Source organism: Pedobacter frigiditerrae (assembly GCF_032678705.1).
GTDB lineage: Bacteria > Bacteroidota > Bacteroidia > Sphingobacteriales > Sphingobacteriaceae > Pedobacter > Pedobacter frigiditerrae_A.
This window is the reverse complement of sequence record NZ_JAVTSS010000001.1, coordinates 1,787,818-1,903,160: the sequence shown is the minus strand read 5'-3', so window position 1 is coordinate 1,903,160 and position 115,343 is coordinate 1,787,818. Positions and strand designations below refer to the sequence as shown.

Annotated in this window: 76 protein-coding genes (2 of these 76 only partly in view); 50 read left to right on the top strand and 26 right to left on the bottom strand. The window is 35.7% G+C overall.

The annotated features are described in order from the left end of the window. The 5 genes from R2Q59_RS07480 to R2Q59_RS07460 all read left to right on the top strand — a co-directional run. On the top strand, positions 1-557 hold the 3' portion of the coding sequence (locus tag R2Q59_RS07480) for a dicarboxylate/amino acid:cation symporter (RefSeq protein ID WP_316784857.1). 829 nt of this gene lie to the left of the window's left edge; only the last 557 of its 1,386 coding nucleotides appear in the window; the start codon falls outside the window, past its left edge; its stop codon occupies positions 555-557. A gap of 20 nt (positions 558-577) precedes the next feature. Next, positions 578-1,084: a hypothetical protein gene (locus tag R2Q59_RS07475; RefSeq protein ID WP_316784854.1), complete on the top strand. Its 507-nt coding sequence runs from the start codon at positions 578-580 to the stop codon at positions 1,082-1,084. A gap of 178 nt (positions 1,085-1,262) precedes the next feature. Further along, a complete protein-coding gene (locus tag R2Q59_RS07470; RefSeq protein ID WP_316784852.1) occupies positions 1,263-1,772 on the top strand; it encodes a hypothetical protein in 510 nt (169 codons plus the stop codon). Positions 1,773-1,998: 226 nt separating this feature from the next. Beyond that, complete coding sequence (locus R2Q59_RS07465) at positions 1,999-2,361, top strand: BlaI/MecI/CopY family transcriptional regulator (protein ID WP_131555466.1); 363 nt, start codon at positions 1,999-2,001, stop codon at positions 2,359-2,361. A gap of 4 nt (positions 2,362-2,365) precedes the next feature. Beyond that, on the top strand, positions 2,366-3,841 hold the full coding sequence (locus R2Q59_RS07460; protein ID WP_316767478.1) for a M56 family metallopeptidase: 1,476 nt from the start codon (positions 2,366-2,368) through the stop codon (positions 3,839-3,841). A gap of 50 nt (positions 3,842-3,891) precedes the next feature. Here R2Q59_RS07460 and nudK read toward each other — a convergent pair whose 3' ends face one another. From nudK to R2Q59_RS07430, 6 genes are all read right to left on the bottom strand, one after another. Beyond that, on the bottom strand, positions 3,892-4,470 hold the full coding sequence (gene nudK, locus R2Q59_RS07455; RefSeq protein ID WP_316784849.1) for a GDP-mannose pyrophosphatase NudK: 579 nt from the start codon (positions 4,468-4,470) through the stop codon (positions 3,892-3,894). Between the two features lie 524 nt (positions 4,471-4,994). After that, positions 4,995-7,643, bottom strand: coding sequence for a TonB-dependent receptor (locus R2Q59_RS07450; protein ID WP_316784848.1), 2,649 nt, complete (start codon positions 7,641-7,643; stop codon positions 4,995-4,997). Then, positions 7,640-8,605: a GLPGLI family protein gene (locus tag R2Q59_RS07445; RefSeq protein ID WP_316784846.1), complete on the bottom strand. Its 966-nt coding sequence runs from the start codon at positions 8,603-8,605 to the stop codon at positions 7,640-7,642. The genes R2Q59_RS07450 and R2Q59_RS07445 overlap by 4 nt, the downstream gene beginning before the upstream one ends. Before the next feature lie 157 nt (positions 8,606-8,762). Further along, positions 8,763-9,737, bottom strand: a complete 975-nt coding sequence (locus R2Q59_RS07440) for a GLPGLI family protein (protein WP_316784844.1) — start codon at positions 9,735-9,737, stop codon at positions 8,763-8,765. Between the two features lie 196 nt (positions 9,738-9,933). After that, positions 9,934-10,788 carry a GLPGLI family protein gene (locus R2Q59_RS07435; RefSeq protein ID WP_316784842.1) on the bottom strand — a complete coding sequence of 285 codons (855 nt, stop codon included), beginning with the start codon at positions 10,786-10,788 and terminating at the stop codon, positions 9,934-9,936. Between the two features lie 320 nt (positions 10,789-11,108). Then, positions 11,109-12,320 carry a hypothetical protein gene (locus R2Q59_RS07430; RefSeq protein ID WP_316784840.1) on the bottom strand — a complete coding sequence of 404 codons (1,212 nt, stop codon included), beginning with the start codon at positions 12,318-12,320 and terminating at the stop codon, positions 11,109-11,111. Positions 12,321-12,920: 600 nt separating this feature from the next. Here R2Q59_RS07430 and rplU point away from each other — a divergent pair. Both rplU and rpmA read left to right on the top strand, forming a co-directional pair. Continuing rightward, positions 12,921-13,232 carry a 50S ribosomal protein L21 gene (gene rplU, locus R2Q59_RS07425; RefSeq protein WP_055133669.1) on the top strand — a complete coding sequence of 104 codons (312 nt, stop codon included), beginning with the start codon at positions 12,921-12,923 and terminating at the stop codon, positions 13,230-13,232. Positions 13,233-13,290: 58 nt separating this feature from the next. Beyond that, positions 13,291-13,740, top strand: a complete 450-nt coding sequence (rpmA, locus tag R2Q59_RS07420; protein WP_316784838.1) for a 50S ribosomal protein L27 — start codon at positions 13,291-13,293, stop codon at positions 13,738-13,740. A gap of 140 nt (positions 13,741-13,880) precedes the next feature. On the opposite strand, the gene R2Q59_RS07415 is transcribed toward rpmA, so the two are convergent. Genes R2Q59_RS07415 through rnr form a run of 4 tightly spaced genes read right to left on the bottom strand, consistent with a single transcriptional unit; the run spans position 13,881 to position 19,376 of the window. Continuing rightward, positions 13,881-14,843 (bottom strand): polyprenyl synthetase family protein, encoded by a 963-nt coding sequence (locus R2Q59_RS07415; protein ID WP_316784836.1) that lies wholly within the window; start codon positions 14,841-14,843, stop codon positions 13,881-13,883. A gap of 3 nt (positions 14,844-14,846) precedes the next feature. Further along, entirely contained in the window at positions 14,847-16,040 is a 1,194-nt protein-coding gene (locus tag R2Q59_RS07410) for a carboxypeptidase-like regulatory domain-containing protein (protein WP_316784835.1), read from the bottom strand. Positions 16,041-16,046: 6 nt separating this feature from the next. After that, on the bottom strand, positions 16,047-17,231 hold the full coding sequence (locus tag R2Q59_RS07405) for a carboxypeptidase-like regulatory domain-containing protein (protein WP_316784833.1): 1,185 nt from the start codon (positions 17,229-17,231) through the stop codon (positions 16,047-16,049). 3 nt (positions 17,232-17,234) lie between these two features. After that, on the bottom strand, positions 17,235-19,376 hold the full coding sequence (gene rnr, locus R2Q59_RS07400) for a ribonuclease R (RefSeq protein ID WP_316784831.1): 2,142 nt from the start codon (positions 19,374-19,376) through the stop codon (positions 17,235-17,237). 257 nt (positions 19,377-19,633) lie between these two features. Between rnr and R2Q59_RS07395 the strand changes: the two genes are divergently transcribed. Further along, positions 19,634-20,623 carry a hypothetical protein gene (locus R2Q59_RS07395; RefSeq protein WP_316784829.1) on the top strand — a complete coding sequence of 330 codons (990 nt, stop codon included), beginning with the start codon at positions 19,634-19,636 and terminating at the stop codon, positions 20,621-20,623. Between the two features lie 42 nt (positions 20,624-20,665). Here the strand turns inward: R2Q59_RS07395 and R2Q59_RS07390 are convergent, their stop codons facing one another. The 3 genes from R2Q59_RS07390 to R2Q59_RS07380 form a co-directional block, all read right to left on the bottom strand. Further along, a complete protein-coding gene (locus tag R2Q59_RS07390) occupies positions 20,666-22,384 on the bottom strand; it encodes an ABC transporter ATP-binding protein (RefSeq protein WP_316784826.1) in 1,719 nt (572 codons plus the stop codon). A 360-nt stretch (positions 22,385-22,744) separates the two neighbouring features. After that, a complete protein-coding gene (locus tag R2Q59_RS07385) occupies positions 22,745-23,467 on the bottom strand; it encodes a 3'-5' exonuclease (protein ID WP_316784824.1) in 723 nt (240 codons plus the stop codon). 659 nt (positions 23,468-24,126) lie between these two features. Next, positions 24,127-25,521: an arginine decarboxylase gene (locus R2Q59_RS07380; RefSeq protein WP_131555483.1), complete on the bottom strand. Its 1,395-nt coding sequence runs from the start codon at positions 25,519-25,521 to the stop codon at positions 24,127-24,129. Between the two features lie 205 nt (positions 25,522-25,726). On the opposite strand from R2Q59_RS07380, the gene R2Q59_RS07375 reads away from it, so the two are divergent. Both R2Q59_RS07375 and R2Q59_RS07370 read left to right on the top strand, forming a co-directional pair. Next, on the top strand, positions 25,727-27,148 hold the full coding sequence (locus tag R2Q59_RS07375; RefSeq protein WP_316784821.1) for a glycoside hydrolase family 28 protein: 1,422 nt from the start codon (positions 25,727-25,729) through the stop codon (positions 27,146-27,148). Between the two features lie 10 nt (positions 27,149-27,158). Then, positions 27,159-29,300 carry a hypothetical protein gene (locus R2Q59_RS07370; protein ID WP_316784819.1) on the top strand — a complete coding sequence of 714 codons (2,142 nt, stop codon included), beginning with the start codon at positions 27,159-27,161 and terminating at the stop codon, positions 29,298-29,300. A 234-nt stretch (positions 29,301-29,534) separates the two neighbouring features. On the opposite strand, the gene R2Q59_RS07365 is transcribed toward R2Q59_RS07370, so the two are convergent. The 3 genes from R2Q59_RS07365 to R2Q59_RS07355 form a co-directional block, all read right to left on the bottom strand. Beyond that, on the bottom strand, positions 29,535-30,113 hold the full coding sequence (locus R2Q59_RS07365) for an alkylphosphonate utilization protein (protein ID WP_316784817.1): 579 nt from the start codon (positions 30,111-30,113) through the stop codon (positions 29,535-29,537). A gap of 163 nt (positions 30,114-30,276) precedes the next feature. After that, positions 30,277-31,167, bottom strand: a complete 891-nt coding sequence (ctlX, locus tag R2Q59_RS07360; protein WP_316767442.1) for a citrulline utilization hydrolase CtlX — start codon at positions 31,165-31,167, stop codon at positions 30,277-30,279. A gap of 177 nt (positions 31,168-31,344) precedes the next feature. Further along, positions 31,345-32,790 (bottom strand): arginine deiminase family protein, encoded by a 1,446-nt coding sequence (locus R2Q59_RS07355; RefSeq protein WP_316767440.1) that lies wholly within the window; start codon positions 32,788-32,790, stop codon positions 31,345-31,347. A 130-nt stretch (positions 32,791-32,920) separates the two neighbouring features. On the opposite strand from R2Q59_RS07355, the gene argS reads away from it, so the two are divergent. Both argS and R2Q59_RS07345 read left to right on the top strand, forming a co-directional pair. Continuing rightward, on the top strand, positions 32,921-34,693 hold the full coding sequence (argS, locus tag R2Q59_RS07350; protein ID WP_316784815.1) for an arginine--tRNA ligase: 1,773 nt from the start codon (positions 32,921-32,923) through the stop codon (positions 34,691-34,693). A 277-nt stretch (positions 34,694-34,970) separates the two neighbouring features. Next, positions 34,971-35,756, top strand: a complete 786-nt coding sequence (locus R2Q59_RS07345) for a sulfite exporter TauE/SafE family protein (RefSeq protein WP_316784813.1) — start codon at positions 34,971-34,973, stop codon at positions 35,754-35,756. 89 nt (positions 35,757-35,845) lie between these two features. Here the strand turns inward: R2Q59_RS07345 and R2Q59_RS07340 are convergent, their stop codons facing one another. The 3 genes from R2Q59_RS07340 to R2Q59_RS07330 form a co-directional block, all read right to left on the bottom strand. Beyond that, positions 35,846-36,991 (bottom strand): AI-2E family transporter, encoded by a 1,146-nt coding sequence (locus R2Q59_RS07340; protein WP_316784811.1) that lies wholly within the window; start codon positions 36,989-36,991, stop codon positions 35,846-35,848. A 126-nt stretch (positions 36,992-37,117) separates the two neighbouring features. Then, on the bottom strand, positions 37,118-37,810 hold the full coding sequence (locus R2Q59_RS07335) for an NUDIX hydrolase (protein ID WP_316767430.1): 693 nt from the start codon (positions 37,808-37,810) through the stop codon (positions 37,118-37,120). Between the two features lie 2 nt (positions 37,811-37,812). Next, complete coding sequence (locus R2Q59_RS07330; RefSeq protein ID WP_316784809.1) at positions 37,813-38,484, bottom strand: HAD family phosphatase; 672 nt, start codon at positions 38,482-38,484, stop codon at positions 37,813-37,815. A gap of 130 nt (positions 38,485-38,614) precedes the next feature. Between R2Q59_RS07330 and R2Q59_RS07325 the strand changes: the two genes are divergently transcribed. Continuing rightward, positions 38,615-39,757 carry an aldose epimerase family protein gene (locus R2Q59_RS07325; protein ID WP_316784807.1) on the top strand — a complete coding sequence of 381 codons (1,143 nt, stop codon included), beginning with the start codon at positions 38,615-38,617 and terminating at the stop codon, positions 39,755-39,757. 752 nt (positions 39,758-40,509) lie between these two features. On the opposite strand, the gene R2Q59_RS07320 is transcribed toward R2Q59_RS07325, so the two are convergent. From R2Q59_RS07320 to R2Q59_RS07300, 5 genes are all read right to left on the bottom strand, one after another. Then, positions 40,510-41,679 (bottom strand): alpha-hydroxy acid oxidase, encoded by a 1,170-nt coding sequence (locus tag R2Q59_RS07320; RefSeq protein ID WP_316784805.1) that lies wholly within the window; start codon positions 41,677-41,679, stop codon positions 40,510-40,512. A 214-nt stretch (positions 41,680-41,893) separates the two neighbouring features. Beyond that, positions 41,894-42,715 (bottom strand): amidohydrolase family protein, encoded by an 822-nt coding sequence (locus tag R2Q59_RS07315; protein WP_316784803.1) that lies wholly within the window; start codon positions 42,713-42,715, stop codon positions 41,894-41,896. After that, positions 42,716-43,045, bottom strand: a complete 330-nt coding sequence (locus R2Q59_RS07310; protein ID WP_316767419.1) for an L-rhamnose mutarotase — start codon at positions 43,043-43,045, stop codon at positions 42,716-42,718. It abuts the gene before it with no gap. 194 nt (positions 43,046-43,239) lie between these two features. Further along, positions 43,240-44,088: a fumarylacetoacetate hydrolase family protein gene (locus R2Q59_RS07305; RefSeq protein WP_316784800.1), complete on the bottom strand. Its 849-nt coding sequence runs from the start codon at positions 44,086-44,088 to the stop codon at positions 43,240-43,242. A gap of 10 nt (positions 44,089-44,098) precedes the next feature. Next, positions 44,099-44,863, bottom strand: a complete 765-nt coding sequence (locus tag R2Q59_RS07300) for a glucose 1-dehydrogenase (RefSeq protein ID WP_316767414.1) — start codon at positions 44,861-44,863, stop codon at positions 44,099-44,101. 701 nt (positions 44,864-45,564) lie between these two features. Here R2Q59_RS07300 and R2Q59_RS07295 point away from each other — a divergent pair. The 7 genes from R2Q59_RS07295 to R2Q59_RS07265 all read left to right on the top strand — a co-directional run bounded on the left by R2Q59_RS07295 (position 45,565) and on the right by R2Q59_RS07265 (position 61,230). After that, positions 45,565-48,315: a hypothetical protein gene (locus R2Q59_RS07295; protein ID WP_316784798.1), complete on the top strand. Its 2,751-nt coding sequence runs from the start codon at positions 45,565-45,567 to the stop codon at positions 48,313-48,315. After that, positions 48,315-49,868 (top strand): MGH1-like glycoside hydrolase domain-containing protein, encoded by a 1,554-nt coding sequence (locus R2Q59_RS07290; RefSeq protein WP_316784796.1) that lies wholly within the window; start codon positions 48,315-48,317, stop codon positions 49,866-49,868. The genes R2Q59_RS07295 and R2Q59_RS07290 overlap by 1 nt, the downstream gene beginning before the upstream one ends. Before the next feature lie 139 nt (positions 49,869-50,007). Then, positions 50,008-51,594, top strand: a complete 1,587-nt coding sequence (locus R2Q59_RS07285) for a glycoside hydrolase family 28 protein (protein ID WP_316784794.1) — start codon at positions 50,008-50,010, stop codon at positions 51,592-51,594. 172 nt (positions 51,595-51,766) lie between these two features. Further along, positions 51,767-54,595, top strand: a complete 2,829-nt coding sequence (locus tag R2Q59_RS07280; protein ID WP_316784792.1) for a glycosyl hydrolase family 95 catalytic domain-containing protein — start codon at positions 51,767-51,769, stop codon at positions 54,593-54,595. 313 nt (positions 54,596-54,908) lie between these two features. Next, positions 54,909-58,421, top strand: coding sequence for a malectin domain-containing carbohydrate-binding protein (locus R2Q59_RS07275; RefSeq protein WP_316784791.1), 3,513 nt, complete (start codon positions 54,909-54,911; stop codon positions 58,419-58,421). Positions 58,422-58,635: 214 nt separating this feature from the next. Next, complete coding sequence (locus R2Q59_RS07270) at positions 58,636-60,192, top strand: sodium:solute symporter (RefSeq protein WP_316784789.1); 1,557 nt, start codon at positions 58,636-58,638, stop codon at positions 60,190-60,192. A gap of 105 nt (positions 60,193-60,297) precedes the next feature. Next, complete coding sequence (locus R2Q59_RS07265; protein ID WP_316784787.1) at positions 60,298-61,230, top strand: dihydrodipicolinate synthase family protein; 933 nt, start codon at positions 60,298-60,300, stop codon at positions 61,228-61,230. Positions 61,231-61,370: 140 nt separating this feature from the next. Here the strand turns inward: R2Q59_RS07265 and R2Q59_RS07260 are convergent, their stop codons facing one another. Further along, entirely contained in the window at positions 61,371-62,240 is an 870-nt protein-coding gene (locus R2Q59_RS07260; protein ID WP_316767398.1) for an AraC family transcriptional regulator, read from the bottom strand. A 228-nt stretch (positions 62,241-62,468) separates the two neighbouring features. Between R2Q59_RS07260 and R2Q59_RS07255 the strand changes: the two genes are divergently transcribed. The 22 genes from R2Q59_RS07255 (at position 62,469) to R2Q59_RS07150 (ending at position 102,583) form a co-directional block, all read left to right on the top strand. Further along, on the top strand, positions 62,469-64,100 hold the full coding sequence (locus R2Q59_RS07255) for a fucose isomerase (protein WP_316784785.1): 1,632 nt from the start codon (positions 62,469-62,471) through the stop codon (positions 64,098-64,100). Positions 64,101-64,105: 5 nt separating this feature from the next. Beyond that, positions 64,106-64,771 carry a DUF3826 domain-containing protein gene (locus tag R2Q59_RS07250; RefSeq protein WP_316784784.1) on the top strand — a complete coding sequence of 222 codons (666 nt, stop codon included), beginning with the start codon at positions 64,106-64,108 and terminating at the stop codon, positions 64,769-64,771. Between the two features lie 39 nt (positions 64,772-64,810). Continuing rightward, a complete protein-coding gene (locus R2Q59_RS07245) occupies positions 64,811-67,990 on the top strand; it encodes a SusC/RagA family TonB-linked outer membrane protein (RefSeq protein WP_316767392.1) in 3,180 nt (1,059 codons plus the stop codon). 10 nt (positions 67,991-68,000) lie between these two features. After that, positions 68,001-69,860 carry a RagB/SusD family nutrient uptake outer membrane protein gene (locus tag R2Q59_RS07240; RefSeq protein ID WP_316767390.1) on the top strand — a complete coding sequence of 620 codons (1,860 nt, stop codon included), beginning with the start codon at positions 68,001-68,003 and terminating at the stop codon, positions 69,858-69,860. A gap of 46 nt (positions 69,861-69,906) precedes the next feature. Beyond that, the gene (locus R2Q59_RS07235) at positions 69,907-70,863 is read left to right on the top strand and encodes a hypothetical protein (RefSeq protein ID WP_316767388.1); all 957 of its coding nucleotides are present in this window, start codon (positions 69,907-69,909) and stop codon (positions 70,861-70,863) included. Between the two features lie 407 nt (positions 70,864-71,270). After that, a complete protein-coding gene (locus tag R2Q59_RS07230) occupies positions 71,271-72,923 on the top strand; it encodes a polysaccharide lyase (protein WP_316784782.1) in 1,653 nt (550 codons plus the stop codon). Positions 72,924-72,927: 4 nt separating this feature from the next. Continuing rightward, entirely contained in the window at positions 72,928-74,559 is a 1,632-nt protein-coding gene (locus tag R2Q59_RS07225; RefSeq protein ID WP_316784780.1) for a polysaccharide lyase, read from the top strand. A gap of 120 nt (positions 74,560-74,679) precedes the next feature. After that, positions 74,680-77,835, top strand: a complete 3,156-nt coding sequence (locus R2Q59_RS07220; protein WP_316784778.1) for a DUF6298 domain-containing protein — start codon at positions 74,680-74,682, stop codon at positions 77,833-77,835. 3 nt (positions 77,836-77,838) lie between these two features. Next, positions 77,839-79,254 carry a glycoside hydrolase family 140 protein gene (locus R2Q59_RS07215; protein WP_316784776.1) on the top strand — a complete coding sequence of 472 codons (1,416 nt, stop codon included), beginning with the start codon at positions 77,839-77,841 and terminating at the stop codon, positions 79,252-79,254. A gap of 180 nt (positions 79,255-79,434) precedes the next feature. Next, complete coding sequence (locus tag R2Q59_RS07210) at positions 79,435-80,361, top strand: glycoside hydrolase family 43 protein (protein WP_316784774.1); 927 nt, start codon at positions 79,435-79,437, stop codon at positions 80,359-80,361. A gap of 145 nt (positions 80,362-80,506) precedes the next feature. After that, entirely contained in the window at positions 80,507-82,336 is a 1,830-nt protein-coding gene (locus R2Q59_RS07205) for a six-hairpin glycosidase (protein WP_316784772.1), read from the top strand. 62 nt (positions 82,337-82,398) lie between these two features. Further along, positions 82,399-83,988: a sialate O-acetylesterase gene (locus R2Q59_RS07200; RefSeq protein WP_316784770.1), complete on the top strand. Its 1,590-nt coding sequence runs from the start codon at positions 82,399-82,401 to the stop codon at positions 83,986-83,988. Further along, the gene (locus R2Q59_RS07195; RefSeq protein ID WP_316784768.1) at positions 83,988-86,747 is read left to right on the top strand and encodes a glycoside hydrolase family 2 protein; all 2,760 of its coding nucleotides are present in this window, start codon (positions 83,988-83,990) and stop codon (positions 86,745-86,747) included. Before R2Q59_RS07200 ends, R2Q59_RS07195 begins: the two co-directional genes overlap by 1 nt. Before the next feature lie 183 nt (positions 86,748-86,930). Further along, on the top strand, positions 86,931-89,669 hold the full coding sequence (locus tag R2Q59_RS07190) for a glycoside hydrolase family 78 protein (RefSeq protein WP_316784766.1): 2,739 nt from the start codon (positions 86,931-86,933) through the stop codon (positions 89,667-89,669). 170 nt (positions 89,670-89,839) lie between these two features. Continuing rightward, on the top strand, positions 89,840-90,493 hold the full coding sequence (locus tag R2Q59_RS07185; RefSeq protein ID WP_316784765.1) for a DUF3826 domain-containing protein: 654 nt from the start codon (positions 89,840-89,842) through the stop codon (positions 90,491-90,493). A gap of 131 nt (positions 90,494-90,624) precedes the next feature. Further along, complete coding sequence (locus tag R2Q59_RS07180; RefSeq protein ID WP_316784763.1) at positions 90,625-91,761, top strand: sialidase family protein; 1,137 nt, start codon at positions 90,625-90,627, stop codon at positions 91,759-91,761. After that, positions 91,758-93,617 (top strand): DUF4974 domain-containing protein, encoded by a 1,860-nt coding sequence (locus tag R2Q59_RS07175; RefSeq protein WP_316784761.1) that lies wholly within the window; start codon positions 91,758-91,760, stop codon positions 93,615-93,617. Before R2Q59_RS07180 ends, R2Q59_RS07175 begins: the two co-directional genes overlap by 4 nt. 1 nt (position 93,618) lies before the next feature. Next, complete coding sequence (locus R2Q59_RS07170) at positions 93,619-94,515, top strand: sugar phosphate isomerase/epimerase family protein (RefSeq protein WP_316767363.1); 897 nt, start codon at positions 93,619-93,621, stop codon at positions 94,513-94,515. Between the two features lie 52 nt (positions 94,516-94,567). Then, complete coding sequence (locus tag R2Q59_RS07165; RefSeq protein WP_316784759.1) at positions 94,568-97,213, top strand: L-rhamnose mutarotase; 2,646 nt, start codon at positions 94,568-94,570, stop codon at positions 97,211-97,213. A 148-nt stretch (positions 97,214-97,361) separates the two neighbouring features. Beyond that, the gene (locus tag R2Q59_RS07160; RefSeq protein WP_316784757.1) at positions 97,362-98,450 is read left to right on the top strand and encodes a Gfo/Idh/MocA family oxidoreductase; all 1,089 of its coding nucleotides are present in this window, start codon (positions 97,362-97,364) and stop codon (positions 98,448-98,450) included. Positions 98,451-98,634: 184 nt separating this feature from the next. Then, a complete protein-coding gene (locus tag R2Q59_RS07155) occupies positions 98,635-100,224 on the top strand; it encodes a sodium:solute symporter family transporter (RefSeq protein ID WP_316784755.1) in 1,590 nt (529 codons plus the stop codon). A gap of 193 nt (positions 100,225-100,417) precedes the next feature. Beyond that, on the top strand, positions 100,418-102,583 hold the full coding sequence (locus R2Q59_RS07150) for an alpha-rhamnosidase (RefSeq protein WP_316784753.1): 2,166 nt from the start codon (positions 100,418-100,420) through the stop codon (positions 102,581-102,583). Between the two features lie 139 nt (positions 102,584-102,722). Here R2Q59_RS07150 and R2Q59_RS07145 read toward each other — a convergent pair whose 3' ends face one another. Further along, positions 102,723-103,505, bottom strand: coding sequence for an IclR family transcriptional regulator (locus R2Q59_RS07145; RefSeq protein ID WP_316767352.1), 783 nt, complete (start codon positions 103,503-103,505; stop codon positions 102,723-102,725). Positions 103,506-103,742: 237 nt separating this feature from the next. Here R2Q59_RS07145 and R2Q59_RS07140 point away from each other — a divergent pair, with 237 nt between their 5' ends. The 8 genes from R2Q59_RS07140 to R2Q59_RS07105 all read left to right on the top strand — a co-directional run. After that, positions 103,743-106,499 (top strand): family 78 glycoside hydrolase catalytic domain, encoded by a 2,757-nt coding sequence (locus R2Q59_RS07140; protein ID WP_316784751.1) that lies wholly within the window; start codon positions 103,743-103,745, stop codon positions 106,497-106,499. Then, on the top strand, positions 106,496-107,647 hold the full coding sequence (locus tag R2Q59_RS07135) for a glycosylase (protein WP_316784749.1): 1,152 nt from the start codon (positions 106,496-106,498) through the stop codon (positions 107,645-107,647). Before R2Q59_RS07140 ends, R2Q59_RS07135 begins: the two co-directional genes overlap by 4 nt. Continuing rightward, positions 107,647-110,061: a sugar-binding domain-containing protein gene (locus R2Q59_RS07130; protein ID WP_316784747.1), complete on the top strand. Its 2,415-nt coding sequence runs from the start codon at positions 107,647-107,649 to the stop codon at positions 110,059-110,061. The genes R2Q59_RS07135 and R2Q59_RS07130 overlap by 1 nt, the downstream gene beginning before the upstream one ends. Positions 110,062-110,147: 86 nt before the next feature. Next, the gene (locus R2Q59_RS07125; protein ID WP_316784745.1) at positions 110,148-111,311 is read left to right on the top strand and encodes an ABC transporter substrate-binding protein; all 1,164 of its coding nucleotides are present in this window, start codon (positions 110,148-110,150) and stop codon (positions 111,309-111,311) included. Continuing rightward, positions 111,308-112,459: a CaiB/BaiF CoA-transferase family protein gene (locus tag R2Q59_RS07120; RefSeq protein ID WP_316784743.1), complete on the top strand. Its 1,152-nt coding sequence runs from the start codon at positions 111,308-111,310 to the stop codon at positions 112,457-112,459. Before R2Q59_RS07125 ends, R2Q59_RS07120 begins: the two co-directional genes overlap by 4 nt. A gap of 3 nt (positions 112,460-112,462) precedes the next feature. Continuing rightward, on the top strand, positions 112,463-113,626 hold the full coding sequence (locus R2Q59_RS07115; RefSeq protein ID WP_316784741.1) for a CaiB/BaiF CoA-transferase family protein: 1,164 nt from the start codon (positions 112,463-112,465) through the stop codon (positions 113,624-113,626). After that, complete coding sequence (locus R2Q59_RS07110) at positions 113,619-114,857, top strand: extracellular solute-binding protein (protein WP_316784739.1); 1,239 nt, start codon at positions 113,619-113,621, stop codon at positions 114,855-114,857. Before R2Q59_RS07115 ends, R2Q59_RS07110 begins: the two co-directional genes overlap by 8 nt. Further along, positions 114,854-115,343 carry the 5' portion of a Gfo/Idh/MocA family oxidoreductase gene (locus R2Q59_RS07105; protein ID WP_316784737.1) on the top strand. It continues 590 nt past the right edge of the window, so 490 of the gene's 1,080 nt are visible here — the first part of the coding sequence; the start codon lies at positions 114,854-114,856; its stop codon lies beyond the right edge, outside the window. The genes R2Q59_RS07110 and R2Q59_RS07105 overlap by 4 nt, the downstream gene beginning before the upstream one ends.

The window sequence follows — 115,343 nt, the reverse complement described above, 5'->3', positions numbered from 1 at the left end:
AGTTTTATTCTGGGATGGTTATCTTATGGATACTGTTAATTCTGGTGGGTTATTTGATTTTGAAGAAAAGAATATTTAACCTGATGAACAGAATGAAAGAGCCAGTAATGTTAGCTTTTAGTACTGCAAGTAGCGAAGCGGCTTACCCAAGAACCTTATTGCAACTGGAGCGTTTTGGCTGTAAAGATAAAATTGTAAGTTTTGTTTTGCCTTTAGGTTATTCCTTCAACCTTGATGGTTCTATGTTGTACATGACCTTTGCCTCAATATTTATTGCGCAATGTTATGGCATACATTTACCATTAGATAAGCAGCTAACTATGTTGTTAATTTTGATGTTGACTAGTAAAGGTATCGCAGGTGTTCCTCGTGCATCTTTAGTAGTTATTGCAGGTACAATTGCTACTTTCAATATACCAGAAGCTGGATTAGCCCTGTTAATTGGTATTGACCCATTATTAGATATGGGTAGGTCTGCAACAAATGTTATCGGAAACAGCATTGCAACTGCAGTAGTGAGTAAATGGGAAGGTGAGTTATCAGGACCATTAGATTAGTTTAAAAATATAATTAAGATATGACTAGTAAAGGAAAAAAGATATTTTTAGCCTTATCCATTATTGTTCCTTTTGTAATTTATTGCGTTATTTATTACGCACCAATTATTCGCAATGCGCCATTTAAGGCTAAGGAATTTGTTTCTTTAGAATATAAATGGGGAGCGGGAAGCAACTTAGAAAATTCTTATAATTCTGCCACAGGCGAATACAGATATTACAATAATGAGGATTCGTTAATTGTAACTAAGGTGATTTTAACTGAAAGAGATAAAAAATTCTTAGATAGCAATGCTGATGAACAGGGCTTTTGGAATTTGCCAGATGTTGTGGCAAACGATGAAAACGATTTAAAAAACTCGAAGGCTGTACGTTATTTCATGAAGTTTAATTACGAGACCAAATCTAAGGAAGTTACTTATTTGTCGGATTTTAATGGTAATCCGAAAATGAAAGATGCCGCTGCTCAAATGCAAAAAATAATTGAGCAAAGTATTATTGATGCTGAAGAGAAGGGAAAGAAATAAATTGTTGAATTGTTAGATTGAAAAATTGTTGAATTCATGTCAGTCTGAGCTTGTCGAAGACTAGTCAAGTCTTTCACTTCTACAAAGACTCAGTAAAGGCAGGTTCAGTATGATAAATTATCAAAGAACTTTAACTGGTTATTGGATTTACCTAATGAACCAATGAACTGCTAAACCAATGAACTTTCTAAAGAAAAACATATCCTTAATTGCCACCATTGCTGTTGTTTTAATTGCAGGTGTTGGAGGTTATTACTTAATTAATCTCAAGAGAGGACCTTATGCTGCTTCAACTTTTATTTCTGTTACCTACAAATGGGGAGTAGGAGATACCTTGGCAAATAGTTATAATTCTGCCACAGGCGATTATCAATATTTAGACAACAAAGATCAGTTAATCAAGAAAAAGGTTAAACTTCATAGTAATAATATCATCTTTATCCACAGCAAGGCAAATGAGCTAGATATTTGGAGCTTGCCCGAAATAATTGCCAATAAAAATGAAGACTTGAGTAGTGAAAAGGTATTACGCTATGAAATGATTTTTAACTACGAAAAAAAGACTAAAAAAATCGTGTTTATGACCGATTACGATGAAGATATCGCCATTGCTAATAGGGCAGACCAACTTCAAAAAATAATCAAACAAACTATCGATGAGGTTGAAGATAGATATTCTAAACCTTAAGTGTTACCAGTAATGCTCGTCATTGCCAGCTTGACTGGCAATCGTAATGCTTCCAGTTGTTAAATTCCTATTTTTGAATAATAACCATTAAGAAATTAAGGTAATTAAGTCTTTATTATTAATAACTTTTAATATTTTCATCTTCAAGAATTCCTTAACAAATCTTAACATTTCCAGCTTGTTAAATCATTTATAATTTCGTACATTTACGATATATTCGTAAATAATGGAGAAGTTAACACTACAAGAAGAGGAAGCGATGTTGGCCATTTGGCAGGTTGGAGCAGGTTTTATTAAAGACTTTATGGATGCAATGCCAGAGCCGAAACCGCCCTATACAACTTTAGCATCAACAGTAAAAAATCTAGAACGAAAAGGTTTCCTTAAAAGCGAGCGTTATGCAAATGCTAATCGTTACAGTGCAAAAGTTAAGGAAGCGGAGTATAAAAAACGTTTCATGAATGGCTTTGTGAATAATTATTTCCAAAGTTCTTATAAAGAATTAGTTGCCTTTTTTGCAAAGGATAACAAGATCAGTGCAGATGAATTGAAAGAAATAATCAATCTAATTGAGAACCCAAAAAAATAAGGTTATGCCACATTTTTTTATCATTCTGCTTAAGATAAATTTGGTACTCATTTTATTTGCAGCAGCTTATTATCTTATTCTTCGTCGCTTAACATTTTATGTCATTAATCGTGTGTTTTTAGCATTCGGTATTCTTTTCGGTACCATTTATCCCTTTATTGATTTAACTGATTTTTTTCATAAACAAAGTCCGCAAGTAGCAGCTTTTGTACCGCAAGTAAAACAGTTGGTGCCATCTAGCTTTATTGGAGAATATTGGCAGTGGATTGCTGCTTTATTTTATGCTGGAGTAGTGTTTATGGCTTTCAGGTTGATTATTCAATTTGTTTCACTTTACAGAATGCATAAAAAATCTGCGCCAGGCTCTGTAGCAAACTTTGAGGTAAGGATTTTAAATGAGCCAGTTGGTCCGTTTTCATTTTGGCAAACCGTTTATATCAATCCATCATTGCACCAAGAAAGAGAATTGCAAACGATTTTAGAGCATGAGCAAATTCACGTTAAACAATGGCATTCGTTGGATATTATTTTAGCAGAATTAAGCGTGGTTTTCTACTGGTTTAATCCAGGAGTTTGGCTAATGAAAAAAGCAGTTAAGGAAAACCTAGAGTTTATAACTGATGAAAAAATATTGAAAAAAGGAGTAGATAAAAAAGCTTACCAATACAGTTTATTAGATGTTGGAAATTTAATGCCAGCTGTAGAAATTGTAAATAACTTTAACCTTTCTGACTTAAAAAAACGCATTAAAATGATGAATGCTAAACGTTCATCAAAATTAACTTTAAGTCGTTACATGTTAGTTTTGCCAGTTCTATTGCTAACTACATTGGCCTTTACAGTATCTAAAAAGGATGTTAAAAAACATCTTGCGCCAATAAAACAAGCATTAATCTATGCAAGAATTATAGAGAAAGATGAAACTCCTGCAGTTGAGAAAAAGCAAACTGTTAAAAAGAAAATTTTTGCTAAAACTATTGATATTACTAAGGATACTACATCATTAAAGTTTGATTTTATAGTAAATACAATTAATATCATAACAGATTCTGCGTATTCGTCATTGCCAGACCTAACACCAGAAAAAGCTTTCATTATTGCAAGAAGAGAAGGGTTACCGGCAAATGTAAAAGCTAGAGTTGCTGGAATGTTTATGCTTAAAACAGATTCTTTAGGAGATAATAGAGAACCAAAGGTTGAAAATATATCTATTAGATTACATGGTTCAGAAGTGCCAGTTACAATTGCAGATAAGCCATATACTGAGACCGTTATTGTTAGAGGTTTCAAAACTGGCACAAAGCTACCAGATAGTGCAACGAGAAGAGCAAGTGGGGTTATTTATTTAAATGGACAAAAGATTAGTCAGGAAGATTTAAATAAAATAAAGCCAGATGAGATAAAGAATGTAACCATTCAAAGAGCTAAGACGATCCAAGAAGTAACGGTTGTTGGTTACGGCAAAAAAACTAATCCTTAACTGCAACAAAATTTATAAAAAAACCTCAAGCCCTTAAGCTTGAGGTTTTTTTATAATATGTTTTTTAGTTTGATATATTGTAAAAGCATGATTGTCTTGGCATCTCTTATCTCTCCACTATCCATCATTTCCATTGCATCATCAATTAATAATTCTAATACTTCGATGTTTTCTTCTTCTCCTTCTACACCACCACCATCGTTAATTTTCATTTCGCTATCGTATTCTGCAATGAAAAAATAAAGCTTTTCGGTAACTGAACCAGGTGACATGTAGACTTCATAAATTTTACGAACATCTTTAATTTTGTAACCTGTTTCTTCTTCAGTTTCACGTTTAATGCAGTCTTCTGGATTGTCTTTGTCTAATAAACCAGCGCAAGCTTCTATCAACATGCCATCTTCATTACCATTTACAAAAGTTGGCAACCTAAATTGTTTGGTTAAAATAACCGTTTGCTGTGCTTTGTTATAAAGTAAAATTGTTGCGCCATTTCCTCTATCATAAACTTCTCTAGTCTGTTGTTGATGAGTGCCATCCTTTTTTAAGTACTCATAAGTTAACTTTTTAAGAATATACCAATTATCTGAAAGCAGTTCTGTTTTTAAAATTTTTACGTCTTTTATCATCTCTGTTTAATTGAGCTAAATGTAGTAAAGTTTAAGGTTTTTGAAGCGCAATTGTGGTGTATAAATTTATGTTAGTCCAGCTTTCAGCTAAATCTTTTGTACTTCCTTCGACTCCCGAAGAAGTCGGGACAGGTACGCTCAGGATGACATTACAAAAGGATATTGCTTCTCCCGATAACTATCGGGACTGGGCTATTTAACTTGGGCTTGTGCAAGGAAACCGGAAATAGTTTTCCTGTCCTTTGTATCATAAACCTGACCGAAGCGAAAAGCCCACAGACGAGGTACGAGGCGAGGACTTGTAGCAAAGGGCAGGGCTGACCTTAAGTTGGAATGGTGTATTTGCTTTTCTGAGAAATAGATATCAAAGTAAAATTAGTCATCCGATGAATATGGTATGGTTTCATATATTCATCGGATGACTACAAAAGAAAAAAAGCCCTTCAACTTTACAGTTTCAGGGCTCTTCATTTTTAGTGTGTATTAACTATTAACTAATTATTTCGCCCATCCAGGCTAATAACCTAAAAATTAAATGTGGCTTTCATCATTGCAACCCTACCAGGTATATAATAAGTGCCTGATGAGAAAGAGTTAGCGGAAAGGTAATTGGCTTCAAATTTTTTGATGTTTGCTAGGTTTGTTACACCAAATTCTAAATCTGTTTTCAATTTTATAAATCTGTACCTCACATTAAAATCAGCGAATAAATATTTTAGATCTGGTTGTGTGGTTTGATGTGTAAATATATGTTCAGCAGACAAGGTCATGAATACACTTTTAAACGCTGTTGCAGTTATTGATGATTGCTGTCTTAACTGTTGATTGTTGTTTTTTATGGCACTTGCGCTTGTGGTTTTATTAGTGCTAATGGCAAAAGTAGCATTGTAAGACCAATTGATGAAGTTATTTATCTTAGAATCGATCCCTGCTTTATAGGCGAGTGATTGAGAAGTGAAAGGTAATAATTCGTTATTTTGCAATTGCTCAAAAGTAGCTTGGTTAAAACTTGCGCCAACATTTACCGTGCTTCTTAACTTGAAAAGATATTTACTTGCATTTGCAGCAAAGGCTAAGCTTTTCATGTCATTTGGCAATGATATAACCACGCGTTGTTGAATGTTGTTAGATAAGTTATAAGATGATATGGTATTTACAGTAGAAGTAGTATAATTTGCGTTTAGGTTAAAGAAAAACATTTGCATCGCCTTGCGGAAATTAAAAGCTGCACCAACAGATTGAGATTTACTTTCTGTTATTGGGGCATCATTGGCAAATAATGATCGGTAATTCTTTAAAATTGTTCCACGATAAACATCGTCTATACCTCCTAAACTGTTGTTGTAGCTATAGTTAGCGGTTACGTAATTTTCTATACCAGTTTGGTATTTAAGGCTTAAGGATGGATTAACAAATACCCTGTGCAAATTTTTATCTAGACTCTTTGTTTCATCTTCATAGTTAATGTAATTGTAGCTTACTGGTAGACCAAGGCTTGCTTTAAAATTACCTGAATTATATTCGTAGGTGGCATCAGTGTAGATTTTGCTTTTTAACCAAGCTAGATTATTGGTCATCTGCGACGAAACCAATTCTGTATTGCCACTGTTTTGTACACGATACAATTCTGAACCAAGCTCTTGGTGTTGTACATTAAAACCAACTCTGTAAGTCTGCGTAAACTTGTTATTTACAAAAGCAAAAGAGGTGTAATTATTAGTATACCAAGTAGGTAATTTTACATATTGATTTAAACCGGCAAACGGTTGGTTATTGTTTAATATGGCCTCATTTAATCCTGGATTAATGTTTAACACTTCTGGTTGAGTTGTTCTGCTGATGAAAGAGAAAAAATTAAAGGTATTTTCTGATTTTAGTTTTTTACGATAACTCAACTCGTTAGATATCTCAAAGTTTTTCTGGTTTAAAGCCTGGTTTGCACCAATCCCATTTGTAACTATGCTAGAAGCAGTATTGTTTAAACTATAATTGGTGACTAGGTTATTGCTGAAATAATGGTCATCGGCATTAGCCAAAACATTTAATTTAGCTTGGAATTTTTGTGGATTAATTGCGTTTTGTTGCAATTCGTTATAAGTAATGGTTTGGCCAGAAAGATAAGTCTCAGAGAATTTGCTGTATTGTTGGTCTCTTTGGTCGTACAAATAAGCAACATTTGCTTTTACTTGCAACTCCTCGCTAAACTTATACAAGTTATTTAGGTTTGCCAGTCCGGCTTTATTGAACAATGTTCTTTTTTGCGGTAGGGTAGGTACACCAGCCGCACCTGCAGAAAGAAAACCGCTTGGTTTATCATTACCTGAATTAAATGGATTAAAAGACGTTAAATCAATACCTGGATCTATGCCAACATTATTCCCTTTAAGATTATTGATGAATTTTGTTTTCTTTTTAAATAGCATGGCGTTGGCATTGCCGTCAAACCGATCTGGAGTCCCTAAACCAGCTCTAATGTCGCCCATTACTTTTAATTTAGCTTCTTCTTTCATTACTAAATTTAAAGCCACGTCATCGCTCATGTTGTTTTTGCGAAGCATTTTTATGGGCTGGTCTTTTTCTATCACCTGTACTTTATCTACAGCGCCTTGGGGAATGCTTTTGGTGCCAATGCTGTATTTATCATCTAAAACATTGTCTCCATCTATATAAAGTGCCGAAATTCCCTTGCCATTGTAACTAACTTTGCCATCTTCGCTCACCTCGATACCTGGCATTTTTTTAAGTACGTCGCCTATGGATCTATCTTGTTTATCGGCAAAGTCAGAAGTTTTATAGCTCAAGGTATCGCCATTTACACTTAGCGCAGGGCGATTTTTTACAACGACAGTTTTGAGGTTGATTTCGCTATCTTTCATTACCAAATCGTAAATTTTATTTAACTCAGTAACTGCTATGATTTTTTTCTCATAACCAATGGTTGTCGCTTCGATAGATAAATCCTTATTTTCTTCAGTAAAAGATAAAGTGAAATTTCCTTTATCATCTGTTCTAGTAAAACTTAAAATGTTGCCTTCCTTGTCTTTTAAATTTACATTGGCAGATACAACGGGAGCTCCTTTTGTATCTTTTACTTTCCCCTTGATTTGTTTTTGCGCAAAGGCTGATGCAAAACCAAATAAGAAAAAGCATAGGGTGATGATTAAGGCTCTCATTTGGTTTCAGGTAATTCGATTGGATTGTTGATTACGATTTTAACAGGTGCACCGCCACTTGGACCTCCAACAGTTCTTCTGATGCTTGTGCCTTGAGCCATTGTAACACCCTGAGCGGCCATTTGGGCATTCATAAATCCTTGTGGGTCTTTATCTCTAGCTTCTTTTAGCTTGTCTAATTCTTTTCTGGTGGTTTTTACAGCATCTGCTGGAAGTTTTACTTCTGCGCCTAAATAAGTTGTGCCTACATCCATACCCACAATTTTTACGGTACCTGGACCACCGCCTGGGACAGTGATTTTTGGGTCGTTAGCTGCAGCTGCTTTTACATCTTCTTCTTTTACGTTTTCAAAACCAGCAAATTTGAATTGCACAGTTCTGGTTTCATCATAAGCTTCAACAATTAATCCTGGTAAGCCATTCAATTTCCATGGTCCGCTTTGAAAAGGTAGGTCTGGAGCAAACCAAGCTGTCCAGTTTCTGCCTTTAAAATGAGCAGTAGCTTTTTGACAATGCACACCTGAAAGACTTGTAGTGTCTTTAGCTATTTTCCAACTTATTTTAGGTGCATCTTCTTCAACAAGATAATTGGTAACTAGACGTTCTTTTGTGTAGAACTTGTTTTCATTTACAAAGTAAAAATAATCAAGGTCTGACACTCGGCTTGAACCTGATCTGTTGATATTGATGCTGAAATTATTAGAACCAGCTTGGTTTTTCATCTGTTCTGCAATAGCCTTTTGCGTTTCTATATCACGATTTATCTTGTCGAAACTGGTGTAAACAGAAGCATTTTTGCCAATAACCAAAAGCATATTCTCGGTATAGGGTTTGTCTTTCTGCATAGTATCTTGTATGTGTGTAAAGCTATATCTAACTCTTGCTAAAGCCTTATCTGAGGTTTGTGCAAAGGCAGCTACTGTAGTTGCCAATGCTAAAAAAGTGGTTAAAAAGGTTTTCATTTGTCTGTTTGTTTGGTTTTTTAATAATATTATACATCTCGAAATCGTCATTCCCGTGCAGACGGGAATCGTAAAGCGTCATCTCTAAAGAGCATTTATATCGCATTAGGATACCCAATCAAGTTGGGTATGACGCATCAAGGTGATTGTGTTGTAGTTATTTCTTCTCTGGTAATTCTATTGGATTATTCAAAACAATTTTTGGCAAAGTTGGTCCAGCTGTTCCAGACATTGCATAGCCCGTTACCGTGATGATACCTTCATTACTACCAGCCATTTGAGTTTTCATAAATCCCTGTGGGTCTTTATTTCTAGCTTCTTTTAATTTGTCTAGCTCTTGTCTTGTTGCTTTTATCGCATCTGCTGGAAGTTTAATTTCACTTTCTAAATATGGACTAACGCTATTTACACCTCCAGCTCCACCACTAAATACTGCAACGCCTCCATCTGACATTGTTACTTGGGTTCCACTATTTACACTTGTTTTTGTAGGTTCGTTTGGTGTTTCAGTCACATTTTCCATTCCTGCGAATTGGAAGGACACAGTTTTGGTATCATCATAGGCTTCGATGATTAAACCAGGCAAACCATTTAATTTCCAAGGTCCGCTCTGGAAAGGTAATTCTGTAGCATACCAAGCCGTCCATTTTCTGCCCTTAAAGGTGGCAGTGGCTTTTTGGCAATGTACCCCAGAAAAACTAGTTGTGTCTTTTGTGATTTTCCAATTGCTTTTTGTGGTAGGTTCTTCTACCAAATAGTAGTTATAAATTCGTTCTTTAGTGAAGAATTTATTCTCTTTGGCGAAATAGAAATAATCTGTTGAAGAAGTAGGGGTGTAACCAGTGCTTTTAACTGTGATACTCACATTGGTGTTGCCAGCTTGATTTTTCATTTGTTCTTCTATCTGCTTTTTTCTCGCTAAGCCTTGGTTGATTTTATCGTAGCTCGTATAAACGGAAGCATTTTTACCAACTAACAATAACATGTTCTCTTTATAAGGTCTGTCTTTTTGGGTAGTATCTTGAATGTGGGTAAAGTTGTAACTCACTCGGGTTAATGCCTTATCAGGATTTTGGGCAAATGAAACTGTGCTTATAGACAGGGCTAATATTGTAGTAAGTAAAATTTTCATATAAATTTGATTAGCTGTAATTAATTATTCGTAAATCTACGATTATTTCGTAATTATAAAAATGATTTAACACTTTTTAACGAATGAAGGTTTTTTAAATGGTTTAGAAGGGAGGGTTAATGTTTTGTAGGTGTTTTAACGTTAGGCATAAGCGACACGCTTGCGCCAGCGACGGACGGTGGTTTAAGAGGGATAATTAATATCTAGATAGTATTTTTTCAAATCCTACAGGATCATTCTTTAAAGCTTCCTTAAATTTTTCTAGCTCTTTTTTAGTGATCCTAACAGCGCCAATTGGTAAACGGATGATGTTCTCGAAATAAGCATTACCAACATCACGACCAAACATCTGGTCAATTGCATTATAGGTGTTTGAGCTGCCACCTTGTTTTGTCACATCACGATCGCGTATATGATCGCCAAGTTTTGCATTCTCCATTCCTGCAAATTGGAAATAAATCTGTTTGTTGGTATCATAAGCTTCTACAATTAAACCAGGTAAGCCATTTAACTTCCACGGACCGCCTGGAAAGGGTACGCTTGGTGCATACCAAACCTCCCAGTTTTTGCCCTCGAAAGTTGCAGTTGCTTTTTGGCAATTTAAACCTGAAAGGCTGATGGTGTCTTTACTAAGCTTCCAATCTATAGTGGGAGCGATCCCTTCTATGATGTAACTCCTAAATGAAAACATTTCTTTTGTATAAAACTTATTTTCTTTAACAAAAAATAAATATCCGGTAGTAGTTAGTAATTTCCTATAAGTATCATCCATTATAAATACACCTTTACCTCTGCCTGCGCCACTTTCAATCATTGCCCAAAACTTTTGCTCTTCAGAAATTTCGTACTTTATTTTATCGTAGCTGGTATATAATGATGTATTCTTTCCAAAAAACAATAACATGTTTTCGATACGTGGTTTACCATTTTTAAATGTATCTGTTTGATTGGTATAGGTATAAAATACCCTAGCCAAAACTGGATCTGGTTTTTGGGTATGGGCATTGAGGAAAAGAAAAATTCCGAAACAAGTAATTAAAATGGTTTTCATTGATTTAGGTAGCGGATAAGTTATCCGTAAATCTACGAAATATTCGTAATAATAAAAAGAATTGGTTTTTTTGTTGATTGGTGTTTTAGAGCTTGTTATATGTTAGGTACAAGCGAGGTATTTGCACCAGCGAGGGTTAAAGAGGTTGCGTCATTGCGAGGGTCGATTTTTCATAGCCCGAAGCAATCTCATTCGATTAATTAACTATTAAATAACGCTTTAAGATTGCTTCGTTCCTCGCAATGAAGTATGGTTAGTCAAATCAGAAAGCTTAACTTAATGAGCCAGTGAGGACATTCAAATTGCCAAACAGATGCTTTTTAGAATGACGCTTGAATGCTAAAGTACCAATCTTTATAGTCCATTAAATCTTCATAAGCCAACCCTAGAGTAATTCGACGTATAGGAGATCTAGAATTTATGTTAATAGATTTAAGTAATTCTGCTTTATAATTTATTTGATTATCAAATATTGATGAAGTTAGTATGGTACTAATATTAGGCTTGGAAATCCATTTAAAAGCATATAAGTACAGTCCAATTTTTTCTTGCCCGTTAATTAGGTAATCTATTCCAGATCCCAGTCCAAAATTATTTTTCAAATTTAACCCGTATTTAATTTGATGATTTTGAAATCTATTGTTTACTTTATCTATGTCAAGTTTCCTGTTTTGATAGTTGTAAACAATGAAGTCAGAAAAATTGGATTTTTTATAGAATATATTCCATTTCGAGGCTCGGAGATTCAAATGTTGAAATCCATTTTTGTCAAAGTTATATTGTAAACCGATACCAGAATTTACTTGCGTTTTTCCTATAAATGATGCATTATAGGAAGTGTAAAATCCAAATGGCAATCTGGTTGCTCCACTATATCCAATCTCTAAAGAATTTGAAATATAACAAGCTATGCCCATCCCTCCCGAATTATAACAGCCATTTTTTGGCAAGTCGTTTTTAAATGTCGTGTACGTTTCTTGTAGGTTTAATTGGTCAGAAAGATTTTTTATGAAATTTAAGATTATTAATGCTTCTGGGATAGAGCCTTGTGAGGTTGGTGTCCAATAGCTTTTTAGCCAATAAGTTTTCTTGTCAGAATATTCAATTACATAGGTGATTCCATCAGCACCTTTTTTCCAATCTTTTATCTTATTATCAGATTTTAAATTTAAAATCCCAGAATAGAGGATGATATCGTAAATACTTTTAGCTTGTTCGGGCGAAAAAGTTATTTTACTAGATAATGTATCGGTTTTATTTCTATTTGCTTTTTTAGTGTGATATATGTAGTTCGTTATATTGCCATTAATACTTGAACTATCTTTTGTGATTTCAATTATTTGTCCATGATTCCGAAACCTAAAATTAAATTCATCTGTAGATTTTTCAAAGTCCTTTAAGTTTAAAATTTTTTGGAACTCTTTGTTACTTTTAAACCAATAAGCAGTATCACCTTCTATTTTTTTTATTTGAGAAAATGCAATTTGGAACGATAATAAGGATAGAGTTAAGGTTATTAGCAGTTTTTTCAAATTATCGTAGTTATTGTCTAATTGATCCTTTTTTATGGATATGATGTAGATGAGTGATTATTTCCATACTATTTTTTTAATCTGTTTATTAATTTGGAATTAGCAAGTTTAAATCTGTTGCTTACGTGTATTGCATACTACTCAAATATATGGGAAAATAACACATTAATAAAAGTCTTTTAAATTTATCCAAATGCATTTTTGAGTTGCATATTTTTAAATAGTTTGTAAAATTAAATGATTAAATGTTTTTGCATCCTGCAACCCCAAATAGCACCACCAACCTCTGTTAACTAGACCCGTCCCGATAGCTATCTGGAGAAGTGAACACGCAGCGAAGCAAGTAAAACGCCTGCCTGCCGGCAGGCAGGTAAAGCGGGACTAACATTCCTATAAACTTCAAACTTGCTCTTCTAAAACTTATTTTTCTACCAAAACGATAGGGAGATTTGATTAACCTCGATGTCTATTAACCATCCACCATTCTCCATTAACCAACCTCGTAAATTATTTTCGTTATCTGTTTGTGTTTGAATAGTATTTATTCTATATTTGCACCTCGATAAAAAAATAAACAATTTAATAAATAATTATTTAACAATGTACGCAATAGTAAATATAGCAGGACAGCAATTCAAAGTTGCAAAAGACCAGCACCTTTTTGTACACCGTTTACAAGGAGATGAAGGCGCTAGTATTGAATTTGACAATGTATTGTTGGTTGATAATGGTGGTAAAATTACAGTAGGGGTTCCTGCAGTAAAAGGTGCATCGGTAACAGCTAAAATCGTGTCTCATTTAAAAGGTGATAAAGTAATCGTTTTCAAAAAGAAACGTAGAAAAGGTTACAAAAAGAAAAATGGTCACCGCCAGTATTTCACCAAAATCCAGATTGAGAGTATCACTCTGTAGTTAATTCTTTTGTTTAATTGTAAGTTTGGGTTTCCCAGCTTAAAAAATATAAAATAAAATGGCACATAAAAAAGGAGCCGGTAGTTCTAGGAACGGACGTGAATCGCATAGCAAGCGTCTAGGTATTAAGATCTTTGGTGGTCAAGAAGCTATCGCTGGTAACATTATCGTTCGTCAACGCGGTACAAAACACCATCCAGATAAAGGAGTAGGTATTGGTAAAGACCATACTTTATTCGCTTTGGTACCTGGTATTGTAACTTTTAAAAAGAAACAAGATAACAAATCTTACGTTTCGGTTTTACCTGTAACAGTTGAAGATGCAGCTCCAGTAGCAGCACCTAAAAAAGTTGTAGCTAAAGCTGCTCCAAAAGCAGAAGCTGCACCAGTAGCAACTGAAGAAAAAGAAGCTAAAGCACCTGCAGCTAAAAAAGAAGCAGCGCCTAAAGCAGCAAAAGCACCTGCTAAAAAAGCAGCTAAAGCTGATGATGCTGAAACAGCAGAATAATATTGTAATTTCAATTTACAACATAAAAAAACCAGAACAATTTGTTCTGGTTTTTTTATGCAATATTTTTTAAGTTGGGAGTTTTAAGTTGGGAGTTGGGAGTTTCTCAAGACTCTAAACTCCGCACTCCAAACTTATCTTTACCTCTCTCTCTCTAATATCTGTTGCACCAATTCTCTAAATTGAGTTTTCTTTTCATCAGCTACGGCTAAACTATCTAATGCCTGATTGGCTTTTGCTAGATATCTATCCATTTCGGTAGTTGCCAGTTCCTTAATCTCGTATTTGTTGTAAAGATTGGTTACTTCGTTAACCTTTATATCTTGGTCAGTAGTAGTACTTGTTAAGCTATCAGATTCATCACCCTGTGCCAAGGCTAATGTTTTTAAATGCAAAAAGGTTTTTTTGTTGGCTATAATGTCGCCACCAACCTGTTTGCCAAAGGTTTCTGGATTACCATAAACATCTAAAATGTCATCCTGTAATTGAAAAGCAACGCCTAGATTTTCACCAAATTCGTATAATAAATCGGCATCTACAGAATTTGCCCCACCAACAATAGCACCCAATTTCATAGCACCACCCAATAAAACAGCAGTTTTCAGGCGAATCATTTCTAAATATTCATCAATGCTAACATCTGTACGTTGTTCAAATTCCATGTCTAATTGTTGACCTTCGCAAACGCCTTGAGCAGTTAAGTTGAATGTATCCAATACAGGTTTTAAAACTAATAAATCAACTTTTGATAGGTGTTTGTTTGATTCAACCATCATCACATCCCCGCTCAAAATCGCATTATTAACGCCCCATTTTTCGTGAACTGTGATTTTTCCTCTGCGTAGGGGCGCATTGTCCATGATATCGTCATGTACTAAAGTAAAATTATGGAAGGTTTCTATAGCTAATGCCACATCAAGTGCCTTATGAATTTCTGTAGTGAATAATTCTGTAGCCATTAAAACCATTACTGGCCTAATTCTTTTACCACCTAAACTCATGATATAACGTATAGGTTCGTATAAATCTTTTGGGTGTTGAGGATATTCTATTTTGGGTATAGCTTCTTCTATGATTTGTTGTAGTTGTATAGGACTGTGCATTGTTTATGGGTTAGTCATGGTGCCAAAAGCAGATTTGCTTTCCATCATTTTTATAAATGAGTCTTCTAAGGTGGTTTGTTTTACAATTGGATTATTTTTCCAAAATGTAACATCGTATTTAACAGACTGAACTGTTTTCTGATCTTGTGTTTTAGAATCCAATGATTTGTAATTTTGTTTTTTTAAATTTTCATCTACATTAAATACTGTTAATAAAGAATTTACATTAATATTAGCTAGTGATTTTCCGTAATTAATTGAAAGAGTGAGCTTTGTAGAGATACTTTCAAGAACTGGATATTCCTTGCCGTCTCCATTGAAAGTCGCAACAGTTTTTAAAAAGGGTGGTATTTTTACTATGGTTATTGGAAAATCCATAGGGATATTAAAAATATCATTTTCTAGCCTATATATTTTAAAATCTTTTGTGCCCACATAATAGGTAGAGTTTACATAAAATAACTTTCTTCTTGGACTTTTGAATTTACAAGTTATCACTGCAATATCTTGGTTTGGTTGTTCAATATATTTTTCGATGGTAATTTCATATTCTTTTAAGGTCTGCAAATTTATGAATTTGCCTTCATCCTCAGGTAATAGAACCCCACTAAAAATTAAGGTTAAAAAAGATTGATTAGCAATAGCAAATTCACTTTGTTCGGTATCTTCTGCAAATCGTGTTTGTTTAACTATCCAACCCTTTGCTGCTTTAGTATTCCATTTCAAATCGTAAAACATCTCATAAACTTTGCTAGGCTTATCATTTATACTTGTTAATTGCCTGTAAAAAGCATTGGAATAGATTTGTTTACTGGAATTGTCCTTAGCTTTTTTAAGTGCAGCTTTTAATAAGTTTTCGGCTTTATTAGCATTGATAATCACCTCGTTTAAGTTAGTGATGGCTGGTTTTAGCTTAATTATTAGCTTAGATTGGTTAGGTTGTATTAAATCGGTTTCTCCAAGTAGATAGCTAACATGGCTAAATCTCACTTTTGCTGGGTAGCTTTCAACCTTAATCACAAACTCTCCATTTTCATTAGTAATTGTTGTGGCTAAATTTGTTCCGATTATGCCAAGAGATACGAATGCAATGCCTTTTCCTGTAAACTCATCAACAACTGTTCCCTGAATATTTTGTGCCGAGAGTTGAAATACGAATAGGAGTAAACTAGATAAAATGGCCAAAAACTTTCTCATAGATGTTTACGGGTTAGTCATGGTGCCAAAAGCAGACTTGCTTTCCATCATTTTAATAAATGAATCTTCTAATGTAGTTTGTTTTACAATTGGGTTGCTTTTCCAAAATGCAGCGTCATATCTTATAGATTCTATGACACTTTTATCTTGTGTTTTTCTATTTAAAGTTTCGAACTGTTGATTTTTTAAATTGTCATCAATGTTAAATACTGTTAGCAAAGAACTCACAGAAGTATTTAAATTTTGACGGCCTGTTTTAAGGCTTAAGTTTAATTTGGTTGAAACACTTTCTAAGACTGGGAAAAGACGACCGAAACCATTAAATGTAGCAATTGTTGTTGCTAATGGTGGATATTTTGGACTGGCCTCTGAAAATCTCATTGGTAAATTAAATAAACTATTTTCTAATCTGTAAATACCAAAATCATCCATGCCGATGTAATAGATTGAATTAACATAATAAGTATTTCTATTCCCTTTTTTGTATTTACAAGTTACTACAGCAATCTTTTGATTTTCTTGTTCTATGTATTTATCAATTGATATTTGATAATCTGAAAGGGTTGCTAAGCTTACAAATTTACCACCCTTTTCTGGCAAGAGATAACCAGAATATAAAAAAGTTAAATAAGATTGATTGCTCATTGAGAAAGCTACTTCCTCATTTAATTCAGCAAACCTACTTTGTTTTGCTGCCCAGCCTTGTACTCTAGCTGTTGTCCATTTTAAATCATAAAACAACTCATAAATCTGACTTGGCTTATTATTAACGGTTGTCAATTGCCTATAAAACGCATTGGCATAAAAATTTATCCCCGCAAAACCTTTTGCCTTTTCGAGTGCTGCTTTAACCAATCTTTGGCCTTTGTAAGGGTCTATAGTAACTTCATTCAGCGAAATGCTAGCTGGTTTCAGCTTAACGACTAAATTAGTTGGATTTTCATTTAAGGATAAATCTGCCAAAAGATAACTTACATGACTACACCTCAATTTTATTGGGTAACTAGTTACTCTTAAGATAAAGTCTCCACTTTCATTACTCACAGTTGCGCTATTGGTACCTAGTATCCCAACAGAAACAAATGGAATTCCTGCTCCAGTTGTTTCGTCGACTATTTTACCTTGTAAAACTTGAGCTTTTACAGTGTTTATAAATGAGATGAAAAAAACGATTACAAAAAGTCTCTTCATCTCTTAATCTTGTATCAATGAAAAGTCGATTTGGCGTTTAGAAAGGTCAACTTTTTTAACCCTTACTTGTACTTCATCTCCCAATTGGTATTTTTTATGTTTTCGTTGACCAACGATGCAATAATTTTTCTCATCCCAAACATAAAAATCATCGGTGATGTCTCTCAAGCGAATCATTCCCTCACATTTATTTTCCGAAATCTCAACATACATTCCCCATTCAGTAACTCCAGAAATAATCCCTGTATAAATGCTACCGATGTTATCTATCAAATATTCTGCTTGTTTGTATTTAATAGAAGCTCTTTCCGCATCAGCAGCACGTTTTTCCATAGCAGATGAGTGAGAACTTGCCGTTTCATATTCTTCGGCATTTGCCGAACGACCACCATCTAAATATAAGGCCAACAGGCGATGCACCATTACATCGGGGTAACGACGAATAGGAGAGGTAAAGTGTGTGTAATGGTCAAATGCTAAACCATAATGACTTGTTTTTTTAGTGGTATAAATTGCTTTCGCCATAGAACGAATGGCTAACTGGGTTAACATATTCTGTTCCTTTTTACCCTCCACGTCTGCCATTAAGAAATTTAGGGATTTTGCTATATCCTTATCTGTTTTGGTATTTACTTTATAACCAAAACGAGAAGCAAAAGTGGCGAAATTGTTTAGGTTTTCTAGGTTTGGAGAATCGTGAGAACGATAAACAAAAGTATATTTACTTTTTCCATTGCCTTTTTTAGCGATGAATTCTGCTACCTTTTTGTTGGCCAACAACATAAAATCTTCAATGAGTTTATGAGCATCCTTACGTTCTTTTACATAAACACCAATTGGTTTTCCACGTTCGTCCAATTTAAATTTAACCTCAGTGCTTTCAAAACTGATGGCCCCATTTTTAAACTTTCTATCGCGTAAAATGTAAGCTAGTTCGTTCAGTTTTAAAATCTCCTCTGCATAATCTCCTTCCTTTGTTTCAATAACTTCTTGTGCTTCTTCATAACTGAAACGCCTATCAGAATGTATCGTTGTTCTTCCAAACCACTCACTTTTAATATTTGCTTCCTCATCTAATTCAAAAACGGCAGCAAAACATAATTTATCTTCATTTGGTCGCAAAGAACACACACCGTTACTTAATCTTTCAGGCAACATTGGTATTACCCTGTCAACCAAATAAACAGATGTGGCACGTTCATAAGCTTCTTTATCTAATGCACTGTTAGGTTTTACATAATGAGAAACATCGGCAATGTGAACACCAACTTCATAATTTCCGTTAGGTAATTTTTTGAAAGAAATGGCATCATCAAAGTCTTTCGCGTCAGCAGGGTCGATCGTAAAAGTAACGGTATCTCTAAAATCTTTTCTGCCTTTTTCATTTATTTCAGCTTCACTAACTGTTTCAGGAATAGCGTTGGCTTCTTTTTCTACTTCAGCAGGAAAACTTAAAGGAAAACCATATTGAGCTAAGATGGCATTCATCTCGGTATCATTTTCGCCCTGCGTACCTAAAACATTGATGATTTTTCCTATCGGATTTTTTGCTCCTTCTGGCCAATCTGTAATGCTAACTTGCACTTTCTGACCATTTTTAGCACCGTTTAAATCGCTCAATGGCACAAAAATATCGTGCAACATTTTGCGGTCGTCTGGTATAATAAAAGCAAAACGTTCAGAAACTTTAGCAACACCAATAAAATCTGTTTTTGCTCTGGTTATAATTTCTACAATCTCACCTTCATTTCTACGTCCGCTGGTTTTTTTACCAAAAACGTGAACTTTAACAATATCTCCATGTAAAGCATTGCGGAGTTTGCGTGGTGCAACGAAAATATCTTTTTCAAATTCATCATCTGGAACAATAAAGGCAGAACCATCTGCAGTCATATCAACTTTGCCGGTGATAAATACTTTTTGTTCTTTTAATCTAAATTTTCCACGTTCCGGACGAATGAAAAGTCCGTTTTCAGTTTGTTCTGTTAATACTTCTAAAATGGTATCAACAGCAGCTTTATCACTTAAATTTAGCTTGGCAGCAACTTGTTTGTGGTTTAGTGCCACATTTTTGTTTTTCTCGAATATATCACTAATCATCTGTGTTAAAACGAGTTTAAATTGTGAGTTTTTGTTTTTTGCCATAGCTAGTTTCGTATAATATCGAAGATAGTAATTGTATATTAAGCTTGTAGTATTTTTTCAAATAAATAACGTTTCTATAACACAAGAATTATATGTTTTTGTTTTGAAAAGCAATGTTCGTGTTTTATAGGAATGTTAGTCCCGCTTTACGTTGCTGCCGATGAAGAATCGGCATTCACTGCAATCGGGTTTATAAATAAAAACCAGTGATAAAAACTCCGGTTGCCTAGATAACGTAACTTATACAAATACGCAGAATGAAAAAATCAATATTATTATCAATCCTATTACTGTTATCCTTAGGTGCTTTCGCTCAAAATGAAACCATCGATTCATTGAATGAAAAAAAGCAAAAACTCAATTTAGGTTATACTTCATTGTATAAAGAAAACACTGAAATGTCTTACACATCGCCTGGTGGCGAAATAGGAGCACCTTCAAGTTATGTGCTTAATGGAAAGCTAACTACTACTTATATGTTATTTGCACCTAGAAGTTTGCCTGTTGCATTTTCCTTTAATCCAGATTTTACAGCAAGAGTGAGGAGTGATAAATCTGCTGGAGTTAGAACACCAAGTTTTAAGCTGAGTGGAACATTTTACGTAAGGTTAAATGATGAAATTAAAAAATATAAATACGCACAGCTCAGTTTCACACACCATTCTAACGGCCAAGATGGAGATGCAGTTCTTACGGATGGGTCAATAAATACAAAAACAGGTAATTTCAACACCAATTATTTAACTGCCGCTTATAGGTTCGGGAATTTTACAGACGCCAAATCGCCGACAGAGATTTATTATTCTTACAACCATAAAGTTGGCTTAGAATGGCACAAATGGTTTAATTTTGAATCAGCATTAGTTGGAGATTATGGCTTTACCAGATTAAATTATGATTTCTCTTTTAGGATTTACCAAATTTATAGCGGACAAAGAGGTGGTTGGAAAAAGATAAGTAAAACAAATACTGGTGGTAAAAATACATTAGAAAAAGAAACTTGGCGTTTTAACGGACAGTTCTCTTATGCGGTTAATAAATATGCCAATCAAGATTTTTTTGCTCCTAAAAGGAGGCTAAATATAGAAACATCTGCCAATTATAGTTTGCCGTTTATGCAAAATGTATTTTTAATGGCAAGTTTTGGTTATTACGGAGAAGACCCTTATAATATTTATTTTAAAGACAAATATGCATTTATGAGATTTGGTATTTCGAGTACGTTCTCGAGGTTTAAGGTTAAGTAGCATCCTAAAATCATTCAATCTTAAAATCCTATTAAAGGGAGCTTAACCTACCATACTTTCTTTACCTGGAATAGCTTCAATCAATTTTTTGGTATACTCCGCTTTTGGAGAATTGTAAATAATTTCAGGGAAACCTTCTTCCTCAACTTTTCCTTTGTTCATTACAATCATGCGGTCTGAGATGTGTTTAACCACCGCTAAATCGTGGGAAATGAAAATATAGGTTAGTCCAAATTCTTGTTGTAATTCTCTCAGTAAATTCAATACTTGAGCTTGTACAGAAACATCTAATGCAGAAACTGATTCATCACAAATAATAAATTTAGGCTGTAAAGCAAGGGCTCTTGCAATTACAATCCTTTGTCGTTGACCGCCAGAAAACTCGTGTGGATAACGGTCAAAATGTTCTGGATTTAGGTTTACCTTTTCTAATAAATTTAAAACGTGAGCTTTTCTTTCTTTATCAGTTTTGAAAACTTGATGAACTTGCAAAGGCTCCATTATTGCATTACCAACGGTAATTTTCGGATTCAAGGATGAATAAGGGTCTTGGAAAATGATTTGTACATCTTTGCGCATTTTTCTTAAATCAGCTTTGCCTAAAGTGGTTAAGTCTGTGCCATCAAAAATTACTTTTCCAGAGGTTGGTTCTACCAATCGCAAAATACTTCTTCCTAAAGTGGTTTTGCCACAGCCAGATTCGCCAACCAAACCTAAAGTCTCTCCAGGAAAAACGTCAAAAGAGATATCATCAACTGCTTTTACATAAGAAGTGGTTTTGCCAAACAATCCTTTTTTGATGGGATACCAAGTACACAAGTTTTGGACTTGTAACAAAGGTTTTTGGGTATATAATTTGTGTCGTCTTTGCTCAATTTCTTGGTTGGTATAACTGTTGATTTCAAGTAAATGCTGAACGTTAACTGCTTTATCTTCGTTTAAAAAATCTGCTACTATAGGCAATTTTTTTAGTCTACGTTGTGGTGCTGGTCGGCAAGCTAAAAGTCCTTTTGTATAGGGATGTTGAGGGTTTTCGAATATTTCTTTGGCAGAACCTTGCTCTACAATATTTCCTTTGTACATTACTAAAAGCTCATCAGCTATTTCACTGATAACAGCTAAATCATGAGATATGAAAATCAACCCCATGTTACGCTCGTCTTTTAAGCGCAATAAGAGCTCTAAAATTGTTTTCTGAACCGTAACGTCTAAGGCCGTGGTTGGTTCATCAGCGATGAGTAATTCGGGATTGCAACTTAAAGCCATCGCAATCATTACCCTTTGTTTTTGGCCTCCAGATAATTGATGTGGGTAACTATCAAAGATATTTTCTGGTCTTGGTAATTGAACTTCTTTAAACAACGCGATAGTTTGTGCTTTTGCTTTCTCCTTGTCTACCTTTTGATGCAAGATGATTGCTTCCTGAACTTGTGAACCACAGGTGAAAACTGGGTTCAACGAAGTCATCGGCTCTTGAAAAATCATCGCCATTTTATTGCCACGATAGCTCCTTATTTCATTGTCTGAAAGATTTAATAAACTAATGTTATCAAAATCAATCTCCCCTGTAATCTCGGTGTTTTTAGAATCATGTAAACGCATGATAGAAAAAGAGGTAACAGATTTCCCTGATCCAGACTCACCTACAATACCTAAGACCTTACCTTTTTCTAGGTTAAAACTTACTTTGTGTACAGCTTCGCTCCAAGTTTTTTCTTCTCGGTTAAAAAAGGAAATGGCTAATTCTTTTACTTTTAACATGCGTTACTAAGGTAATATTTATAGCCGATTTTAGCCAATCAATTTTATTGCAAGGATGAAAATAATTTTTTAGCCGCAGATTCGCAGATTAAGAAAAATTATAGGTAATTATTATTGGAGAACAAAAGTTTCCATGATGACCTCAGAGAGGTCAAATATTTTAGAAATTATTAATAATGTTATGCGACCACAGCTGGGGTCGTACATTTTGATACATTTATGCGGCTATAAATATTCAATCCCTCTGGGATTTTAAGATTATGCCCATATTTTTGTCGGTCCAAAAAAACTGACTTTGTCCTTTGGCGACAAATTTATTAATTACAAGATTTATAATCTGCGAATCTGCGGCTATCTTATTTATGCCTTATAGGGTACAATTGTAATGTTTTCTGCTGGAATTGACGGCAAACCTTTAAAACGTAATAAAATTTGTGCGGTTGTAATTACATCTTTTTGGCAATAGGTTACAATCCTTGGTAAATCTTTTTCTTGGTAATAAACATCTTTAACCATACTGCCATCAATATCATCTTTTGGTGTTGGAATGTTAAAGATGGCTGCCAATAAATTTAAGGAAGTATAGTTTTTATAATCACCAAACTTCCAGAGTTCCATGGTATCGATATGTAAGATTTCCCATGGTTTTTTGCCAGCTATTTGTAATTGGACAGGAATATCAATCCCATTAACTAACATACGTCTGCATAAATAGGGGAAATCAAATTCTTTTCCATTGTGTGCACAAAGAATCTGGTCTTTGGGTTGTTTAGCCATTAACTCATTAAATTGCTTTAAAACATCAGCCTCATCGTGCCCAAAATAAGAATTAACCCTAAAATGAAGTTCGCCTTTTTGGTTATGGAAAAATCCAACGCTGATGCAGATTATTTTACCAAACTCTGCCCAAATACCTGCTCTTTCATAAAAATCTGAAGGTGTTTTGTCGTCTTTTCTAAGCAACTGAGTTTTGGTATCCCAGAGCGACTGCATCTGTTCGGGCATCTCCTCAAAAAACTGATAAAGCGGAACAGTTTCGATATCTATTACAAAAACCTTATTTAAGTTAACCTCTTTAAGCATAGGTAAAATGTTTACGGTATAAATTTAAATAGGGAAATTGAAGATATAGAAATTATTTGAATTGTTCTCTCTAAAAAATTGACAGTAAGGTGTATATGGGAAATTGTCAAAGCTTGATGTGGCTAAAGCCAATTGAATCGCTTCTTAATCCGTTGGCTGAAGCCAACGGCAATGAATTGCATATTGCATAGCCTTTAGAACATTTTAAATCGCTTTGATTTCATTGCCGTCGGTTTTAACCGACGGGCATAATGGGGTGATTTTTTTGCTTTAGCACTGCAATAGCTGCACAAGCTTATGTTCTCTAAACCCGACTTAGCGGAAATACTTTTTTGTTGAGCCAATTTAGGCATCCGATGAATATTTGCACTCTGTTTATATTCAGTAGGTGACTTCAAAAGAGCACAAAAAAGATTGTAGCGAGGGCGGGACTGGATTTTTCCATTAGCAGGGATGTTGCTTTTCTAGGTCTTCGACTTCCGAAAATTCGGGACAGTACGTCCAGACTGACAGACAGCAAGGAGATTGCTTCGGTCTGTGAAAAACAGAACCTCGCAATGACGATTTGGTGTAAAAAAAATCCCTCTCAATTATGAGAAGGATTTTGATATGAATTAAGCATTTCGCTTTAGTCTTTAAGCTTTGGTCTTTCTACTTATTTATGAAGTATAACCTAGAATTTTTAAAACCTGTTTACTATTTTGCTCTTCGCCAAAAACCTCGAAATTGAAAGTTTCATCTCTGTTTCTGCGAATGATTACGTGTTTCGGACTTGGTAACAAACAATGATGAATACCGCCATAGCCACTTAAAACCTCTTGATAAGCGCCGGTATTAAAGAAGCCTAAATACTGAACTTTACGAGTTTTCGGCATAAATACACTGTTCATGTGTGCTTCTTGGTTATAGTAATCTTGCCCATCGCAAGTAATACCACCTAAGTTTACACGCTCATATTCAGCGTCGTAATTATTAATTGGCAATAAAATGTATTTCTGGTTTAATGCCCAAACATCTGGTAAGTTAGTGATGAAAGAACCATCTAACATTAACCATTTTTCACGGTCATTTTGTTGTTTACGCCCTAAAACTTTATATAAAATTCCCGAGGCTTCAGCAACAGTATATTTTCCAAATTCTGTAATGATGTCTGGTTCAATTACATCGTGTTCTGCACAAATTTCTTTGATACGTTTAACGATTTCGTTCACCATATATTCGTAATCGAAATCAAATACCAAGCTATCTTTAAACGGCATACCGCCACCAATATCTAAAGTATCTAACTCTGGATTAATCTTTTTGAACTTGCAATAAAGCGTTACATATTTCTCTAACTCGTTCCAATAATAAGGAGAATCGGTAATACCAGAATTGATGAAAAAGTGCAATAACTTAACCCTAAAGTTAGGATTGCCAGCGATTTTATTGTTATAGAATTCGATTACATCTTCCATACGTACACCTAAACGAGATGTATAGAATTGCGAATCTGGTTGTTCCTCTGCAGCGATACGAATACCTAAGTTACAAGGTGTATCCATCTCAATCTCATCATCATAAAGGTTAAATTCTTCCTTGTTATCCAGTACAGGGATGATGTTTTTATAACCATCATGCAACATATCTATAATGTACGTTTTGTACTGGTAGGTTTTAAAACCATTACAGATTACCGTGATATCCTTAGTTAAAGAGCCTTTTTTCTCCAAAGCCTCAATCATTGGCATATCAAAAGCCGATGAAGTTTCTAAGTGAATGCCGTTTTTTAAAGCTTCCTCTACAATATGGCGAAAGTGCGAGCTTTTGGTACAGTAGCAATACTTGTAATCGCCACGATAGTTATTTTTGATAATAGCTGTTTGAAACAACAATTTGGCTTGCTGAATCTTTTTGCTTACCAAAGGCAAATAAGTGAAACGCAATGGTGTACCATAGGTTTCTATCATTTCCATCAGGTTTAAATCCTGAAAATACAATTCATCATCTATAACATCGAAACCCTCTTGAGGGAAACCAACACTTAGATCAAGAAATTCGGAGTAACTCTGCATTTATTTTAATAATAATTTTTGCAAAAATGTGATTTTAAATTGAGAATTGAGTTAGTATTACTAATAATTTTACGGTAACCGAACAGTTTAAACGAGCAGGACAATACAGGACGGTTGACCGTGTAATTCTTTCTAATTTAACAGCATCTATCAATAACGGCTCAAATGCTGCTTATTGTTTAGCAAATCAAATATATTCTTGTTTATGAAACGCATATTTCACTTGATGCTTTTAGCATTATTTTTTTCTAGCATTTCCGTTATTGCTCAACCTAAAGCTCCAAATTGGGTAAATAAAGTAGGTTCCAAAGCGCTTGTCTTTAAAAATAAAATAGTTAAGGTAAATGATTTTGGTGCCATTGGCGATGGAAAAACACTAAATACAAAAACCATTCAAAGTGCAATTGATGATTGCGCCGCAAAAGGCGGAGGAACAGTTGTTTTCGCACAGGGAAAATACCTAACAGGTTCTTTATTTGTAAAAACAGGTGTAAACCTTAAAATTGAGCAAGGCGTAGAAATTATTGGTAGTCAGAACATAAGGGATTATCCAGAGATTGATACAAGAGTTGCAGGGATAGAAATGAAATGGCCTGCAGCTTTAATAAATATACTTAAACAACAAAAGGCTAGTATTTCTGGTACTGGTTTAATTAATGCGCAAGGTAAGCCATTTTGGGATATGTACTGGAAAATGAGAAAAGAAGATTATGACCCTAAAGGTTTACGTTGGATTGTGGATTACGATGCGAAAAGGCCACGTACTATTTTAATAGAATCTTCAAAAGATGTGATTGTAAAAGATTTAAATATTCAGCAAGCTGGATTTTGGACAGTACAGGTACTTTATTCGAGCTATGTAACGGTTGATAAAATTACCATTCGCAATAATGTGGATGGAAGCGGCCCAAGTACAGATGGAATTGATATTGACTCATCATCGTGGATTTTGGTGCAAAATTGTGATATTGATTGTAATGATGATAATTTCTGTTTAAAAGCAGGAAGAGATTGGGATGGGTTAAGAGTTAATCGCCCAACTGAATATGTGGTGATTAGAAATAGTGTGGCTAGGAAAGGTGCCGGAATGTTAACGCTTGGCAGTGAAACTTCTGGAAGTATTCGTCACGTTTGGGCAACAGATTTAGTTGGTTATGGAACTGGAAATGCAATTAACATTAAATCTGCCCGCACTAGAGGTGGAACCGTTGAGGATGTTTACTTTGGAAATATTACCATGAACGGAGGCGGTAATGTAATTCAGATCAATCCCAATTGGAACCCGACTTATAGTTATTCTACACTTCCGGCAGGTTATGACCCAGCAAAAATCCCTGCACATTGGACCAAATTATTAAATAGGGTAGAACCAGAATCTAAAGGAATTCCTACTTTTCAAAACATTAATATCTATAACATTAAGGCGACTGGCGTTAAAAAAGGAATTAATGCCATGGGTACCGATAAAACTATATTAAAAGGTTTTAAAATAAGCAATTTCAATGTAGAAGCATTAACTGCTGGAAACATAGATTTTGGTTTAGATTGGAGTTTTGATAAAGTGACAATAAAAGCAGAAGATAGGTCGTCGTTAACAATTAGTAATTCAACCAATGTTAAACTTTAATTGATTATAAATGAAAATAATAATATTTAAAAATTTAATTACGTTGATTTCACTTCTTCTTTTTTGTCATTCATTATCTGCACAGATAAATAGAGAGTCAGTAGTCAAAAGACATATTATACACGTTAATAAAATTGATTCACTTTCCTCACTTTCAGTGGGTAATGGTAGGTTTGCTTTTACTGTTGATGCGACTGGTTTGCAAACTTTTCCAGAACGTTATGAAAAAGGTGTTTGCCTCGGAACACAATCTGAATGGGGATGGGATAGTTTTAAAAATACTGCTGGTTATAAAATTCAAGAAGCTTACAAATATTACAATCAATATGGTCGTAAAGTGCCTTATGTAGTTCAGTTAAATGAACCATTAAGAGCAAAAGAAGCCACAAATTATTTCCGTCAAAATGTGCATAGATTGCAATTAGGCAATATCGGATTAGAGTTAATCAAATCTAATGGAACGCTTGCATCTGAAGGAGATATCAAAAACATTAATCAAACATTAGACCCTTGGACAGGTGAAATTAAGAGTCTTTTTACTTTTGAGGGTGTTTCCGTAGAAGTTAGAACCTTTTCTGGGCAAGACCAAGATATTGTAAGTGCACAAGTAAAATCAGCTTTAATAAAAGCTGGGCGATTGAAAGTTAGAATTCGTTTTCCTTATCCAACGGGAGAATGGTCAGATTTTGGTACGAACCAGAAAGATGGAGATAGACATCGTTCTACTATCATCAATTCACAGCAAAATGGTGGTTTAATTTCTCATCAATTAGATTCTGCTGCTTATTTTACCTCCTTTTCGTGGAGTGGTTTAGCAAAGCTGAATGAAAAGTCTAAGCATTATTTTATCCTATTGCCTGATAAAAGTTCAAACTCGTTTTCTTTTAGCTGTCTTTTTTCACCTTATAAAAGTGCAAAAGCAATTCCTTCTTTCGAGGTTATCAAAACGAATAGCACTTCAAAATGGAAAGCTTTTTGGTTAAGTGGTGCTGCGATAGATTTTCAAGGAAGTACCGATGTTCGTGCCAATGAATTGGAGCGAAGAATAATACTATCTCAATATCTTACAAAAATACAATGTGCGGGAGATTACCCTCCACAAGAAACAGGCTTAACTTATAACAGTTGGTTCGGAAAACCACATTTGGAGATGCACTGGTGGCACGCTACTCATTTTGCACTTTGGGGCAGACCAGCTTTATTAACTCCTAGTATGAATTATTATTTTAAAGTTAAAAGTAAAGCAGTTCAAATTGCAGCATTGCAAGGTTTTAAAGGAGCAAGGTGGCAAAAAATGACGGACAATAATGGAAATGAAAGTCCGTCGTCAATAGGTGCGATGCTGATTTGGCAACAGCCACATATCATTACCTTTAGTGAGTTGGCTTATCGTGCAAATCCCAATAAAAGCATATTGGAGAAATATAAATCATTGGTGTTTGCAACTGCAGATTTTATGGCTTCTTTTGCAAATTACGACCCCATTAAAAAAAGATATGTGCTGGGTCCAGGTTTAATTCCTGCTCAAGAACGTTTTAAGGCTGATACAACTTATAACCCAACTTATGAATTGGCTTATTGGGAATGGGCTTTAAAAACAGCACAAGCTTGGAGAGAAAGGTCGGGTTTAAAAAGAAATGCCCATTGGGATGATGTAATTAAAAAGCTATCTCCACTTCCAATTAAAGATGGAGTTTACCTTGCCACAGAAAGTTCACCTGATTCTTATACAAATCCTGAGTATAAAACCGACCATCCATCTGTATTAGGAACTTATGGAATGTTGCCAGAAACTGATTTGTTAGACAAAAAAGTAATGAAAAAAACATTTGACCTAGTATGGAATACTTGGACTTGGACAGATACTTGGGGCTGGGATTTCCCGATGACCGCAATGTCTGCCGCTCGTTTAGGACTGCCAGAAAAAGCAGTTGATGCCTTGATGATGGATATTAAAACCAATACCTATTTAATTAATGGGCATAATTACCAAGATGATAGGTTACGCATTTATTTACCTGGAAATGGAGGTTTACTAACTGCGGTTGCCATGATGTGTGCTGGCTGGGATGGAAATACAGTTGCCAACCCAGGTTTCCCAAAAGATGGAACTTGGAAAGTGAAATGGGAAGGTTTTAAGAAAATGATGTAAATCTTTGTCCAAAGTTGTGCAACGTATTTCTCCCGCTGATTTCGCAGATTTTTTATTTTTTTAAAATCTGCGGAATCCCCGATATCTGTGGGCAATAAAAAAAAATTGCTCAGCTTAATGTGTCTGAAGAAATAATATAAATTATCCTTTTTTCTATCGGTTGGTGTCTCACCGACCGAAACACTGTATAATTTCGGCTGGTGGAGACACCAGCCGATAGGCGAGAAGTTATGATTATCCTTTTCTAAGATATTTCGTCAATATCACAATAGTTTGACCCTCAACCTTGCCTTCAATTTGCTCGGTATTATCATGTACTAAGCGGATGTTTTTTACAACTGTTCCAAGCTTAGCACTTATTGTACTTCCTTTAACATCTAAAGTTTTAATTAAAACCACCGTATCGCCTTCTAACAAACGAGCGCCATTACTATCTTGATGAAATTCTACAGTGCCATCTTGCTCATGGTCGCCTGTTTTTTTAGCCCATTCTAAAGTTCCCTCATCAAGGTATAAGATGTCTAAGCTATCTGCCGCCCAACCTTCATTTCTTAATCTGCTTAACATTCTCCAAGCCATAACCTGAACAGGTGCAAATTCAGACCACATGGTTTCAGTTAATACCTTCCAATGTTCTGGATTGATTTGCTCATTTTTCTCAATCTGGTCTAAACAAGTTTTGCAAACCATAATGCTATTGTCTGCATTGGCATTGCTTGTAGGAGGAACTTCATATACTGATAGATTTGTATCAGCTGTACATAACTCACATTTATTACCTGAACGATTTAAAAGCTCTTGTTGTAAAGACATATTAATTTAGATTTTCGGCGAAAATACTGAATTAATTTGGATTGGAGGGGTGCCCATTTTTAGTCAATGTCATCCTGAGCCTGTCGATGGACTGAAGGTGAATCCATTGAATAATACATCGTCTTCGACAAGCTCAGACTGACAATGGTAGGGAATTATGTTCTTAATTCTTCAGCGGCAGATGCACCTCTGCTAACATACATCTTGCGCTACCACCACCATTTTTTTCAATCGTGTAAAGTGGAGCATAAATGATTTTACAATATTTCTCCAAGCTAGAAATTTGGTTTTTATCCAAAGACAAATAAGCCTGTTCAGACATCACTAATAAACTTTCTCCAACATCATTTTTAACCTGCAACATGTTTCCAGCAAAACGATTCATTTGGTCATAGTTGATTTCTATAAGCTCTTTTTGATGACTTTTTAGGCTAGTTTTAACGGTTTCCTGTTCATTAACATCAGCAATTGATTCGAAACAAACAACAGCAAATTTATCGCCAACACACATCATCACATTGGTATGGTAAATAGGGAAACCACTAAAATCACCAGCGTTAAATACAATAGGAGTATAACCTGTAGCCTTACAAAATTTATTTAAGGCAATTTCATTTGTTCTGATAGAAATGCAGGCATAAGCTATTTTGTTATCCCTATCTAACACTAAACTTCCTGTTCCTTCTAAAAATATATCTTGCGCTTCGTCTGTGCTTAAATCGGTTACTTTTCCAACTTTAAAGTGCTCACTTACGGTATGGATAATGTCCTCTCTTCGTTCTGCACGTCTGTTTTCTGAGAACATCGGGTAGAGAATAACTTCTCCATCATCGTGAAATGAAACCCAGTTATTTGGAAAAATAGAATCTGGGGTTGATGGTTCTAAGGTATCATCAATCACAGTAACATCAACTCCGTTTGTTCGCAATAAATTTACAAAACCATCAAATTCTGCTAATGCTTGTTGCTGTACATCAGCATCTGCTGAAGCAATTTGAAATTTATTATTGCCCGCTGTTTGTTCATTGAACTTAAAATCAACTGGACGAATCATTAATATGTGGTTGGTGGATTGGCTCATTAGTTTAATTGTCTATGGTTGATGGCTGATGGACAATGGCTATGGTCTATTAACCATTGTCTATTGACCTTATTAAGTTTTTAGAATTGCTTATGGTTGATAGCTTATGGACAATGGCTATAGTCTATTAACCATTGTCTATTGACCTTTTTAAATGCCATCCCTCAATATCGGTAAACTCATACAATGAAATCCGCCTCTAGCCCTAGATAATTCTGCTGATGGCATTAAAATCAAAGTATCTGTCATTGTATTTGCATCGACCTTGCCACTTTCCAAATCTTGAATTAAATCTTTTACATCAACAATGTTAAAGCCTTCCGCTTTAAAAGCGTCTACAGTTTTGTCGTTTCTGTCATATCCCACAACAATACCTTCTTTTAAGGCCAGTAAATTACATGAATCGGTCCATTGTTCCCTCGAATCATAAGGGAAAGTATTGTTTCCGCTATAGATGATTTTAGTAGGCTCAGTACTGTGTAAATCGTTTCGGCTGATATCATCTAACAAAGCCTCTACATGCTCGAAATATTTAGGCTCTCCAGGTTTATCTTTGTGAAATTGAATAGCAGTTGTAGCTTCTAGTTTTTCTGGTTCCTTCAGAAAGTTAATCGGTTCATCTGCGTTAAACTTAGGCGAGTGTGCAATGGAGTTTAAAATTACCCAAGTATTCCTTTTCACTTGCGTAAAAACGGTATCTAAGTGCATATAATCTCGCTTCGCAGGAATTTTAACCACCGTTACCTTTTCTACAACATTTTGTTCAAATAACAATTTAATAGCTTCATTTGCCCCATGTTCTGATGTCCTTTCACTACAACCTATTAAAACATGATTTGGACTCACCATCATTACATCACCACCTTCTAAAGTAGTGCTAAATGAAGGCTCATCACCTGGTCTTAAGAAATGCATCGTAACATCTGGAATTTCTAAGATGTTATTTCTATAGGCTTCAAAAACAGGGTGATTAAAGAATAAATAGCGCATCAACAATGTTTCGCGAGCACGAGCTTTTTTTGCAGGTTTATTAAGCAGAATGAAATTGTTAATCGTAGTGCCCACATCCCTTGTGAAAATCAAATTAGGAATAGGGGCAAATATCATCGTATCATCTGCCATTGTACCCGAAATGCACAATTCTGCCAATTCTTTTGGGTTCATTTCAGCTAGTTGAAGCTGTAATTTATAAGTACACCCTTCTATGGCACAAACTGCAGAAACTAATTTTTTCTTAATCGATTCATTTTCCAACATCTCAATCAACAATTGTTGGATTTCTAAAACTGAATTAGAATTGTGGAAGTCTTTGTGCCCAGGTTTATAGAAATTACGATTGGCTTCTTCAGAATCAATATCGGCTAATTTACCTTTAATCTTTTCAGGGTCCAAAAAGTACATCAACAACTTTAAATAGTAATCGTATTCGCCTTTACGGATGGTATCTAAGTGAACAATATCCTCAAAAAGCCAATCTTGTGCCTTAGAAGGAACTACTTTTCCCAATCCACTATCTGGACTATGGATTAATAATTTCCTCAATCGGCCTATTTCCGTATTTACATTAACTTTAAAACCCTGTTGTTGTTTACTCATATATTTGGTATGTTGTTGCACAAAGCTATTTAATTTTAGAATAGTATCAAGTAGCAAGTATCGAGTAGCAAGATAAGACCTTCTACCTTAAAACCTTCCGCCTTCCACCTTTTTTATATATTTTTGCGATATGAATTTTATTATCACTGCCACGCTTAATGCAATTAAACAAATCTACAATGAAGAAATTGCGGAGAGTGTAATCAATATACAAGAAACGCGTAAGGAATTTGAAGGTCAGGTTACGATTGTCGTTTTTCCATTTACTAAAATCTCTAAAAAATCTCCAGAGGAAACCGCGAGAGCCATCGGCGAATATTTGGTAGAAAACGTTGAAGATATCACTGACTTTAATGTGGTTAAGGGCTTTTTAAACTTAAGCATAGCCGAAAGCTACTGGATTAATTTATTGAACAACGAGTTATTGAGTGATGATTTTGGTAAAATAAAATCGAACGGTCAAAAAGTGATGGTAGAATATTCTTCGCCAAACACTAACAAGCCTTTGCACTTGGGCCACGTTCGCAACAATTTATTAGGTTATGCAGTTGCTGAGTTATTGAAAGCCGATGGTTACGAAGTTTTTAAAGTGAATTTGGTTAACGATAGAGGAATTCATATCTGTAAATCGATGTTGGCTTGGCAAAAATGGGGCAACGGCGAGACTCCTGAAAGTTCGGGTTTAAAAGGCGACCATTTGGTAGGGAAGTATTATGTAATCTTTGATAAGGAATATAAAAAGGAGATTACAGCCTTAATGGCGGAAGGTCAGACTGAAGATGAAGCCAAGAAGAATGCGCCTTTAATTAAGGAAGCTCAACAAATGTTGTTGGCTTGGGAAGCTGGTGATGAAGCCGTTATTAATCTTTGGAAAAAGATGAATGGTTGGGTTTACGCTGGGTTTGATATTAGCTATAAAAACTTAGGTGTAGATTTTGATAAATATTACTACGAAAGCAATACCTATTTATTAGGAAAAGATACAGTTGATGAAGGATTGGAAAAAGGCGTTTTCTTTAAAAAAGAAGATGGCTCCGTGTGGATAGATTTAACAGCGGATGGCTTAGACCAAAAACTAGTTTTGCGTGCTGACGGAACTTCGGTTTACATTACGCAAGATTTAGGAACTGCTCAAATGAAATATGATGATTTTAAGATGGACCAATCTATTTATGTAGTTGGTAATGAACAAGATTATCACTTCAAGGTTCTGTTTTTAATCTTAGAAAAACTTGGTAAAAGCTGGGCAAAAGGTCTACATCACTTAAGTTATGGGATGGTAGATTTGCCTAGCGGAAAGATGAAAAGCAGGGAAGGAACGGTGGTTGATGCAGATGATTTAGTGGCAGAAATGATTGATACTGCCCGTCAGAAGACGGAAGCTTTGGGTAAAATAAATGATTTTTCTGATGAGGAAAAAGATGAGCTTTACTATAACATCGGACTAGGTGCTTTAAAATATTTCTTGTTAAAAGTTGAACCTAAAAAACGTTTGTTATTCGACCCATCTGAATCTATCGATTTCCAAGGTCATACAGGTCCGTTTATACAGTACACTCACGCTAGGATTAAATCATTGTTGTTGAAAGCGGAATATAAGTCGGGAGTTAAGAGTTTGGAGTTTGGTGCGCTTTCAGAAACTGAACTAGAAATGATTATGCTTTTGGCTAAATATCCTACTGAAATTTCTACAGCAGCAAAAGCATATAGTCCAGCATTTTTAGCGAATTACTTATATGAATTAGCCAAGTTATTTAATAAGTTTTATCACGAAGTTCCTCCAATTGTAAAAGAAGAAAATGCAGCTTTAAAGCAACATCGTTTAAATATTTGTAAGCTTACTGCTGATGTTTTAAAAAGCGGAACAAAGATATTGGGTATTAATGTGCCAGAGAGGATGTAAGTAAAGAGTTAACTGTTTAAATTGATTATTTGTTGAGTTGATAAGTTGTTGAGTTGATAAGTTGTTGAGTTTGTAATTCATTGCCGTCTGCTTTAGCTGACGGATAGCATAATTATCAATGTTAAGTCTATCGGTCGTTGTCTCACCAACCGAAAAATTAATTATAAGAAACATTGTACCACATCTCTAATTAGATTCTTTCCCGAAGAAGTCTGGACAAGCTGCTGCGCTACCGATATAAAATCGGTACAAGTTCTGAATGACAAACAAGCTCTAAATGACAAACACATTTCTACAAGAACTCATCTTACTTTGCCTAGCAGCCTTCGCAGCAGGTTTTATTGATGCCATTGTGGGCGGTGGAGGTTTATTGCAAACTCCTGCCACGCTACTTATTTTACCGCATTACCCTGTTGCCAGTATTTTCGGAACGGTAAAAATCCCTTCTCTTTTCGGGACTAGCGTGGCGGCTTTTAAATATGCCAAACAAGTACAATTTAACTATAGGGTTTTAATTTCTTGTGTAATTGCCGCTTTCTGTGCCTCACTTTTAGGTGCATATTCTGTGAGTATGATTAATAATGCAGTGATTAAGCCAATTATTTTAGTCGTGCTTATTTTAGTGGCTATTTACACTTATTTCAATAAGCAATTTGGCATTCATCAACACAAGGAACATTCTGTTAGAAAGCAGGTGTTGTTAGCTGCCCTCTTTGGCTTAATCATTGGTTTTTATGATGGTTTAATTGGTCCAGGAACAGGATCATTCCTCATCTTGGTTTTTATTGCGGTTCTCGGATTTGATTTTATCCACGCCAGTGCTCACGCTAAGGTTGTAAACATTGCCACCAATTTGGCAGCAATTATTTACTTCAGTTCTACTGGGCATATCTTATATCAATATGCTATACCAATGGCAATATTTAATATCATCGGCTCCTATTTCGGTGCTAAATTAGCCTTACTAAAAGGCAATAAGTTTGTCAGAATATTCTTCCTAATTGTAGTTTTTGGAACTATTATGAGGTTTGCTTGGGATGTTTTAGTTCATAACCTTCATTAGTCAATGGTCCATAGTTAATAGTTGTTAGCTAAATCGTATTTCTAAGCTCCCAAGCAATTAACCATCAACTATTGACCATCAGCAAATACCTATTCCTTACTCTTATCACTATCTTTTTTGTGAACCGTTCCACTCTTCGTCTCAATAGGTTTTTTACTTCTAAATCTCGCAAAGGTCATCGGGCTTTTCTCAGGTCTTTCATCGCCTAACAAAACACCCCATTGTTTAAACTGCTCACTTCTATCAAAAATAATTTTCATTACTGCTATAATCGGGAGAGAGAGGAACATACCAGAAACCCCAGCAATTGCGCCCCCTATAAAAACGCCTAGGATAGAGAACAGTGCATTTATTTTTACTTTTGAGCCCACAATTCGAGGCATTAAAATATTATTGTCTAAAAACTGAACAGCTGCAATTACCCCTAAAACAGTGATTACAGGCCATAGTTCGGTAGATGAAGTTAAGGTTAACAACACGCCAATTAAGTTTCCTATTAATGCACCTACATAAGGAATCAGGTTCAATAATGCGAAAATTACACCAATCAATAAAGCGTGTTTAATGCCGATTAAAAGCAATATCCCACCCAAAAGGATAGTCATATAAGTAACTTGGATTAACAAACCAACTAAGTAACTTTTAATGATTGATTCGGTTTCATAAACTACTTCTTTCACTTTGGGATGGTCGTCTGTTTTAAACCACATGAACGAAAAACGAAGTAAAATATCTTTGTAAAATAAAATAAGATAAATGTAGATGGGCAACAGACCAACAAAAACAAAAACACCACTTAAGGTAACAGCAGCGCCACTAGCAGCTTTGCCACCCATAGAAAGTAAATCGTCACTTTTCTCTTTTAAAAATGCTTCTTGCTTATTGGTGTTAATACCCGAGAGGTCACTTATCCACTCTTTTAGCGACTGTAAATGTTTGGCAACATTCTGTTTTATTTGAGGGAAATCATCAACCAAAATACCAATCTGTGCAGAGAAAAACCAAACGATTCCTGCGATAAAAATTAGTACGAACAATATCGGTAAGATGATAGAAAGCGATTCTGGAACTTTATATTTTCTTAAAAAGCGGTAAATAGGTAACAGCATGATGCTGATAAAAAATGCCATGATTACTGGCATAATGATATCCCTACCTATCACCAAGATGGCAACAACTAAACAGATACCCAATAATTCAATAGACCTCTTTACGGTGAGCGGAAATTCTTTCATGAACAGTTAATTTGTTTGGCAGATAACACCAATATAGCTAATTTGTTTGAAAAAATTAGGATGTTAAACCTTATTACTCTCGATTAAAGAGATATAAGTTTAGAAAGAATTCATTATTAAGGTCGTTTATTTTATCGACTTTGGTATAAAATTAAGGAAAGATTGAAATTGCGACCTATGTTTTTGTCTATCTAATTTAAAATAAAAAGCACCACGTCTTGAGTTCGATTTATCTTTTTCGGCTTGTTTAATCAACAATCCACTGGCAGTTATTTTTCTAATGAAGTTTCTGTTGTCAATAGGCGAATCGTAAACCTGCTCGTATAAAGCTTGTAATTGCGGAATTGTAAATTTCTTAGGTAAAAGCTCGAACAAAATAGGGTGTAAGGCTGCTTGATAACGGATTTTATCCATGGCAGCTTTAACCATTTTTGGATGGTCAAATATTAAATCCGGCACTTCTTTTAACTTAAACCACTCTGCATGGTACTGGTCGTTAAGTTGTTTGCTGTATTTGTTAATGTCGATTAAAGCAAAATAAGCGACAGAAACAGTACGTTCAATTGGGTCACGGTCTGGACTACCATATGCATGCAATTGTTCGAGGTAAACATCATGTAAACCTGTTAACTGCAATAAAATTCGCTTAGCCGCACCGTCTAAATTTTCATCGTCGCCAATAAAGCCGCCCATTAAACTCCATTTATCCTTTTCTGGCTCTAAAGCTCTTTTTACTAATAGTAATTTTAGTTGTTCTCCATCATATCCAAATATGATACAATCTACTGCAACAAGAACGGCTTTTTGGTTATATCCCATAATTAAAAAAGCAAATTTAAAATCGGATTGTTATAATCCGCTATAAATCCTAAAATATTATCAAAATCATTAAAATCTGCCTCATTATGTGTAGAGGTAATCACTATAGACTTCATTTCAGCATTTTTTGCCGATTGAACTCCTTTCGGAACATCCTCAAAAACTAAACATTCAGAAGGATGTACGCCTAAAGCAATTGCTCCTTTTAAAAAAGTCTCGGCATTTGGTTTGCTTATTGCCACATCATCTGCACTTACAATAGCATCAAAATATTGCCTTACTTTTAAACCATCTAATACAAAATCTATATTAAAAGGTATAGCTGCCGAACCAATTGCCATTTTAATCCCTGCTTCTTTTCCTTTTTTTAGAAATGTCTCTAATCCATCAATTAGAGATAAATAAGGACCATAAGCTTCTTGATAGCGACGCTCTTTTTCCATTGAAATTTCTAGAATCTGACTTTCAGAGAAATGATTTTTTCCAAAAACCCGTTCTAAGAGTTCTGCATTTTTGCCATACATTTCCTTGTTAACCTCATCAAAAGAAAGTGCTCTCCCTAAATCATTATTAATAATGTGGTGCCAAGCTTTAGAATGATAATGCATGTCATTAATCATTGTTCCATTTAAATCGAATAGAAAAGCTTTTGGCTTAAAACTTATTTGTTGCATAAGAGCGTAAAATTAATAGATTTTTTGGATGAACCTTAAATCTTTTATATTGCAAAGAAATAATAAATATAATCGTTATCATAACGTTAATTTATTTTTCTTACTTTAGTCCTAACCAATAATAAATCACATGAAAAAAATCATTCTTAAAGCCTTTCCTCTAGCAGCATTTTGTTTTGCTATTGCCATTTCATCTTGTAATCAACCTCAAAAAGCAGTTGAAAATGCTAAAACAGATTCGTTGCAATATGATACTGTAATTAATGGCAAACAAGTAAAACTTTATACCTTAACCAATAGCAATGGTGTAACTGTTACCATTACAAATTTTGGTGGTCGCGTAATTTCATTATTGGTGCCTGATAAAAATGATAAATTAGTAGATGTTTCTTTAGGTTATGATAGCATTAGCTCGTATCGCAAAACTGGGGAACCATTTTTTGGTGCCTTAATTGGTCGTTATGGCAATAGAATTGGAAAAGGGAAATTCACTCTTGAAGGCAAAGCATATCAATTGCAATTAAACGATGGTACAAATACTTTGCATGGTGGTACCGATGGTTTTTTTGGAAAAGTTTGGGATGCTAAACAGGATGGTCAGAAATTGGAATTAACTTATTCATCTGCAGATGGAGAAGCTGGTTATCCTGGTAAGTTAGATGTTAAGGTGGTTTATACATTAACTAACGAAAATGCCCTTCAAATAGACTATACAGCAACCACTGATAAAACAACAGTTGTTAATTTAACTAACCATACTTATTTTAATTTAAGCGGAGAAGGAAGCAATACCATTTTAGATCACGAGTTAATGATTGCTGCTGATGCGATTACTCCAGTAGATAGTACGTTAATTCCAACAGGTGCTTTGTTGCCAGTAAAAGGAACTTCGTTTGATTTTAATGTAGCTAAAGCAATTGGTAAAGACATTGAGTTAAAAGAAGAACAATTAAAGTTTGGTAAAGGATATGACCATAACTTTGCTTTAAAAGCTAACGATGGTAAAACACCTGTTGCTACTTTAAAAAGCCCAGTAACTGGTATTATTTTGGAAGTTTATACGACTGAACCTGGTTTGCAATTTTACAGCGGTAACTTCTTAACTGGCGAAAGTAAAGATGGTAAAAAAGGAAAATCTTATCCTCATCGCTCTGCATTGTGTTTAGAAACGCAACACTTTCCAGATGCACCAAATCACGCAAACTTTGCTTCTACAACTCTAAAACCTGGACAAGTTTATACAACTAGCACAACTTATAAGTTTACAAAATAAACCCCCAACCCCCTTAAAGGGGGCTTGATTTAAATTCAAAAAAGCAAGGCCTATAAAGTCTTGCTTTTTTGATTCATAAATTAGCGTTTTGCAAAGTCCCCTTTAGGGGATTTAGGGGTAAAGCAGTTTTCTTTTCCATAGTAAGCGGCAGTCCCGCTATTCGTTTCAATCTTTTTTGTGGGTTTACAATAGTCATCCGATGAATATAAACAGCTCTACAAGTATTCATCGGCTGATTAACTTGGCGAAGCAAAAAAGTATTTCCACTGCTATCGGGTTTGCTTTACGCAGGCTTGTGCAGCTATGTAGGTTTGCACCTAGCAGATGCCAAGAACCACCAACTTTGTTAAATAAACCTGATTGGAACGAACACGTAGGGGTAACCCTTGCGGTTATCCGAAGTAAAGTGAAAAGCAGGGCTTAAGAACCTATGAAAAACTGACACACTTTTTCAAAAACCTCACCCTGTTAAAGCTAATGGTTAGACGCAGTTCCAATGTTTCCCTCTCCTTAAGGAAAGGGATTTGAAGGACAGAAGCTATAACCCTAAACTTTCAAAGGATGAGGTTGACATTGTTTTTCAAACAAAAAGCCTTAACAATAATGCTAAGGCTTAGATTGGCTGGTAACGACACCAGCCAAGGAATTTAATAACAGCAGTTTGTGCTAGTTGAGCATACTAACCAATGACTTTAGTAATTCTTTTTTTTGAATCTAGCTATTTGAACTATGCAAAGTCCCCTTTAGGGGATTTAGGGGTTTATCAAACGCTCAGGAAACTGAGAAACGTTCTCAATGGTTAATTGCTGCATGATTTGATATAAATGCGTTTTAAACATATTGATTGTATGTTCTCCACCTTCATTGCCCAATGCGCCAACGCCATACATGAAAGGACGGCCCATAAAGTTAAATTCAGAACCAACAGCATGTGCTCTTGCTAAATCAACACCAGAACGAATACCTCCGTCTAACATTATTTTTAGCTTCGATTTATAAGCAGGGTTGCCAGCTAATTTTATCAATGAATTGATTGAAGATTCACCTGCATCAATCTGTCTTCCTCCGTGGTTAGATACGATAACGCCATCTACACCGATTTGTATAGCTGCTTGCATATCTTCATCCGTTGCAATTCCTTTTAATACTAATGGACCTTTCCAAATATCACGAATGGCTTGAACCTTTTCTATATCTACCTTTCCTGTGAAAGTCTTGTTCATAAATTGTCCCAATTGCGACATATCTAAACCTTTTTCCATATAAGGTTTTAAGGTTGCAAAAGAAGGAATGCCATGTTGCAAAGTTTTAATGCCCCATAACGGACGAGCAAAAGCCTGTAAAATATTGTTAATCGACATTTTAGGCGGTATAGACAGTCCGCTTTTGATTTCTTTATATCTCAATCCAAATGCTGGTACATCTACTAAAACTACCAAAACTGGGCACTCAACTGCTTTTAAGCGGTTTAAAATATCATCTCTTAAACTGTTTTCTGTTGGATGATATAATTGAAACCATGCTTTTCCTTCAGATACTTCTGCAATACGCTCAATGCTGCTGGTAGAAACTGTACTTAACGTATATGGGATGTCGTGTTTAGCGGCAGCTTTAGCTAAAATTTCGGGAGCATTCGGCCACATTAAACCTTGTAAACCAATAGGGGATACACCAAATGGAGCGCTGTATTTACGTCCGAATAATTCGACAGACATATCTATTTCTCCACCCACACGTAGATAGTTTGGCTTTAAAAGAATATTGCCGAAATCACTCTCGTTACGAGATAAATTAAGTCCCTCATTGCAACCGCCCTCTAAGTAGTCAAAGGCAAACTTAGGAATTCTGCTTTTTGCTTTACGTCTTAAATCGGCAACTGATGGGTATTGTGAATGATAAGGGAAGGTGATTTTTTTACTCATTTTTTATTTGGTTGTCTATATCAGACCTTGTTTTAAAAGCGGAAAACTAATGTTTTATATTTTATTTTCCGTCCTGTGCTATTCTGCTGTTTTTAGTATTCGTCATGCTCAGCTTGACTGGGCATCGTAATGCGCTAACTATTAAAATTTATTACGCTTTAAGATTCCCACCTTCGTGGGAATGACGATACTTCAAATTCAATTTTTCAAAAATTTATATTTTATAAAATTTTGCTGCATTCCCTTCAAAAATCTTCATCTTTTCTTCTTCGGTAAATTGAGAAACATATTTGTTAACCAAGTTAAACCAATCTGTATATGGTCTGCTGACTAAAACAACAGGCCAATCGCTTCCATACATAATTCTATTGGTTCCAAAATGTTTAAATATCACATCAAAACAATTAAAAACCTCAGGTTCTGTCCAATTATACCAATCAGCTTCTGTTAACAGGCCTGATATCTTGCAATAAACATTTGGGTTCTGGGCCAAGATTTTAATGTTATCATCCCAAGTTTTTAAAGCTTGAGTTTTTACATCTGGTTTGCCGCAATGGTCTAAAACTAAGGGTTGGTTGGATAGTTTGTCTACCAATTTATTTATGGTATTTAACTGTGTGTGGTAACACAACAAATCATAAGTGTAACCAAATTCATTTAAGATTTTAACACCTTTAGCAAATTGGTCATCTAAAATGAAATCATCTTGCTCTGCCTGTAAAACGTGTCGCCAACCTTTTATTAATGAAAATTGTTTCCAATGAGTTAACCTTTCGGTTAGGTTGTTAGCCTTTAAATCTGTCCAGCCAACTATGCCTTTTATAATCGAATTTTGACTAGCTAGACCAAGTAAAAATTCGGTTTCGCTTTCACTCTGATTGGCTTGCACGGCAACACAACCTGTTACATCAATTTTGCTGTAAGTTTTTGAAATGTCTTTTGGCATGAAATCATTTCTGATTATACCCATGTCTTCAGTTATCCAATTATCTCTAATCGGGTCAAAATTCCAAAAATGAACGTGACTATCAATCATTTATAACTCAAATATTTGGTCCATCATTACCCATTTTTCTCCAGCTTTTGACCATGGTAATGCTTGTTGAAAATTCCACATCAATTTTTCCCATTCCTGTACTTTTGAGTTTGCTAAATCGGCTTTCCTTTTTTGTTCGAAAGTGAAATCATCATCAACTTCCATGATCATGAAAAGGCGATTCTCCAATAAATAGATTTCTAAGTTTATAACGCCAACATCCTTTAAACTATCTTTCACTTCTGGCCAAACAGACCTATGGTACTGTTTGTAAGTTTCAATTAATTTTTTGTCTTCTTTAAGGTCGAGGGTAAAACAGTATCTATCCATGATTTAATATTAGATTTACGATTTTGAAATTTGATACTTTGAAAACTATATAACAACGTTTAATAGAATTTGTCAAAAATTATCATTGCATCTCAGATTAGGTTGTTAAATTACAAAAAATATTTATTAGAACCCACCACATCAGCAGATTGCTTTGGGCGATGAAAAATCGACCCTCGCAATGACGACAATTTTTATTGGTATGCTTTAACGTTTTGTTTACTACTTCCCAATCCATCTATTCCCAACTCCACAACATCGCCAGGTTTTAAGTACCAAGGTGTAGGTTTCTGACCTAATCCAACTCCAGCTGGTGTTCCAGTTGTAATCACATCTCCTGGTAATAAAGTCATGAACTGACTGATATAAGATATCATGAAAGGAACATTAAAAATCAAGTTGCTTGTATTTCCGTCTTGCAAGGTTTTTCCATTTACGGTTAGCCAAAGGCGAAGATTATGTACGTCTGCAATTTCATCAGGTGTTGCAATAAATGGTCCGATAGGAGCGAAAGTATCAGCACTTTTACCTTTTACCCATTGCCCGTTTCTTTCTAATTGAAATTCACGTTCGCTATAATCGTTATGTAAAACGTAACCGGCAATGTGGTCATAAGCATCAGCCTCTTCAACATATTTAGCTTTTTTACCAATAACAATAGCCAGTTCCACTTCCCAATCAGTTTTTACACTGTTTTTAGGGATTTCCAAATCATCATTCGGACCAACAATAGCAGTAGTTGCCTTAAAAAATAAAATAGGTTCAGTTGGAATTGCCGCATTTGTTTCTGCAGCATGGTCTTTATAATTTAACCCAACACAAATTATTTTAGAAGGACGAGCTAAAGCAGCACCTAATCTTACGCTTTTATCAACTTCAGGTAAATTAGCAGTTTTAATAGCCTCAGCTAGTTTTGTGATGGCATCACCAGCGAAAAATTTTTCATCATAATCACTTACCAAACTAGATACATCGTAATATTTCTCATCTATAATTACGCCTGGTTTTTCAGCTCCAGCTTCGCCAAATCTTATTAATTTCATTCTGTATAATTTAATTATTTAAAGTTGTAAATCCACCATCAATTGGGTAATCGCATCCTGTTATAAAAGAGGCTTCGTCGCTACATAAAAATAAAGCCAAAGCACCAACTTCTTCAGGCTTGCCCATTCTTCCAATTGGTTGTGATTTTGATAATTTCTCGAACATTTCAGGAATGTTATCTGGATAATTTTTCTGTAAAAACCCATCAACAAATGGCGTGTGAACCCTTGCTGGCGAAATGGAATTACATCTGATATTTTCATTGATATAATCCTTGGCAATACTCATTGTCATAGCTTTTACAGCTCCTTTTGCGGCACTATAAGCAAAACGGTCTGGCAATCCGATTAAAGCAGCTATTGATGCCATATTGATAATTACACCTCCGCCAGCTAAACGAAGTTGAGGAATAACAGCATGTAAACAGTTGTAAACACCTTTTACGTTTACATTCATCACCCTATCAAAATCAGTTTCTGATGTGGTGTCTACTTTTCCTACGTGTGCAATTCCTGCATTGTTGATTAAAATGTCTATCGCACCAATTGTTTTAAAAGTATCAACAACAGCTTGGTGATTAGCCACATCGCAAGCATAGCTGAAAGCTTTTCCACCTGCATTTTTAATTTCTTCTAGCGAAGCCGAAGCTTGTTCAATACCCAATTCTATAATGTGCACTTCGGCACCTTGTTTAGCTAATATAGTTGCAATTGCTTTCCCAATTCCACTTCCTCCGCCTGTTACAACTGCTTTTTTGCCTTGTAATGAAAACATATTTATATTTAGTTTAATATTCTAAAATTATTTGGGCGTTTTAACACGCTATCCGCTATATCTTTTTAGCTGTCCTTCGACAAGCTCAGGATGACAGCCAAAAAGGATGCCGCTTCTATCGTTAACGCTAGCAAATCGTTCAAGCCTATATGATGGATAGTCAATACATATTAATCATATCGGCTTATAATTATCCAAGTTTACAAATAAAACAGTAATTGGATATTTTTAATTGTATTTTATTGCCTAAGTATTATGTTATATTGGCATATTTATTATAGGGCATAAGTTGAGATTTTTCATGGCTTTTTTAGGTGAAATAATTATTTACGTACTAGGTAGCTTATTATTAGCAAATCTGGGCAAATGGATTAAACAAGTTTCTTGTTTTTTTCTTGGGTTAAAATATGAGCCAAAAAAAATGAAACGATATGATTTGTTTGATGCTGAAGATTATAGCAACTGTTTTGTCGGTGTTTTAACTATCATAGTAATTGTCGTAATAATTAATCTAATGTTTAATTAAAGTTTTTCTGAAATTGCAAAATTCAAATGCTAATATGCTACATTAACTTGCAGAAATATTACATTAAACAAAATATTGATTTACTTATATTTGAATGTTGTTTTTATATTTAAACAATATTGTTGAACCAAATATAGTTTAAACTTTGAAAGTTTAAGCGCTTGAACCAAATTGAATGAGAAATTTTCTAATATTCATTTCCCTATTATTTTGCGCTCCGCTCTTTTCAGAAGCAGCAACTCTTTTAAAGGAAAGCAAAACAATTTATGTTTCGTTACAAGATGCCCAACGTGTAAAGTTTGGTGTTGGTAGGCTGGTGAATGCTTTAACAAAAGCTGGTTACGAGATTAAGTTAAAAACAATCAACTACAACGAAAAGATAGCCAAAGGTAAGTTAGCCATAGTAATTGGCACAGCCGAAGACAGGGTTTTAGCAAAACTCTACCCATCAGCATTAAAAGATAAAGCTATAAGTGCAGGCAAAGAAGGTTTTTTAACTTCGTATGATAAAGATGGTACGTTATATATTATAGGTGCAGATAACTCAGGTGCTTTGTATGGTTGTATAGATTTAAGTGAGAAAATCGCAGCTGGCGGAAAAATTCCATCTCAGCTTGCCATAATTGACCATCCGCAAATGGTATTAAGGGGAACTTGTATCGGTTTGCAAAAACCAGATTATTTGCCTGGGAGGGATGTTTACGAATATCCATATACACCAGAATCTTTTCCTTGGTTTTATGATAAAGCTTTATGGGTTAAGTATTTAGATATGATGGTTGACAACCGTTTCAACTCGTTGTATTTATGGAATGGCCATCCTTTTTCATCCTTAGTAAAACTAAAAGATTATCCTGAAGCTTTAGAGGTTGACGAAGCTACATTCAAAAAGAACGAAGAAATGTTTCGTTTTTTAACGGCAGAGGCTGATAAACGTGGGATATGGGTCATTCAAATGTTTTATAACATCATCATCCCAAAACCTTTTGCCGAAAAACATAACTTAAAAACTCAAGATAGAAATCGCCCAATCATTCCTTTAATTGCAGATTATACGCAAAAATCTATTGCTGCCTTTGTACAGAAATATCCAAATGTGGGTATAATGGTGGCATTAGGTGAAGCGATGGAAGGTGTTGGGCAGGATGATATTGATTGGTTTACAAAAACCATAATCCCTGGTGTAAAAGATGGTTTAAAGGCTGCTGGCATAAAAGAAGAACCGCCAATCGTTTTACGTGCACATGACACAGACGCACCAGCGGTGATGAAAGCTGCATTACCGATTTACAAAAATTTATATACCGAGAATAAATTTAATGGAGAAGCTTTAACCACTTATGGGCCAAGAGGTGCTTGGGCAGAGCTAAATAGAACGTTGAGCAGAATTGGTACAATGAATATTTCTAACGTACACATTCTAGCGAATTTGGAGCCTTTTAGATATGGTTCGGCAGATTTCATCCAGAAATCGGTACAGGCAATGGATAAAATCTACGGAGCAAAAGGTCTGCATTTATATCCACAATCTGGTTATTGGGATTGGCCTTTTACTGCTGATAAAATCACGAAAAGACAATTACAAGTAGATAGAGACTGGATTTGGTACAAAGAATGGGCAAGATATGCTTGGAATCCTAATCGCAATAGAAACGATGAAATTAATTATTGGGGCAATCAGTTAGCCAATAAATATGGTACTAACCTAAGTTCTGGAAAGGCGATTTTAAACGCTTATGAAGAAGCTGGTGAGATTTCTCCAAAACTGTTAAGGCGTTATGGCATCACCGATGGTAACCGTCAGACTTTAACCTTAGGGATGTTGATGACACAGTTGATTAATCCTTTCCGTTATGGTTTATTTACCTTAATGTATGAATCTGAAGCTCCTGAGGGAGAAATGATTATCGAATATGCTGAGAAAGACTGGAATAAACAACCACACATTGGCGAAACACCTGTTCAAATTGCAAAAGAAGTTGTAGAACACGGAAAAAAAGCTTTGGCATCAATTAATCAGGCATCAACTGCTGTTACAAAAGATAAGGAAGGATTTAGAAGGCTTAAAAATGACATGTATTGTTATGATGCAATGGCAAATTTTTATGCAGAAAAGGTTAAAAGTGCCTTATGGATTTTAAGGTTCAAATATTCTAACAAAGTCGAGGATTTGGAAAAAGCCTTACCATCTCTAGAAAAGAGTGTTGATTATTATGCTGAATTGGTTAAACTGACTGAAAATGAGTACTTATATGCGAACAGTATGCAAACTAAACAACGTAAAATTCCAATGCGTGGGGTCGATAAAACTTTCATCCATTGGAAAGAAATGTTGCCAGTTTACACCAAAGAATTAAACCATTTCAAAAAAAGTATCGATTCATTAAAATCGCTTAAACCTGGGCCGGTTGTGCCAATTGTGCAATTCCAAAATGCTGATGTACAATTGCTTGCTAACAATTCTACTTATAAAATTGGTAAATCTGCAGTTGTGTTTTCTGATACTATTTCTCAAATAAAAGAGGTTACTGAGAAGTTAATTGGATTAAAAGGAATTCAGTTTGCTAAGAAACAACAAATGACTAGTGGAACAGAAATTAAGTTTACTACAAAAACTCCTGTTAAGTTATTGATTGGTTTCTTTAATGAGAAAAACCCTAAATATTCTCCTGCGCCACAATTAGAGATAGACGCAAGCGCAAACAACTACGGACAATCTGAAATCAAGATTTCTAATGGAATAATTGTAAATGGTTTTCCGCCAGTAAATATTCACGCTTATTCATTTGCTGCTGGTACACACACATTAAACTTAAGTAAAGGCGCTTGTTTGGTTTTAGGTTTTATCGACGATAAACAAGAATTAAGAATTTTTAATGCAGGTCTCGATGGTCGTGGGAGAGACATAGATTGGCTATTTGAATAATGAATAAAGAGAAGAAAATATTATCAACCTTGTTATTGCTTTTTATAACAATAACTAGTTACGCTCAGCAAAAACAATTGCTAAGTACAGCTAAACTGAAAAAGTATGTAACTTACTTTAATAAAATTGATACAGAAGCTGTTAAAAACTTCGTGCCTAATGCACAAGCGTTTGATTGGCTGTCGGCAAATGTGCCTTTGTTAGATTGTCCAGATCCAATTATTGAGCAAAATTATTACTATCGTTGGTGGACTTTCAGAAAGCATTTGGTTAAAACACCAGAAGGTTTCATTTTCACAGAATTTATTGAACCAGTAAAACACGCCGGGAAATACAATTCCATCAGCTGTGCTTTAGGTCACCATATTTACGAGGGTAGATGGTTAAAAAACAATAGCTATTTAAAAGAGTATATCAATTTTTGGTTGTATAAAGCAGATGTAGGTCAGACGAAACAACGTTTCCATCAATTTAGCAGTTGGGTAGATGATGCCGTTTATCAGAATTATTTGGTAAAACCTGATGTGGGGTTTTTGAAAAGTATTCTTCCCACCTTGGATGCAGATTACACCAAATGGGAAACAGAAAGACAGGTTAAAAATGGTTTATTTTGGCAGCACGACGTAAAAGATGGGATGGAAGAGTCTGTGAGTGGTTCGAGAAAAGACCAAAACAATCGTCCAACCATTAACAGTTACATGTATGCTAATGCAAAGGCTTTAGTCAATATTTCAACCTTGTTGAAGAATGAGGCTTTAAAACAAAAATACCAGTCGAAACAAGCCATATTGAAAAAACTGGTGCAAGATAGTTTGTGGGATGCTTCTACTTCGTTCTTTAAGACTAGGTATGCAAAAGGCGGATTGGCAAAAGCCAGAGAAGCAATTGGTTTTATTCCTTGGGATTTTAATTTACCAGATGATAATGCAAATTACGCCAAAGCTTGGGACCAATTATTAGACACTGGCGGATTTAAATCGCCTTGGGGATTAACAACAGCCGAAAGAAGAGAACCCACTTTTAGAACTCGTGGTACAGGGCATAGTTGCGAATGGGATGGCGCTTTATGGCCATTTGCAACTTCGCAGACTTTAAAAGGATTATCGAACCTATTGGTTAATTATAAAAACCATGGTAAGATGACTCCAAAAGTATTTTATAATGAATTGCAATTATATGCTAAATCACACACCAAAAACGGCAAACCATATATTGGTGAATATCAGGATGAGAAAAATGGTGAGTGGTTAAAAGGCGATAATCCGAGAAGTAGTTTTTACAATCATTCTACTTTTGCTGATTTAGTAATTAATGATTTAATTGGTTTTAAACCTCGTGAAGATAATGTTTTAGAAGTTTATCCATTAATTCCGAAAGGACAATGGGATTGGTTCATGTTGGATAGAATTTCTTATCATGATAAAACGATTACCTTACTTTGGGATAAAACAGGTAAGAAATATAATAAAGGAAAAGGATTTCAGATTTATGTAAATGGCAAGTTGCTTTACAAAACTGATGATTTGAAACCTGTTAAAATTAAAATGAAGTAAAAACCAAGTGCGTCATTGCGAGGAACGAAGCAATCTGCTAGTGGGGAGGATAACTAGGATAAGCCCATCACACCAGCAGATTGCCACGAACCAATGAAAAATTGGTTCTCGCAATGACGGCAAATTTTACAAATATTAAATGAAAAAAAACATCAACATATTAAAAACTATCCTTTTTGTTTTAATAACAAGCTTGAGCATATCGGCAAATGCGCAAAACTATTACAATGTGCTCACTTACGGTGCAAAAAATGATAGCAGTAAACTCGCCACAACGGCCATCAAAAACGCTATTGACGCTGCTGTAAAAAAAGGAGGTGGTACAATTTATTTCCCGGCAGGTAAGTACTTAACCGGACCAATTCATTTAAAAAGTAACATTACCATTTTAATTGATGCAGGCGCCGAACTACATTTTAGCGATGATTTTGACCAATATTTACCAATGGTTAAAAGTAGGTACGAAGGTGTTGATGTAACTAGCTTTTCGCCACTTTTTTATGCTTACAAAGCCGAGAACATCGCTATTAAGGGACGAGGAATTATTGATGGACATGGTAAAAAATGGTGGGATTTCGTAGAAGGTTATAAAGAGGGTCAAGCTCGTTCTAAATGGCAACTGAAATTTGATGAATTAAACAAGGATATTCTTTTGCCAGATGACCCCAAACAAATGAAAAGAGGGTTTTTACGTCCACCTTTTATTCAGTTCATGTACAGCAAAAATATTATTATAGAAGGCATAACTATTCAAAACTCCCCATTTTGGACAGTTAATCCAGAGTTCTGTGAAAATATAAAAATATATGGTGTAACTATTTTTAATCCTGCTAAAAATGCACCAAACACGGATGGTATCAATCCAGAATCCTGTAAAAATGTTCATATTTCAGACTGCCATATTAGTGTAGGAGATGATTGTATTACCATTAAATCTGGTAAGGATGGACCGGGTAGAAAAATGGCTACTCCAGCAGAAAATCACACTATCACTAACTGTACCATGTTATCTGGTCACGGAGGTGTGGTAATTGGCAGTGAAATGAGTGGCGATGTGAGGAAAATCACCATTGCTAACTGTGTTTTTGATGGTACTGACAGAGGTATCAGAATTAAATCTGCGAGGGGTAGAGGTGGAATTGTGGAGGAAATAAGGGTCAGTAACATTGTGATGAAAAACATTAGAGACCAAGCCATCGTTTTAGATTTGCAATATGCAAAAACAACGGTTGAGCCTGTTTCTGAACGTACGCCTAGATTTAGAAATATACATTTTAGCAATATCACTGGGCAAGTAAATCAAGCCGCTTATTTAAATGGATTGGAAGAAATGCCGATTGAAAACATCACATTTAGCGATATCAATTTAGATGCAAAATCTGGTTTTGATATCACGAATTCAAGTAGAATTGAATTTCACAATGTGCAAATTAATACAGAAATTGGTGCACCTATTAAAGCTAGTAAAGTAAACTACCTTACCATTGATAATGTAAAAAGTTACACACCTTTAGCAAATTCACCAATTTTAGATTTGAGAAATGTAAACGATGCTTTTATTTATAATGCTAACCCATTTGTAGGAACAACCACTTATTTACGTTTAAGTGGTGCAGAAACAAAGAATATCAGCTTGGGCAATAACAATTTTAGAAATGCTAAAACCCCTGTTAAAAAAGAGGCTGAGGTGAAGGAAGAAATTACTGTTATTTCTGGAGATAAATAATGACAATTGTGCGTCATTGCGAGGAACGAAGCAATCTGATTTTGAGCGATGGCAAATTAGAAAACCTAACACAAAGCGGATTGCCTGCCAGTAGGCAGGCTTCGGGCGATGAAAAATCGACCTCTGAAATATCGGAGCAAGCTCTCGCAATGATGATAAACATTAATAAAAAATGAACAATCATACCAAACGTATTTTCTTCACATTATTCTTGCTTATCACCTTAAGCAACATTCAAGTATTCGGCCAAACCGACCATCACCTTTGGTATAATAAACCTGCAGAAAAATGGACTGATGCTTTACCGATTGGAAATGGAAGAATAGGAGCAATGATTTTCGCTGGGGTTGCTCAAGACCGTATCCAATTTAATGAAGAAACGTTATGGTCGGGTAAACCTAGAAATTACAATAAAAAAGGAGCATCAAAGTACCTTGCAGAAATAAGAAGATTGCTTTTTGAAGGTAAACAAAAAGAAGCGGAGGCTTTAGCGGGAGCTGAATTTATGGGCTTAAGAAGTGAAGCTGGAGATAAGGCAAAATGGGTGTCAGAAATGAAAGCTGGAAAAGGAATTACAGGAAATCCAGCTTTAGAAAATTACGATGATAAACTTTGGAAAACGCTACAAGTTCCATCTTATGAAGGTTGGGAAACTGTAGGATTAAATAATTTGGATGGCGCTGTTTGGTTCAGAACTACTTTTGATGTGCCTGAAAATTGGGCAGGAAAAGACTTGGTGTTAGATTTAAACAGAATTCGCGACCAAGATTTCACTTACATCAACGGTCAATTGGTTGGTAACACCGATAATTTAGAGCCTAGAAAATATACTATTCCAGCAAAGCTGATAAAAACTGGAAAAAACACCATCGCCATACAGGTTTTAAACTATTACGATAAAGGCGGAATCTCGGGTTACAAAGACACTACAAGGCATATTGGAGTTTATCCAGTTGGTTCTACTATTGAAAATGGAGTTTCATTGGTAAAAAAATGGAAGTATAAAATTCAGAATGAAGAGCCACCAGCAACGCCTCAATACCAAGCCAGTTATCAGCCATTTGGCGATTTAAATTTGTATTTCAAAAATGTTAAATCTGCGGTTTCAAACTATAAAAGAACACTTGATTTAACAACTGCTATCTCAACCACAACCTATACTTTAAACAAAGTAGATTATAAAAGGGAATACTTTGCCAGTCAGCCAAATCAAGCTGTAGTTATTAAATTATCAGCTAGTAAACCAAAATCTATCAGTTTTGATGCAGGTTTGTCTAGTCCACATTTACATTCAATTGTAAGGGTTGTAAATAAAAATACCATCTCCATTTCAGTACAAGTTAAAGATGGTGCTTTAAAAGGAGAAAGCCGTTTAACAGCTATGGTTAAAAATGGAACGCTGAAAATCGTTAATCAAAAATTAAGTATAAGCAATGCTGATGAAGTGACTTTGTACTTAACTGCTGGAACTAATTTTGTAAATGCAGACGATGTCTCGGGTAATCCCGAATTGTTTAACTCAGTTCGTGAAATTGGGTTGTTAGGGGCTCCTTTTGAGTCCGTTAAACAAGCTCACATCAAAGAATATCAAAGCTATTATAAAACCTTAGATGTTAATTTTGGAACATCTGAAAATGCAAAGCTACCAACTGATGAGCGCTTAGTAAAGTTTGCAAAAGCCAACGACCCAGCATTTATGGCTTTGTATATGCAATATGGCAGGTATTTGTTAATCTCTAGTTCGAGGCCAGGAGGTCAGCCAGCAAACTTACAAGGCATTTGGAATGATTTATTGTCTCCACCATGGGGAAGTAAATACACCACCAATATCAATTTAGAAATGAATTATTGGCCAACGGAGATGTTAAACTTAACTGCTTTAAACGAGCCTTTGTTTAGTAAAATAAAAGCATTAACCATTAAAGGAACCGAAACAGCAAAGGAGTATTATAATGCAAATGGTTGGGTTCTACATCACAATACAGATTTGTGGAATGGTACGGCGCCAATCAACGCATCCAATCACGGAATTTGGGTAACAGGTGCAGCATGGCTAAGTCAGCATTTGTGGGAACACTATTTGTATACTGGAGATAAAAAGTTCCTAAAAGAAGAAGCTTATCCAGTAATGAAAAAGTCTGCTCAATTTTTTGAAGATTTCTTGGTAAAAGACCCAAAAACTGGCTGGTTAATTAGTACGCCATCCAATTCGCCAGAAAATGGTGGTTTAGTTGCAGGACCAACAATGGACCATCAGATTATTAGAACATTGTTTAATAATTGTATAACTGCTTCAGAAAACTTAGCAGTTGATGATGCTTTTAGGAAGTCATTACAAACAAAGGTGAAACAAATAGCACCCAATCAAATTGGTAAATATGGGCAGTTGCAAGAGTGGTTAACCGATAAAGATGATACAACGAACAAACATCGCCACGTTTCGCATTTGTGGGGTGTTTATCCAGGTAACGATGTGACTTGGGATAAAGATGCAAAGATGATGGAAGCGGCTAAGCAATCACTTTTATATCGCGGAGATGATGCCACGGGTTGGAGTTTAGCTTGGAAAATTAACTATTGGGCTAGATTTAAGGACGGTAATCACGCCATGACCTTAGTTAAAATGTTATTGAAGCCAGCAGGTGAAGGAGTTTCTGGTTCTTATGTTAATCTTTTTGATGCGCATCCTCCATTTCAAATTGATGGAAATTTCGGAGCTCCTGCTGGGATTGCTGAAATGATAGTGCAAAGTCACCAAGGATATGTTGATTTATTGCCAGCATTACCAGATGCCATTCCGTTTGGAGAAGTTAAAGGAATTATAGCAAGAGGCGGATTTGAGCTGAATTTAAAATGGAATAATGGAAAACTGGAAAATGTTGAAGTGAAATCTAAGGTCGGTGGAACTTGTAAGCTTCGCTATAAAAATCAAGCCATTAGCATAGCTACAAAAGAGGGAGAGGTTTATAAGTTGAATGGAGATTTAAAGGCTATAAAATAAATCGTCATTACGAGAATGCACGATGACTAAAGAGCGTCATTGCGAGGAACGAAGCAATCTGCTATTGGGCGGGATAAGAGCGGGGGGCAAGTAAGGGGATTAATTAATTTCCCACCACACCAGCAGATTGCTTTGGCTGAAGGAGCCTCGCAATGACGCACAAACATAGCCGTCATTGCGAGGTACGAAGCAATCTGCTAGTGGGCAGGATGAAGAGCTCTGCAAGCAAGGCATACTTTGGTCCAATGCACAGAGCAGATTGCTTCGCTTCGATAAAGAATCGAAAGCTCGCAATGACGCATAATGTTTATTTATGAAAAATATAAAAGTATCAATAGTTATTCTTCTCCTGTCATTTGCTCCAAAAGCATTTGCACAAAACATCCGTAAAGATATTTTGCTCAATGCAAATTGGCTAAGCATAGCTGATGAAAAAAACATCAATGCTTATAATGGATTTGAAAATAGCACATATAAATTAGCCAGTTGGAAAACAGTAAATGTTCCACATAATTGGGACCAATACGAAGGTTACCAAAGAAAACTACACGGCAATAAACACGGTTATGCGTGGTACAGAAAAACCTTTAAAAGCAACGATGTTAAAACAGGAAAGCGCTTCTTTCTATATTTTGAAGGCGTAGGTTCTTATGCTACAGTTTGGCTAAATGGTAAAAAAGTTGGCTATCACGCAGGTGGAAGAACAACTTTCACCCTGGATGTAACTTCAATTATCAAACTCAATAACAAAGAAAATTTATTGGCTGTTCGAGCAGACCATCCTGCAAATATTCAAGATTTACCTTGGGTGGATGGCGGTTGCTCAACAGAAAGAGGTTTTTCTGAAGGCTCACAACCGATGGGAATTTTTAGACCAGTGCATCTCATCGTTACAAATGATGTAAGGATTGAGCCTTTTGGTGTGCACATTTGGAATGATGATAAAATTTCAGAAAAATCAGCTGTGCTAAATTTTGAAACTACGGTAAAAAACTACGGTAGTTCTTCTAAAAACATAACAATCATCAACCAGTTGGTAGATGCAAATGGTAAAGTAGTAAAAGAGTTAAAACGTATTGAAAAGATTGCTGCTGGAAAGGATTTAGTGATAAATCAACAATCTGATAAGCTGCTCAATCCTAAATTGTGGTCGATAGAAAATCCATATTTGTATACAGTTAAAACTAAAATTATAGAAAAGGGAAAGTTTGTAGACGAATTGAAAACACCTTATGGCATAAGATGGGTCAGTTGGCCAATAGGCGATAAAGCCAATCAGAAAGTATTTCTACTGAATGGAAAGCCAGTTTTTATTAATGGAATTGCAGAATATGAACATTTAATTGGTCAAAGTCACGCTTTTAGTAACGAGCAAATTCGTTCTCGTGTAATGCAAATTAAATCTGCAGGTTTTAATGCCTTCCGCGATGCGCACCAACCACATAATTTACTTTACCAAACATATTGGGATAAATTGGGCATCTTAAGTTGGACTCAAATGGCGGCCCACATTTGGTATGACACACCTGAGTTTAGGAAAAACTTTAAAGCCTTATTAACAGATTGGGTTAAGGAACGAAGAAATAGTCCGTCAGTTGTGTTATGGGGCTTAGAAAATGAAAGTACATTACCCGAAGATTTTGCAAAAGAATGCACTGAGTTGATTAGGGAATTAGACCCTACAGCCTCATCACAACGTAAAGTAACTACTTGTAATGGTGGTAAGGGAACCGATTGGGACGTGCCGCAAAACTGGACAGGCACTTACGGGGGTAATCCTTTAACCTATGGCGATGATTTGCAAAAACAAGTTTTGGTAGGCGAATATGGCGCTTGGAGAACGTTGGATTTACATACATCAGACCTTCAAATTAAAAACCCAACGCATACCGAAAATTACATGGCCGAGCTAATGGAAACCAAAGTTCGATTGGCAGAAAGTGTAAAGGATAAAACGGCTGGTCATTACTTCTGGTTGTACAGTTCTCATGATAATCCAGGTAGGATACAAGGAGGCGAAGGTTTGAGGGATTTGGATAGGGTTGGTCCGGTAAATTACAAAGGAATGTACACGCCTTGGGAAGAACCCACTGATGTTTATTATATGTTCAGGGCAAATTATGCACCTAAACAAACCGACCCAATGGTTTATATTGTTTCGCATACTTGGCCAAATCGCTGGTCAACAACAGGCATAAAAGATAGCATTACGGTTTATTCGAACTGCGATGAAGTTGAATTGTTTAATGATGTTAATCAGCAATCGCTAGGTAAAAGAACTAGAAAAGGAATTGGCTCTCATTTTCAATGGAACAAGCCAAATATCCAATACAATGTACTTTACGCTGTAGGTTATGTAAATGGAAAGGTTGTTGCAGAGGATTATATCGTGTTAAACAACTTGCCAAAAGCACCGAATTTTAAAAGTTTAATAAGTAATTCAAACATTGCCGAACCTGCAAAAGGCTATCATTATTTATATCGCTTAAATGCTGGTGGACCAAGTTATACAGACCAGTTTGGGAAGATATGGATTGATGACCAGCAAGCAGACACCAAAATAGGTGCGTATGGTTCAACATCTTGGACGGCCAATTTCCCTGGCGTTCCTTCTTTTTTTGCTAGTCAGCGACGAACTTTTGACCCAATAAAAGGAACATCAGATTGGAAATTATTTCAAACCTTTAGGTATGGAAGGGACCAGCTGAAATTTCAATTCCCAATTCCTGCAGATGGAGAATATTTAGTCGAATTGTACTTTGTTGAGCCTTGGTTAGGTATTGGAGGGGGAATAGATGCAAAAGGAATGCGCTTATTTGATGTAGCTATCAATGATAAAACGGTTATTAAAGATTTAGACATTTGGGCAGAAGTTGGAACCAATAAAGTTTTAAAAAAGACAGTTAAGGTATTTTGCAAGGCTAGACAATTAGTTGTTTCTTTTCCGCAAGTTAAAGTAGGGCAAGCTGTAATTTCGGCAATTGCTCTAGCAACAACAAATGGTAAAATCAAATTAGGTCCACAGGATAATTCGATTATTGAATACTCAAACGATATTGAAAAATCAACTTGGTTAGATATTGGAGATAAACAATACAACGATGAACTCATCGAATTTACTTCGTTACCATCTAACTTATTTGGTTCAGAATATGTAAAAACTTCAAATAGAGTTAATAAAAACATCTCATTTAAAATTACAGCATCGGCTGATGTTTTTGTAATTGCTGATGAAAAAGCGAAGCTAGGTTGGTTTGCTGACTATGAAGACACCAAATCAATCGTAATTAACAGTACGGGTACAAAATTCAATGTATTTCGTAAAAGGTTTGCCAAGGGCGATGAAATTAAACTCGGTCAAAAAGGTTTAAATACTCAAATGTATTCAGTTGCGGTTGTGCCTCCAACTAATTTAGAACCAGCTTACGATTTAAAATCAGTAACAACTTATAAAGCAACAGACGCTACCTTAAAAGGCAATGGCTTAGCAAAAGAAGATTTAATGGGCAAACCTAGAGTTGTTTTTAAAGCTAATGAAAGCAATGTTTTAGAATGGAAAATAAACACAGGAGTTGCTGATATTTATTCACTTACCATCAAATATCATAATCCATTTGAACAAAATCTTAAAGCAAAGCTTGAATTTTTATCAGCAGATGGCACATTGATGAAAACAGAACTAGTAGAATTTACCCCAACAAAAGAAGGTAAGTGGAATTATTTAAACACCAATACTGGGAGTATGATTAATGCAGGTGCTTATTTATTACGGATTATCGCAACAGAAACTAAAGGTTTGTTTGTAGATGCGCTTGATGTGCAGTGATTTCTAGAAAGTTCGTCATGCTGAATTTATTTCAGCATCTGCCTTGCAAGTAAGACCCTGAAATAAATTCAGGGTGACGGCTATTTAAATATTTTGCATCTTGAACTAAATCCCAACAAGATAATATACTACAATACCTAGGTAAAATTCGATATGAAAACTGCTACTTATGCAGTGATATTTGTTTTAACCAATTATAAACGAACAACCAGAAATGAAGGGTCTCCCGATTCTAGATTTAGCAATAATCGTAATTTATCTCGTAGGGATGATATTGGTTGGCGTTTATTTTTCGCGAAAGAATAAAAATTCAGAACAGTTTACAAAAGCTTCTGGACTTATCCCTGGATGGGCGATAGGGTTATCAATTTATGCAACGTTTTTAAGTAGCAATACTTTTTTGGGCGTACCCGGAAAAGCATTTGGAACTAATTGGAATGCATTTGTTTTTAGCATTTCAATGCCATTAGCAGCTTGGATTGCCTCAAAATACTTTGTTCCGTTTTACAGAAGTACAGGAGAGATATCAGCTTATACTCATTTAGAAAATAGGTTTGGACCTTGGGCTAGAGCTTATGCTGTAATCTGTTTCTTGTTAACGCAATTGGCAAGAATGGGTTCTATATTTTTTGGAATTGCGTTGAGCTTGCAAGCCTTAACTGGTTATTCAATGCAAATGATCATGATTGTGATGGGGATTTGTATCATTATCTACACGGTAATGGGAGGTATTGAGGCCGTAATTTGGACTGAAGTTGTACAAGCAGTGGTTAAAACTTTTGGAGCGCTTTTAATCTTATATCTTATCATTACAAATATGCCAGGTGGTGTAGCAAAAGTGATAGAAATTGGCAAAGCCGACCATAAGTTTAGTCTTGGGAATTTTTCTCCAGACTTTTTCAGTTCTTCCTTTTGGGTGGTTTTGCTTTATGGTTTTTTTATCAATCTCAACAACTTCGGGATGGACCAAAATTATATCCAACGTTATCATACTGCATCATCTAGCAAGGCGGCGTCTAAATCAATTTGGTTATGTGTTTGGCTGTATGTGCCTGCTTCGTTGTTGTTTTTTGTGATAGGTTCGGCTCTTTATGCTTATTACCAAGTTAATCCAGATTTAATTTTAGCCATTAAACACCAAGTTGCAGTGGAGAGATTGCCTTTAAATGCATCAGCAGCAGAAATATTGAAAGTGCAAAATGCATTGGTTCCGGCAGATTATGGCGATAAGATCATGCCTCATTTTATGGTAAATAAAATTCCTGTTGGCTTAGTTGGACTAATTGTTTCAGCTATTTTATCTGCTGCAATGAGTACCATAAGTTCAGGAATGAATGCTTCTGCAACAGTATTTACAGTAGATATTTATAAAAGATATTTCAAAAAGGATATCAACGAAAAGCAAAATTTATCGGTTTTACATATCGCAACAGTTGTTTTCGGTTTGTTGGGGATGATAGCAGGAATTGCCATGATAGGAGTAAAAAGCATTTTGGATGTATGGTGGGAGCTTTCAGGGATTTTTGCAGCAGGAATGTTGGGTTTATTCTTACTAGGAATTGTAAGTAGACAAACCAAAAATCACGAAGCAATTACAGCTACGATGATTGGGATAGCAGTAATTATTTGGATGACTTTTTCTCATCTACTACCGCCAGAGTTCGAGAGCTTCAGAAATCCGCTGCATAAGAATATGATTATCGTGGTTGGTACTTTAACCATTTTCTTAACAGGAATAATTTTAACTAGAATAAAGAAAAAGAGCGCTTAACACTAAGTTAAATGCTAAGTATATAACAAATTAAACAATTTTTGCCCTGATAATTAATCGTTGTTCAGACGCTTATCTCAAGGCATTAAATAATATAAATAGAGAATGGAAAACTCACAAAAAGGATTTATCCCAGTAATGCTTACACCTTTTTCAAACAATGGAAATATTGATTATCCTGCACTTACACAATTAACAGAAGTTTATTTACAGGCTGGTGCCGCTGGTTTATTTGCCAATTGTTTATCGAGCGAGATGTTCGAGCTAACGGATGAGGAAAGAATTCAAGCCATAAAACACGTGATAAATGTGGTAGCTGGTGAAGTGCCGGTAATTGCTACTGGAACTTTTGGTGGGCCAATTACCAAACAAGCAGATTTTGTGAAAAGTGTAAACGATACAGGGGTAGAAGCTGTAATTGCAATTACCAGTTTGTTAGCAGATGAAAATGATAGCGATGAAGTTTTTAATGCCAATGTTTTTGACTTACTGAGCCAAACTGATAACATCCCATTAGGATTTTATGAATGCCCTGTTCCTTATAAAAGAGTTTTAAAACCAAGTCAGCTGCAACAATTTGTAGCAACAGATAGATTAATCTATCACAAAGACACAAGTTTAGACCTTAATCAAATCAAAGAGAAATTAGCCCTAACTCAAGGCCATAAATTTGGTTTGTATGATGCCTATATGGTTCACGCCGTCGAATCCTTAAAAGCTGGCTCTGCAGGTTTATCTTGTATACAAGGTAATTACTTTCCAGAATTAATTGTTTGGCTTTGCGACCATTATAATGATGAAAGTTTAGTTGAAGAAGTTGATGTGGTTCAGCAATTTATCATCGATAATATGGATGTCATGCACAATGTTTATCCAATTGTATCAAAGTATTTCCTTCAAAAAAGAGGATTGAATATTTCAACTTATACAAGAAGAGAAGTTGGTTTGTTTACCCCTCAAGTTATTAAAGAAGTAGAAAGTTTGTTTAAGGATTACACAGCATTGCTGAATGACTTTAATATTAAAGTGATTATTTAGAGATCTCGTCATATCGACAGAGCGCAGCGACGAGATAGCTACTAGTTTACTTATCTCAAAGATTTCTCCTATCGTCGAAATGACGCCGACGTCAATTTACCAATGAACTAATGAACCAATGATACAAATGAACCAATAAGCTATTCGTTCAAATACTTCCGCTTATAATCCAACGGTGTCATTCCCGTAACCTTTTTAAAATGCCTATAGAAGTTAGAAACGTTATTAAAACCACAGTTAAAACAAATCATTTCTGTGGGTAATTTATTCTCTATCAGAAACCTACAAGCATGACTTACCCTAATCTCAATTAGAAAATCATAATAAGTCTTTTTAGTCATCAATTTAAAATAGCGACAGAAAGAGGTAATACTTAAATTACTTAAGGAAGCAACTTCTTCTAAAGTGATATCTTTTTTGTAGTTAGATAGGGTGTAGGTACAGATTTTATTAATCCTTAGTGTTTCAGACTCATTAGATTGGTAAAATGTATTTTTGCTGGTAATTAATTCAAATTCGTCTGTTTCGGCTAAAGTTTTTAAAATGGTTAATAAAATGATAATACGCTCTAGGTTGGTAGCGTGAATCGCATCTTCCATCAGCTTTGCTAATTTTTCCTTAGCCTTACCATGAATTATCATCCCACTTTTAGCTTTTTCAAATAACTTAGGGATAAGGTAAGCTTCAGGTAAATTCAACAAATGTTTACCCAAGCAATCTGGTAAAAAATGGATAACCATGGCTTCAACTTTCAAGTCCGGATTATTCTGAAAATATTCTTCCTTACAACGCCAAGTATGAGGTAAATTTTCACCTAATAATACCATCTCATCAGACACAAAATTGCTTATGTTATCTCCAATAAACCGAACACCTTCACCCTTCATGTTATAGTGCAATTCTAACTCCGGATGGTAGTGCCACACATTGCCAAAATCTGGTTTGATATCATGTCGAATACTGAACGAACTTTGTAAAGTAATTGGAACTTTGTGAAAATGAGGTTTCATCGTAAAAAATAAATATTTGGTTTTTTTAGCGGTTCTAAATTTTGCAAATCATATATGCTTAAAAGCTAAAGATAGGTGCTTTTATGATAACATCCTATATTAATTTGGTAAAAACTTAGATAAAATAGTGTTTTTCTTTGTGGAGTTTTGTATATGGCCTCTTTGGCTATAACCAAAATATAAACCGACAAACTCTTTTTATATAAATTGTTTGTTCAGTAATGAATTATGAAACAGGGTGTACTAAAGCAAATCGTATTAGTTTCTAGTGGAGATTTAAGGCTCTCGGCAAATCAAAATTGCTGGGCTGCTCAACTTCAAATGGAAGGTAATTTAACAACCGCAATTGAGAAATTTGGCTGGACTGTTAAACGTGCTCACCCTTACAATTCTACAAAAAAGCATGGCTTCATAGATTCTCAAAGAATGGGGATGGATGTGTTCCATGATATCGACCCAAATCAGCCCTTGATTGTAGCCGAAAGTGTTTGGCAATATTCACATCATGTACTAGCCGGACTTACCACGCATAAAGGTCCAATATTAACAGTTGCAAATTGGAGCGGTCAGTGGCCAGGGTTAGTAGGTATGCTAAATTTAAATGGCTGCTTAACTAAAGCCGGAATTAATTATAGCACATTATGGAGTGAGAACTTTGATGATGACTTTTTTACCGATGGTTTACAAGAATGGTTGTCTACTGGTAAAATCAGTTACGATCAAAGTCACGTTAAAAGCTTTGCGCTCAGTAAAATTCCTTTAGCCGATGAAAAAAAGGGTAGGACCTTTGCTCGTTCCTTAAAGAACAGAAAAGCCATCATGGGTGTTTTTGATGAAGGCTGCATGGGAATGTACAATGCCATTATCCCTGATGAACTTTTGCATAAAACTGGATTCTTTAAAGAGAGATTAAGTCAATCGGCACTTTATGCAGCAATGCTTCAAGTAACTGAAAAGGAAGCTGAGGCCGTTTTAAATTGGTTGTTAAAAAAAGGGATGAAGTTTAATTGGGGAACCAATGAACAAACTGAGTTAACCCAAGCTCAAACTTTAGAGCAGTGCAAAATGTACATCGCAGCGGTTCGCATAGCGGATGAATTTAGTTGCGATACCATAGGAATTCAATATCAACAAGGATTAAAAGATTTAACTGTAGCCAGCGATTTAGTAGAAGGTTTGTTAAACAACGAAGATAGGCCACCAGTTTTCTCACTAGAAGGAAAGGAATTATATGCTAAACAGGCTTTACCTCATTTCAATGAAGTTGATGAATGTGCAGGATTAGATTCTTTGGTAACCTATAAGTTATGGAAAGAATTGGGAATGACAGGTGAAAATACCTTGCATGATATCCGTTGGGGAGAAAATTACAAAGTAGAAGGCATCAATGAATTTGTTTGGCTTTTCTTAATTTCTGGCGCAGCACCAGCAGCTCATTTTATAGATGGTTATAAAGGTGCAAGTAGCGATAGACAGCCAGCAATGTATTTCAGACTGGGAGGCGGAACACTTAAAGGAATAAGCAAACCAGGTTTTATAGTTTGGAGCAGGGTATATGTTTGTGATAACGCCTTACATTGCGATTTAGGTGTTGGAGAAGTTGTAGCTTTACCAATTGAAGAAACAAACAGACGCTGGAAAGAAACAACATCAGAATGGCCAATTATGCATGCTGTTTTAAAAGGCGTTAGTCGCGACCAGATGATGGCTAGACATAAGGCAAACCATATTCAAGTAGTTTATGCAAATTACGAAGCAAGTGCTCATGAAGCTTGTAGGGTTAAAGCTGCCGCGATGGATGAATTAGGAATAACCGTACACTTTTGCGGTGATGTGAATTTGATTAAAAAAAGAAATTGATTAACATGATGAGGTTATTGGGGATATTATTTTTTGTTTTGATAAACGTTAATAATACGTTTGCACAAAAAACTGCTGAGGAAGATAAGGCTGCCTATGTAAAAGTAATTACTGAACGTGCTGCAAAAATTACTGCGGTTTTGGGCATTGATGATAAGGCTAAAGTAGAAAAAGTTACTAATGTAATTAGAGATCAGTACAGTAATTTGAATGATATTTATGCCGCAAGGGATTTGAATATCAAAACCATTAAAGAAAAATACAAAGAGGATAAAGCTGAAAGAGATACAGTATTAGCTAAAGAAAATAGAGCTGTTGATGCTTCCCTAACCAAACTCCATAAAAAATATTTAAAGAATTTATCAGCTCATTTAAACGACAAACAAGTTGAGCAAGTTAAAGACGGAATGACTTATGGAGTTGTGCCACTTACTTACAGAGCTTACCAAGAACAGATATTAACCCTTACAGAAGATCAAAAAAAACAAATTTTGGTTTGGTTAATCGAAGCAAGGGAAAAAGCAATGGATGCAGAATCATCTGATAAAAAGCATGCTTGGTTTGGTAAATATAAAGGCAGGATAAACAACTATTTGTCTGCAGCTGGATATGATTTAAAAAAGGAGGGCGAAGAATGGCAAAAGAGAATAAAGGCAGCTAAAGTGAATTAAAAGCAAAAAAATAAATACAAACTAACCAAATAATATAATATGAACTCAAAAATTTTACGTAAATTTTCATTGTCCTTGCTGCTTATGCTGTTGGCAAGTTCAGTCATCTTTGCTCAAGGCCGAAAGGTTACGGGTAAAGTAATTGAGGCCGACGGATCGCCAATTCCTGGTGTAAACGTTGCGCTTCGAGGCGTTCCTAGTAACGTAAGTACAAATGCACAAGGGGTGTATACCATTCAGGTGTCCTCTGATCAAGATGTGCTTGTGTTTTCTTACGTAGGATATGTACGTCAACAAATTCCGGTAGGAAATAGGAGCACTATCGATGTAACTTTATCCTCTGATAACACTACACTAAATGAAGTTGTGATTAATGTTGGTTATGGTACAAAGAAAAAGAATGAAGCCTTAGGGTCTGTAGCCGTAATTTCAGGAGAAGAACTTCAGGATATACCTGCTCCAAATCTTGCAGCAGCTATGAGGAACAGGATTGCGGGTGTTGGTGTTAGCGTTGCATCTGGTCGTCCTGGTACAACTATTAAGTTGAACATCAGGAATTCTGCAACTTCTCCATCTTTGGTAGGTAATCCTGCTGCAGGTACCGATGAACCACTTTATATTGTGGATGGTATCACTGTATCAAGAGATGCATTTGATAATATCGATGCTTCTATGGTTGAAAGTATGTCTTTTTTGAAAGATGCTTCTGCAGCAATTTATGGTGCATCTGGTGCTAAAGGTGTAGTTTTAGTAACTACTAAAAAAGGTAAAATCGGTAAACCTAGCATCACTTACAATGGCTATGTGGGTGTTTCAGATGCAGCAAAAGAACCTGAGATGCTATCAGGCTATGAACACGCATTATTGTTAAACGACACCTATCGTATTCAGAATGCATCGCTAAATAGTTTCTTTTTGCCAGAAGATTTAGAAACCATCAAAAACCTTAACTATAAAAGTTGGTACGATGAGCTTTGGCAGGCATCATTAACCCAAAGACATAATATCGGTATCCAAGGTGGTACAGAAAAGATTACTTTTTTTGCTGGCGGTAGCTATCAAAGTGAAAATGCCAACTATGCTGGTATGAAATTCGATAAATACGGTTTTAGAAGCGGTGTTGTTGCAAACATTGCTAATGGCTTAAAAGCAGATGTAAACTTTAATGTTGATTATGGCACTAGAGAGCAACACCACAATGCAAATGATCAAGATAATACGTTTTTTGAACGCATCATTAGTATTCCAAGATGGGTGCCAATTAGTATAAATGGTAATTATGTTAATTACAATGCTAATGCCAGTACGCTAAATCCAAAAGCTATAGCAGAGTCTGGTTATTATGATAATAGCAATAGCAAAAGTTATCGCATTAATGCAAGTTTAAGTTATGAACCTACATTTTTAAAAGGACTTACCGCCAGATTTCAAATTTCACAATCTAGTGGCGCTTCTAAATCTACACAGTATATTCCTCCTTATAAACTTTATAACTATATAAGATCTGGAAATAATGGGCAATTGTTCACTGATCAGTTAGTACCTGGTACAACAGCAAATCCAAATGCATCTTTTAGTGAGCCTACAAGTGCAGCCGCTGCAACAATTACACCTGGTATCTCAGAATTTAATAACTACCAAGGATTTTTCACTCTACAATACGCTAAAACTTTTGGCAAGCACTACACAAATTTATTGGTTGGAGCTGAGCAAAGCGAAGGTAATTCTTCAACTTCCGCTGTACGTTATACAAATCAATTAATTCCGGATATTGATCAATATTGGGCATTTGATGCGTCTACATTGGCTCGTCAAAATTTTAGTAGATCTACTTCATCAAAAAGATCATTTTTTGGAAGATTTGACTATGATTTCGACAAAAAATACCTTTTTGAAATGATTGCACGTGTTGATGCTTCATCTCAGTTTGCTACTGGAAACCGATGGGGTATTTCACCGACTGCAGGTATTGGATGGGTAGTTAGTCAGGAAAATTTCTTTAAAAATGCCAAATTCCTAAGTTTCGTAAATTTCTTAAAATTGAAGGTGAACGTTGGTGTTACTGGAGATGATAGGGTTGGAGCACGCTTATGGCAAGATAGGTTCTTGATCGATGTAACCAATGGTTATCTTTATGGTAGCTCAACTCAAAATAGCTTAAACCGATCTCTTTTAGCAAATCCAGATATTACATGGGAGAAAAAAAGAACCTTCAACCTTGGATTAGAGGCTTCTATGTTTGATAATAAATTAGATTTTGGTGTTGAAGTTTTCCAAAATCGTGTTTATGATCAGTTCGATTTAGGTGGAAATAACTTGTACCCACAATATTTCGGTACCGGTGCACCGGTAATCAACTATAGAGAAACTTATAACTGGGGTTCTGAATTTACCATTGGTTATAAAGCTAAGTTGACTACAGATTTAAATCTTAGCGCCAGTATGAATTTCTCTTATGGTAATTCAATCGTGACTAAGACTCTATATGCACCTGGTAATTTATTTAACAATGTTGCTGAAGATTGGTTGATTGGTTTTGGTACAGATCCTCAAGTATATAACTCTAGTAATATCGGCTTAAAAAATATTGGAATGTTCAGAACTCAAGGCGAGGTTGATGCTTGGATGGCAAAATACCCTAATTATAGGATATTCGATAGGGTTCCGCAAGCAGGATGGTTATATTTTGAAGATATCAATAAAGACGGTGTAATTTCTGCTAGTGATATGCAACCAATGTATAAAAACGGAACCAACCCATGGTTGGCATCTGGTATTTCACTAAATTTAAGCTATAAAAACTTTAGTTTAAACACAAATATCAATGCTCAATTTGGTGGTAAAGTTTTCTATGATGGTAGAGCAAGAATTGCTCCATCATCAACAAGAAATGTTTCGTCAATATGGCAAGATCGTTGGACATTGGCCAATCCGAATGAAGGTTGGCTTCCACGCTTTGATGATCCATCGCTTACTAGACAATCTGATTTCTGGGCTGTTAGTGGGACAATGATCCGTATCAATACGATGACATTGAGTTACAAAGCACCTGCAGAATTTGCTAGAAGATTAGGATTGGGTGGTGCACGTTTATTGCTAACAGGAAATAACCTGTGGACAATCGTAAATCCACTTCCTTACAAAGATCCGTATACCTCAAGTGCATACGATTATCCGATGTTAAGAACAATTTCTTTGGGATTAAGTGTTAACTTATAATTTTTGAAAGATGATTAAGCAATTTAAAAACAATATAAAAATAGCTGCACTTATTCTATCGCTAGTGGTAGTTGTGCCAGCTTGTAAAGTAAATAACGATGAATTTTTTCAATTACCTGATACAGAAGGTATAGATGCGGCAATATGGGATAATGAGGGCTCTGTTCAGTTACATTTGAATAGGGTGTATGATGTTGCAATTCCTGCATTTCCTTTACAGGTAGTACCAGATCGTTATGGAACACACATTGCCAGTGATGAGAATTATTTTCCTAATGGTGATGCAAATGCCCAAGCTGCGTTAGGTTTGCAAGGTGTGTTAGGTGTAAACGATGTGAGGGGATTAGTTGGAAATCAATACCGTGGTAATCCTGGGGATAATAAATATTGGGATATTGCTAGGTGTAATGATGCAATCGACAATATTCCATTAGGCACAATGCCTCTAGAAAAACAACGTGTTCTATTGGGACAATACCGTACACTAAGAGCAATGACCTATTTTGAATTGGTTAAAGTTTATGGTGGTGTGCCGTTAATCTTGAGGCAACAATTGGCAAATAGTGTTTACACAGAGGGTAGAAAAAGTGCAAAGGAGTGTTTTGCGGCAATTATCAATGACCTAAATACAGCAATGACTGAACTTGAGGGTTTTGCTCCTGATGACAGTAATGGCAGAGGTAAAATAACTAAGTTAATTGCAGCTTGTATTAAGGCAAAAGTATTATTCTACTGGGCAAGCCCACAATTTAACCCAACCAATGATCCTAAGCATCCTTATGTGGCAGCTAGGTGGACAGAAGCGTTAACTGCAAATAAGGAAGCATATGATTTATGTATGGCGGCTGGAAAAAGGTTGATGCCTAATTACATTGATATTTTCCGTACAGAAGGTACTGCAAATACTGAGGCCATTTTGGTGAGAACTTATTCAAATGCAATTGCTAACAGAGGACATCAAGGCGAACAACGCAATAGGCCTACATCTGAAAGTGGATCATATAATGCAATGTATGTGCCAACTATCAAAATGTTAGATGCTTACCCAATGAAAGATGGAAAACCACGTGGTACTTCTACAGCTTTCCCTTATGATGCGGTAATGTTTTGGCAAAATAGAGACCCAAGATTTGAAGCAACTTTTGCTACAAATGGAAGTGTTTATCCTTTGAGTGGTAATTTGACTAGAAAACAATGGACTTATAATAATGCTGTTTCAGAGTCAAGTGGTAATGCAGTTTATGTGAAACGTTTTACCACGCCTACATTAGCTGCTGGTTCGGTAAACTATACAAATGGTTTGGGTGGAAGTGGAATGGATTGGATCGATTTGAGATTTGCTGAAGTTATGTTAAACTATGCTGATTGCTTAAATGAAACAGGAAGTATTGCGGCAGCAAAAGATTTGGTTAGACAAATTAGAGTAAGAGCTGGTGTTGTTGTAGGCGACTCCGATTATGGATTAGGATTAGCAAATAGTACTGCAGATTTACGTACATTGATTATTGGTGAAAGACAAATTGAATTTGCATTTGAAAATAAGCGTAATGCAGATTTGAGAAGGTCTCGCACCATGCACTTACTTACTGGAAATCTACAGAAATTGGAAATCCAATTAGTTAGTTCGTCGGATAGGGCAGTTCTTGAAGCAGTTACAGGCGGTGTAATGTTTAGAGATAATTTAAATGTTAATGACAAAACGGTTTATACGAAATATTTCAGAAACGTAACTATCACCCCAGTCTTTAATGGCTACTCAATTCCTGAATTTCATTATTTCTATACTTTTCATAACGATTTTGTAAATTTTGGTGCGAACATTTTCACGACAGTGGGATGGCCAGGTGGAACCTTTGACCCACTTGATTAAGATTTAGAAATATAAACTCAGTTTGTCTGATTAAAAAATATTAAAAATGAAAACTAAAAATATTCAAAAGTTATGCCTTCTAGCATTGAGCGTTTTGCTCTTTACGTCTTGTAGCAAGGAGGCTCCAAACATATTTAATATGTTCACCAATGTTTCGGTGACATACAACAGTAGCGATCCGCGTTGTGTTACTGATTATAAATTAATTAATGATAAAGAAGAAGTCTGGATTGATTTTACAATTACTTCTGATAAGGAAGATATGTATTCTTATGTAATTGAAACATCTGCAGGCACAGCTACTCCATCGCGGATCACTACACCGATTACAGACGGCACTAAAAGAAGAAGCTTTTCATTCGTTTACAAAATTCCAGTAACTCAAATGCGTGATGGATTACAAAGCTTCCGTGTTTATCCATTAAATGAAAAAGGAGTTTATATGGGAGATGGATACAAAAAAGTAACAGTTGAACAAAATCCAAGTTATGTAATTCTTGCAAATAGAGACATTTATATGCCAGATACTGTTGCTAAAGTTTTACCGTCATTCTTTTCACTAAGTGATGGTACAACTTATAGTTATACTAATGGGGCTACCAATGCCGCAAAAATAGATTTTGGGATTTACAGAACCGCAGTAAGAGATGGTCAGGGAATTATTACAGGATATGTGCATAATATCTATAATACCAGTGCTCCGGCTACTACATTCCCTATTTATGATGTAAGTACTTGGACAAAAAGATTAACAAAGTTTAGTGCGCCAGTTGCTAGTCAGGGTACAATATTTACAAATAGTGCGTTTTCTGGGTCAACAATAGAAACATTGGCTAAAGCGAGAACGATTAACCTAAACGCTACAACAACTGGTATTACATCAACAAGTGCAGTGTTTTTTCAAACACCAGAAGGAAAATATGGGATGTTATATTTCTTCTTCTTTACCTCTGATATTGATAAAAAACCTTATTGTAACGTAAGTGTTAAAATGCAGAAATAAAATCTTGTAGAAGCTAAACATTGCTTCTCCATTAAAATATTGCTAGATCCAATTAAGAGTGATGGCATTGTAGCTCGGTTTTTAGCATATTTGGTTAGAAGGGACACGAAAGTGTCCCTTTTTTTATGTTTATTTTTATTTGGAAATGTTACATTTATATATGAATTTTATTCTTGTTAATGTTTATCTTGCAACATAGAATGGATTAAGATTGTTACGTGGTAAATAGCCTAATGATAAGATGTTATACTCTTTTGAGAATATAATAGATAAATTAGTAGCTCGAACCCCTTATTTTTGATATATAATATACTTTCTAACCAAAATAAATTTACCTGGACAACCAATTAAGATTAACGAATTTAAATTAAATGCGTACTTTTTGGTCTCTAATGAACAAAACACAAATGAAAAAGAAATTATTAAACCTAGCGTTTTTTGCTTTGTTGATGCTCTCAGCAAATTATTCTTTTGCCCAATATCCTAAAATTCCTGCCGATGTTCAGAAAGCCTCTTCAGATATGATGAAGGAAGCAACTAGGCAATCTGATATTGCATGGGAAAAAGCAAAAGTGATTATCGAAAAAGAAGCTAAACAAGGAAAGCCTTATATTCCTTTTGCTGGTCGTCCAACAGATTTACCTCAATCAGAAATTATTGCCTTTCCAGGTGCAGAAGGTGGTGGCGCTTATAGTTTTGGTGGTAGAGGCGGTAGGGTTATCGTTGTTAAAAACTTAAATGATAGTGGTCCAGGTTCTTTGCGTGATGCATGTGAACAAGGCGGAGCAAGAATTGTTGTTTTCAATGTCGCTGGTATCATCCGCATTAAAACGCCTCTAATTATTCGTGCACCTTATATTACAATTGCTGGTCAAACGGCGCCAGGCGATGGTGTTTGTGTTGCTGGGGAATCAGTATGGATAAATACACATGATGTAATAGTTCGTTTCATGCGCTTTAGAAGAGGCGAAACTTATGTTGGCAGAAGAGATGATGCCATTGGTGGTAATCCGGTAGGTAATATCATGATCGATCACGTTTCCGCAAGTTGGGGCTTAGATGAAAATATGTCTATGTATCGCCATATGTATAACGATAGCACAGGTAAAATTGAAGATAAATTAGCTACAGTAAATATTACTATTCAAAACTCTATTTTTTCTGAGGCTTTAGATACATGGAACCATGCTTTCGGTAGCACATTAGGTGGAGAGAATTGTACGTTCATGCGTAACCTTTGGGCTGATAATGGAGCTAGAAACCCATCCATTGGATGGAATGGTATTTTCAATTTTGCTAATAACGTAATTTTTAACTGGAACAATAGGTCAACAGATGGTGGTGATTACACTGCTTTATATAACATCATTAACAATTACTATAAACCAGGACCAGTAACCGATTTAAAAGACCCAATTAGCTACAGGATTTTAAAGCCAGAATCTGGACGTAGCAAATTGCCTTATGTGGTGTTTGGCCGTGCTTATGTAGATGGAAACATCATTGAGGGTAATGAAAAAGTAACCAAAGACAATTGGAATGGTGGTGTGCAAGTGGAAGATAAAAAAGGAAATTTAATGACTTACGAGCAAGCTCAACCTTATTTTGCAGCTATGCGTGTTAAAAAGCCTTTCCCAATGGCAAAAATTACCCTATTGCCAACTTTAGCTGCTAAGACTTATGTGCTAACTAATGTTGGAGCGAATTTGCCAAAAAGAGACCCGGTTGATACCCGTGTAATTAAACAAGTTCAAACTGGTAAAATCGATTATATTGAAGGGGTGAAATTACCTGAGAAAGATTTCGAACATCGCCGTTTGCCAAAAGATTCATACAAACAAGGTATCATTACAGACATTAGTCAAGTTGGTGGTTATCCGGAATACAAAGGTACTCCTTATAAAGATTCGGATGATGATGGAATGCCAGATGCTTATGAAACTAAAGCTGGCCTTAATCCAAAAGATGCTTCAGATGCAACTAAAATTACTGCAAGTGGTTATTCAAACATCGAAATTTACTTAAATAGTGTAGTTCCTGTAAGTATAGTAAAACCATAATAGGATGCGTAAAATATTTTCTGCAGCAATGCTGATGGGTATAATCAGCTCTGTTAATTTAGCTTTTGCTCAATATCCAGTTATACCAGAGGCGATGGAAAAGAAAGCTGATTCTTTACTTAAAGAAATCGAAAGACTTTCTGAACTTCAGTTTCTTAAAGTTAAACCCATTGTTGATGCTGAGGCAAAATTAGGGAAGCCTTATATTCCTTGGGCAGCAAAACCTAGCGATTTACCTCAGTCAAAACTGTTGGCATTTCCAGGTGCAGAAGGTGGTGGTGCTTATACTTTTGGTGGTAGAGGTGGAAAAGTTTATGTAGTTACCACTTTAGCAGATGCTGGCCCTGGTAGTTTAAGAGAAGCTTGTGAGCAAGGTGGAGCAAGGATTGTTGTTTTCAACGTTTCTGGAATCATCAAATTGAAAACGCCTTTAATCATTAGAGCTCCATACATAACCATTGCTGGACAAAGTGCACCGGGTGATGGAATTTGTGTGGCAGGAGAATCTGTTTGGCTAAATACACATGATGTGGTTATCCGCTTTATGCGTTTCCGTAGAGGAGTAACTGATGTAACTCGTAGAGATGATGCCATTGGCGGTAATCCAGTAGGTAATATCATCATCGACCATGTTTCTGCAAGTTGGGGATTAGATGAAAATATGTCAATTTATCGCCACGTTTACGACCCAAAAGATGGTTCAAAACCAGAAAAATTACCAACCGTTAACGTTACCATTCAAAATTCAATATTTTCTGAAGCTTTAGATACCTATAACCATGCATTTGGTAGTACAATTGGTGGTCTAAACAGTACGTTTATGCGTAACCTTTGGGCTTCAAATATCAGTAGAAATCCTTCTGTTGGCATGTATGGCGATTTTGGCTTCGTAAATAACGTAGTTTTCAATTGGTGGAATCGTAGTGCGGATGGTGGGGATAATGCATCGTTTTATAGTTTTATCAATAATTATTACAAACCTGGGCCAATTACTCCAGCTGGTGAACCAATTTCATACAGAATTTTAAAGCCAGAATCTGGTCGTGATAAAAGATATACAACAACTTTTGGCAAAGCTTACATTACTGGAAACATTGTTGAAGGTAATGCAAGGGTTACCAAGGACAATTGGGATGGTGGCGTGCAACCAGAAGCTAAAGGTGATAAACAAAAATTATTAGACTCAATCAGAACAAGCACACCTTTGCCAATGGCGAAAGTGAGTTTAGTTGATGCGAAACAAGCTTATACTTATGTTTTGGCAAATGCCGGAGCTACTTTACCTAAGAGAGATCCTGTAGATTTAAGGATTGTTGAACAAGTTAAAACAGGTAAAATACAACACGTTGAGGATGGAAAATTACCTGCAAAGCAAAACTATGTAAAGCGCCGTTTAGCAGACGATTCTTACAAAAAAGGTATCATTTCAGACATTGCTCAAGTTGGTGGTTATCCTGAATACAAAGGAACTCCTTATATTGATACTGATAAAGATGGAATGCCAGATGCTTGGGAAACTAAAAATGGTTTAAATCCTAAAGATGCAACCGATGCTGTTAAAATTTCAAAAAATGGTTATGCTAATATCGAAGTTTATCTAAACAGTTTGGTTGAGATTGGAAAAGTTAAACCTTGATGCTTTTGTAATTCTGAGGAACGAAGAATCTCTAAATTTACTCGTCATTGCGAGTCACAGCCTGTCTCGACTTTTCGGGAAAGCAATCTTAAAGCGATTGACAAAAAGAATTAAAAACAGATGTTAAATAATAACCAAACATATAAACTAAAACTTTTTAAGCTAAATCTGTATTTGGTTTTGTTTTTTGTTGCGTTAACCTTCTCTGCAACTGCTCAAAACAAAAAAGTAGAATTGCCTCCAAAACCAATCTTTAAAGGTAAAGATGGCAAATTAGCATACACTCAAGATGCTCAAGGAAATAGAATTGTAGATTTTTCTTACAGTGGTTACATGGCAGGAGAACAAGCTATTCCAAATGCGATTATCAAAGCTAAAGTTCCTTTAATTACTGGCGATGCAACAAATCATATTCAATCTGCCTTAGATTACGTTTCGAATCTCCCAATGGGAAAAAATGGAATTCGTGGTGCCGTTTTGTTAGAAAAAGGTATTTATAAAGTTGCAGGGATTCTGAAAATCAAAGCTTCTGGCGTTATTCTTCGTGGTAGCGGAATGGGAGCAAATGGCACATTAATTCAAGCTTCTGGTTTAGACAGGTTAGGTGTAATTAGAATTTTAGGCACAGCCGATAAAATAGAAGAAACTCAAATTGCAATACCAGATGAATATGTTCCTGTTAACGCAATGAAGTTTTCTGTTGCCAATGCAGGCAGTCTTAAAGTTGGAGATAATATATTCATACATCGTCCATCTACAAAAAACTGGATTGAGATTTTAAAAACTGCAGAATTTGGAGGTGGTGAAAGTGCATTGGGTTGGAAACCTAATACAAGGGATATTCACTGGGATAGAAAAATCATCAGCATTGCTGAAAATGAAATTACTATTGATGCACCAATAACAACTGCTTTAGATGCAAAATACGGAGGCGCTACTATTTCAAAGTACAAATGGGATGGAAGAATAAGTCAAGTTGGGGTTGAGAATTTAAAAATCCAATCAGATTACCATAAAGAAAATTTAAAGGACGAATACCATCGTTGGAATGCCATTTCCTTAGAAAATGTGCAAGATGCTTGGGTTCGTCAAGTTGTATTTGAGCATTTTGCGGGTTCTGCAGTTAACATTTTAGAAACTGCTAAAAGAATTACAGTTGAGGATTGTAAATCATTGGCGCCAATCTCTGAAATTGGTGGCGAAAGAAGAAATACATTTTTCACTGCTGGTCAGCAAACACTTTTCCAAAGAATTTATGCTGAATATGGGATGCATGATTTTGCTGTAGGTTTTTGTGCACCAGGACCAAATGCTTTTGTACAATGTCAATCTACATTACCATTTAGTTTTAGCGGTGCAATAGACAGTTGGGCATCAGGTATTTTATTTGACATTGTAAATGTTGATGGTCAGGCTTTAAGCTTCATGAACAGGGGGCAAGATGGACAAGGAGCAGGTTGGGCAGCTGCAAATTCTGTTTTTTGGCAATGCAGTGCTGCAAGAGTAGATAATTATCAACCACCAACAGCTCAAAATTGGGCTTTTGGAACTTGGGCACAGTTTGCTGGAGATGGTTATTGGGATATGTCTAACGAGCAGATTCAACCTAGAAGTTTTTATTATGCCCAATTAAAAGATAGAATTGGAAATGACGCAGATGCACGTAATATCGTACTCCCTGTAGAAACCGAGGCTTCAAGTAGTCCGCCTGTAGACGTAGCTCAAAAACTAACCAAACTTGCTGTTATACCTGCTTTAACTCTAGTGGAGTTTATAGATAAAGCTTCGACTAGAAACCCAATTCCTGTTGCTGAAAATATAAAGCCCACTGAGACTTATCAAATTAACACAATTGTAAAGCCAACAATGGCTGCTGTAATGTCTATTAAAAATGGTTGGTTAGTTCGTGGTGATGAACTTGTAATAGGTAACAGACAAGATGTACAATGGTGGAGTGGTAGTGCAAGACCTCATGGTATAAAAAATAGCAAAGCCCATATCACTCGTTTTGTTCCTGGTCGTTCTGGAAAAGGGTTAACCGATGATTTAGATGCAATGACAGATTCGATGAAAAATGGTTCTGTTAAAATATTGGAACATAATTATGGGCTTTGGTACGATAGAAGAAGAGATGACCATGAACGCATTCGTCGTATGGATGGAGATGTTTGGGCTCCATTTTATGAACTGCCATTTGCACGTAGCGGACAAGATAAAGCTTGGGATGGTCTAAGTAAGTACGATATCACAAAATATAACCTTTGGTATTGGGATAGGCTAAAAACTTTTGCCAATCTGGCCGACCAAAAAGGTTTGGTTTTAATTCACGAAAACTATTTTCAGCATAATATAATTGAAGCAGGTGCGCATTATGCAGACTTTCCTTGGCGTACAGCAAATAACATTAACAATACTGGTTTCCCTGAACCGGTTCCTTACGCTGGCGATAAACGCATATTTATGGCAGAGCAGTTTTATGATGTAACTGACCCATTTAGAAGAAAAATTCATAAGGCATATATCTACAAATGTTTAGAAAATTTTAAGGGTAATAATGGCGTTATCCAATTAATTGGAGCAGAATTTACAGGGCCTTTACATTTTGTACAATTTTGGATTGACACAATTAAAGAATGGGAAAAGGAAACTGGCAAACATCCAATTATTGGTTTAAGTGTTACTAAAGATGTTCAAGATGCAATCCTAGCAGACCCAAATAGAGCAAGCGTTGTAGATTTAATTGATATCAGGTACTGGCATTATCAAGAAGATGGAACTGCTTATGCGCCACAAGGTGGACAGAATTTAGCACCTAGACAACATGCTCGTTTGTTAAAACCTAAAAAGACTTCTTTTGAACAAGTTTATCACGCAGTTGCGGAATACAAAACAAAATTCCCTAACAAAGCGGTAATTTATTCTGGCGATAATTTTGATAGCTATGGCTGGGAAATTTTAATGGCTGGAGGTTCTTTGTCGAATGTTTCGGGCATCAGCTCTGATAACCTAACATTAGCGGCAACAATGAAACCATTTTTACTTGGAACAACCAAGCAATACGGATTGGCAAATGCTGGTAAAGCCTACATTTTGTACAATGCATCGGCGGATGCCATAAACCTAGATTTAACTAAAGCCACAGGAACTTTTACCTTAAAAATTCAGAGTACAAGAAATGGCTCAATTTTAAAAGAAGAGAAGGTAAATGCAGGCTCAATCATCAAAATAAATAAAGTTGGTAATGGTGATGAAGTCATCATCCTTAATAAAATTTAACTTATGAAGCTAAGACAGATAATTTTAGTCCTTGTAATTGCACTTACTATTTATAGTTGCACCCAAGAAAAGAAAGTAGAAAGAATAATTTCTAAAGACCCTAAAAGTCTACAGATATCTGAAAATAAGAGGTATATAATGACTGGAGATGGTAAACCTTTTTTCTGGTTAGGAGACACTGGTTGGTTATTGTTCAATAGGTTAACTAGGGAAGAAGCCGTTAAATATTTAGAAGACCGTAAGCAAAAGGGCTTTAATGTTGTACAAGCAATGGTTTTGCATGACGTGCCTTCTAGAAATGTTTACTTAGATTCTTCGTTGGTGCATGCAGATGTTTCAAAACCAGCAATTACCGAAGGCAATGATTTTAAAGATTCATTGCAATACGATTATTGGGACCATATCGATTATATAGTTGATGAGGCTGCAAAAAGAGGGATTTATATGGCGATGGTTCCTGTGTGGGGTACAAATGTTAAGGATAAAAGAGTAAAAGAAGCTCAAGCTGGTCCATATGCTAAATTTTTGGCTACCAGATATAAAGATAAATGGAATATCATTTGGTTAAACGGTGGAGATATTAGAGGTAGTGATCAAATGAAGGTTTGGAAAGCAATCGGCGAAAACCTAAGGGCAAATGACCCCAATCATTTAATTACTTTCCACCCAAGGGGAAGAACGGCTTCATCTGATTGGTTTCACAATGCAAGTTGGATGGATTTTAATATGGTGCAATCAGGACATAGAAACTACATTCAAGATACGATTAAGAGTGAGAAAAATCATTTTGGACCAGATAACTGGAAATACATTGATGTTGATTATAACTTAAAACCTATCAAACCAACAATTGATGGAGAGCCATCTTATGAGGACATTCCTTATGGATTGCATGACCCAAGTAAACCAAGATGGAATGACAGCGATGTAAGAAGATATGGTTATTGGTCGGTTTTTGCTGGTGCATTTGGCTACACTTACGGACATAACTCTATCATGCAGTTCTATAAAAAGACTGACCCAAAACCAGCTTATGGCCCCCATGACGAGTGGTTTGTAGCTATCAATTCTCCTGGCGCAAAACAAATGATTCATTTAAAAAATTTGATGTTATCTCGTTCTTTCTTTGACAGAGTTCCAGATCAAACTGTAATTGCTGGTACAAATGGCGAAAGATATGAAAGAGTGATTGCCACAAGAGGAAAAGATTATGTAATGGCTTATACTTATACTGGAAGAGATTTCAGTGTTAATATGGGTAAAATAGATGGGGCTAAAGTTAAGGCATCATGGTACGACCCAAGAACTGGTAAATCTACAGTTATTGGCGAAATAGAAAATATAGGTGTGCATAATTTCAATCCGCCAGCAGAACCAAAAGATGGTAATGATTGGGTTTTAATATTGGATAAAATATAAGGTAGAGGGTTGGAAGGTTGAGGGTTTAAATTTGATAAAATAACCACCCCGCCTTTTAGGCACCCCTCCAGAGGAGGAGAATGGATGTTGCATAAAGCGTGTTGCAAAACTATGTGGGGAAATTCCCCTCTTTTAGAGGGGTGGTCGAAGACCGGGGTGTTTAAAAAGATGTAAATAATAGTGTCAAAAACAAAGTTCATATCATCATTTCATATAGCCATAATCGGCTTGGTTTGTTGTGCATTAACTTCTTGCTCTAAATATGCTTACGTTTTTACTTCATTCCACGAACCAGCGAATGAAGGGTTAAGACTTTTATATGCTAAGGATGGTTTGCACTGGACCGATTTGAACAAAATATTTCTAAAACCAGCCGTTGGTACACAAAAAATTATGCGTGACCCATCTATTGTTCAAGGGCCAGATGGTACTTTTCATTTGGTTTGGACTTGCAGTTGGAAAGGCGATAATGGATTTGGTTATGCTAGTTCTAAAGACTTGAAAAATTGGAGTGAGCAAAAATTCATTCCTGTTATGCAAAAAGAACCTACAACGGTTAATGTTTGGGCACCAGAGATTTTTTATGATGATGAAAATTCACAATTTATTATCATTTGGGCTTCAACAATTCCTTTTCGTTTTCCAAAGGGGATTGAAGATGAGGATAATAACCATAGGATGTATTCTATTACAACAAAAGATTTTAAAACCTTCTCTGAGCCTAAGTTATTCCTAGACCTTGGTTTTAGTGTAATAGATGCTGTAATCGTAAAAAGGGCAGTAAAGGATTATGTGTTGGTTTTAAAGGATAACACCCGCCCAAATAGAAATTTAAAGATTGCCTTTAGTGATCATGCTTTAGGTCCTTACACTAACATTTCAGAGAGTTTTAGTCCGAAATTAACAGAAGGACCAACAGTTTTAAGACAAGGAAATAAGTATTTGATTTATTATGATGCTTATGGCGATAAAAAATATACGACATTAAAAACATACGATTTTAAGAATTTTGAAGACATCAGTTCATCAACCACCATTCCAGAAGGACATAAACACGGAACGGTAATGAGGGTAGAGAAGAAGATTTTGAGGAACTTGAAGAAATAAAAACGCGTCATTGCGAGGAGGTACGACGAAGCAATCTGCTAGTGCGTTGGGAACAAAGTGAAGAATGCAATTAGTCCACCACACTAGCAGATTGCTTCGGGTGGTGAAGAACCAACCCTCGCAATGACGATTTAACTAAAAAAGAATGAAATTGAATAAAATATATATCATCTTATTCTTCGTTTTTGCGATACAAAGTTCGCAGGCGCAAGATACTATACGTTATACTGGCAAAACCTTGGTTAATGCAGATTATCATCATGGGCAGCTTACACCTGTGGTTGGCGTACATAGCATTCAAACTTTTAGAGCAAATCGTGAGCATCCAGAATTGGCAGAAAACTTTGGTTGGACTTACAACCACGCTCCGATGTTAGCTTATTGGAACAATAAATTTTATGTAGAATATTTGAGTGATAAAGTTGGAGAAAGTATCCCGCCAGGACAAACTTTATTACAAAGCAGTGCTGATGGTTATACTTGGACAAAACCAGAAGTGATTTTTCCTATTTACCGAATTACAGATGGAACTAAAAAAGCTGGAAGAGATGATGTAGCAAAAGATTTAGATGCCGTTATGCACCAAAGAATGGGATTTTATGTTTCTACAAAAAACGTGTTTCTGGTTTTAGGTTTTTATGCCATCAGCTTTGATGCAAAAGACGACCCAAATGATGGCAATGGAATTGGTAGAGCTGTAAGAGAAATTCAGTCAGATGGCAAATACGGACCTATCTATTTTATACATTATAATCCAAATTGGTCGGAGAAAAACACATTATATCCATTATACACCAAAAGCAAAAATAAAGCTTTTGTTGAAGCTTGTAACGAATTGCTGACTAATCAATTAATGACACAGCAGTGGAATGAAGAAGCCGATAGAAAAGACCCATTAATTACTTTACAAAAGCAATATAAAGCCTTCAATTATTATCATTTAAATGATGGCAGAGTAGTTGGTTTATGGAAAAATGCATTAACGGCAATTAGTACAGACAATGGTAAAACTTGGCCGGAAAATGCAAGTAGAGCACCTGGCTTTGTAAATAGTAATGCAAAATTTTGGGGGCAAAGAACAGCTGATGGAAACTTTGCAACGGTCTACAATCCCTCAGAATACAGATGGCCATTGGCAATTTCTACTAGTAAAAACGGACTGGAGTATACTAATCTATTATTGGTTAATGGTGAAGTATCGCCTATGCGTTACGGTGGTAACTACAAATCTTACGGTCCACAATATGTACGTGGAATTATTGAAGGAAATGGTAAGCCTGCAGATGGTAAATTATGGGTTACTTATAGCATGAACAAGGAAGATATTTGGGTTTCGTCAATTCCATTGCCAGTTTCAGAAATTGTTAAGCAACAAGTTGATGATGATTTTTCAAAACTTCTGGCAGGAAAGGAATTGGAATTGTGGAATATTTACAGTCCGCTTTGGGCACCAGTAAAAGTAGAAAACAAAACATTGGTTCTAAAAGATAAAGACCCATTTGATTACGCAAAAGCGGAAAGAGTTTTTCCTGCTGCTTCAAAGGTTGTTACTCAATTTTCAATAACACCCAAACAAGATAGTTTCGGACAAATGGAAATTGAATTGCAAGATGCAAAAGGAATGGCCGCTGTTCGTTTAACATTTGATTCTACTGGAACTTTAAGTGCAAAAGCTGGCGCTCGTTACAAAAACTTTATGACATACAAAGCTGGAGAAAGTTATGATATTAAAATCAAGCTTGATGCTTTTACCAGATTTTACACCATTACAGTAAATGGAAAAGACGTGTTAACGAGTTTGGCTTTTCAACCCGTAGCTGAAGTTTCAAGAATTGTATTTAGAACAGGAGAGGTTCGTCGTTTTCCTGATGTTGATACACCTGCCGACCAAACTTATGATTTGCCAAAAGCTGGCGAGAGCGAAAAGAATGAAGCAGCTTATGCTATTAAATATTTAAAAACGGGGAAATGGTAGTGAATCTAAAAAAGTGCGTCATTGCGAGTTTTCGATTTTTCATCGAAGCGAAGCAATCTGCTATGAGCGATGGGAAATCACAGAAACCCAACACACCAGCAGATTGCTTCGGCTTTGAAAAAAAGCCTCGCAATGACGCACTGGATGAAGCAATCTCACAGAAGTTTTCGTCATTGCGAGGAGGAACGACGAAGCAATCTGCTTTGTGGGCTGGACTTATGTTGTTAATTACTTTATTCTCGTTCTCCGCCAATGCGAAAATATTATTACCTCAAATTTTAGGAAATGATATGGTTTTGCAACGAGATAAACCCATCAATATTTGGGGATTTGGAGCTGTTGGAGAAAAAGTAACAGTAAGTTTTGCCGGACAAACAAAAACTACGGTTACAGATGATAAAGGAAATTGGATTGTTGTTTTATCTCCATTGAAAACATCAGCTACGCCACAAAAAATGACTATATCTGGTAGTAATAAAATTGAATTGACAAATATTCTAGTTGGCGAAGTTTGGTTATGCTCTGGTCAATCTAATATGGAGTACGCGATGCGGAAATTGGCCAAAATCCCGAAACCGAAAAATGAAAAGCTAGGTTTTCCATCAGATGCGGTGGTAAAGGCAAAAAACACTCAAATCAGAATATTCTTGGTGAATAGAAAAGCTTTAATTAAGCCAGATTCAGTTCATAAAAGTTGGGCATTGGCGGAAGATTCAGCCTTGCGAAATTTTTCTGCCGTAGGCTATTTTTTCGCTAAAGAATTACAAGAAAAATTAGGTATTCCTATCGGTGTAATTTCATCGGCTGTGCCAGGAAGTGCTATTGAACCTTGGATTTCTAATGAAGCCTTCGCTAATGAACCATTTTTTAAAGAACAGAAGGTTGGCAACGACCCAGGTAAGTTTTATATACCAATGGTTGAGCCTTTAACCAAATTCGCTTTGAGAGGAGTTTTATGGTACCAAGGCGAAACGAACTGCTTTTTGAATGAAACTATATCCTATTCGTATAAAATGAAGGCTTTAATAACGAGTTGGAGAAAAGCTTGGAAAGATGAAAATATGCCATTTTACTATGTGCAAATTGCGCCATTCGATTATAGCAAGCAAAAAAGTGATAAGGTTATACTTACTGCTGATACAGAACCAAATTTTTGGGAAGCGCAAACACAACTTTTACGTTTGCCGAATACTGGAATGATATCAACTTCTGATTTAAATGATAATGGAGGAGATTTGCACCCAACTTATAAATGGGAGGTTGGAAGAAGGTTATCGCTTTGGGCTTTGGCAAAAACATACAATCAAAAGATTGATTATTCTGGTCCGATTTATAAATCCGTTAGTTTTAAAAATGATATTGCAACTCTAACATTCGACCAAATAAATTTGACTGTGAAATCAGATAATCATAAACGAGTATATAGTGGATTTGAAGTTGCTGGAATGGACGGTAAATTTTATCCTGCTGATGGATTTCCAATGGAAAACAGTGCAACCCAGATATGGTTAAGCTCATCTAATGTTAAGAAACCAATAGCAGTTAGGTATAACTGGACAGAAAATCCATCAGGTAATTTTTATAGTAACGGTTTACCTGCATTACCTTTTAGAACAAATAATCCATTAACCAATCAATTTAAAACCAATTAATGAAAAGCAGATTCATCATTTTCTTGTGTTTAATATCAATGATTTTCGTTGCAAATGCACAGGAAACAGAACGATTAATGTTATCTGGAACTGGTAATGACAAAACCGTTAACTGGGATTTTTTCTGTACAGCAGGTGCAAATTCTGGTAAATGGACAACCATTCCTGTGCCTTCAAATTGGGAATTACAGGGTTTTGGTAAATATAATTATGGTTTCGATAAAGATACGTTAAGGGGAAAAGAGCAAGGTCTATACAAATACAAATTTGCTGTTCCTACCGGATGGAAAGGCAAACAAATCAATATTGTTTTTGAGGGTTCGATGACAGATACCGAGGTTAAGATTAATGGTAAATCTGCAGGAGCTATTCATCAAGGTTCGTTTTATGTTTTTAAGTATGATATCTCTAAACTTTTAAAAACAGGAGATAATTTGCTTGAAGTAAAAGTATCTAAACACTCTTCCAATCAATCGGTTAACAATGCAGAGCGCAAAGCTGATTTTTGGATTTTCGGCGGTATTTTTAGACCTGTTTATTTAGAAGCATTGCCAAAAGCCCATATCCAAAGAGTTCAGCTAAATGCAAAAACAGATGGCTTTTTCGAAGCAAATATATATGCCACAAAAGGAGCTGACAAAGTTTCAATTCAACTATATGATAATCTTGGAGCAGCATACGGAGAAGTTATTGATGCTGAAATTGAAAATCAAATCAGAATTCAACGCGATTTTGTGAACCCTCAATTATGGTCAACGGAGTTCCCGAATTTATACACGGCAAAATTTACTTTGTATAAAGGAAATCAAATCGTCCATACCATTTCTAAAAAAATTGGCTTTAGAACGGTTGAAGTAAAAGAACGCGATGGTGTTTACATCAATGGAGTGAAAATGAAGTTTAAAGGTGTAAATCGTCATTCATTTTATCCATCATCTGGCAGAACTACGAGTAAATCTATCAGCATTGCTGATGTGAAGTTGATGAAGGAAATGAATATGAATGCTGTTCGGATGGCTCATTATCCTCCAGATGGCCACTTTTTAGATGTTTGTGACTCACTTGGTTTATTTGTAATGGACGAATTAGCAGGCTGGCACGGCAACTACGATACAAAAACTGGGACAAAATTATTAGGAGAAATGATGGAAAACGATGAAAATCATCCGTCAATTGTATTTTGGGCAAATGGAAATGAAGGTGGTCATAATAGGGAATTAGACCATTTATTTGATGAACAAGATATTCAGAAACGCCCATTAATTCATCCTTGGGAAGTTTTTAATGGCTTTGAAACTACTCATTATCGTGATTACAATTACGGAATTGGAAATTACGATTACGGACACAATATTTTAATGCCAACTGAGTTTTTACATGGAATGTGGGATGGCGGTCACGGTGCAGGTTTAGAAGATTACTGGAAGGCAATGTGGAACAATCCATTATCTGCTGGTGGTTTTCTATGGGATTTTGCAGACCAAGGTGTAGTGAGAGTGGATAAAAATGGTTTCATCGATACAGATGGAAATCACGGACCAGATGGAATTGTTGGGCCTTACCACGAAAAAGAAGGAAGTTTTTACACGATAAAAGAAGTTTGGAGCCCAATCTATTTTGAGCATAGAGAAATGACAGGAGGTTTTGATGGTTCATTTAATGTGGAAAACCGATATGCATTCACAAATTTAAATCAGTGTACATTTAGTTATAAGCTATCAAGTTTTAATTCTACAGATAGGATAGAGACTGAAGGCGCAATTGAAGCACCTACTATAAAACCATTAGAAAAAGGTATTTTAAAAATTAATCTTCCAAAAAGTTGGAGAAATTTTGAGGTTTTATATGTTACAGCTAAATCGCCCAGTGGTGAAACCATTTTTACTTGGAGTTTCCCAATCACGTTACCTAAAGAAGAGATAAATAAATTGGTAGTTAAAACGGGAAAATCAAAAGTTAACGTTGTAAATAATACATCAACTTATGCCGTTTCGGCAAATGGAATTGATGTGGTTTTCGATAAAACCACCGGTTTATTGCAAAAAGTTAAAAATGCAAATGGCGAAGTTCCATTTACAAATGGGCCGATTTTACAAGAAGGGGTAAATAACTTCAAAAACTTCACTCATAAAATAATTGGAGATACTGTAGTCATTTCATCAACTTTTGAACGTAAGGAGAACTTTAATACACTGGAGTGGACAATTTATCCTTCTGGAATCGTTAAAATGCAGGTTAAATATTTTCCATTAGCTTACTTCACCACATTTGTGGGAATGAATTTTTCTTATCCAGAAACTGAGATAAAAGGTGTTGAATATAAAGGAAACGGTCCTAATCGCGTTTGGAAAAACAGGATGAAAGGAAATCAGTTTGGGGTTTGGAATAAAAGCTATAATACTTCTGCAACTGGCGAACCTCCATTTTTATATCCAGAGTTTAAAGGTTATTATTCGAATATGTATTGGTGTAAATTTATTGGAAAGTCTAATTCGTTTAAAGTTTATACTGACCAAGAAGATATTTTCTTTAGGTTATTTACACCAAAAAAATCAAAGGATACCGAGTGGGATAATATGAACCCAACTTTCCCTAATGGGGATATTTCATTTTTAAACGGAATATCAGCTATTGGAACGAAAACCCAAAAACCTGAAACAACTGGTCCGATGGGAATGAAACACGTATTTTATGATTTTGAGAAAGAACCAGCAAGGGCATTGGATATGACTTTGTATTTTGATTTTAGCGGGAACTAAGTGCGTCATTGCGAGGCACGAAGCAATCTGCTTGTGGGAAAGGTAGCGAGGTGGAAAGCGTTGGGATAATAACCGCAAAGAAACTATAAGAACGCAAAGAAATAGTGCTTGAATGCTGCAAAGTTTTAGTTGCTTTAGAAACATTACAACCTTTCAACCTTAAAACATTACAACAATTAAAAAATGAACCTAAAAATATATATCGTACTGTTTAGCATTCTCCTGTTGCCGTTTCAAAAGATGGCACCACAGGTGAGTTTGCAAAATACCAATGTCGAAATGTTGGTCAACCCGATGGGTATTGATGTGGTTAAGCCAAGGTTTGGTTGGAACATTGTTTCAACGGAACGTAATGTTATGCAAACTGCTTATCAGATTTTGGTTGCGTCATCTGCTGAGAAATTAAATGCCAACGAAGGTGATTTATGGGATTCGGGTAAAGTAAATGAACAAGAATCAATACTAGTCGCTTATAAAGGAGCAGAGTTAAAAAGCAGAATGCGCTGTTATTGGAAAGTTAAAGTATGGACAAACAATGGACAAAGCGAATGGTCGGCAAATAATTCGTTTACAATGGGTTTGCTTTATTATAAAGATTGGCCAAAAGGATGGATTGGATTTGATAGGGCTTTTCCTTGGGATAATATGAAAACTGATTCACGATTGTCGGCAAGATATTATAGAAAGGAATTTCAAAGTGCTAAACAAGTTAAATATGCAACTGCATCTATTGTTGGTTTAGGTTTGTATGAGCTTTATATCAATGGTAAAAAGGTAGGTAATGACGTTTTAACACCAACACCAACAGATTATACTAAGAATGTGAAGTACAATACTTACGATGTAACTGAACACCTTAAAAGTGGCAAAAATGCTATCGGAGCGATATTAGGCAATGGTCGTTTCTTCGCCATGCGCCAAAATGAAAAACCTTATAAAATCAAAACATTTGGTTTCCCTAAAATGCTAATGAACATCAATATTGTTTATACGGATGGCACAACAACTAATATCGATACAGATGATAGTTGGAAAGGCACGGCCGATGGACCAATTAGAACCAACAATGAATATGATGGTGAAGAATATGACGCCACCAAAGAATTTGCTGGATGGAACAATGTTGGTTTTGACGATAGTAAATGGTTAAAAGCAGAATTTGTACAAGAGCCTACTGGAACTATCGAAGCTCAAATGAATGAGAATATCAAGGTAATGAATACCTTAAAGCCTGTTTCTATAAAGAAATTATCAGGTGGAAGGTTTATTCTCGATATGGGTCAGAATATGGTGGGTTGGTTGCAAATCAAAGTAAAAGGTTCAAAAGGAAAACAAATTAAACTTCGTTTCGCAGAATCATTGCAAGACAATGGGGAACTTTTTACAGCCAATCTTCGCAATGCGAAAAACACCGATTTATATACAATTAAAGGCACTGAACAAGAAACTTGGGAGCCAACATTTGTTTATCGTGGATTTAGATATGTAGAATTAACCGGTTATACTTATCAACCAGCATTAGCCGATTTTACTGGCAAGATGATTTATGATAACATCAAAACAGTTGGAACATTTGAAACATCGGATGCTTTGACCAATCAGATTTTTAAAAATGCTTGGTGGGGAATTGCTGGTAACTACAAAGGTATCCCGATAGATTGTCCGCAAAGAAATGAGCGCCAACCTTGGTTGGGTGATAGAGGAGCAGTTGCATTTGGCGAGAGTTTTGTGTTTGACAATGGCAGATTTTACACCAAATGGTTGCAAGACATCAGAAATTCTCAAAAAGAAGATGGCGCTATTCCTGATGTTGCACCTGCTTTTTGGCGTTATTACAGCGATAATATGACTTGGCCAGGAACAATTTTGCTCATCACCGAAATGGTTTACAATCAAACTGGAGATGTAAATGCTGTTAAAGATAATTATCCTGCCATGAAAAAATGGTTAAGCTACATGAAGGAGAGATATATGAAAGATTATATCTTAACCAAAGATAGCTATGGCGATTGGTGTATGCCACCTGTAACCATTGAGGCTGGAAGAGGTAAAAGTGCAGATAAAAAATATCCCTCAGAATTAATTTCAACTGCTTACTATTATCATTTTATGCAATTGATGATTCAGTTTGCCAAAGTTTCGGGTAATGAAAGCGATGTGGCAACATTTGAAGTGCTTGGTCAAAAAATCAAGGAGGCTTTTAATCAAAAATATTATAACGAAAAAGGCTATTATGGAACTAATGTGCTAACTGATAACATCATTCCGCTGTATTTTAAAATGGTGCCTGAGAAACAAGTGGATAAGGTTTTTAAAAATATTGTTTACACTATTGAAGTAACCAACAAAGGACATTTGAGCAACGGTTTGGTAGGTATTCAATGGTTAATGCGTTGTTTAAACGATTACGGCAGACCAGATTTAGCTTATACAGTCGCTACTAAAAAGACTTACCCATCTTGGGGATATATGATTGAGAATGGCGCAACAACCATTTGGGAATTATGGAATGGAAACACCTCTGACCCAAAAATGAACTCTCAAAATCATGTGATGATGTTAGGCGATTTGTTAACATGGTACTATGAGAATTTGGCAGGAATAAAAGCGGCTTCACCAGGATTTAAAAAGATAGTGATGAAACCTGAAATGATTGCTGGATTAGATCATGTAAATGCATCTTATCAATCTGTTCATGGATTGATTAAAAGCAGTTGGAAAAAATCTGCAAAACAGTTTAACTGGACAATTACTGTTCCGCCAAATACAACTGCGTTAGTTTATTTACCGGCAAATGAAGGTGATGTGGTTGCAGAGCAAAATATTAAAGATTTAAAACTAATTAAGAATGAAAATGGAAGAGCAGTTTATGAGATTGGCTCGGGAGATTATTCGTTTATAGTGAAGAAAAAAGCCCCCTAACCCCCAAAGGGGGAATTGCGAAATGCATAAAAAACTATGAGGGGAAATTCCCCTCCTTTGGATGGGTGTCAGCTTGCTGACGGGGTGGTTGAATATAATAATTAAGAAAGATTGCTTCGGTTGATGAAAAATCAATCCTCGCAATGACGAACAGTTTAAAAATAACAACTATGAAAAAAATATTTGTATTCACATTTCTAGCCTTAGCAATCACATTTGCAAAAGCACAGACATCAGCCACTGCTGACGAAGAGAACAGTAAAAAAGCTGCTGAATGGGTTGCGTCCTTAAATTTAGGCGATGCTCAAAAAGAAGCTCGTGTAAAAGAAGTTGTGGCAACTCATTTAACTACTATTAGAAATTGGCATAATGCACATCCAGCTTCTACTGTTCCAGCAGGGATAAATCCAGTTACTGGAAATAAACTAAGTGATTTGGACAGGGAAATAATTGCAGATAGCGCAATGCCTACAACAGTTCATACAGCTTTAATGGATGGTTTAAAGAAAGATTTAACACCAGAGCAAGTGGAAGCAATCTTAGATAAATACACCATCGGAAAAGTTGCTTTTACAATGAATGGTTACAAATCTATCGTTCCAAATTTAACAGCTGATGAAGAAGCTAAAATTCTAGGATTTTTAAAACAAGCTCGTGAACAAGCAGTTGACTATAAAAATATGAAACAGATTTCGGCGATTTTCGAAATCTATAAAACTAAATCAGAGCAATTTTTAAATAACAATGGTCGCAATTGGAGAACAATGTATAGCGATTACACTAAAAAGATTAAGGCTGAGAAAGAGAAAAAAGCTAAACAGTAAAACTTAATCGTCATTGTGAGGCACGACGCAATCTGCTCAGAGCGATGGGGATAATAAATACCAAACACACAAGGCAGATTGCTTCGGTTGATGAAAAATCAAACCTCGCAATGACGAAAACTCATAAGATTATGCTAAAAAGAAAAATATACATCACACTAACCCTCGTTTTCGCGGTAGCGATAGGAGCAAATGCACAATTAGAAAAATGGCAAAAAGGAATTGTAAAACAAGAGTATTTATATGACAAAGCTCCTTTTCCATCTTGTCACTCTGCAACAATTGTAGAAACACCAACCGGATTAGTCGCATCTTACTTCGGCGGAACAAAAGAACGCGACCCAGATGTGGAAATTTATATTAGTCGTTTTGTTGATGGCAAGTGGTTGGCTCCAGTTTCTGCGGCAAATGGTATTCAGCCAGATGGCAAAAGATTACCAACTTGGAACCCTGTTTTATATCAAGTTCCCGGTGGCGATTTAATCTTGTTTTACAAAATCGGACCAAAACCATCTGAATGGTGGGGAATGATGAGAACTTCAAAAGATGGGGGTATAACTTGGTCTGAAGCAACTAAATTACCTAATGATAACATTGGCCCAGTAAAGAATAAACCTGTTTTATTAAGTAATGGAAATCTTTTTGCTCCATCAAGCAAGGAAGGTAAAGGTTGGAGAATTCATTTCGAAGTAACAAAAGACAACGGTAAAACTTGGCGTACCATTGGTCCCATTGATAGCAATGGTATGGATGCCATTCAGCCTAGTATTTTACAACATAAAGATGGAAAACTTCAAATTTTAGCAAGGTCAAGGAATAGAAGTTTAGTTGAATCTTGGTCAACTGACAATGGAGAAACTTGGTCGCCATTGGCAAAAACTAACTTACCAAATAACAACTCAGGAACTGATGCTGTAACGATGAAGGATGGGAGACAAGTTTTGGTTTATAACCACGTTTTGCCTCCCGGAGAATTAGCAAAAGGACCAAGAACACCATTAAATGTTTCCATTTCTAAAGATGGCAAACAATGGTATGCAGCATTGATTTTGGAAGATTCTCCAATCAGCCAATATTCTTATCCGGCTGTAATTCAAACTTCAGATGGAATGCTTCACTTCATTTATACTTGGAGAAGAGAGAAAATAAAACACGTAGTTGTCGACCCTTCAAAGTTAAAATTGAAGAAGATTGAAAATGGAGTTTGGCCTAATATGAAAGGTTATAAAGCACCAGTTTTAACTGAAACAAAAAACGAAGAACCGTGAGAAAAATAGTAAATTATATTAAACTAAGTCCGTCATTGCGAGCCTTTTCTTCAAAGGCGAAGCAATCTGCTAGTGTGTTGGGTATTTGTAATTTCCCATCGCTCTTGGCAGATTGTTTCGTTTCGATGAAAAATCGAAAACTCGCAATGACGAGTAGGGCATTGTATTTTGCCCTAAGTGCGTCATTGCGAGCCTTTTCTTCAAAGGCGAAGCAATCTGCTAGTGTGTTGGGTATTTGTAATTTCCCATCGCTCTTGGCAGATTGTTTCGTTTCGATGAAAAATCGAAAACTCGCAATGACGAGCAAGGCATTGTATTTTGCCCTAAGTGCGTCATTGCGAGCCTTTTCTTCAAAGGCGAAGCAATCTGCTAGTGTGTTGGGTATTTGTAATTTCCCATCACTCTTGGCAGATTGTTTCGTTTCGATGAAAAATCGAAAACTCGCAATGACGAGTAGGGCATTGTATTTTGCACTGTTTATAATACTTAATTTATTATCTATAAACCAACTCTCCGCACAAAGTGGAAATACAGACAATCAGTATAGAAAGCCACTTTTACAAGTGCTCAAAGATATTGAGACAAAATTTGGTGTTAAGATTAAATACAGCGACCCACAAGTAAAAGACAAATGGGTTAATTATGCCGATTGGCGCTTTAGAACTGATGTAGACCAAACTTTAGATAATGTGTTAAAACCTTTAGATATGAAGGTTAACAAAGAAAAAGATAAGGTTTATAAGCTTAAGGAATATGAATATAACCGATGGGATGTAAAGGATGGCTGGGCTTATTTAGATACTTTGGCAACGAAATACAATGATGTAGCAAGCTGGGAAAAACGTAAAGCATTAATTAAGCCTCAATTATATGAAGCATTATTATTATCGCCATTGCCAGCCAAACCAAATTCAAAACCAATTATTACACCTAAAAGAGTTTTTGATGGTTACACGGTCGAGAATATCGCTATCGAAATTATGCCTGGTTTGTATATCAATGGTTCATTGTATAAACCGCTAAACTATAAAGGTAAAATTCCAGTGGTTTTAAGTCCAGATGGGCATTGGGAAAAACAACGTTTTCGTGCAGATTGCCAGACTCGTTGTGCCATGATTGCCAAGATGGGAGCAATGGCATTTAGTTACGATTTGTTTGCTTGGGGCGAATCTATGCTACAATTTAAATATGAAGACCACAGAAAAGCTTTAGCACAAACTGTACAAACTTTAGGAGGAATAAGGATTTTAGATTATTTCACTTCGTTAAAAGAAACTGATACAGCCAGAATTGGCATTAGTGGCGGTTCAGGGGCAGGAAGTCATTCTATATTAATGACGGCGATGGATACAAGAATTAAGTTAAGCGCACCAGTTGTGGCTATGTCATCTTACTTTTATGGCGGTTGCCCTTGCGAAAGCGGAATGCCAATTCATTTTTGTGCTGGCGGAACAGATAATGTGGAATTAGCAGCTATGGCAGCTCCAAGACCACAACTAATTGTGTCAGATGGTGGCGATTGGACAGCAGAAACTCCTCAACACGATTTTCCTTACCTACAAAAAATGTACGGTTATTATGGAGTTAGCAACAAAGTTGAAAATGTTCATCTGCCAATTGAAAAACACGATTTCGGAATAAATAAACGTATTGCATTATACGATTTTTTAATCAAAAACTTCAAGCTAAATGCAGTTGCAGTAAAAGATAAAACTGGTAAATATGATGAAAGTAAAGTAACCATCGAACCAGAAACTGCATTGTATGTATTTGGAGATAAAGGTCAGAACTTGCCTAAAAATGCAATAATAGGTTTCGAAAACCTAAAGAAATTATTCCCAAATTTTAAAGATTAAGATGCAAGTGCAGGATAGAAGAACATTCATCAATTCATTGGCTTTGCTAACAGGAAGCCTGGTGTTGCCTAGTGGATTTCTATTTGCGGCAGCAAAAAAATCAAAATATAAGATTGCTGTAATTGATTTAATGATTTTAAAACGGCAAAAGTTGAGCGCACTGCAACTGACAAAAGAAATTGGTGCAGATGGTTTAGAAATTGATATGGGCGGTTTGGGTGATAGAGAAACCTTCGATAACAAATTGGCCGACCCTAAAATTAGGCAAGAATATTTAGACAAAGCCAAAGAATTGAATTTAGAAATCTGCGCTTTGGCAATGACTGGTTTTTATGCGCAATCATTCGCAAAACGACCGACTTATGTGAAAATGATACAGGATTGCTTGGATACGATGAAGGCAATGAATGTAAAAGTTGGCTTTTTGCCTTTAGGCGTGCAGGGCGATTTGGTTAAAAATCCAGAGTTACGACAACCAATAGTAGAACGATTGAAAATTGTTGGCAAAATGGCTAAAAAAGCCGGTGTTGTGATTGGTATTGAAACTTCATTAGATGCAAAAGGTGAGTTAGCATTGCTGAATGAAATTGATTCAAAAGCTATCAAAAGTTATTTCAATTTTTCTAATGCAATAAAGAATGGAAGAGATTTACATCAAGAACTAAGGATTTTAGGCAGGAAAAATATCATTCAAATACACGCTACAAATGAAGATGGTGTGTGGTTAGAAAACGACCCTAAGATAGATTTGGTTAAAGTGAAAGAAACTTTAGATGATATGGGTTGGTGCGGCTGGTTAGTTGTTGAACGTTCTCGTGATGCAAAGCAACCTACAAATGTAAAGTACAACTTCAGTGCAAATACAGCTTATTTAAAAAAGATATTTCAGCCTAGTTAACATCGTCAGTGCGTCATTGCGAGGAGGTACGACGAAGCAATCTGCTAGTGCGATGGACTGGGAAGGTTGGCAAGTTGGGGGAGCTAAGAATAATATGAAAGAAATTAGAAACAGTTTAAAAACAAGGATTCAACATCTAGTAGTTCGTGGAGACACGAACCACGGCGGGCATCCTTGGTTCGTATCTCCACGAACCAAAAATTTTATCTCTACGCTATTTCTTATAATGTATTGCTTAACATCCAGCGCAGCTGATATTTATGTTTCCTTAAAAGGTTCAGATAATAATGTTGGAAGCAAAGAAAAACCTTTCGCAACACTACATTCCGCTTTGCGTAAAGCAAGAGAACTACGCCGTTTAAATGATGTTGCTGTAAAAGGAGGAATTCGAATTATAATTGAAAATGGAGTTTACAAACTTGATGAAACCATTATTCTAAAACCTGAAGATTCAGGCACAAAAGATAGTCCGACGCAAATTATTTCTGCTCAAAATGCTAAAGTGATTTTTAGTGGCGGGCTTTCAATTAAAGGTTGGAGAAAGGTGTCAACTCCCATTGTTGGTTTGCCAAAAGAAGCGATTGGGAACGTTTGGGTTGCCGAAGCACCATCGCCAGCTGGCAGAACTTTAGAGTTTAGACAACTTTGGGTGAACGGAAATAAAGCTACTAGGGCTAGAGATAGAAATGGCGAAATAATGAACCGGATTTTATCTTGGGATTTCAAAAATCAGACTTGCAGAATACCAATTCCTAAGAACTTCAATCCAAAAAACATTGAAGGAATGGAAATGGTTATTCATCAATGGTGGGCAATTGCAAATCTGAGGATTAAGTTGGCAAAGGTGATTGGAAACGCTGTAGAATTAACTTTTATGCAACCAGAAAGTAGAATTCAATCTGAGCATCCTTGGCCTGCACCTTGGATTTCAAAAGACGGCAACTCTGCTTTTTATCTAACTAATTCTATTCAGTTTTTAGATGAGCAAGGCGAATGGTTTGAAGACTTGCGAAATCATAAAATATACTATTGGGCTGCAAAAAATGAGCAGATGCAAAATGTAGATGTTGTTGTACCACATTTAGAAACATTGCTTAAAATTGAAGGAACGATAGACCATCCTGTAGCAAATGTTTCGTTTAAAGGTATTTCGTTTGAGCATTCTACTTGGTTAAGGCCAGCTAAACAAGGACACGTTCCATTACAAACAGGAATGTTTATGTTGGATGCCTACAAGCTTCAAATTGCAGGAACTCCTGATAAGAAAGAATTAGAAAATCAGGCTTGGGTTGGCCGACCACCTGCGGCTGTTGAAGTGAGTTATGCAACAAGCACGAGTTTTGATTCTTGCAAATTTGAGCATTTGGCATCAACAGGATTGGATTATAAAAAAGGTACACTAAATAATTTAATCAGAGGGAATCTCTTTAAAGATATCGGTGGCTCTGGAATATTAATCGGAACTTTTTCTGATGAAGCGATGGAGGCACATTTGCCTTATAATCCGAAAGACCAAAGAGAGATTTCTACAAATGATAGAATTGAAAACAACCTGATTAGCAATGTAACCAATGAAGATTGGGGCACAGTTGGATTAGGAGCTGGTTATGTGAAAGGAATCAAGATATTGAATAACGAGATTAATGAAGTTTCCTATTCTGCAATTAGCGTAGGTTGGGGTTGGACACCAACTGTTAATGCAATGAGAAATAATGTAATCAGTGGCAATAAAATCCATCATTACGGTAAAAGAATGTATGATGTTGCTGGGATTTATACTTTGTCAGCCCAACCTGAATCGTTTATCACAAAGAATTACATCGATAGCATTTACAAAGCACCTTATGCCCATATTCCAAGTCATTGGTTTTACATTTATACAGATGAAGGCACAGCTTATTACACCATAAGAGACAATTGGACACCAGCACAAAAGTATCTTCAAAATGCAAATGGACCTGGAAACATTTGGCAAAATAATGGCAATTTGGTAGCAGATAGCATCAAGTTAAATGCTGGTTTACAAAAGAAATACCAATATTTATTGAAGGGTAAATTTGTAAATAAATCAGCTCAGCCAATCAATTTAGCAAATCAGCAAGTGATATTAGAATTGGTTTTTAAATCTGGAACAAAACCAACAGAAGCAGTATTAAACTCATTTTTAAAGGCAAATCAGATTCCTGCTTCCTCAATTTACCAATGGGAAAATCGTGTGGTAATTTATTTCGCCACACAAACACCTGCAGCATTACAAAACAAGTTTCAAAAGCAATTCAGCAATGCCGAAGTAAAACTCTACGACAATATGTTTTACGATTTTACAAGGCAAAGGAATTGTTTGTTGGAACCTGCAAAGGAATGGGACCACATCATTTTATCAGCCAACTTAGTGAAAGATGAAAAGATGCAAAAGGAATATTTGGATGAGCATGCTACGCAATTTGATAAATGGCCAGAGTTGTCAAAAGGCTTTTGCAATGCTGATTTTCAGCAATTGGTTATTTACAGAAACGGTCGCCAATTAATGTTGGTCATCAGTATTCCAAAAGGAGCAAATTTAGATGAGTTAAACCCGAAAACAACGTTAAATAATCCAAGAGTTGATGAATGGAATGCTTTAATGAAAAAATACCAAGAAGGAATTGAAGGAACAAAAAAGGATGAAGTGTGGGTTTTCTTTAAAAAGATAAATTAAAGAGCGTCATTGCGAGGCACGAAGCTATCTGCTAGAGCGAGGGAAAATTATTAAATAACTGTTTAGGGTTTGTAAAGTCCATTAAACAAAGGAGATTGCTTCGGGCGATGAAAAATCGACCCTCGCAATGACGAAAAACGTAATTAAAATGAAATTAAAACTAGGAATTTTAGGTTTAGGAGAAGGAAGAAGTACGATTTCTGCAGCATTAGCTAGTAAATCTTATGAGCTTGTCACCATGTCCGATTTAAGTGAAGAAGCCTGTAAAGCAAGAGCAAAAGAATTCGATTTTCATCATTACACTACCAATTATCAGCAAATGCTGGATAATAAAGAAATTGATGTAATTGCTATTTATACCCCAGACCATTTACACGCCGAACATATTAAACAAGCTTTGCTTCACGGTAAACACGTTATTTGCACTAAACCTTTTATTGATGATTTAGCTAAAGCAAAAGAATTATTAGAAATCAGTAAGCAATCTGGAAAGAAAATTTTTGTTGGACAAAGTTCACGTTTTTTTGAACCTGCAAAACGCCAGAGAAAAGATTTTGAAGAGGGATTAATAGGTGAATTAATAACTATTGAAGCGCAATATCACGCAGACCACAGATGGTTTTTAGAAAAAGGCTGGTCGCTAAAACAATCTTTTAAATGGTTGTATGGTGGTTTAAGTCATCCTGTGGATTTTATACGTTGGTACTTGCCAAATATCGAAGAAGTAATGGGTTATGGAATGCTGAGCAGTAATGGCAGCAAGGCTGGATTGAAAAATCAAGATACCATGCATTTCATTTTTAAGGCAAAAGATGGAAGAATTGCCCGTGTAAGTGGAGCTTATACTGGCCCAACACAACCTGCTTATCGCGATAGCGGAATGAGTACCATTTTAAGATGCACAGAGGGTGCTAGTCAGGCAGATTACCATGAATTGCGTTATGCAGTAACCGATAAAACTGGGGAAGAAAAAATTGTGGTTTGGGGTGATGCGACTTTAAAACATTATTTTCGTTTCGAAGGGCAAAGTCATCACGCTGGTGAGTACCAAAATTACTTAGAATACTTTGCAGATAGCATCAACAATAACACAGTTGCCTATCCAGATTTAAAAGAAGGAATTGGTACAGTTGCTTTACTACAAGCGATGGATAGGTCGCTAGAAACTGGTTTGCCAGTAAAGATTGATGATATTTTAAAAGAATATAATATTTCGAAAGAGGAGATAGGATTGTAAAAGAGGTGTCGTCATTGCGAGTCCCGATTTTTCATCGGGACGAAACAATCTGCTTTGTGTGATGGGTAACTTTTCCCTACCCACTAGCAGATTGCTTAGGCGTTTCTCCTCGCAATGAAGAAAAGAATAATATGATTGGTTGGTGGGGACACCAACCAAGGAAATCAAAATTAACAAACCAAATATGGGCAACATTGTAGAACGTTTAACGACATTAGATTACATCATTGTAATTGCATATCTCGTTATTTTAGTGGTTATCGGGTACCGAGCCAGCTTTTCAAAAGGCAAAAAAGCTGATGAAAGCCTATTCCTAGCCAATAAGTCCTTGAATTGGAGTAGCATTGGTTTTAACATGTGGGGCACAAATGTCGGTCCGTCTATGTTAGTTGCATTTGCAAGTATCGGCTATGCTACAGGTATTGTTGCCGTAAACTTCGAATGGTATGCGTTTATTTTCCTATTCCTCTTAGCCATTGTATTTGCACCAAAATATTTAGCTGCAAAAGTGAGTACAATGCCCGAGTTTATGGGAAACAGATATGGAGATTCTACCCAAAACATCTTGGCTTGGTACGCATTAGTAAAAATTTTAATTTCTTGGTTGTCATTAGGTTTATTTGCAGGCGGGGTTTTAGTTAGACAAATTTTAGGCATTCCGATGTGGCAATCAGTTACTGTTTTAGTAGCTTTTGCAGGCTTGTTTGCGTTTTTTGGCGGATTAAAGGCTATTGCCAAAGTAAACGTTTTCCAAATGATATTGTTGATTTGCGTCTCATTAGCGTTGACTTATTTAGGTTTAGAAAAAGTAGGAGGAATAGCAGCGCTATATGAAAAAACTCCTAAACATTTTTGGAATTTAGCACAACCTGCTAGCGACCCACAATATCCATGGTATGCAATTTTGTTGGGTTATCCAGTCTCTGCTGTAGCCTTTTTCTGTACCGACCAATCGATGGTTCAATCTGTTTTGGGTGCAAAAAACCTAGAACAGGGACAATTAGGCGTTAGTTTTATTGGATGGCTTAAAATATTATCATTACCACTTTTTATAATAACAGGCATATTGTGTTATGTTTTGTATCCAGGTTTAGCCAACCCAGATATGGCTTACATGACGATGGTAACCAATTTATTTCCTCCTGGAATGAACGGATTGGTTATCGTAGTGCTTATTGCCGTTTTGGTAGGTACAATCGGCTCTTGCCTAAATTCTTTAAGTACGGTTTTTACAATGGATGTTTATGTGAAAAAAATCAATCCAAAAGCAACTACAAAAGAAATTATTAAAGTGGGCAGATTAACGGTTATTGCAGGTTGCCTTTTTGCCATTTTTGTAGCCTTAGCCATAGATAATATCAAAGGACTTAAGTTATTTGATGTATTTCAAGCAGTGCTTGGTTTTATCGCTCCACCACTATCAGTAGTGTTTTTATCAACTGTATTTTGGAAAAGAACAACAAAAAAAGCAGTCAATTTTACACTTTCAATTGGTTCTATCATCAGCTTAGGAATTGGTGTTTGTTATTTATGGGTTTTACCTTCATCTAAGTATGATTTTTGGCCACATTATATGGTTTTATCTTTCCTGATTTTCGCACTACTAGCATTCCTATCTATAATTATTTCACTAGCGGATAAATCACCATCGGTATATACCATAAATGAAGAACACCAAGCCAATATTGAAAAACCAACTCGTAGAGTTTGGATTTCTTTTGGCGCATTAACCATCATTATGATATTACTTTACATTTTCTTTAACGGACATTAAATAAGTAGCGTCATTGCGAGGGTCGATTTTTCATCGCCCGAAGCAATCTGCTAGAGCAATGGAATGAGAGGAGAGGCAAGGGTGGAATAAAACCAATACATAGACAGATTGTCACGGCTGAAGAAGCCCTATGTTGAGGATTTCCTTCCTAGGCAACAAAATTTAAACCTAGTCAATACTAAAAAGTAACAATATGAAAAATTTTAAAAAATTAACCCTTCTTGTAATTTTAAGTTTTTTAACCCTTCCAATTTTCGCTCAAAAAGCGAGTTGGATATGGTATCCAGGAGATTTTGATATTTACATGAGCAATGTAATGCAAAACCGAAGAACAGAAAGAGGTTCATTCTTCCCAGTGTTCTGGAAAATGGATAGTCACTTCGTTTTAGTAGATTTTCATAAGGAATTTAATTTGGCAACGGCCGAAGAAGTTAAACTTTATGTAGAGGGAACTTATAATGTTAAAATTGATGGACAGGCGATAACTGGTTTTCCAAAAACGATTACCATCCCTGCAGGTAAGCATAAATTAAGCTTAAAAGTTTATAGCACAGCTCAAGTACCAGCCATTTTTGTACAAGGAAAAACTGTGGTTTCTGATGAGACTTGGTTAACCACTTTTGAAGATAAAGAATGGATTGATGCGAGCGGAAAAACTTCAGATAAATCTGGAACAACCTTCGTTAATGCAGGAACTTGGAATTTAACTGACCCATTAACACCACCTTCAAAATTTAAGCTGCCAACAACTCCAATGTTTGCAGTTAAAACTGATAAAGTAAACAAAGGCTTTGTTTCAGATTTTGGCAAAGAAACTTTCGGTTTTATTAAAGTTCATGGATTAAAAGGAAAAGGCAAATTAAACATCTATTATGGTGAATCGAAAGAAGAAGCTTTATCAGTTGATAAATGCGAAACATTAGATTTATTGGAACTTGATTTATCGAAAAAGACTGATTCAATAATGATACTTTCTAAGGCATTTAGATATGTAAATGTTCAATCAGAAGGTTCTGTATCACTTGATTCGGTTTCCATGCTTTATGAATATTCGCCTGTGGCAGAACGTGGAAGTTTTAAAAGCTCTGATGCTGAATTGAATAAGATTTATGACGTATCTAAATACACTTTCCAGCTTAACACCAGAGAATTTTTTATAGATGGAATTAAACGTGACAGATGGGTTTGGAGTGGTGATGCTTACCAAAGTTATTTAATGAATTATTATTCGTTTTTTGATGCATCAACAGTTAAAAGAACCTTGTGGGCACAGCGTGGAAAGGACCCTGTTACAGCTCACATTAATACCATTATGGATTATTCATTTTATTGGTTTTTAGGTATTTATGATTATTATCAATATTCTGGAGATAAGAAATTTGTAGAAGATATTTATCCAAGGATGAAAACCTTAATGACTTACATTGATGGTCGTAAAAACAAAAATGGTTTATTAGAATGGATGCCTGGAGATTGGATTTTTATCGATTGGGCAGATAAATTAAGTAAAGAAGGAGAAGTTAGTTTTGAGCAGTTATTGTATTGCAGAAGTTTAGAAACAATGGCTTTGTGTGCAAAATTGGCTAATGATAATGCAAGTGCAGCTATCTATTCTAAACAGGCAGCAGCTTTAAAGGCCAAAATATTTGCCTTGTACTGGAACCCAACTAAACAAGCTTTGGTTCATAGCCGTATTAATGGAAAGCAGACCGATAATGTAACTCGTTATGCTAATATGTTCGGCATCTTCTTCGATTATTTTACACCAGCACAAAAATTAGAAGTAAAAAAGAATGTGTTGTTGAATGATAAAGTTGCAAAAATTACAACTCCTTATATGCGTTTTTATGAACTTGAAGCCCTTTGTGCAATGGGTGAACAACCATATGTTTTAAAAGAAATGAAAAATTATTGGGGTGGAATGTTAAAACTAGGTGCAACCTCATTTTGGGAAGAATATAATCCTGCAAAGAAAGACACAGAACATTTAGCAATGTATGGTAGACCATTTGGTAAAAGTTTATGCCATGCTTGGGGCGCTAGTCCGATTTATTTATTAGGTAAATATTATTTGGGAGTTAAACCAACTTCAGCAGCTTATCAAACTTATATTGTAGAACCAAATTTGGGTGGTTTAGAATGGATGGAAGGCAAGGTTCCAACCAACAATGGAGAAATTGCTGTTTCTGTTAGTAAGAAAGAAATAAAAGTTAAAGCAGCAGATGGTGTTGGGAAATTGAGATTTAAAAGCACTATTAAACCCATTGTAAGCGGGACAGAAGTGAAAGAAATCTCAAAAGGTTTGTACGAAGTAACGATACAAAAAGGAGTGGAGTATTTGGTGAAGTATCAAGGGTAGAACTTAAAATAAACCGTCATTTCGAACGAGGAACGAGGAGAAATCTGCAAGCTAATGAGCTATGCTAAATTGGAGCTACTGGTCAAGAGGCTTGGAGATTTCTTCTAAGGTCGAAATGACGTGAAAGGAAGAAAGGATTTTACAACCCTAAAACCCCAATCCTTTGCTCAATTTTTTTAACACATTTATTAGCTTCAGCTAATATCTCATCGTTCTTTATATTCTTGTTAATATTTAAAGTGCTTAGCATGGAGATGGTTAAACAAGCAATAATACCATTTGTACTGTGTTTTCCTATAGGAAGTGAAATATCTGAAACACCTTCTGCTAAATCACTGGGTTTAAAATAAGCTCCAGTTTCTTTGATATTGGCTAAAGATGCCAAAAATTCATCCCTTTTAGGTTTTGGATATTTCTTGTAAATCGGATTAGCTTTTAAAACTGTGCTTCGCTCTGCTTCATTCATATATGCCAATAAAACTTTACCAGAGGCAGTTAAAGGCAATGGAAATAGGTTTCCTTCTTCAATAGAAAGTGCAATTGGACCCGGACTTTTTGCGTGGATAATTACCATCACTTGATTCATGTATAAAATGCTCAAGTGGCAAGATTGTCTAACTGTATCGGCCAATTCTTCTAAAGGAAACTGTGCAGCTTTTCTCAATTCATCTACAGGAGAGTGGCGATGTGAAAGATAAAAAAGCTTTAAAGATAAACGGTATTTGCCCGAAACTTCATCCCTTAAAATGTAGCCACGGCTCTCTAAGCTCATCAACATCCTGTAAATTTCATTTGGAGTTTTATCAATTCCGATGGCAATTTCCGACTGAGAAAGAGGAATTGATTGGGCTGAAAGGTATTCTAATATATCAAGTCCTTTATCGAGAGCGGGAGCCTGATATTTTGATTCATTTTCGTTCATTGTACCAAATAAATTTTAATGGTTAGTTTTTCAAACATACAAAATGCTTTGTAATTTATTATTTTTCAAGGTAGGTAATTTTTTTAGCTATAAAAAGCTTCATATTTAAAAAAAACATTTATATTTGAATTGAAGCTTATTGTAATTAAAGCATTAGCAACCAAATTATAAACAGATACTATTTGTATCGCATAGCGATTAAATATTAGCAACAACCAATGCTAATTTATTTAAAAAATGAACAGAATTTTAGCCGCTTTCTTATTTTTTGTAATTGCAATTCCCAGTTATGGGCAGCAATTAAAAGTTATTGATTTAACTTGCGAATACAGGACAAATCCGTTAGGGGTTGATGTAGCTAAACCATCCTTAAGCTGGAAACTGCAATCTTCACAATACAATGTTATTCAATCTGCCTATCAAATTATTGTAGCAGATAATTTGGTCGACTTAAAGAACAACAAAGGCAATGTTTGGGATTCTAAAAAACTTGCTTCTAATCAGTCTATTCAAATAAAATATAACGGATTAAAGCTTTTGTCAACCAAAAAATATTATTGGAAAGTTAAGGTTTGGGATAACAAAGGCTCATCTGCTTGGGGCGAACCAGCTTTTTGGCAGATGGGTTTATTAGCTGTTGCCGATTGGAAAGGCGCACAATGGATTGCTTATGATAAAATTGCAGATTCAAATCAAACCAATCTTCCGGTAGATGGAAAGAAAGATACTTTCAAGGAAAATAACATCCTGCCAATGTTCCGCAAAAGTTTTAGCGTTACTAAGTCTATAAAAAAAGCAACAGTTTTTATTTCTGGTTTAGGACATTTTGAAATGAGCTTAAATGGGCAAAAAGTTGGAGACGATTTTTTAGCGCCAGGTTGGACAAAATATAACAAGGAAGCCTTATATGTAACCTATGATTTAACAAAACAATTGAAATCAGGAGAAAACGTAGTTGGCGTAATGTTAGGCAATGGTTTTTATTATGTTCCTCCTGTAAGCTCAAGATATCGTAAATTAAAATCAGCGTTTGGCTATCCAAAAATGATTTGCCGTTTGGCGATAGAATATACAGACGGTACAAGCTCAAACATTATTTCAAACTCTTCTTGGAAAACTACTCCATCTCCAATTACATTTTCAAGCATTTATGGTGGCGAAGATTATAATGCCAATTTAGAGCAAAAGGGTTGGGATTTACCAAGATTCGATGATAGTAAATGGAAATCAGCTTTGCTTGTTGATGGACCAAAATTAAATGCACAAAAAGAAGAACCAGTTAAAATTTTCGAAAATTTTAGTGCGAAAACAATTCAGCCTGTAAATAATGGTGAATGGGTTTATGATTTAGGCCAAAATTCATCAGCAATTATTGAACTGAAAGTTCGAGGTAAAAAGGGAGATACTGTTCGTATTATGCCAGCCGAATTATTAAAAGCAGATGGAACTGTTACGCAGAAAAATTTTGGTGGTCCATCATACTTTACTTATATTTTAAAAGGTAATGGTTTAGAAACTTGGCGACCAAAATTTATGTACACAGGTTTTCGCTACCTACAAGTAAAAGGTGGGGTTCCTATAGGAAAAGAAAATTCATCAAATAAAGCTATTATCGAAGATTTAAAAGGTCTTCACATCCGCAATGCGGCAACAACAGTTGGAGGTTTTACCAGCTCAAATGAACTATTCAATAAAACATTTACCTTAATTGATTGGGCAATTAAAAGTAATATGGTCAGTGTTTTTACCGATTGTCCGCATCGTGAAAAATTAGGCTGGTTAGAAGAATTACACCTAATGGGAAGTTCGGTTCGTTACAATTATAATGTGGCCCCTTTATTTAAAAAAGCTTTGAAGGATATGGAAAATTCGCAAACTGCGGATGGTTTAATCCCTGAAATTGCACCAGAATATGTAAAGTTTGAATGGGGTGGAGATATGTTTCGTGATTCTCCAGAATGGGGCAGTAGCGGTATTTTAATGCCTTGGTATTTGTATCAGTGGTATGGCGATAAACAAGCGATGGTTGATTATTATCCAATGATGAAGCGTTACATCAACTATTTAAAGACAAGGGCTAACAACCATATTTTAGCTCAAGGTTTAGGCGACTGGTACGATTTAGGTCCAAATCCTCCTGGTGTTTCTCAACTAACACCAATGGGCGTTACTGGAACAGCAATCTATTATTACGATTTAACTGTTTTACAGAAAATAGCCAATCTTTTGGGCAGACCGCAAGATGCAATTGTATACAAAAAACTTGCAGCCGAAGTTAGAAAAGCATTTAATGCAAAGTTTTTTAATACAGAAACAAAACAGTATGCAACTGGTAGTCAGGCAGCAAATGCAATGGCTGTTTATATGGAATTGGTTGAACCACAATACAAACAAGCTGTTGTCGAAAATATCTTAAAAGACATTAGAAGCAAAAATAATAGCCTTACCGCAGGAGATATTGGTTATCGTTATTTATTAAGGGTTTTAGAAGATCAAGGAATGTCTGATGTGATATTTGATATGAATAGTCGCTCTGATGTGCCTGGTTATGGAATGCAAATTGCCAAAGGCGCAACGGCTTTAACGGAAAGTTGGGCAGCTTTACCAACTGTTTCTAATAATCATTTCATGCTAGGTCATTTAATGGAATGGTTTTATAGTGGCGTTGGAGGTATTAGGCAAGAAGAAGGAGCTATCGCTTTTAACCAGATTAAAATTCAGCCAGAAATTGTTGGAAATTTAACGTCTGCTAACACAAGCTACAATTCTCCTTATGGTCTAATTACTACCAATTGGAAAAAATCAGCAACTAGTTTTGAATTTGAAGTGAACATTCCGGCAAATACATCAGCTACTGTTTATTTACCAGTAAACGGACCTCAAAGCATAATCAACCAAGGTAATGGAGAATTCAAAATTCTTAATTACGATGGAAACAAAGCAAAAATTGCCATAGGTTCAGGCGTTTATAAATTTAAAGTTCAAAACAAATGAGAAAGATAAGTTTAACGCCTTGGTTTGTGTCTCCACGAACCAAATGTAAGCTTCAAATTTTATTTCTTTTCCTGTTTGTTTATGCATTAAATGTTAGTGCTCAAAAATCTAGTCCCGTTTCTCAAGCAGATATGGAAAAGATTTATCAAGAAATAAAAACACCTTATAAATATGGTTTAGTGTTAGTTCCTAATGATGAGCAACATAAAATGGATTGCCCAACTATTTTCCGAAAGGGAAAACTTTGGTATATGACTTACTTAATTTATAGTGGAAGGGGTTATGAAACTTGGTTGGCAAAAAGTAAGGATTTATTAAACTGGGAAAACCTAGGTAAGCAATTGTCATTTGGTGATGCAGGCAACTGGGATGACAATCAAAAAGCAGGTTACAATGCGTTAACCAATACAAAATGGGAAGGGAATTATAAGCTTTCTAAATTCGATGGCAAATATTGGATGTCTTATTTCGGAGGTAAGGAAAAAGGTTACGAAACTGAACCCTTATCAATTGGAATGGCTTATGTAGAAAGCAATCCTTGGGCTGCACAAGAATGGACAAGATTAGAAAAACCTGTTTTAACTTCAGCAGATGCTGATGTAAGGTGGTGGGAAAACAGGAATAAACTTTTCAAAAGTTCGATAATTCAAGATAAACAGCAATTAACGGGACATCAATTTGTAATGTATTACAATGCTGTTGGCGATTCGTTGGTAAACAATAAAAAAACAAGATGGTACGAACGTATCGGAATGGCTGTTTCTGATGACATGGTGAATTGGAAAAGGTTTCGGAAAAATCCAGTTGTTCATCACCCAGTTGGGATAACAGGAGATGGGGTGATACAGCAGATAAATAATACTTGGGTAATGTTCTATTTCGGTGCATTTTGGGAAGATAGAAAAGGTGCTTTTAACCGTTTTGCAGCATCAAATGATTTAGTAAACTGGACAGATTGGAATGGTGAAAATCTAATTCAGTCTTCAGAAAAATATGATGAATTGTATGCACACAAATCATTTGTATTAAAGCATAAGGGAATTGTTTACCACTTCTATTGTGCGGTAAACAAAAAAGACCAACGAGGAATTGCAGTGGCAACTTCAAAAGATTTAGGGAGAAGTAAAGTGAATTTTGTAAACCAGTAATGATTAATAATTTAAAATATAAAATCTTATTTCTGCTGCTTTTTTTAAGTATTGGAACTTTTGCGCAATCAAGAGTTAGAGCAAGCTTTAATAAAAATTGGAAGTTCTTTTTAGGTGATGAACCGAATGCAAAAAACACAACTTATAATGATACCAAATGGCGAAAACTAACATTACCTCACGATTGGAGCATTGAAGGGAAATTTGACGAGAAAAATCCTGCCAAACCAGAGGGTGGTGGTTTACCAACCGGAATTGGTTGGTATAGAAAAGATTTTATCGCCCCTGCAAATTTTCAAAATAGAATTACAACCATAGAATTTGATGGTGTTTACAAAAACTCAGAGGTTTGGTTAAACGGTCAATTTATTGGCAAGCGTCCGTATGGTTATATCTCGTTCTCATACGATTTAAGCAAATATCTAAAAGCAGGTAAAAATACAATCGTTGTTAAAGTAGATAATTCTGCTCAGCCAGATTCGCGTTGGTATTCAGGTTCTGGAATTTACAGGAATGTATGGTTAACCTCAACCTCAAAAGTTGCCATTGCACATTGGGGAGTTAAAGTAAATCCACAACTTTCTGATGATAGGAGTCGTGTTTTAGTAAATATTGGTACTATCATTTACAATAAAACTAAACGAAATCAAACTGCGGCTTTAATCAATTCTATTTATGATGATAATGGCAAGTTGATAAAAAAGAGTAATCCGTATTTCTTAAAACTGGATACTGGCAACAGAGATATGACTACAGATTTATCTATCAAAAATCCAATTCTTTGGTCGGTAGCTCATCCTCAACAATACAAATTGGTTACTGAGATTTTGCAAAACGGAAAAGTAATCGATAGCAAAACCACATTATTCGGAATTCGTTCATTCAACTTTGATGCTAAAACAGGTTTTTCATTAAATGGAAAATCAATGAAAATTCAAGGGGTTTGCTTACACCACGATTTAGGTGCTTTAGGTGCTGCTGTAAATACAAGGGCAATGGAGCGCCAATTAGAAATTATGAAAGAGATGGGTGTAAATGCAATAAGAACCGCTCATAATCCACCTGCTCCAGAATTTCTAGATTTATGTGATAAAATGGGCTTTTTGGTAATGGATGAAGCTTTTGACATGTGGGTCAAAAAGAAAAACAAGAACGACTACCATTTAGACTTTCCAACTTGGCATAGAAGAGATTTGGATGATATGGTTAAACGTGATATTAATCACCCATCCATCATTTTATGGAGTATTGGAAATGAAATTCGAGAGCAGTTTGACAGTACGGGAATTGCCTTAACCAAGGAATTGGTTTCCATTGTTAAAAACTTGGATAGAACTCGTCCTGTAATTTCAGCGTTAACAGAAACCATTGCAGAAAAAAACTTCATCTATCAAGCGGGTGTTTTAGATATTTACGGACTTAATTACAACCATAAAAAGTACAAGGATTTCCCTATTAATTATCCTAATGTTAAATTTTTGGCAGCAGAAACCACATCCGCATTAGAAACTAGGGGTTATTATGATACAGCCGACACAATTCGCCGTTGGCCGAGAGATGGTAAAACCAAATTTACAGAAGGTAATAAAGATTGGGCAGCTTCGGCCTATGATAATGTTTCTGCTTATTGGGGCTCAACCCATGAAGAAACTTTAAAGGAGGCCAAAAAATACGAGCACGTTTCGGGCATTTTTGTATGGACTGGTTTTGATTATTTGGGTGAACCTTTGCCATATCCGTGGCCAGCCAGAAGTTCTTATTTTGGTATTGTAGATTTAGCGGGTTTCCCGAAAGATTCTTATTATTTGTATCAAAGCGAGTGGACTAACAAACCTGTTTTACACATCTTACCACATTGGAATTGGTCAGTAGGTAAATCTGTTGAAGTTTGGGCTTATTATAACAATGCAGATGAAGTTGAATTGTATCTGAATGGAAAATCACTTGGCAAAAAAAGCAAACAAGGTGAAGATTTACACGTGATGTGGAAGGTGAATTATGAAGTTGGAACGTTAAAAGCCGTTTCTCGCAAAGGCGGAAAAGAAATTTTGGTTAGAGAAATTAAAACAGCAGGTGCTCCAGCTAAAATTGAATTGATAGCCGATAGAAAAAACATTAAAGCTGATGGTAAAGATTTATCATTTATTACCGTTCGCATTTTAGATAAGGATGGCAATCTAGTGCCAAACGCTGATAACCTTGTAAATTTTAAAATAGAAGGAGAAGGATTTATTGCAGGAGTGGATAATGGATTTCAAGCAAGTTTAGAACCTTTTAAAGCTAATTATAGAAAAGCATTTAACGGACTTTGTTTGGCAATAATTAAGGCTAAAGAAAAAGCAGGAACAATAAAATTAACAGCAACATCGAATGGATTAACGAATTCATCGATTATTATAACAACAATGAAGTAGTAAAGATAACTCCCGCAGATTTAACAGATTACGCAGACATATTTAATCTGCGTAATCTGTTAAATCTGCGGGAAAGAAAAGAGAGAATGATGAGTAAGAATATAATTTTAAAAGGAATTACTTGGAACCATAGTCGTGGGTTATTGCCGATGGTGGCAACGGCGCAGCGATTTTCTGAGCTAAATCCTGATGTGCAAATCACATGGGAAAAGAGAAGTTTACAGCAATTTGCAGATTTTTCTATTCAAGAATTGGCAGAGCGATTTGATTTGTTGGTTATCGACCATCCTTGGGCAGGTTTTGCTTCAAAAACCAAGTCAATTATTCCTCTAGATGAGTATTTGCCAGCAGATTATTTAAAAGACCAAGAAATAAACTCTGTTGGTGCGTCTTATGAAAGTTATAATTTTAATAATCATCAATGGGCATTACCGATAGATGCAGCAACTCCTGTTGCGGCTAGCAGACCAGATATTTTAGCTGAAAAAGGATTGTCCTTACCAAAATCTTTTGATGATTTATTGATATTGGCAGATAAAGGTTTGGTTGCTTTTGCAGCTATCCCGATAGACGTTTTAATGAATTTTTACACTTTATGTTGCTCTTTAGGTGAAGACCCTTGTCAAAGTGATGATGTGGTGATTTCTACGGAAATTGGCGTTAAGGCTTTAAAAATGTACCTCCAATTGGCATTAAAAATTGACGTGAGAAACTTCAATAGAAATCCAATTCAAGTTTATGAAGCCATGACACAAAGTGATGAAATTGCTTATTGTCCATTTGCTTATGGTTATTCAAATTATTCAAGAAATGGATATGCTCGCAAACCTTTACATTTCCACGATATGATTTCTTTAGATGGTAAAACTAATTTGAGAAGTACATTAGGCGGAACAGGATTGGCAATTTCGTCTAAATGCGAAAACATAGCAATCGCAGTTGAATATGCAAAATTTGTTGGTTCACCTGCTTGCCAATCAAGTTTATATTTCGAAAGTGGCGGTCAGCCTGGTCATTTAGCTGCTTGGAAAAATAAGGAAGTAAATAGACAAAGCCAGAATTATTATTTGAATACTTTACCAGCTTTAGAAAGAGCATTTCTTCGCCCACGTTACCATGGTTCTATGTTTTTTCAAGACCACGCTGGTGATGTTGTAAGAAATTATTTGATGCAAGGCGGAGATGAATATCAAGTTTTAGCAGATTTAAATAAACTATATCAAGAATCTAAAACCTTAACATTAGCATGAGAAGACCGTTAGAAGGAGTTTTGGTTTTAGAATTTTGTCAATTTTTGGCTGGCCCATCTGCTGGTTTAAGATTGGCAGATTTAGGTGCAAGAGTAATCAAGATTGAAAGGCCGAAAACAGGAGATGCCTGCAGACAATTATCCATCAAAAACCTTTTTGTAGATGATGATAGCCTGCTTTTTCATACCATAAACAGAAATAAAGAAAGCTATGCAGCCGATTTAAAAAATGCCGAAGATTTAGTGCGATTGAAAAAATTAATCAGCAAGGCAGATATCATGATTCACAATTTCAGACCAGGAGTAATGGAGAAAATTGGTTTAGATTATGCTGCAGTGCAACAAATTAACACTAAAATTATTTATGGTCTAGTTACTGGTTATGGCAACGAAGGCCCTTGGGCAAATAAACCTGGACAAGATTTGTTAGTGCAATCAGTTTCTGGCTTAACTTATTTGTCTGGCAGTGATATAGACGGACCAGTTCCATTTGGTTTATCAGTTTCTGATATCATGTGCGGCAACCATTTGGCGCAAGGTTTAATGGCAGCATTAATTAAAAGGGCAAAATCAAATAAAAGTGTTTTGGTTGAAGTTAGCTTGCTAGAATCAATTTTAGATGTTCAATTTGAAGTCATAACCACCTATTTAAATGATGGTGGAAAATTACCAGAACGTAGCGCTGTAAAAGGAAGTGCACACGCTTATTTAAGTGCACCTTATGGAATGTACAAAACAAAAAATGGACATATTGCATTAGCCATGGGCGATTTAAAATTGATTTGCTCAATAATTGATTGTGATATTTCTGATTTATATACAGATGCAAATTCAGCATTTGAAAACCGCGACCAACTGATTTTAAGATTAGGGAAAACGTTTGCCGCTCAGAATAATGAACATTGGCTTGGCTTATTAGAAAGTAATGGGATTTGGTGTGCAGCAGTTTTAAATTATAAAGAAGCTACGAATTTAGATGTTTACAAAAGCTTAAAAATTCAACAAACGTTGGATTTAGGTGAAGGTAGAAAAATAAAAACAACAGCAAGCCCAATTAGATTGGATGGAAATAAATTGCATGCGGCTAAAGCAGCACCGATTTTAGGGCAACACAACGTGGGAATTAATGAAGAGTTTGAATTAAATTAAGATATGAGGCCGCTTGAAGATTATTTAGTTATAGATTTTAGCCAGTTCCTTTCTGGTCCATCTGCAAGTTTGCGTTTGGCAGATATGGGTGCTCGCGTCATAAAAATTGAGCGTTTAGGTGTGGGAGATATTTGTCGCACTTTGTACACTTCTAATTTAATTATGAATGGCGAATCGTCAGTTTTTCACGCCATTAATAGAAATAAAGAGAGTTTTGAAGTCGATTTAAAAAGTGAAGAAGATTGCGAGATGGTTAGAGAATTGCTTAAAAAAGCAGATGTAATGATTCATAACTTCCGTCCAGGTGTTATGGAAAGATTGGGTTTTGACTACCAATCCGTTTCAGCAATTAACCCAAACATCATTTTTGGCGAAATTTCTGGTTTTGGCAAAGAAGAAAGTGTTTGGAGAAATAAACCTGGTCAGGATTTGCTTCTACAATCTGTTACAGGGTTAACTTCCCTAACAGGAAACGCTGATAGTGGCCCAGTGGCGATGGGTTTATCCATTATAGATATGTTAACTGGAGCTCATTTAGCGCAAGGACTTTTGGCTTGTTTATATCGCAAAGCCATTACAAATGAAGGTGGATTAGTGCAAGTTAGTATGATGGAATCAGCTTTCGATTTCCAATTTGAAACCATCACTACCTTTATGAATGATGGTGGTGCATTGCCAGAACGTTCAGTTAAAAACAATGCTAATGCTTATCTAGGCGCTCCTTATGGTATTTATCAAACAGCAAACGGTTATTTAGCCTTAGCTATGGGCTCAATTCCTGTATTAGGAAACTTATTAGGATGTGGGGCTATGCTAAACTATACAGATATCAAAGAAGCATTTGATAAACGAGATGAAATTAAGGCAATAATAGCCGAACATTTATTAACAGGAACAACCGAAAAATGGCTTTCTAAACTAGAACCTGCAGATATTTGGTGTGCCGATGTATTAAATTGGGAACAATTAATGGCTCACGATGGATTTAAGGTTTTAGATATGATACAAGAAGTAGAAATGCTTGATGGTTATAAATATGAAACTACGCGTTGTCCTGTTCGTATTGATGGAGAATTATTAACTTCATCGAAAGGTTCACCTAAGTTGGGGCAGGATAATGAAAAAATCATTAAAGAGTTTAATTTAAAATCTATCGCTAGTGCATAATCCACAACAAACATTTAGAATTGCCGTACGCAAATTTGCTCCATTTGAATCTGTAATGCAGAAATTTTGGGATAAATATTGCCTGCAATCTGGCTGTAAATTAGTTTTGGACATGGTGGTGATGGATTTACACGAAATCTACGAAAGCACTTTAACTAATAATGGTTTAGCTAATGGAGATTTTGATGTAGCGCATATCAATACCGATTGGATTTATGAAGGTTTTGTAAACGATGCTTTTGAAGTTTTAAATGATAACATCGAAAAAAATCCGCCAGTAAATTTTCCTGATGGATGGAGCAAATCCTTATTAAGTCTGCAAAATTTCGATGGAAAAATAGTTGGATTACCTTTTCACGATGGTCCAGAATGTTTAATCTATAGAAAAGACCTTTTCGAAAGCCATAAAGAACAAGCGGATTATTTAGCCAAATACGGTAAAAATTTAAGAGTGCCACAAACGTGGGAAGACTTTACTCAAATTGCCGAGTTTTTTAATCGCCCTGCGGATAATTTATACGGAAGTATCTTTGCCTGTTACCCAGATGGACACAATACCGTATTCGATTATTGCCTCCAATTATGGACCAGAGGCGGAAGTCTAGTCGATAAAAATGGTTCGATTAACATCAATACAAAAGCATCAATCGAAGGTTTGAGCTATTATAGGAACATTGTAAAGGATAAAACAAAAGTTCATCCAGGCTCTGCTGAATTTGATTCTGTTGCTGCAGGTTTAGCATTTATGAATGGTGAGGCAGCAATGATGATTAACTGGTTTGGTTTTGCAGCAATGTGTGAAGTGGATGCAAATTCAAAAGTAAAAGGCAAAATTTATGTAGATGTTTTGCCATCTGCTGCCGACCAAATATCGGCTTCGCTAAATGTTTATTGGCTTTATACCATTGGGAAAGGAAGTAAGAACAAGACTATTGCTTATGATTTTCTCCGTTTTGTTACAAACCAGGAGAACGATAAACTTTTAACTTTAGAAGGGGGAATTGGTTGCAGAATCTCTAGTTGGAATGATGCTGAGATTAATAAAATTATTCCATATTATCATAAACTAGATGTTTTACATACAGTGGCTAAGATGTTGCCTCAGAAGAAAAATTGGGCACAAATTGCAACAGTAATTGATGAAATGGTGCTTGCTGCAATTAACACAAATGAACCAACAGAAATATTGGTTGAATTGGCGCAGCAGAAAATTAATGAATTAGAGAAATGAGTATCGATATCAAATATAAACCTGAACTTCCAACAACTGAGCAACCCATCATCATAATTGGTGCAGGAGGAATTGTAACTGATGCGCATTTGCCAGCTTACCAAATAGCAGGTTTTAAAGTTCATGGCATTGTAAATAGAACCAAAGCAAGGGCAGAAAAGGTAGCGGCTCAGTTTAATATCCCAAATGTTTATAATTCTGTTGCCGAAGCTGTAAAATTAGCTCCTGCAAATGTGGTTTACGATTTAACCATCATGCCAGAGCAATATTTGGAGACTTTAAAGCAGTTGCCAGATGGGAGTGCTATTTTAATTCAGAAGCCAATGGGCGATGATTTTAATCAGGCAAAAGAGATTTTAGCGTTATGTAGGGAAAAGGATTTTAAAGCGGCAATTAATTTTCAATTACGCTATGCGCCATTTGTAAGTGCAGCAAAATATTTAATAGATGCTGGTTTAATTGGAGAGTTATATGATATGGAAGTTC

Coding starts and splice junctions, on each gene's coding strand:
- R2Q59_RS07475 (WP_316784854.1), top strand. CDS start 578: ATGACTAGTAAAGGAAAAAAGATATTTTTAGCCTTATCCATTATTGTT.
- R2Q59_RS07470 (WP_316784852.1), top strand. CDS start 1,263: ATGAACTTTCTAAAGAAAAACATATCCTTAATTGCCACCATTGCTGTT.
- R2Q59_RS07465 (WP_131555466.1), top strand. CDS start 1,999: ATGGAGAAGTTAACACTACAAGAAGAGGAAGCGATGTTGGCCATTTGG.
- R2Q59_RS07460 (WP_316767478.1), top strand. CDS start 2,366: ATGCCACATTTTTTTATCATTCTGCTTAAGATAAATTTGGTACTCATT.
- nudK (WP_316784849.1), bottom strand. CDS start 4,470: ATGATAAAAGACGTAAAAATTTTAAAAACAGAACTGCTTTCAGATAAT.
- R2Q59_RS07450 (WP_316784848.1), bottom strand. CDS start 7,643: ATGAGAGCCTTAATCATCACCCTATGCTTTTTCTTATTTGGTTTTGCA.
- R2Q59_RS07445 (WP_316784846.1), bottom strand. CDS start 8,605: ATGAAAACCTTTTTAACCACTTTTTTAGCATTGGCAACTACAGTAGCT.
- R2Q59_RS07440 (WP_316784844.1), bottom strand. CDS start 9,737: ATGAAAATTTTACTTACTACAATATTAGCCCTGTCTATAAGCACAGTT.
- R2Q59_RS07435 (WP_316784842.1), bottom strand. CDS start 10,788: ATGAAAACCATTTTAATTACTTGTTTCGGAATTTTTCTTTTCCTCAAT.
- rplU (WP_055133669.1), top strand. CDS start 12,921: ATGTACGCAATAGTAAATATAGCAGGACAGCAATTCAAAGTTGCAAAA.
- rpmA (WP_316784838.1), top strand. CDS start 13,291: ATGGCACATAAAAAAGGAGCCGGTAGTTCTAGGAACGGACGTGAATCG.
- R2Q59_RS07415 (WP_316784836.1), bottom strand. CDS start 14,843: ATGCACAGTCCTATACAACTACAACAAATCATAGAAGAAGCTATACCC.
- R2Q59_RS07410 (WP_316784835.1), bottom strand. CDS start 16,040: ATGAGAAAGTTTTTGGCCATTTTATCTAGTTTACTCCTATTCGTATTT.
- R2Q59_RS07405 (WP_316784833.1), bottom strand. CDS start 17,231: ATGAAGAGACTTTTTGTAATCGTTTTTTTCATCTCATTTATAAACACT.
- rnr (WP_316784831.1), bottom strand. CDS start 19,376: ATGGCAAAAAACAAAAACTCACAATTTAAACTCGTTTTAACACAGATG.
- R2Q59_RS07395 (WP_316784829.1), top strand. CDS start 19,634: ATGAAAAAATCAATATTATTATCAATCCTATTACTGTTATCCTTAGGT.
- R2Q59_RS07390 (WP_316784826.1), bottom strand. CDS start 22,384: ATGTTAAAAGTAAAAGAATTAGCCATTTCCTTTTTTAACCGAGAAGAA.
- R2Q59_RS07385 (WP_316784824.1), bottom strand. CDS start 23,467: ATGCTTAAAGAGGTTAACTTAAATAAGGTTTTTGTAATAGATATCGAA.
- R2Q59_RS07380 (WP_131555483.1), bottom strand. CDS start 25,521: ATGCAGAGTTACTCCGAATTTCTTGATCTAAGTGTTGGTTTCCCTCAA.
- R2Q59_RS07375 (WP_316784821.1), top strand. CDS start 25,727: ATGAAACGCATATTTCACTTGATGCTTTTAGCATTATTTTTTTCTAGC.
- R2Q59_RS07370 (WP_316784819.1), top strand. CDS start 27,159: ATGAAAATAATAATATTTAAAAATTTAATTACGTTGATTTCACTTCTT.
- R2Q59_RS07365 (WP_316784817.1), bottom strand. CDS start 30,113: ATGTCTTTACAACAAGAGCTTTTAAATCGTTCAGGTAATAAATGTGAG.
- ctlX (WP_316767442.1), bottom strand. CDS start 31,167: ATGATTCGTCCAGTTGATTTTAAGTTCAATGAACAAACAGCGGGCAAT.
- R2Q59_RS07355 (WP_316767440.1), bottom strand. CDS start 32,790: ATGAGTAAACAACAACAGGGTTTTAAAGTTAATGTAAATACGGAAATA.
- argS (WP_316784815.1), top strand. CDS start 32,921: ATGAATTTTATTATCACTGCCACGCTTAATGCAATTAAACAAATCTAC.
- R2Q59_RS07345 (WP_316784813.1), top strand. CDS start 34,971: ATGACAAACACATTTCTACAAGAACTCATCTTACTTTGCCTAGCAGCC.
- R2Q59_RS07340 (WP_316784811.1), bottom strand. CDS start 36,991: ATGAAAGAATTTCCGCTCACCGTAAAGAGGTCTATTGAATTATTGGGT.
- R2Q59_RS07335 (WP_316767430.1), bottom strand. CDS start 37,810: ATGGGATATAACCAAAAAGCCGTTCTTGTTGCAGTAGATTGTATCATA.
- R2Q59_RS07330 (WP_316784809.1), bottom strand. CDS start 38,484: ATGCAACAAATAAGTTTTAAGCCAAAAGCTTTTCTATTCGATTTAAAT.
- R2Q59_RS07325 (WP_316784807.1), top strand. CDS start 38,615: ATGAAAAAAATCATTCTTAAAGCCTTTCCTCTAGCAGCATTTTGTTTT.
- R2Q59_RS07320 (WP_316784805.1), bottom strand. CDS start 41,679: ATGAGTAAAAAAATCACCTTCCCTTATCATTCACAATACCCATCAGTT.
- R2Q59_RS07315 (WP_316784803.1), bottom strand. CDS start 42,715: ATGATTGATAGTCACGTTCATTTTTGGAATTTTGACCCGATTAGAGAT.
- R2Q59_RS07310 (WP_316767419.1), bottom strand. CDS start 43,045: ATGGATAGATACTGTTTTACCCTCGACCTTAAAGAAGACAAAAAATTA.
- R2Q59_RS07305 (WP_316784800.1), bottom strand. CDS start 44,088: ATGAAATTAATAAGATTTGGCGAAGCTGGAGCTGAAAAACCAGGCGTA.
- R2Q59_RS07300 (WP_316767414.1), bottom strand. CDS start 44,863: ATGTTTTCATTACAAGGCAAAAAAGCAGTTGTAACAGGCGGAGGAAGT.
- R2Q59_RS07295 (WP_316784798.1), top strand. CDS start 45,565: ATGAGAAATTTTCTAATATTCATTTCCCTATTATTTTGCGCTCCGCTC.
- R2Q59_RS07290 (WP_316784796.1), top strand. CDS start 48,315: ATGAATAAAGAGAAGAAAATATTATCAACCTTGTTATTGCTTTTTATA.
- R2Q59_RS07285 (WP_316784794.1), top strand. CDS start 50,008: ATGAAAAAAAACATCAACATATTAAAAACTATCCTTTTTGTTTTAATA.
- R2Q59_RS07280 (WP_316784792.1), top strand. CDS start 51,767: ATGAACAATCATACCAAACGTATTTTCTTCACATTATTCTTGCTTATC.
- R2Q59_RS07275 (WP_316784791.1), top strand. CDS start 54,909: ATGAAAAATATAAAAGTATCAATAGTTATTCTTCTCCTGTCATTTGCT.
- R2Q59_RS07270 (WP_316784789.1), top strand. CDS start 58,636: ATGAAGGGTCTCCCGATTCTAGATTTAGCAATAATCGTAATTTATCTC.
- R2Q59_RS07265 (WP_316784787.1), top strand. CDS start 60,298: ATGGAAAACTCACAAAAAGGATTTATCCCAGTAATGCTTACACCTTTT.
- R2Q59_RS07260 (WP_316767398.1), bottom strand. CDS start 62,240: ATGAAACCTCATTTTCACAAAGTTCCAATTACTTTACAAAGTTCGTTC.
- R2Q59_RS07255 (WP_316784785.1), top strand. CDS start 62,469: ATGAAACAGGGTGTACTAAAGCAAATCGTATTAGTTTCTAGTGGAGAT.
- R2Q59_RS07250 (WP_316784784.1), top strand. CDS start 64,106: ATGATGAGGTTATTGGGGATATTATTTTTTGTTTTGATAAACGTTAAT.
- R2Q59_RS07245 (WP_316767392.1), top strand. CDS start 64,811: ATGAACTCAAAAATTTTACGTAAATTTTCATTGTCCTTGCTGCTTATG.
- R2Q59_RS07240 (WP_316767390.1), top strand. CDS start 68,001: ATGATTAAGCAATTTAAAAACAATATAAAAATAGCTGCACTTATTCTA.
- R2Q59_RS07235 (WP_316767388.1), top strand. CDS start 69,907: ATGAAAACTAAAAATATTCAAAAGTTATGCCTTCTAGCATTGAGCGTT.
- R2Q59_RS07230 (WP_316784782.1), top strand. CDS start 71,271: ATGAAAAAGAAATTATTAAACCTAGCGTTTTTTGCTTTGTTGATGCTC.
- R2Q59_RS07225 (WP_316784780.1), top strand. CDS start 72,928: ATGCGTAAAATATTTTCTGCAGCAATGCTGATGGGTATAATCAGCTCT.
- R2Q59_RS07220 (WP_316784778.1), top strand. CDS start 74,680: ATGTTAAATAATAACCAAACATATAAACTAAAACTTTTTAAGCTAAAT.
- R2Q59_RS07215 (WP_316784776.1), top strand. CDS start 77,839: ATGAAGCTAAGACAGATAATTTTAGTCCTTGTAATTGCACTTACTATT.
- R2Q59_RS07205 (WP_316784772.1), top strand. CDS start 80,507: ATGAAATTGAATAAAATATATATCATCTTATTCTTCGTTTTTGCGATA.
- R2Q59_RS07200 (WP_316784770.1), top strand. CDS start 82,399: ATGAGCGATGGGAAATCACAGAAACCCAACACACCAGCAGATTGCTTC.
- R2Q59_RS07195 (WP_316784768.1), top strand. CDS start 83,988: ATGAAAAGCAGATTCATCATTTTCTTGTGTTTAATATCAATGATTTTC.
- R2Q59_RS07190 (WP_316784766.1), top strand. CDS start 86,931: ATGAACCTAAAAATATATATCGTACTGTTTAGCATTCTCCTGTTGCCG.
- R2Q59_RS07185 (WP_316784765.1), top strand. CDS start 89,840: ATGAAAAAAATATTTGTATTCACATTTCTAGCCTTAGCAATCACATTT.
- R2Q59_RS07180 (WP_316784763.1), top strand. CDS start 90,625: ATGCTAAAAAGAAAAATATACATCACACTAACCCTCGTTTTCGCGGTA.
- R2Q59_RS07170 (WP_316767363.1), top strand. CDS start 93,619: ATGCAAGTGCAGGATAGAAGAACATTCATCAATTCATTGGCTTTGCTA.
- R2Q59_RS07165 (WP_316784759.1), top strand. CDS start 94,568: ATGGACTGGGAAGGTTGGCAAGTTGGGGGAGCTAAGAATAATATGAAA.
- R2Q59_RS07160 (WP_316784757.1), top strand. CDS start 97,362: ATGAAATTAAAACTAGGAATTTTAGGTTTAGGAGAAGGAAGAAGTACG.
- R2Q59_RS07155 (WP_316784755.1), top strand. CDS start 98,635: ATGGGCAACATTGTAGAACGTTTAACGACATTAGATTACATCATTGTA.
- R2Q59_RS07150 (WP_316784753.1), top strand. CDS start 100,418: ATGAAAAATTTTAAAAAATTAACCCTTCTTGTAATTTTAAGTTTTTTA.
- R2Q59_RS07145 (WP_316767352.1), bottom strand. CDS start 103,505: ATGAACGAAAATGAATCAAAATATCAGGCTCCCGCTCTCGATAAAGGA.
- R2Q59_RS07140 (WP_316784751.1), top strand. CDS start 103,743: ATGAACAGAATTTTAGCCGCTTTCTTATTTTTTGTAATTGCAATTCCC.
- R2Q59_RS07135 (WP_316784749.1), top strand. CDS start 106,496: ATGAGAAAGATAAGTTTAACGCCTTGGTTTGTGTCTCCACGAACCAAA.
- R2Q59_RS07130 (WP_316784747.1), top strand. CDS start 107,647: ATGATTAATAATTTAAAATATAAAATCTTATTTCTGCTGCTTTTTTTA.
- R2Q59_RS07125 (WP_316784745.1), top strand. CDS start 110,148: ATGATGAGTAAGAATATAATTTTAAAAGGAATTACTTGGAACCATAGT.
- R2Q59_RS07120 (WP_316784743.1), top strand. CDS start 111,308: ATGAGAAGACCGTTAGAAGGAGTTTTGGTTTTAGAATTTTGTCAATTT.
- R2Q59_RS07115 (WP_316784741.1), top strand. CDS start 112,463: ATGAGGCCGCTTGAAGATTATTTAGTTATAGATTTTAGCCAGTTCCTT.